A 114,279-nucleotide genomic window follows, 5' to 3' on the forward strand; every position below is an offset into this window, starting at 1 on the left:
GCCTTGCCGTGTCCCTCAAGAAGCTGCGTATTCTAGTGCGATCACTCATCGCGGTCAAGCTCTTTTTTGAAGTTTTTTTGATGTTTCTGTGTCAGCCTGATGTCTCTTTAAAACACTCAATCCAACTCAGATCATCGCTTCAATCAAAAAGCCGCTCCCCTTACGGAAACGCCGCATCAGCAACGCTGAACAGGGGGCGTATTCTAGCGACTCTCGTTTAAAACGCAAGGGGTTTTTGCAGAAATTGGAAGGATATTTCACTTTAAAGCCGAGAAACGCTTTATCACGCCTTAATTTCCAACTCAAAAAGCCCTGTTTTCACCAGGCCTGGTGAAAACAGGGTCTGAACCGATCAGGCCGTGATGGTGATTCGAGCAAATTTTCGCTTGCCGACCTGATACACGTCCCCGTCGGCCGTTTCGACCAGAGCACGGGAATCGGTTAACTTTTCACCATTGCACTTGACCGCGTTCTGTTTCACCATGCGATGCCCTTCGGACGTGGACGGCACCAAGCCGGCCTCTTTCAACAGATTGGCCAGAGGCAGAGGGGCCTCCAGGGTAATTTCAGGCATTTCATCCGGGATGGCGTTTTTGCTGAAGCGCGTTTCAAAATCTTTCAAGGCTTTTTGCGCAGCGTCATCCGAATGGAAACGACCGATCAGCTCCAATGCCAGCTTGATTTTAATGTTGCGCGGATTCTCTCCATCTTCCACAGCCTGCCTGTATCCGGCAATGGTTTCCAGCGACTCCAGTGACAGCAATTCAAAATAGCGCCACATCAGTTCATCCGACACCGACATAATTTTGCCAAACATTTCATTGGGCGGTTCCTGGATGCCGATGTAATTATTCAGTGACTTGGACATCTTCTGCACCCCGTCCAGGCCTTCCAGGATCGGCATGGTCAGCGTGCACTGGGTTTTCTTACCATAATGATGCTGCAGAGTGCGCCCCATCAACAGGTTGAACTTCTGATCCGTCCCGCCCAGTTCGATGTCGGATTCAAGTGCCACGGAATCATAGCCTTGCACCAAAGGGTAGAGAAATTCGTGAATGGCAATCGGCGTTTTGGCTTCATAGCGCTGTTCAAAGTCATTACGCTCCAGCATGCGGGCCACGGTCTGTGTGGACGCCAACTGAATCATATCGGCCGCCGATAACGCATTCATCCAGTCTGAGTTAAACACCACCCGAGTTTTCTCCGGGTCCAGAATTTTAAACACCTGTTCCTTGTAGGTTTCCGCATTGGCCACTACGTCTTCTCTCGACAAAGGCGGGCGCGTCGCGGTCTTGCCAGACGGGTCGCCGATCATGGCGGTAAAGTCTCCGATCAGGAACTGGATCTCATGCCCCAGATCCTGAAACTGGCGCAATTTGTTGATCAACACCGTGTGCCCGAGATGCAGATCCGGTGCCGTGGGATCGAACCCGGCCTTGACACGTAAGGGACGTCCGCTTTTGAGCTTTTCGATCAGCTCATCTTCGACAATAATTTCTTCGGCACCGCGCTTAATCACGGCCAGTTGTTCTTCAATACTTGGTTTCATAAGGTTTGTCTTTATGGTTTATGAATCTTTAGGTGTTGAGGGTCAGGCGTCCGGTTAACTCAGTGACGCGGGTGTAACCATAGCGCTTCATATACTGACGCAAACCACGATTGATTTTTTTGACCAAAAGCGGGTCCTTGGCCAGGGCCGTCCCCACAGCCACCATCGAGGCACCGGCCAACAGGAACTCAATCGCATCTTCGGCCGAGGCGATGCCACCCAGCCCAATGACCGGCACATCGTATTGTTTGGCCACCTGATAAACCTGATGCACTTTCAACAGTGCCACTGGTTTGATTGCCGGGCCGGACAGTCCACCCTGATTATTGCCCAGTGTCGGCGTCTGAGAATGAATGTCGATCTGCATCCCCATCAGCGTATTGATGGCCGAAAGCATGTCAGCGCCGGCATCAATCACCCGACGCGCCCCTTCGGCAATGTCCGTCTGATTGGGCGAGAGCTTCACAATCAGCGGCTTGCTCGTTTCCTGACGACAGGCCTCGACCACCTGAGCGGCCATGTCCGGATCATTGCCAAACGCCGCGCCCCCTTTTTTGACATTGGGACAGGAAATATTGATCTCAATGGCCGGCAATTCGGTCTGGTCAAACATCCGCACGACTTCGGCGTAATCTTCCACTGTGGAGCCGGACACATTGATAATAAAACGCGATTCAGAAAGATCCAGCTTGGGCAAATAATCTTCAATGACGGCTTTGGCCCCCGGGTTTTGCAACCCGATTGCATTCAACAACCCGCTCGGGGACTCCATCACCCGCTCAGCCCGATTCCCGGCTCTGGGTTCCAGCGTGGTGCCTTTCAGAAACACCGCACCGGCCTCCCGATTCGAAAAACCCGAGACAAACGGGTATTCTATGCCGTAACCGGCATTGCCCGAGGCCATGGCCACGGGACTGGCAAATGTCACGCCACACAATGTTGTCGATAAATCAATCAAAGGTTATCACCCGTTTAAAATGATCCACATTATTCTATACGAACCGGAAATCCCACAGAACACTGGTGCACTGATCCGACTCAGTGCCAACATGGGGGCCCAGCTGCACCTGATACAGCCTTACGCCTTCGACCTCAGCGAGAAAAAAGTGCGCCGAGCCGGGCTTGATTACGCGGAACTGGCCCAATTGCACGAACACGCTTCCCTTTCCGAGGCGATTGAGCGCATTCAACCCAATCGGGTCTTTGCCCTCACCACCAAGGCGCATCGACTCTATACTGACCCCACATTTGAGGCGGGCGATGCGTTTTTGTTCGGGCCGGAAACGCGCGGATTGCCGCAAAGCGTGCTTGACGAGCACACGCCCGAACATCGACTCACCATCCCCATGACGCCCGGCGGCCGAAGCTTAAACCTTGCGAATGCCGCCTCCATCGTGGCTTATGAGGCCTGGCGACAACTGGCATTTGAAGGTGCCAAACCGCTTCAAACCGACATTTGAGACGGGTTAGAAAAACTCCAGCTCTGACTTCCCGGAACGCGCCATCAATGCCTGCGCGGCCGCTTCAACGGATTTACGGTTGTGGATCACCGACCAGACTTCGGCCATAATCGGCAATTCCAACTGATGGCGCTGCGCAATGTGCTTGACCGCTTCCGCGGCCTTAATACCTTCAACCACCTGGCCGATGGATTGCAGAATCCGCTGTGACCGGGCCGCGGCGTCTTCACTCCCAGCCGCCTGTGATTGCGCCAACGCCATGCCATAACGGCGATTGCGTGACTGGTCATCGGTGCACGTCAATACCAGATCGCCCAAACCGGACAACCCCATCATGGTTTCCTGGTGCCCGCCCAGCGCATTGGCCAGACGCATCATTTCCACCATCCCGCGACTGATCAGGGCCGCTCGTGCATTGGCGCCGAGGCTCAAGCCATCGGACAAGCCAGTGGCGATGGCCATAATATTTTTGTAGGCGCCCCCGATTTCCACCCCGGCCATGTCCTGCTGGGTATACATGCGAAACTGTTCATTATGAAACGCATCGGCCCAGAACTTAGCCATCTCCAAGTCACTGGAAGCCGCCACCATCGCGGTTGGCAACCCTTTGGCCACTTCACTGGCAAACGTCGGCCCGGACACAACCGTCTGTGGCGTGGTGTCGCCCAGCTCATCGGCCGCCACCTGATGCAACAGCAAACAGGTCTCCGGCTCAAACCCTTTGGTCGCCCAGGCCACCGGAACGGACGGTGCAAGCTGCGTCGAAAGGGTTTTCAAGACAGCACGAAATGCATGACTTGGTACCACCACCAACACACCCTCGGCCTGAGGCAAAACCTCGGAAAGATCACCGTGTGCCGTCAAAGAATCCGGAAACATCACCCCGGGTAAATAACGCTGATTTTCCCGTGCCTGCGCCAGCCGCTCAGCGCGGGCAGCCTGATGGTCCCAGAGATGCACGCGATGCCCTTTTCGAGCCAGATGCACGGCCAAAGCGGTGCCCCAGGCACCGGCACCCAGCACGGCGAGTGTCTGCTGTTTCGCGTTTGAAGCCTGCATCGTTGACATGAAACTTACTGTGCGGTCTGCGCATCACCTTCTTGTTGCTGCATGTGATTGGCATACATGGCATCAAAGTTCACCGGCTCCAGCAACAATTGCGGGAAGCCGCCGCGAATCACCAGATCGGACACCGCTTCACGCGCATAAGGGAACAGGGTATTGGGGCACTGTGCGCCCAAGAGATAATTCAATTCACCTTCATCGAACCCACTGATGCCAAAAATGCCAGCCTGTTCGACCTCGCACAAAAAGGCCGTTCGCTCTTCCATTTTGGTGGTGGCAGTCACGCGCACGACCACATGAAAGATGCCGTCTTCGAGTTTTTTGGATTCCACATTCAAGTCCACATCCAACTGTGGCTGGAAATCACGGGTAAACATTTCCGGCGCATTGGGCGACTCAAACGAAATGTTACGCGTGTAGATTTTCTGAATGGAAAACTGCTTTTCTTGTTCTGACATCGTGTTCATCCTGATACATGAGACAGGCCCGCATCACGTTTTGACCAGGCCTGGTTAAAAATAGAGAAAAATTCTACGACAGCGATTCAAATCACTGCGCCAACAACCGGTCCAGTTCACCCGAGTCGTCTGCCGCCTGCAAATCATCAAACCCACCGACATGGTGCTCGCCAATAAACACCTGAGGCACGGTGTTGCGACCGCTTTTTTCCTGCAAGACTTTCCAAAGGCTGCGATCGGCGCCGACATCGATTTCATCGTAGCTCAAGCCGCGCCCATCCAAAAGGCGTTTGGCCATGGTGCAAAACGGACAGGTCTGGGTGAGATAGACCACAATTTCCGGTGTTGACTCGCTCATGCTCTCTGCCTTTTCTGTTTTTTTTTGGAAACGGGCTTATTAATCGGCAATCCCGCACTTTTCCAGGCGGCAATCCCACCTTTGAGGTTATACACCTGGGAAAAACCATTCTTGGACAGTTTTTTCGCCACCGCTGCAGACCGCATGCCACTCTGGCAATACACCAACACCGGCTGGTCTTTCTGATTGGCCATATTCTGCATGGTCTGCTCAATTTCCGACGGCGTCACCAGTTTGGCCTCGCCAATAAACCCGCTCTTGTACTCGCCTTCAGAGCGCACATCCAGCAGCTTGGCGCCCTGATTATAGAGTCGCACCGCGTCGTTGGCATCGACATTATTAATGCCGGAGACCTTGTCCCCCACATAACTCCAGATCAGCATCGCCACGATCACCGCCATGGCAACAAACAGCAAAATCTGCTCTTGCACAAATTCAATAAACATTCACAAATCCTCGTCACGACCGCCATTAGACTGATGTCATTAAGACACTGGGTACGCACTCAAACCCGGTGGCGGCTTTTCGGCGCGGATGATTTTAACAGCGAAAGCCGTTACAATAAATGACATTTTTCAAACGGTCGTTTTCTGCCACTCAGTCAAACTAGGTGATCGCGGCCGGTCAGCGACACCCGCTGAACGAAATTTCTCAAAAGGAAAAAACCGCAACTATGAGTCAGTCTAAATCTTTCCCCCGACCCACCGGCCTGATTATCCTTGACGGCTGGGGACACCGTGAAGAGACCGAACACAACGCCATTGCCCAGGCCAACACCCCGAACTGGGACAAGTTCTACCAGAACCACCCTCACACCCTGATCAACACTTCCGGTATGGACGTGGGGTTACCGGACGGCCAGATGGGCAACTCCGAAGTCGGCCACATGAACCTCGGTGCCGGTCGTGTGGTGTATCAGGAACTGACCCGCATCCAGAAAGACATTGACGATGGGCGCTTTTTCCAGAACAACGCGCTGCTCAAAGCCGTGGACGCCGCCATTGATCGCGGCAAGCGCGTTCACATCCTGGGACTGCTGTCTGATGGCGGCGTGCACTCCCACATCAACCACATCAAAGCCAGCATCAAACTGGCCCATGACCGCGGTGCCAAAGTTCTGGTGCATGCCTTTACCGATGGCCGTGACACCTCGCCTCACAGTGCCATTGGTTACATCGAGGAACTCGAAGCCTACATGAAAGAACTGGGCGGCGGGCGCATCGCGTCCGTCACCGGTCGTTATTATGCACTCGACCGCGACAACCGCTGGGATCGGGTCAAGCAAGCCTATGACGTGATCACCTGTGGTGAAGCCGAATTTCAGGCCAAAAATGCAGTGGACGCGGTCAAAGCAGCTTATGACCGCAATGAGACGGATGAGTTCATTCAGGCCACCGCCATCCAACGCAAAAACGGCAAGCCTTTCAAAGTCAAAGAAGGTGATTCGGTCATCTTCATGAACTTCCGATCCGACCGGGCCCGTCAACTGACCCGGGCGTTCATCGCTGATGACTTCGGTGATTTTCATCGCTGCAAAACACCAGTTCTGTCGGCGTTTGTCACCCTGACCGAATACAAAAAGAGCTTTGAAAAATTCGGTGCTTTGGTGGCCTACCGCCCCAACAAACTGCGCAACACCTTTGGGGAATTTGTTGCCAGCAAAAACCTGAAGCAGTTGCGCATTGCCGAAACCGAAAAATACGCCCACGTCACCTTTTTCTTTAATGGCGGTGTGGAAGCGCCCAACAAAAACGAAGACCGCATTCTGGTCAACTCGCCCAAAGTTGCGACCTACGACCTGCAGCCGGAAATGAGTCTGCCGGAACTGACGGAAAAACTGGTCGCGGCGATCGCTTCCGGGGAGTACGACACCTTTATCTGTAACATCGCCAACCCCGACATGGTGGGCCACAGCGGTGACTTCAACGCCTGTGTCAAAGCCGCCGAAGCGGTGGACGAGGCACTGGGCAAAATCCTGGACGCGCTTGACGCGGCAGGCGGCCAAGCCATCGTCACCGCCGACCATGGTAATATGGAAATGCTGTTTGATGAGTCAACCGGCAAAGCGCTGACCTCTCACACCACACTGCCCGTGCCGCTGGTGTATTACGGCAAAGAAAACCGTCAACTGCGCGAGGGCGGCGCCCTGTGCGATGTAATTCCAACGCTGCTGGACATGATGCATCTGCAACCACCGGAAGAAATGACCGGCAAAAGCCTGCTCAAAAAAGGCTAAACCGTGGGATACTTTTTCACCAGGCCTGGTAAAAAGGCGTCCCTGGCCATCACACCGCCTCGGACGCCCCCTAATAAAAAAAGCCCCATCTCATCAAATTGAGAATGGGGCTTTTTTGTGCCTTGCAATCAAGTAAGGGCTATCCCCAGACTTCGTCGGTGATGCTCCGATACCAGCCACGCGTATAGTTGGCCTCAAGTTCACGCTCGCGACGCGTGGCGTCCATTTTCGACACCCCGCCGGCCGCTTCCACTTCTTGAATATTGCCCTCAACCGTGTTGTACACAGCGGCCACGGAAATGCCGTAATCCGGTGCAATCAACGAGTAACAGGTATTGACGTTTTTGGCCGCGATGGCAGGCTCACCGGCCATTTCCAGGACAATGTTAGCGGCCACAATTTTACCGTGACTGGCGGCCGAGTGCCCGGACTTGGGCATTGGTGAGGCAATGGCCGCATCCCCAATCACGTAAACGTCTTCGATCTGCTTGGACGCAAACGTCTGCTGGTCGACCGGACAGAAACCACTTTCATCGGTCAACCCCATGTCTTGCGCCAATTGCCCGGCTTTCTGTGGCGGGATGTAATTGATCACATCGCCTTCAAAATTGCCGAAAGTGGTCTCGACGACCTTGCGGTCCGCATCGATGCCGACTGCTTCGCCGCCATCCATTTTGGCGATCCACTGGATCCGGGCACCATAATTCTCTTCCCAGCCCTTCATAAACAAGGCTTGCTTGGAGAATTTATTTTTCTGATCCAAAATCAGCAGTTCCGCTTTGGGCTTGTGCTGGCTCATGTAATGCGCCACCATCGAGGCGCGCTCATACGGACCGGGCGGGCAGCGAAACGGGTTGGGCGGCGCCACCATGATGAATGTACCGTCTTCCGGCATCGCCTGCAACTGGTCACGCAGCAGCAAGGTTTGCTCCCCCGCCTTCCAGGCGTGAGGGGTTTTGGCTTCGATGTCCGAACTGGCCCCTTCGATTTCATTCCACTTGAAATCGATGCCGGGCGAGACGATCAGTTTGTCATAAACAACGGACTCTCCGCCGGCCAGTTGAATGCTTTTGGCATCTGTGTTCACAGAAGCCACCCGATCGTGAATCACCTCGATGCCGCGTTGCTTTGCGGCGTCATAGGTATGGGTGATCGTGGTCATTTCCGCTTCACCACCAATGACCCAGTTGGAACCGGGACAGGTCACATATTCCTTTTTGGGTTCGATCAGCGTGACCGCCAGATCCGGGTTATAGCGTTTGAGGTACTTGGCGGCCGAACTGCCGCCAAATCCACCGCCAACCACCACAATGTGGCCGTTCTTTTTTGAACCGTCCCCGGCGCAACCGGCGGTCAAAAGCGATGATGGCACTGCCACCCCCGCCGCAATCAGCTTTAGCAGCGAGCGGCGTTGAAAATCCATCGTTCCTTGCATGCGTTGACTCCTTTACTGTCCCTGTTTGCCGATGTATTCGGCCATCCGCTCGATTTCGTCGTCAGTGTAACCACGCGCATGACGTGGCATCACTGTGCCGTCGCGCTCACCGTCGCGATACGCTTTCATCTGCGACACAATCAGGGAAGCGGGATAATCCGCCAAAGGCGGAATGGTCGCCCCTTCAACCGCCTTGCCCTCATAACCGTGGCACGAAAAGCAGCTGTTTGCCAAAAGCTCGCCCTGAGTTACCGGCGCTTCGGCCGATGCCAGACCGGGGCTGATCGCGCAGACGGTCGCCATCAGCAGATTTTTCTTCCAACCCATACGTTCTCCTTATGCTCTGCAGGCCTGTTTTCATCAGAATATTTTGTGAAACTATAAACAATGTGTATATCAAGCACCAATCAAAGCCTTTTTGCTACGATAAGTTAATTTTATACAGGCATAAAAAAGGAAAAATTGTGCAAAAAAATCCCGCCGGAGCGGGATTCAAGGAACGTCAGAAACAAACTAACGCAACACGTGCAAAAAGTGCATATGCTTGTGATAGTGGTCAATGATGTCATTGATCATGGCCAGTTTGGACCAGCCCATCACATCATAATCCTGGCCACCTTCGCGCAGGTGCACTTCGGCTCGATAATAATGAGCCTGTTCGGACATCTGGTCTTCCGGCACTTCTTCCTGACTGAACTCCGGTTTCAGATGCGAGCGGTTGCGCACTTCATACACAAAGTCGGTTTCCTCACCATGCTTGACCACCAAGCGAGCGCGATCACGCTCCGTGTCGTGCTCAACCTCGACTTCCAGATCTTCATGGCGCAGCTCTTCAGCCACTTCTTCACAGGCTGGGACGACAATGTTTTTCACGAAACTGCGCACTTTCTCTTCCGACGGGTAACCGACAATGTTGTGCAAACGGCTTTTCCAGTTCTGCCCACCGCCTGTGGCCACCGGGGCCAGATTGGTCTGCAGAGTCTCGCGCTTGGTGATGTCCACGCGTAACGCTTTGATCAGCCCGTAAGTGGCCACCAACAACACCACAGAAAACGGCAGCGCGCTGGCAATGGTCATGGTCTGCAAGGCGCCCAAGCCACCGGCCAACAACAAAATTATGGCAATCAGACCAATGCCGATGACCCAGTACATCCGCTGCCAAAGCGGGGTATCATCCCGACCGTTGGAGCACAGCATGTTGACCACCAGCGCACCGGAATCGGCCGAGGTCACAAAGAAAATCACTACCATGATGATGGCAATGAATGAGAGCACCGAACCGAATGGAAACTGATCCAGAAAGGCAAACAGGGCCACAGCCACATCATTGGAGACGGCATCGCCCAGAGATTGCAGCCCACCGTTGAGAATCATATCGATGGCTGAATTACCAAAAAAGGTAAACCACATCATGCTGAAGCCTACGGGGACGAACAAGACGCCCATGGCAAACTCGCGAATGCTGCGCCCACGGGACACCCGAGCGATAAACAGCCCCACAAACGGTGCCCAGGCCAGCCACCAGGCCCAGTAAAAGATGGTCCAGCCACCGATCCAGTCGGTTTTTTCATACGCAAACAAATTAAACGTGACTCGAATGATGTCCGACACATACGTGCCCGCATTCTGAATCAGAGCCTGCAACAAAAAGACAGTGGAACCCAGAAACAACACCAGGAACATCAGAATAATCGCCAGGCTCATATTGAGCTCGGACAGGCGACGGATGCCTTTATCCAGCCCTGTGGCCACGGAAATCGCCGCCAAACCGGTGACGGCCGCAATCAACACAATCTGCGTGACCACATCCACCGGAATATCGAACAACGTATTCAGACCGGAGTTCATCTGCAAGACGCCATAGCCTAATGAGGTCGCGATCCCGAAGATGGTGCCAATCACCGCAAAAATATCCACAGCATGACCAATGGGCCCGTAGACTTTTTCACCGATAAATGGATAAAGCGCCGACCGCAGCGTCAACGGCAGTCCATGACGATAACTGAAAAAGGCCAGAATCAATGCCACAATCGCATAAATGGCCCAGGCGTGCAGCCCCCAGTGGAAAAACGTGATTTTCATGGCTTCACGCGCCGCGTCCACCGTACCGGATTCTGCAATCGGCGGCGACATATAGTGCATCACCGGTTCCGCTACCCCGAAAAACATCAGGCCAATGCCCATCCCGGCCGAAAACAGCATCGAAAACCAGGTGATTTTGCTGTAATCAGGGGACGCATGGTCCGGCCCAAGCTTGATGTCGCCATAGCGTGACAACCCTAAAAACGTGACCGTAATCAGAATAATGGCGACGGTCAGAACATAGAACCAGCCGCCATTATCAATGATTACGCCCTGCATATTGCTGAAGGTGGCCTCGGCATGGGTCGGCATCAGTGCGGCGTAAAGCAGCAATAGCAAGACCAAACCGGAGGCGGTGTAGAACACCGGTGGGTTTAAGCGCGCCCGGGTCTCCGGCAGATTATCTGGCACATTCATATAAATCGCCCTCTCAGTTTTTTGAGCAAGTCATTCGACTCATCCTTAGAATACAAAAAAGCCAGACCTGAAAGTACCAGGCCTGGCTTTTTTTGTTATCAAACCTCTCTATTGCAGAAAGGGATCTATTTATCAGCGACGTTATTTGTACAGCGCATTGTACTCATGTCTGAGCCCTTTCCAGACGCTGTAACACATCACAATCAATACCAGCGTAAAGGGCAGCCCGGTACTGATCGCGCCCGCCTGCAAGGCATTGAGCGCTTCACTGCCCCCGATAAACAGCAGAACACCGGCAATCATGCCTTCCAGAACAGCCCAATAAACACGTTGAGTGGATGGCACTTCCGTCTTACCGCCTGCCGTGATGGCATCAATCACCAGCGACCCCGAATCGGACGAGGTCACGAAGAAGACCAATACCAGCAAAACAGCCAATAGAGAGGTGATTTCCGCCAGCGGCAGGTTTTCCAGCATCTGGAACATCGCCAGTTCGACTTTATCAATGCCACCGGCCAATACGCCCGTGCCATTTTGAACCTGATCCAAAACCGACCCGCCGAAGGTGGACATCCAAACCAGGGTCACCAGGGTTGGGACAATCAGCACTGCGGTCAAAAATTCACGCACAGTACGCCCTTTGGAAATACGGGCAATAAACATCCCCACAAACGGTGACCAGGAAATCCACCAGGCCCAATAGAACACCGTCCAACCACTGTAGAATTTTTCGTCTTCACGCCCGATCCAGTTACTCAAACTCCAGATCTCCGTGGCATAGGTGCCTGCCGTGGAAAACAAGGTACCGATAATGGCCAGCGTCGGGCCCGCAATCAGAACAAACAGCAGCAAGACCGTGGCGGCTGACATATTAAGGTTACTCAGAATCCGTACACCGCCATCAACCCCGCGCAAAACGGAGAAGATCGCTGCCAGGGTTACCCCGACGATGACGGCAATTTGCACATTGATACCGGCTTCAATGCCAAACAAATAACCCAGACCGGCAGCGGCTTGCTGCGCCCCCAAACCAAGGGAGGTTGCCAGACCAAAAATGGTCGCCAACACCGCAAGAATGTCAATCACGTCACCCACGCGACCCCATACCAGGTCGCCGAAAACCGGATAAAAGACGGAGCGGATGGTCAATGGCAGCTTCATGTTGTAATAGAAGAAGGCCAACGCCAACCCCACGACACCGTAGATGGCCCAAGGGTGAACGCCCCAGTGGAACATGGTCGCCCCCATGGCCATGGCGGCAGCTTCCTCGGTTCTGGCTTCCACACCGAGCGGCGTGCCCCACCAGTCAGTGAAGTAAGCCACCGGTTCGGCAACGGACCAAAACATCAGTCCAATCCCCATCCCGGCCGCAAACAGCATGGAAAACCAGGACAGCGTGGAAAACTCCGGGCTGGCTTCTTTTCCACCCAGACGAATTTTTCCCATCGGGGAGGCAATTAGGAACAACGTGAATAAGACAAAGAGGTTGCCCCCCACCATAAAGAGCCAATCAAAATGGTCGATGGCGCCTTGCTTGGCAGCCCCCAACACGGTATTGGCCTGCTCGGGAACAATCAGTGTCCACATCAAAAACAACAAAATGAATAAAGACGCGGTCGCAAAGACAGGGTTATGAATGTCCATGCCCAGGATTTTTACGTTGTCCTGACCAATCTCATAATCCGTGTCCACAAACTTTTCGGGTTTATTAGACATATAAAACCTTTGGTTTGATTAAAAAAGAATAGCGAAATAAAAAACCGGCCACGCAGGCCGGTTTGTTAGGGCTTAATCAGAAGTAGAAGTCAATGGTCAGATACAAGGCATTAAACGAATCATATTCGCCAACATTCCCGTCTCTGCCTACGTAGCCATCAGAGGTCAGATACTCGGCATAGATCCAGCCGGGACCATAATTGTATTTAACACCTGGCGCATAACCATAATAAGTCTTGGAGTCATCGCCTTTCGTATCAGACTGCGCCCAAGTTGCGTCCACGTAGTATGTCCAGTTGCCTGAACTGCGCCCCAAAGTCAAAGCATAACGCGTAGACTCTTGGTCTTGCTCCATATCGGTAACGGCAACATAATCATCTGGCAGCTCACGCTTGGTTTTGATGACCTGAGCGTTCACAAAATTTTGATCAAATTTACCTTTATAATAAATTACGCCAGCAGAGTGTGAACCATCCGTCTCACGATCACCATCAACCCCACTCCAAGTCGCATCGTACTCATTTGTAAGTTGATCACTCAAATCTTGCAATTTACCTGACTGAAGCGAAAGCCCGACTTTATGACCTTCAGCTACTTCAAAATTCAAGTCACCGACAATTGTTTGTACTTTTCTGTAAGCTGCCTTAGAGCCTGCTGATGCCCCCCAATGCTTGTTATCATCCATGGTATCGGCACTGGTATAGCTCCAATCATCCTGATGATAGTAAGCCGCACTGTAGCTCAATGCATCTTTTGAACCATCCAGCTTAATCCCAACATCCATCTGGTCGCCATAACCACCGATCAGCATATCGCCGGGCCAAAAATTGGTGGTTTTCCAACCAAAAGGTACTTGGCTTTTACCAACCGTAATTTTATGGTTGTCGGAAATATCAAACCCGACCCATGCTTTGTGGATGCCAAACTCATCGCCGGTTGAGTTAAACGCCGGTTCAGTAAAGCTGCCGGGACCAACTCGAAGCTCTGCCGAATAAGACCAGATACCCTCTTCGGCCTGACCATCGGCATAAAGAATGAAGGCTTCTTCGCCAAAATTACCATTGTTTTCAGATTCATCGCCGGAAGCGACTGTGTCATTCACATTTTCGTAGTTAAACCAGACGCCGCCAGCCAGATTATTACTGGCTTGCGCGGTGGCCGCGGCTGACGTCATCAGCGCCACGGCCATGGCTTTGGTTAATGGGTTCAATCTGTTTGAGTGCATACTTTGTTTCCCCTTTTCTTTCATACTTTCTCCATAATTGGACGAACTATTACATCCTAGCAACGATAAACCGTGTTTTTCAATGCATACTGATACTTAATTACTTGTCGATCGACAAGGTTTGTATAGCTTTTTGCAAGGCGTTTTTGAACCTGGCTTTGCCCCCTGCCTCACTGGTATTTGCGCAGAAACCTTGATAGAGTGTTGAGCAATTCCAAACCAAGAGGCCCTTTTGCATGGCTCAGACCAACCAGCCTGACGCATCACTCAAATCCGCCACCACCCTTCTTCTTCCCGTTTTTATTCCTGCCGTGGCCGTTTTGGCCCTGATGATCATCGGCACCTTGAGCAATCCAGGATTGGCTGGCAAAGTCTTTTCCAGCACCCTGGCCGCCATCACTGAAAATTTCGGCTGGTTTTACATGCTGGCGGTGGCGCTGTTTTTGATTTTTATTTTTTCCGTGGCCGTTTCGCCTTGGGGCAAAATCAAGTTAGGACCGGATCACACCGAGCCGGAATACAGCTTCGGTGCTTGGTTTGCCATGCTGTTTTCGGCCGGCTATGGCATCGCGCTGCTTTTCTTCGGCGTTGCCGAACCTGTCTTGCATTATGCATCGCCGCCGAATGGCGCCCCGGAAACCTTGGATGCGGCCAAACAGGCCATGCAAATCGCCTTTTTCCACTGGGGCTTTCACATCTGGGCGATCTATGGCTTGGTCGGGCTGGTCCTCGCCTATTTTGCGTTTCGACACGGCCTGCCACTGTCCATGCGCTCCACCCTTTACCCACTCATTGGTGAGCGCATTCACGGCCCCATCGGCCATACCGTCGACACCTTTGCCATCCTCGGCACCGTCTTTGGTCTGGCCACGACCCTTGGACTGTCCGTGGCGCAAATCAATGCCGGGTTGCACTACCTGATTCCGGCGATTCCGATTGACACCAGCGTACAGGTGATGGCACTTGGGATCATCACCCTGCTCGGGATCGCCTCGGTCGTGGCCGGTATGGACAAGGGGATCAAGCGGCTGTCGCTGATCAACATCGGCTTGGCCATTGCTCTGATGACGTTTGTGTTTTTGGTCGGGCCGACGATTTTCATCCTGGAAGTCTTTTTGCAGAACACCGGCAGTTACTTGAGCGGCATCGTTGAGCGCACTTTTAACCTGCAGGCCTATACGCGTGGTGACTGGATCGGCAACTGGACGCTGTTTATTTTCGGCTGGACCATTGCCTGGGCCCCCTTCGTGGGGCTGTTTATTGCCAAAATCAGCCGTGGTCGCACCATCCGACAGTTTGTGTTCGGGGTCATGCTGGTGCCCACCTCTTTTACCTTTTTATGGTTTTCCGTTTTTGGCGACACCGCGCTCAACATGATCATGAACGAAGGCTATACCGCGCTGGTCACTCAGGTCCAGAACGACCATGCGATTGCGCTGTTCAAACTGTTTGAGCGTCTGCCACTGACCGAGGTGATTTCCACCATCACGGTGATTCTGATCATCACGTTCTTTGTCACCTCATCCGATTCCGGCTCGCTGGTCGTGGACTCGCTTGCCTCCGGTGGCGCTTACTACACGCCGGTCTGGCAGCGGGTTTTCTGGGCCTCCATGCTGGGGGTCATCGCCTCGGTGCTTTTGATCGCCGGCGGACTCAGAGCGCTGCAAACCGCCTCGATCACCTTTGCCCTGCCGTTTGCCTTTATCATGCTGGTCGCGGCCGTGGGCATGTGGCGGGCGCTGGTGATTGAGACTCACCGTGAAGCCAGCCTGCAGAGCGCCATTGCCCACAGCACCAAAAACCAGAACGGACGCAACTGGAAAGACCGCCTTTCCCATCTGATGGATTACCCATCCGAAGCCGAGGTCGGTGGGTTCATCAACAAAGTGGCGTTTGACGCCATGCAAACCGTGCGCGAAGAACTGAACAAACGAGGCTGGGACGCCGAGGTTTATTACGACGAAGAGCCCTTGAGAGTCCGCATTGAAGTGCTCAAAGAAGCCGAAATGGACTTTATTTACGAGGTGCGTCGCTGCCAGTTCACCACCCCGACCTTTGCCTACCCCGAAATCGAGCGTCAGGTGCCTAACGAGGAGCATTATTATCGGGCGGAAGTATTCCTGCGCCGAGGCGGGCAGGCCTATGACGTTTACGGCTACAGCCGCGGTGACATGATCACCGATATTCTGGATCAGTTTGAACGCTACATTCATTTTCTGCATCACTCACCGGGCCTGTTGCCCTGGCAAATGGAAATGCACGATGAACAGTTGCAGCCCACCCAGCCCAAAACGCTGGAAGAGGATATCAGCAGCGAAGAACAGCACAGGCAAAACCAAAAAAGCTAATGGTTTGACCAGGCCTGGTGATTTCTTGGGATCGGCTAGGCACAGCAACCATGCAAAGACTGTGCAAGACTGGACTTGGTCGGCGTTTGCCGCTAATCTGAATTTGTCACGTCACCCCAAATAGGAGATTGCACCATGACTTTGATTCAACGCCTGATGCCCTGGATGCTTGCGATTGTGCTGCCTTTCACATCGCTCGCTCCGGCCAACGCCGCCGATGACGGCGCCAAAGTGGTTTATCACGTCGACTTTAAAGATCCGACCCGTTATTCCGCCACCCTGACGTCCATCAACAACATCATCAACTATTACGAGTCGGAACTGATGATGCCCGAGATTCACCTGGTGTTTGTGGGCTACGGCATCCGCTTCACCACCGACGACAACCTCAAAGGCACGCCCTATGTGGCCAAAAAACCTTTACTGGAGCGTCGTGCAGAACTCAAAGGCCGCTTGGATGCGCTGGCCAATGTGCGCGGGGTCAAAGTTCATTTGTGTGACAAAACCCGCAGTGAAATCAACTTAAGCAAAGATGCACTCTATGATTTCATTGACACCACGCCTTCCGGGGTCGCCAAAATTGCCATGCTGCAAAGCGAAGGCTTTGCTTACCTGAAAATTCAATAAGCTGTACGCTTTGATCCCTTCAAAACCAGGGCCAATCCGGTTGCCGACGCATCAGCGATTGCGCCCTGTGCCCTTCTGAATTAAAATGCTTGGCATTTCATTCAGATAATGCCGTATGCCATTTTCTCTCATACAACGTATCGGGCTTCGCGCGCTGATTGCTCAGAATCGCTTTCAGACGCACCTGGGACAATTCACCGCCTGGCTTTCCCTGTCACTGGTGCTCTTATCGGCGCTGGTGGTGGTGTTGCGCTACGGCTTTGACTTTGGCAATGTGGCTCTGCAGGAAACCCTACTCTACAACCATGCCATTTTCTTTATGCTGGGCATGGCTTACACCCTGCAACAAGACGCGCATGTGCGTGTCGATGTGTTTTACAGCCGGTTTTCGAGCCGAGGCAAGGCTCGCGTCAATCTGATCGGCGCACTGGCACTGGCATTGCCCGCCATGCTCTTTCTGTTTGTGGCCAGCTTTGACTATGTCACTGGCAGCTGGGCCATTCAGGAAGGCTCCAGCGAAGCCGGTGGACTGGCCTGGTTGTATCTGCTGAAAACCTTCATTCTGATTATGGCATTTCTGATGATCAGCCAGATTCTGGCGATGGCGCTTACCAGCTTTTACTTCCTGCGTTTTTCGCCCGAACAATGCCAGCACCCATTGGCGCAGGCCGCTCTGGGCGACAGCCTGAACAATCTCGACACCCAGCACAGCAAAGAGGTGGCCTGAGATGGAATGGCTCGCACTGCTCTTGTTTGTTCTGGTTTTTGCCGCTCTGCTTTTTGGATTTCCGGTCGCCCTCACCCTGGCAGGCGTCTCGCTGCTCTTTGCCTGGGGGGCCGAGGCCATCGGGGCGTTTGACAACGCCTTTTTGCAAAGCCTGCCCAATCGGGTGTTCACCATCATGCAAAACCCGACTTTGATGGCGGTACCGCTGTTTGTGTTCATGGGCATCATGCTGGAAAAGTCGCGCATCGCTGACGAACTGCTCACCGGTTTGGACCAACTGATGCGCCAGTTTCGCGGCGGCCTCGGCCTATCAGTAATTCTGGTCGGGACGTTGCTGGCCGCCAGCACCGGCATTGTTGGCGCCACCGTTGTGACCATGGGGCTTTTGGCCCTGCCGACCATGTTACGCCAGGGCTACTGCCCCCGTCTGGCCAGTGGCACCATTTGTGCCGCCGGCACCCTGGGCCAGATCATTCCGCCTTCCATCATTCTGATCTTGCTGGGCGATGTGCTTTCCTCGGCTTATCAGGAAGCGCAACTGGCGCAAGGCATTTTCTCCCCCGAACCGATTTCGGTGGGCGACCTGTTTGTGGGCGCGCTCTTACCGGGCATGCTGCTGGTGGTGCTTTATATGACTTATGTGTTTGCACGCAGCCTGCTCAACCCAGGCGTTGCACCCGGCATGAGTGCGGCACAATTGCAAAATTCACCAGGCCTGGTCAAAAACATCCTTGTCAGTCTGGTGCCGCCGCTGCTGCTGATCCTGCTGGTACTGGGGTCGATTCTGGCCGGTTTCGCCACGCCTTCCGAAGCGGCGTCACTCGGAGCCATCGGCGCATTGATTCTGGCCGGTCTCAAGCAGAAGCTATCTCTGGAAGTCATGCAATCTGTGATGCGCGGCACGCTCAAAATCACCAGTATGATTTTTCTGATCTTCATCGGCGCGGCTTTTTTCTCTCTGGTGTTTCGTGGTCTCGGTGGCGATGACCTGATTCATGAATTGCTTTCTGACCTGCCAGGCGGCACCTTTACCGCCGTCCTGATTGTGATGGCCTTTTTATTTGTGCTGGGCTTTTTCCTGGACTTTATCGAAATCACCTACATTATTGTTCCGGTGGTCGCGCCCGTTCTGTTTATGCTGGGCGTTGACCCGATCTGGCTGGGGATTATGATCGCCATCAATCTGCAGACCGCCTTTCTGACGCCGCCGTTTGGCTTTGCCCTGTTTTACCTCAAGGGCGTGGCCCCGCCGGAGCTAAAAACCGCTGACCTGTATCGCGGTGTCTGGCCCTATATTCTTCTCCAACTGAGTGTTCTGGTCATTCTTGCCATTTGGCCGGAACTGGTCACTTGGTTACCAAGCATTATTTATGGGTAAATAAAAAACCACATCACGCGCGCATTTCCAGTACAATGCGCGCTGACTTGCATGAAGACACGAACCGTCGTGACCTCATGCAGACACACATGCCTACCTGTTCGTTTGAGTACGTATTGCATTAGCGGTTTAACCGACCGTTTCAGGGGAAGCGCAGAATGAATGCGCGACAGGGAGGCATTTTCGGACGGACACGTCCAGCCACAACCTGTCACACACCCAACCAATGCGGTGACGTTACCTTATGCATGGCCCTTATTGGCCCACTCAAATCTACAGGAATCTTTCATGACGGATCAAACTCAATCCACCCCTTCTTTTGCTGACCTCGGACTACCTCAGAATATTTTGAGCACCCTGGATAACATCGGCTACGAAACCCCTTCCGCGATTCAGGCGCAGGCCATCCCCGTGCTGCTGGAAGGCGGCGACATTCTGGGCATGGCGCAAACCGGTACCGGCAAAACCGCCGCGTTCGCATTGCCCATCCTGGCGCGCGTTGACATCAGTAACGCCAGCCCGCAAGTGCTGGTATTAGCCCCCACACGCGAACTCGCCATTCAGGTGGCCGAAGCCTTTCAAACCTTTTCCCGAGGCCTCAAGGGGCTGCATGTCCTGCCGATCTATGGCGGCTCGGACTACGGCACTCAGATTCGCGCACTCAAACGCGGCGTGCAGGTCGTTGTCGGCACACCAGGCCGGGTCATGGACCACATTAAAAAAGGCACACTGAAACTCGACGGCCTGACCAGCATGGTGCTGGACGAAGCCGATGAAATGCTGCGCATGGGCTTCATCGACGACGTCGAGTGGATTTTGAAGCATACGCCCAAGACACGCCAGATCGCGCTGTTTTCCGCCACCATGCCCAAAGAAGTGCACCGCATTGCCAACACGCACTTGCAAGATCCGACCGAAGTCATCATTAAGCAGAAAACCGCCACCGCCTCAACCATCGAACAGAAATACTGGCTGGTCAGCGGCATGCACAAACTGGATGCGCTGACCCGCATGCTGGAAGCGGACCCATTTGACGGCATGATCATTTTTGTGCGCACCAAAAACGCGACCGTGGAACTGGCCGAAAAGCTCGAAGCTCGCGGTTATGCCGCCGTCGCCCTCAACGGCGATGTGGCCCAGAACCACCGCGAACGCATCGTCTCACAATTGAAATCTGGCAAAATCGACATTCTGGTCGCCACCGATGTGGTCGCCCGCGGCCTGGATGTGGAACGCATCAGTCACGTGATCAACTACGACATCCCGCAGGACAACGAATCCTACGTACACCGCATCGGCCGTACCGGCCGTGCCGGACGCAGCGGCAAGGCCATTTTGTTCGTGGCCCCGCGCGAACGTCGCCTGCTGCGTTCCATTGAAAAAACCACCAAACAACCCATCACTGAAATGCAGTTGCCGACCGCAGCCGAAATCAATGATTCACGCGTGGAACGGTTTAAAGACAAGATCATTAATGCCGCCCAGGACCAAGGCATTGAGTTTTATCAGGAAATGATCGAATCGATTGAAAACGAACACAACATTCCCGCCATCGAACTAGCCGCCGGGCTGGCCAAATTGCTGCAAGGTGACACGCCTTTCTTCCTCAGCGAAAAGCCGATCAAGCAGACACGCGCGCCCAAGGAAGATTTCGCGCATCGCCGCAAAAGCGACCGCCCGCGCAAACCACGTCGCAACACGCCACCCAATGCGGGCATGGCGCGCTTCCGTATTGAGGTCGGTAACCAGCACGGCGTGCGCCCTGGCAACATCATCGGTTGCATCGCCAATGAAGCCGGCATCGATGGTGAATTCATTCAGAAGCTGTCGATTCAGGACAGCTTCAGCACCGTGGACCTGCCCGAAGACATGCCCAAACCCGTGTTGAACGACCTGAAAAATGCCTGGGTGTGCGGACAGAAACTCAATATCCGCCCCGACACCGGCAAAGCCAACCTCAAAAAACGGCTGAAACCGCGTAAAAGCTAAAGCCATTGCCATTTTGACCAGGCCTGGTCAAAATGGCATTTTCTCAACCGCTCTTCGTCAGGATGCTTTCATCCGACTTTGGCCATGACCGCCCTCACGCAGGTGGGTCACCTCATCCAAATGCTCACCTTCGATCCGGTATGCCTGAGCAAACCCTCTGACGTAACCCGCCGACCGTGGGGTCAACTCAAACAGGTGAAAATCTTCGAGTTTGCGCAGCATGGTAATGATGTCACCAAATTTTGTTTCCATTCGATCCAAAATCTTTTCCCAATCATCATCCGTACGAGGGACATGACGGCTGGAAGCCTTTAACGTCGCACGTTTTCGGGCGAACAGATGATTGGCTTCACCTTCTGGTTCGATGAACAACATGCCCGCTGGCTCAGATTCCATCAAATTAAAAGTATGAGCCGACAGCTCAGACACAAACACATAAAAATGACGGCCTTGGCGTAAGACAGGGGCGTAACTGGGTTCGGGTTCCATTTTTTTGTTCTGGGTGGCCAGAATCACCGATTCAAACCCATCCATGAACGCATGAAACTCTTTTGCAATCGATTGCAATGGCTTTGACTGATTCATCCGATTTCTCCTAATAAAAGTAAACGCAAACAGAAATTATTCCTATTTGCTGTTGACAGCGAAAACAATATAACAATAATGATAACGGTTATCAATCGCTTTCGCCTTACTTTTATCAGGAGATTGTTTCATGACAACGACGATTCGAACACTCACACCCCCTTTTCAACTCAAACCAGCAATGCAGGCCATGCTGATTGCCGGTGCCATCACCCTTCCGATGAAAGGCCACGCCGAAGCCGACACAACGCAAATCAAACCGGTGACGGTCACATCGACCAAAACCGAACGCCAGCTCAAAGACGTTCCCGTCCGCACAGAGGTGATCACTCAGGAAGACATTGAAAAAATGCATGCCAACAACCTAGCCGAAGTGTTGCGCTACACGCCCGGCATCCAGTTAGAGCCTAACTTAAAAAACGGTGAAAACGTCTGGATGCAGGGCTTTGATTCAGACCGGGTGCTGATTCTGATTGACGGTAACCCCGTGGCACCGTCTCTGGGTGCCAGTGTGGACGTCACCCAAATTGCCGTCGGTGACATCGAACGGGTAGAAATCTTAAAGGGGTCCACCTCAGCGCTTTATGGTACGTCGGCCATGGGCGGCGTCATCAACGTCATCACCTCGAACCCGGCGCCGGGAAACCGGGCCTCAATCGAGGTTTCCGGCGGCTCCTGGGGAGAACAGAACCTGGATGATGGACCGCTGGGTAAAAGCTATGGCAAAGTTTTATTAAGCACTCAAAAAAAGCGTTGGGGAGCTCAAGTCATTGCCGAAATCACCGATTCAGGCGGTTACACCACCGACAAAGATTCCCGTCAGACCGAAGGCTGGGAAGGTCAGAAAAAGAACCTATCAACCAAATTCAATACCACCTTTGACAACGGCCTCACGCTGACCCTCATGCCACGCTTGTATCAGGAAGACGTGCACAACATCATCAACAACTACGGCAACCTGGCTCAGAAACGAGATCAAACCGATTTGAAACAGGTCTCCATGGTCCTGGAATCGCCTTTTTTCGGAGACCACGGCTGGAAAATCCGAGCCATGCTAGACGATTATCAAAACACCTCCTACTCCGACACACTCAACACCACGGTTTTGGAACGGGAGCGCCAAACCAACACCCAGCGTAAGGAAATCGGCCTGCAATACGACTGGCTGGCGCACGCAGATCACCTGATCACTGTCGGACTGGATTTGAAACAGGATTGGATGAATGTGGAAAACATCAGCGATGAAACCACCCGAACCACCGAAGTGGATGATGAAACCTACACTTCCAAAGAGGTCTTCATTCAGGACAGCTGGATGATCAACAACCACCTTGAACTACTGCCCGGCGTACGGGTCAACCACGACAGCGATTTTGGCAGCCATGTTTCCCCAATGATCAATGGCATTTATCAGATCAAGGATAAAGTGCCGGGCCAGATCAACATCCGAGCAGGATTCGGCAAAGGCTACCGTGCCCCCACTCTGAAAGAGCGGTTTTACGTATTTGACCAAACCTTCTACAAGGTTCTGGGCAACGAAGATCTTGACCCGGAAACGTCGACCAGTTATCAGCTGGGTGCCGAATGGTTACTGCCCGAAAATGGTCGTTTGGGTGCCAACCTGTTTTACACACGGGCTCAAGATTTCATCCAGTCTGAAGTGGATCCTTCCACCGTCAATATGCCTTTCTACATGGGGGACTATGTCTACAAGAACGTCTCTGAAGTCAGCACCAAAGGCCTTGAATTCAATTTTAACCGTGCCCTGACGCCGTCACTAAAAACCAATGCAGCCTACACTTATATGGAAGCCAAAGACGAAGACACAGACAAATACCTAACACTTCGACCCAAGCATCAGGCCAACCTCGGGGTTGACTGGTTCATGACCGCCGACACCAGTCTAGCGCTGAAAATGAACTTCGAATCAAAACAATACGCCGACGCGGCGAATGAACAGGAATCCCCAAGCTTTTTCTCATGGGATCTGGCCTTCAACCAGGACCTGACAGACGACTGGTCCTGGTACGCGGGCATCGACAACCTGTCAGACGAACAGAGAGACTTTGCCGACAGCACCGATCAACGTCCCCTGGAAGGCCGATATGTGTATGCCGGCATCAAATGGGACTGGAAGGAGTAATCATGCAAACCAGACAACACGAACTTCTGAACAAAAAACAGGACCTGCAAGCGCTCACGCATGCCCCTCGGGCTCGTGAAGCGGCACAAACCCTCGGCGTAACCGAAGCCGAGTATCTGGCACTGGAACTGGGACAATCCGTGACGGCTGTCAAGATGGATGCGCTGGTGTCACTGTTTCAAAGTCTGCATTCCCTGGGTGAAGTCATGGCACTCACCCGTAACCGGGCGGTGGTTTTCGAGCATCATGGGGTCTACCGATCGCCGTCAATCAAACACAACAATCTGATGTTTCTGCCGCCAGCGATTGATTTACGCCTCAAGGTCAGTCAATGGCGCTACGGCTTTTTTGTCAGCCAGGGAGAGCGTCATAGTTTGCAGTTTTTCGATGAACGAGGTGTGGCCAGCCACAAAACCCACTTAACCAAAGCCTCAAACACGACTGCATTTCAGGCACTGACCAAACAATACGGTGAGGAAACCAAATATAAAGCACTGACTTTCCCGGCACCTGACCCATCCCTTACGCCACCTTCCCCGCCTCAAAAACTGGATTTGGTCCGTTTACGTCAGGACTGGCGCGACCTGACCAATGCCCATCAGGTCAACCCACTTCTCAAGCGTTACGGACTCACGCGACCTCAAGCCTATCATTGCCTAGGGGAAGACAGTCGACAGGTAACACCCGTCGCCCTGAAACCTTTTCTGGAAGAAACCGTAGCACAAGCGCTGCCCCTGCTTTTATTTGCCCCGAATGGCACCGCCACCCAAATCCATCATGGCACGCTGTCACAGTTCAAACAAATTGAACAGTGGTTAAACATTCTGGACCAACGTTTCCACATGCATGTCAATTTAAATGAAATTGACCAGGCCTGGATCGTGCAAAAACAAACGGGCGCACACCAGTCACAATGGACACTTGAGTTATTTGATGAAGCCCAAAACCCGATCATGATGGCTTATTTGCATCCCGATGCCACCGCTCAAAACCGTTTGCAATGGGAAAAGCTGATCCACACGCTTAAGGAGGTTGATCATGCGTTTTAATCACTCAGTCAAACACGCCACCCTGCTGTGGTTCGTCGCTTTATTCTGCCTGATCGTGCTGCTCTTCGGTTTCAGCCATAAAGCCAATGCCACCGATCGAATCGTTGCCATTGATGGCGCTGTCACCGAGATTATTTACGCACTGGATGAGGCTGACCGCCTGGTAGGACGCGACACCACCAGCACCTACCCGCCGGAAGCAGAGTCTCTGCCTGATGTCGGCTACATGCGTCAGTTATCCGCCGAGGGCATTCTTTCACTCAAACCAAACCTGATCATTGCAACCGAAGACGCGCGTCCCATTCGTGTTCTGACTCAGCTCAAACAGGCGGGGATCACCGTGCATACCCTCAATAATGATTATTCGGCCAAAGGCACACGCCACAAAATCCAACAAGTGGCCGGGATACTCGGGGCAGAACAGGCCGGAGAACGCGTGATTCAGCAATTCGATCAACAGCTCAGCCAGGCACGCAACCAAGCACTGGCACAACGCCAGAAAGAGGGGCCTCAACAGGCCATATTCCTGCTCAACATTCGCGGGGGCAATATGATGGCAGCGGGGCGTGAAACCCGGGCCGATACTCTGATGAAACTGGCCGGACTGGAAAACCCGGCCCGTGACGCATTTAAAAGTTACAAACCTCTTAGCGCGGAAGCCGCCATTGATTTCAATCCCGACGTGATCATCACCTTTGCACACACGCTGGAAGCCATGGGGGGAAAACAAGCCCTGCTGAACCACCCAGCCATTCGATTGACTCAAGCGGGACGCCAACAGAACCTGGTCGTCATTGAGGGGGCCGATCTGAATTTCGGCCCACACCTGGGTCAGGCAGTCCAAACCCTTTCACAGAAAGTTCGTACCCGACAAGGTAATGAGGCATCATGAAGCCACTGCCACCCGTTGCCACACTGATTGTTCTGTTTTTCGGCCTGCTAGGGCTCAGTGCATTGTCACTTTCTGTCGGAGCCATGTCGGTCCCCACTCAGGACCTGCTCCAGGTTCTGATGGGCCAGGCATCGGACGCCCAGACTCAAATTCTGTTGTTTGAAATCCGTGTCCCTCGCTTGCTTCTGGGCCTTCTGGTCGGCGCGGCGCTTGCCATCTCCGGTGCGGCCATGCAGGGACTGTTCCGAAACCCTCTGGCCGACCCGGGGTTGGTGGGCGTTTCATCCGGCGCCGCTTTGGCGGCTGTGACCGTGATTGTACTGGGGCAAACGTTTCTGGCTCAGTGGACTCAGGCACTGGGCTATTTTGCTCTCCCATTGGCCGCCTTTCTCGGAGGCCTGGTCGTCACCTGGCTGATTTACCTCATTTCAACCCGAAACGGACGCACCGATGTAGCGCTGATGCTATTGAGCGGCATCGCCATCAATGCCATTGCTGGCGCCCTGACCGGCGTTCTGACCTATGTCGCCGACGATGCACAGCTGCGAACACTGACCTTCTGGACAATGGGATCCATTGCCAGTGCGTCCTGGACTGATCTGGCAATGGTCGCCCTGCCTATTGTGGTTACCCTCGGTTTGTTTCCACTGTATGCCCGAGGCCTCAATGCTTTTCTGATGGGAGAAAACGTCTCCGCTCACATCGGCATTGCGGTCAAACGGCTCAAATGGGTCACGATCACACTGACGGCGCTGGCCGTGGGAGCCGCCGTCTCAGTCAGCGGCGTCATCGGTTTTGTCGGCCTGGTCGCCCCACACATTGTCCGCCTGATTCTAGGGCCAGACCATCGGTGGGTGCTGCCCGGCAGTGCCTTGATGGGAGCCGCCCTCGTGGTGGCTTCCGACATGCTCGCACGCAGTCTCATCGCCCCGGCGGAACTGCCTATCGGCATCATCATGTCCGCTCTGGGTGGCCCTTTCTTTTTATGGTTATTGATTCAACGCCGTTCACGCGTTGGCTTATAGGAGAATTCAATGCTGGAGATTCAACAATTGAGCATTCACATCCAGGAACGCGCCCTGATACAAGACGTCTCACTCAGACTTCACCCTGGCGAAATCATTGCGCTGCTGGGTCCCAACGGCGCCGGTAAATCCACCTTGCTCAAAAGTGCCAGTGGTGATTACGAACAGGCAAGGAGCCATGTATGGTTCAACGGGATCAAGTTGTCTGAATTGAATCAGCGATCCCTGGCACAAGAGCGAGCCGTCATGCCTCAAAGTATCCACCTGGATTTTCCGTTCAAGGTGCGCGAAGTGGTGGAAATGGGATTATTGCAAACCCTTGACGCATCCAGTCGTCCGGACTGCATCCGACAAGCGTTGGACTGGTTTGATATGGCCGACCACGCCGAACGCAATTATCTGACCCTATCAGGCGGTGAACAACAACGGGTGCAGTTGGCTCGCGTTCTGGGACAGATCCTGTTTCAAACGCATGATCGCCCCCGATTCCTGCTTCTGGATGAGTGCACGGCCAGCCTGGACATCACTCACCAACACCAGGTCTTTCAGCAATTGACCCGTCTGGCACGACCGCACAATGTCGGCGTCCTAGCCGTCCTGCACGACATCAATCTCGCTGCTCAGTACGCCGACACCGGTGTCTTAATGCGAGAAGGACGCATTCGTCATCATGGACCCATCAATAAAATGATGACAGAACAGGCCATCGAAGAAACCTATGATTTCCCTGTCACTTGTTTACGCCACCCAAAGGGTTGGCCATTGATCATTCCTGCCTGATCATGCATTAAAACACCACAGATAGACAACATTCAAAAAACACTCAATCCAGCCCCCTTACGCCATGCATGGCTCAGTGCCATTCTTGGTCGTTTCTATCTCAATGCAAACAAAAAACCGGTGACAAGCATTCGCTTGCCACCGGTCAAAGGGTCTGCCGCATAAGCGGCAAACCGGAACGTCACATGAAAATTGCGTGATCAGAAATCCATTTTGTAACCCACGGTGATGGTACGGGGCATGCCACCGCGGACACCGGCTGGACGACGGGCGGTCATGTATTCCTCATCAAGCAGGTTATCCACTTTCAGATAGGCTGCACCATCTTTGGTCACATTGTATTGCCCGGTCAGGTCAAACACGGTATGGCTGTCGATCTTCTCATCGCTGGGAATCGATCCACTGCCCGCTTGCGTGCGCATCTCATCCAGATATTTCGCCGACAGAAATGCCTGCCAGTCTGTCTTCACAATCCCGGCACTCAGATACAACTGGTGCGGTGCCAGATAAGACATTTTGTCGCCTTTTTCCACCTCGCCCCAGAAACCATCACTGAACGATGATCCGAACTCGGCATCGGTATAGGTGTAGGTTGCCATCAACGGGTAACGGGTTCCGACCTGTTCCAATACATAATGAACGCTGGCTTCCAGCCCCTGAACGGTCACTTTACCGGCATTGTGCTGATCGCCAATGTCGCAGCCACTGCCTGTGGCGGCGGTGCACTCACCCAACAGGTTGTCGAAATCGTTATAGAAACCGATCACTTCGGCACCCAGATTGGCCGCCTGGTAACGCGCACCCAGTTCGTAATTGACACTGTCCTCTTTGTCCGCGTCATTGTCGCCCGGCCCGGCTGGCGCAAAGCCTTTGTGAATGCCTGCCAGCACTTGCCACTGGTCATTGATCTGGTAGGTCACGCCCGCGCCAGGCACCCAGGCGGTGATGCTGTTTTTCTTAACCGCGTCTTTGCTGTCTCGTCCGGTGCCAGCATATTCAACCCGCTCGGTATCAATGGTTTCAAAACGCAAACCGCCCTGAAAACCCCATTTGCCATAGGCGACCTGATCGTGGACAAACGCGGAGAAGGCTTTGGCACTCTCGATGCGATTGGAATCACTGCCCGGTTCACCACGGCTGTTCAACGTCATCTTGCCATCGGCGCTCATGCTGTATTCGTCCACCCACTGGAAGCGGTCCATTTCATCCTGGTGATAGCGCGCGCCCACAGTGAGTTTATGCTGCGCCTCACCGGTATTGAAACGTACACCCAAAGCGGACTGAACGCCTTCGGAGGTGTAATCACGATTATTGGCTTTCACATCCACCGTGCCTGCCTGCTCACCTTTGGTCACCGCCAATGCAGTGGCATTGCCGGACGGATCGGACAGAATATCGCTGATACTCGTCCCATCCACTTTGTCGGTCTTGTACCAGTTACGGTGAAACTGATGGTGATACACGGTGGTATCCAGCTCCAGCATCTCGCTCAACTCGATGTAATGATTCACACTGACCGATTTATGGTCATTATTCATCACATCTTCCTGCGCTGCGGCATAGCGACGGTATGGATCACGGTCAAAATCGGCTTCGGTCAGCCCAAGGTAAGACATGTGCGAGGTCTCATCGGCATAACCCAGCTTGATGTTCAATTCCTGATAACGCTCGGCATCCGGCCCCGAATTGATGCGAAATTTGGCCATAAAATCGTTTTTATCAAACCCGGTGTCACCGCCACCGTCCTGATCTTTGAACCCGTCGGAGCCGTAACGCAAACCTTCGATCAGGGCACCAAAGGTTTCGGTGGCCGCGCCATAGTGACCGTGCAATTTGTAATTACCAAACTGCCCGCCACTGACATCCATGCCACCCGCCTCTTTAAACGGAATCGGTCGCGTGATCATATTAACGGCCCCGGCCAGCGTGCGCGGTCCATATTGCACCATGCCCGGCCCTTTGGTCACTTCCACCGCATGAATGCGCGGTGCGGAAGGGAAGTAATACGCCGCCGGCGAAGCATAAGGCGCCGGTGCAATCAAAACCCCGTCTTCCATCAGCGTGATGTTGCTGCTTCGACTGACCCCACTGCCGCGAATCCCGATATTGGGGCGCAGACCAAAGCCTTCCTCTTCCTGCACATTGACGCCCGGCACTTCACGCAGAATGCGGTGGATATCGGTGTATTCATTCTGCTCCAGACGTTCGTTGTCCAGATACTGAACTGAACCGGCTTTGGCGGCCACATCAGCAGCCGAGCCGACGATCGAAATCTGGCTCAGGCGTTCGGTTTCAGCCTGAGTGGTTGCGGAGATGGCCATACCGATCAGTGCGGCCAGGGTTTTCTTACGAATATGACAAGGTTTTTGCATTTTTCTTCCTTTCATCACAAGGGTTGTCAGATTCGCAACGTGGCTGGCTTGGCAAAAACCTGGCTGGCTGAGTTGCTTGGTGGGTAGGTTATTTAGTCAGGATCAATTTATTTTCCTTGGTGCGGCGCAACCAATATCGCTGACCCGCATGTTCAATGGCGACCGTCTGTGCGTCACCCAACAGGGTTTTAGAACGCCAGACATCGGGAAGCGATAATGAGCCATTCCACGGCTGCGCTGCACCGTGAGCTGATCGCTCATCCGACAGCTGTTCGTTCTTATTCATCGTTTCACCCTCCGGCTAAAAATTAGCCGCTTACTTTAATAAACCGGACTACTTATGTCAACGATAATAAGACTGGTTATTATTTGTATATGCATTAGTGCATAAAAAAACCGGTGACAGAGCCTGCCTGCCACCGGTCAAGGTTTACTTAGGAGGATATGAGAACCGCAGTTCTCGAAGAAAACGACGGAGTGATCCGCTCCCTCATGGACAGACGCATCAGCGAGCGGAAATTAAACCGTTATCTTGAAGACCATTCTATTTTACGATAATAGAAATAGCAACCATTATTATTTACAAAATCAAATCTTTTTCAGAAAGCCTCTTCGGCCCAGTACAAATAATAATGACCGGGCTTCAACCACCGCTGCCCCAGCCTCAGATCCGGTAGGAGTGTCAACGACGGGGCATACGGCGTTGTCATCCCGGGGCTGTAACGATTGGCATTCGGATTGGTTTCAAACCGGTACGCCACTGTGTTACACCCAGAGGCGCCACCCAGTTTGCACGCTCGCGCCAAAGTTTCCGGTAAATAAGACACCGCATCCACCAACCCGATTGAAGCGGCCTCCTGCCCCAGATAGACGCGCGCTGTTTTGACAGCGTCAAGCGCTTCCGGTGACAGAGAGCGTCGAGCCTTCACCAGCCCATAAAAACGTGTGGCCATCTGATCGATCAGCGCCTGCCAATAGGCATCATCCTCGGGCTGATGAGCCCGAAAGGGCGAGCCCACATCTTTTTTCTCTCCACTCTTATGGGTGTGCACGGTGACGCCGAGTTTTTCCGTCAGTCCGGTCACGTCCGCAGTCAGACTGATCACCCCCACCGACCCGGTCAAGGTGGTGGGGTGCGCATAAATTTCATCCGCGGCCAGAGCAACGTAATACCCGCCGGAGGCAGCAACGTTCATCATCTGAACCACCAGTTTCTTGCCGGTCTTAATACGAAAACGCTGCAGTTCGCGATACAGCACATCACTGGCGGTCACGCCCCCGCCCGGTGAATTGATGCGCAGCACCACCGCCACCACGTCCGGGTCCTGCTCGGCTTTGCGAAGCTGCATCATCACCCGGTCGATCAGGCCTGGGCGCTGACGCAAAAGCCCGGAATCCGGCTCATTGGCAATCATGCCATCAATGGACACCAGCAACACCTTCTTGCTGGCGCCTTCACGCGTTTCCACGGTCTGTTCTTTAAGGGGTTCATCCGTGCCACCCCCCAACTGAATGCTGACGCAGCCGCTCAACACCAGAATCAATCCACTCAAAATCCCGGTTTTTACCAGGCCTGGTAAAAACGCTTGCCGCCATGAAACGCCTTGCGCACCCAGCATCCGCTTCTCCTTCATTGCCATTCATTGCTTTGCTCCGCCGCGCTGGCGCGGCACCTTGAACGGTCAGTTTACCACCGAGAAGACTCAGGCTTTTTAACTTTTGGCCGTTAACCCAGATAGCGCCCACATCAAAAAAGAATCCAAAAAAGGATCCCTGATCCTCGCTCTAATACAGATCGGAGCGGGCAAAAAAGAGGCGCACAACGTTGCACAGACCAGAAACGCAATGTGTTCTCCCGTTCGCTTTGTCGCAAAGCCGGACGATTAAACAAGGGAAGTTGTTTAATTCAATCGGAGACACCTATGATCATCCAATCCGCCGCGATTCAATTCGCACAAAAACACACCGCTCAACAGCTGCTTGAGCAACAGTCACAACAACGCACGCAAATTCGAAGCAACGACCCGGCACCGGAAGGCCCCAGACGTCTGGTGGTACAGACGCAGAATCAATTTGACTACCGGCAGGCGCATCACGAGCGCTTCCAGAGTGTTTCAGAGGTGCAGGGTTCGGATGGGCGCACTCAAGAGTTCCGCCACCATCAGGCGCTGGAGGCGATGACACAGTTGCATCTGTCCGGTCAACAGGCGCAGGTGGCCGCCCTCCGTGCCTTCCCCGTCAGCAATCCCGATGACACCAGAGGAGAAGGCATCACCCTGAGCGGTGACGTGCAATTTGAACTGACCCACCAGATGCGCCTGCAGCAGTCGGAAAGCAGCCAGATGGCAGCAAAAGGCCAAATCACGCTGGAAGACGGCCGGCAAATTCGCTTTGACCTTTTCATGCAACACCAGACCCGAACCGACCTACAGGCTACCAGCCACGCAGAGCTGTCACTGGCCACCTTTCAGGACCCGCTCGTGATCAATTTTGGCACCGAACGCACCCGCCTGACCGATCAGGTGTTTGAGTTCGATCTGAACGGGGACGGTGAAACCCAATCTCTGGCCGGACTCGGCCACGGCAGTGGCTATCTGGCATTGGACCTTAATGGCGATGGCACAATTAACGATGGTTCGGAACTGTTTGGCCCGCAAAGTGGCAATGGTTTTAACGACCTCGCCGTCCATGATGCTGACGGCAATGGCTGGATCGATGAAAACGATCCCATTTTTGACCAGCTCAAACTCTGGATGCCGCAACAGGGATCAAACGGCGGCGCCCTGACCAGCCTTTCCGAAAAAGGCGTCGGGGCCATTTATCTGGAACAGGCCGCCCAGACACGCACGCATTTCGGGCATGCCGGCGAAACCCTCGGGCGCACGCATGCCGGAAGCATCGTGGTCATGGAAAACGGCGATGTCCGCACAGCCGAGGCGATTGATCTGGCAGATCGACACACCGAAGCCGCAGGGCCGTTTGCTGGCGTGAGTCAGAAGCTGGAAGAGATGGCCGCCGCGTTCAATGAGCGCCAACGTCAATGGGAAGAACGCTTCGGCGCCTTATGGCAGACACCTCAGGGTCACCAGGCCGTGAATCAGGCTCAAGACAAGGCACAAGAGACCAAAGCGTTTTTCGACAAGCTGCAAGCGCAGATCGAAGAAATTGTGGCCCAACGCAAGGCGATGCTGGAGCGTGTACAACAACGTTATCAGCATTGACCTCAATCTGTTTCAGACACAAAAAAGCGCCAAAAGGCGCTTTGATTGAGGGCAAATCCTGAGAGAACGCCCGTGCATGAAACCGAATGGTTTAGAGGTTACGAGCACGCATGTAAGCATACTCGGATTCATTGGTCCAGTGCGTCACCTGCTCGGTGAAGGCCTTTTGCGAAGCCCAGACACGCCCGGCCAATTCATCGCTGGCCGCCAGCTCTTCCACCACGGTTTCGGAGACGGCTTTCAGTTCGCGCAGTACCGAATCCGGAAAGTGGCGCAACTCAACGCCGTGTTCGTCCACCAGTGTCTGCAACGCCCGCTGGTTCTGTGCGGTGTATTCACTCAACATTTCCAGCGTCACCACTTTCATGGCGTTGCGCACAATCGCCTGCAAGTCGGCTGGCAAGGCGTTAAACGCCTCGGCATTGATCATGCACTCCATAGACGTGCCCGGCTCATGCCAACCGGGGGTGTAATAGTATTTGGCCGCTTTGTAAATGCCAAAAGCCAAGTCATTGTACGGCCCCACCCATTCGGTCGCATCCAGCGCACCGGACTGCATCGATGGAAAAATTTCCCCGCCGGGCAGAGAAACCGGGATGCCGCCGACACGCTCAAACACCTCCCCACCCAAACCGGGAATGCGCATCTTCAGCCCTTTCATGTCTTCCAGCGTATTAATTTCTTTATTGAACCAGCCGCCCATTTGGGTGCCGGCATTGCCCGCCGGGTTTGGGATCAGGTTGAACGGCGCATACGCTTCCTCCCACAATTCCAACCCGCCGCCGTGATACAGCCAACTGTTCATTTCCGACGGGGTCAGGCCAAAGGGCACCGACGAGAAAAAGGGCGCAGCGGGAATTTTACCTTTCCAGTAATAGGCCCCGGCATGGCCGAGCTGCGCATTGCCGCGCGAGACCGCATCAAACACCTCAAACGCACTGACCATCTCGCCCGCCCCATACACTTTGACATGGATGCGCCCGCCGCTCATGGTATTGATCAGTTCGGCCACCCGATTGGCGCCGGTGCCCAGGCCCGGAAAATTCTTGGGCCAGGTGGTGACCATTTTCCACTCCACCGTCTTCATCGGCGTGACACTGGCCGGAGCCTCGGCCTGCTTGTCACCGCAAGCACTCAAAGAAGTGACCGCACCGGCTCCGGCCAGCGCACCAATAAAATCGCGTCGGTTTAAACTCATACATTGCCTCTTGGATTCAAAACTCGGCTCGCATCAAGCCTGAAATACGCTTATTTTGCCATGCGAACGGTCATTTGTCTGCCGGTTTTAGCGACGGGCTTCCACCTCATGTTCACGCATCAGGCCTGTGTACAACTGTTCGAGCTTTTTCGCTTCATGGGGCAGAATGCTCTCAACCCGCAAACAATACAGGAAGCCGTCGTTCACTATTTGGCGGCTATGAACCACCATTTTGGGGATGTAGACCGTCTGACCCTCGACCTGAAGGTAACAGTCTTTGATTTTCTGATTACGCTTAAAATCAAATTCGCCCGGCTGACCAGGCGCACAGAGCACTCCGGCGCCTTCGCGACAGAGCAACTTGCCTTTCCATACCCGCTCCTTGTGATGAAAACTGAACGGGTGCGGAATCGGCGGCGATTCAAACGGATTTTTGGAGGAAGAACCGTAAAACATTTCAGAGTGCCGTGCTGATTTATGTATAATTATTGCATATATATTGTCTAGCCAAGAAAACGGCGTTGTGCGCCCTTGATTGTAAACAACCGTTGGCATCAATCAAGTGAAATTTTGACGATCAGGCAAATCGGTTTTCCCTGACAAAATAAAGGGTTAATGCCGCCCAACAGCCCAAACTCCGTTGACCCGGAGGGTCGGCCAACTGACTTTTCTTGCTCTGCATAGGAGGATTCACATGACCCACACACCGCCAGCGGATCGCCCAAGCAAACGCTGCCCGGTCTGCGAACGTCCCTTTCAGTGGCGAAAAAAATGGGCCCGAGACTGGGATCAGGTGCGCTATTGCTCCAAACGCTGCCGCCGGCAGGCCAAGCGACTGCGTCGCCCCTGTCTGCAACACGTCGCCGCCATTTATGGCTAAGCGCGAACCCGTTCATGCGCCCCGTCAGTGGCCGCCATACCTTGACCCGGACGGCATCGCCGCGCTTCCGGATACGCCGGGGGTGTATTGCTTTTACAGCCCCAGCGGCCAACTGCTCTATGTGGGCAAATCCGTGCGCATCAAAACCCGCGTACTCAGTCATTTGAGTCCGAGCAGCGACCAGGCAGCCGACCGCAAATTACGTCAGACCTTGGCCCGGGTCGAATGCATCGAAACGCCAGGCGACTTCAGTGCCCAACTTCTGGAAAGCCGATTGATTAAAGAACGTTTTCCGCTCTATAACCGCCGTTTAAAAAAAGCACAGACCCTGTTTCAATGGCAACGGCATTTCGATCAACAAGGCTATGCCCGCCTGCGCATCCAGGCGGTCACGACCTCACAACCGGACTGGCAGGCATACGGGTTGTTTCGGAGCAAACATCAGGCCGCCAAACAATTGCAGTCGCTGGTTGAGTCCCATCAGCTCTGTCAGCGTTTGTGCGGTCTGGAAACCCTGCGCAAAGGAGCCTGTTTTGCCCACCAGTTAAAACAGTGTCGAGGCGCTTGTTGCGGCCGGGAAGGCCCGGATGCTTACAATGCGCGCCTGGATTCAGCGCTGTCGCACTATCGTCATCAGGTCTGGCCCTGGCAGGGACCGGTTCTAATCCACGAAGCCAATGATTCCGAGACGGTGCACTGGGTTGACCAGTGGGTTTATTATGGCCAGTATGGTCTGGAAGAGGCCAAAAACGGCGTTTCAAATGCCACCTTTGACCTGGACACCTACAAAATCCTTGTGCGGTTTTTGCTGACCCCGGAGCGCCGCGAGGCCGCCGGACTGACGCTTACCCCCCTGGCACCCGACACTGACCCGGGCAACCTTCGACCGTTAGGAGAAACGTATGCGACCCCATCTCACCGGTAATCACTGGCTAAAACCTCTGGGCTATGCTGGACTGCTTCCGTTTATCCTTCTCAGCCTGGCGCTGTGGTGGCCGGCCCCTTATCTGCCTGCGGACCTTCTCGCCCAGGCTCTGCTCACCTACAGCGCATTGATTTTCAGTTTTTTGAGTGGCCTGCTGTGGTTCGGCAGTTTTGTTCTGGGCCAGCACAGCCGCCAACAGGCGTCCCAGATGCTATGGCTCAGCATTGTGGCCATGCCCTGGAGTTGGAGCTGGTTTTTATGGAACCATTTTGCCCCCGGCCTGACGTTTCTGGCAGCGGGTTTGTCGTATGTCCTGCTTTGGGCTTATGAGCGCGAAACCCTGGCCCACATCTACCCGCAAGGCTTCTTTGTTTTGCGCACCCATCTCACATTCGCCGCAGCCCTCAGCCTCTGGCTGGCCGGCGTGGCGATGCTTTGGGGCGGCGTGTGATGGCGCAAGCAGCTCTAGCGGCACAAGGCACCACGCTGGGACTGATTTTCGGCGACCAGCTCGACCCGCGTAGCGCACTGTTTGAAGAACTCGACCCGAACAGGGATGTGCTGTGGATGGCCGAGGTACACTCAGAGCAGACCCACTCATCCAGAATGCGCAGTCTGGTGTGCCTGACGGCCATGCGTCATTTTCGTGACCGACTGACGCCGAACTGGTCGCTGGATTACACCGAGCTGAGTGAACAGGTCGACATCTTTGAAACCGCATTGCAGCAGGCCATCGACCGTCATCGTCCGCAAAGGCTTTGTGCCGTCCTGCCCGGCGATCAAGCCCTGCATCGTCGTCTTCAAAGGTTGGCGGCGTCACAAAACCTGCCCATACAATGGTTGCCCGACACCCACTTCATCAGCCGCCCAGGAGAATTCCGTCAGTGGTTACAGGGACGCAAGGTGCCGCGCATGGAGCACTGGTATCGCTATTTGCGTAAAGACCGCAACCTATTAATGCAGACCAACGGCCAGCCCCTCGGCGATCAGTGGAACTTTGACAAAGCCAACCGCAAAGCCTTTGGCAAAGATGGCCCCGATCCTCTGCCGTCGCCACAGTCCTTCCCCATGGATGCGATCAGCAAAAGCGTGATCGCCGACTTAAAACACGTCTGTCCGACACAGCCCGGGCACGAACCACAAGCCGAAGCCTTGCCCTGGCCCGTCACGCCGGAGCAGGCACAGGTGGCTCTGGACGACTTCATCCGCCACCGCCTGCCTTGGTTTGGTGACTATCAGGATGCCATCTGGCTGGGCGAACCCTGGCTGTATCACGCCCGTTTATCAAGCGCGCTCAACCTGAAACTGCTGTCCCCCCTGCAGGCGATCCAAGCCGCTGAAAACGCCTACCACTCGGGCAATGCGCCTTTGAATGCGGTCGAAGGGTTTATTCGTCAGATTCTGGGGTGGCGCGAATACATCCGCGGGCTTTACTGGTCACATCGTGCGCTCTGGCAATCGCTCACACACACCGATGATCCGGGAGCACTCAACGCCACCGCCGACCTGCCTGATCTTTACTGGCATGGTCGCACGCACATGGCGTGTCTCCAGGATGCCCTGCAGCCGGTCCTCACGCATGGCTATGGTCATCACATCCAACGACTGATGGTCACTGGCCTGTTTGCCCTGCTCTGGGGCGTCCAGCCGCGTCAGATTCATCAATGGTATGGCGCCATGTACGTGGACGCGGTGGACTGGGTGGAGGTGCCCAATACGCTGGGCATGAGCCAATACGCCGATGGCGGGCTGGTCGGCTCCAAGCCCTACATCGCCAGCGGCGCCTACATTGATCGCATGAGCAATGCGTGCCAACATTGTCGCTACCGCCCCAAACTCGCGGTCGACAATCCAGCCAAAAACCACCAGGCCTGCCCTTTCACCACGCTCTACTGGGACTTTGTTGCCCGTCACGAATCGCTTTTGGCACAAAATCCGCGTCTGGGCATGCAGGTCAAAAACTGGCAACGCAAAACCGCCACGGAACAAACCGCCATCCGAACGCAGGCACAGTCGCTGCGCCAACACCCAAATAACCTTTAAGCACAACCAGAAAGGAGAGGTAATGCCTTCACAACGACCCACCCACTTTTTACCAGGCCTGGTGATGTTGATCTCACTGCTGCTCAGCGGCTGTACGCAATTGCCCAAGGGCGTCACCCCGATCAAGGATTTTGAACTGACGCGCTATCTGGGCACCTGGCATGAGATTGCGCGCCTGGACCACAGTTTTGAAAACGACCTGATGCAGGTCACAGCCACTTATTCCCTGCGCGAGGACGGCGGCGTGCGGGTGCTCAACCGGGGCTGGAACACGGTGGAAAAACAATGGGAAGAGGCCGAAGGCAAAGCTTATTTTGTCGAAACACCGGATGTCGGGCGGTTGAAGGTCTCGTTTTTCGGTCCCTTTTATGGTGGTTACAACATTCACAAACTCAGTCCCGATTACGACATGGCCCTGGTCATCGGCCCATCCAAAGACTATGCCTGGCTGCTGGCGCGGTCGCAACAACCGCCCGCCGCTCAATGCGAACGGTTTTTGAAAGCTGCGGACCAGCTGGGCATCGCCCGCGACGACTGGATTGAAGTGAATGCGTGTGGCTGAAAACTGCAGCGCCGATGGTTGTCAGGGCGCCAGCCGTTGTTTTAACCAGGCCTGGTTATTTTTCGGGTCCCGGCGGTATTCAATCCGGTCATGCAGACGGTTGTCGCCGCCCTGCCAGAACTCCATCACTTCCGGCACCACGCGGTAGCCGCCCCAGAAATCCGGGAACGGGATCTTGCCGCGTTTGAACTTGTCTTTCAGACGGGCAAATTCGCTCAACAACACCTCTTTGGAAGAAATCACCTCGCTCTGCGCACTGACCCAGGCGCCCAACTGACTGCCTTCCGGGCGCGATGTAAAATACGACATGGATTCTTTGGCGGGAATTTTTTTCGCCCGGCCCTGAATCTTGACCTGACGTTCCAGCGGCAACCAGTTAAAGTGCAAGGCCACCTGATCATTTTCTGCCATGTCCTTCGCCTTCTGACTGCCGTAGTTGGTAAAAAAGACAAACCCGTGATCGAATTTTTTCAGCAGCACCGTGCGCGTTGACGGCTGACCCGACGCATCCACGGTCGCCAGAATCATCGCATTGGGTTCCAGCAATTGGGCTTCCTGCGCCTGCGCAAACCAAGTCTCAAACTGCTTCATCGGGTCGGCGTCGGTGTTGCTTTCATCCAACCCGCCTTTCAGATAGCGCCGACGCAAATGCCCCAGATCCAAGCCCGGTGCGTATTCGCTCTGGCCGCTTTGCTCACTCATTCATTCCTCCTCGTTGACCCTGACGTGCAGCGTGTCCTGTTCCGACACCAACTCAAATAAAATCGGATGACAACAAATAAAACAATCTTCCACAAACGAAACCGACGTTTCACCCTCGTCCAGCTGTTCGATCATGGCCGGGTCCAAAACCAGCTCAAACGATTCCCAGCAGTGCGGACACTGAACCATTTGGCTTTGCAAAGCCATCAACATGCTTACCTCCCCGCCAGAGCGTCAAGCAGGGCCGGATAAAACGCCGCCGCATTTTCCACCCAGGGAAAATGCGCGCATCCTTCCAGAACTGTCACCGAATCCAGCTGCATTTGATCGGTCATCCGTTGCAGATTGGTGGGCATAAAATAATCCTGCTTGCATTCAATGAAATCCACCCGCCTTGACTCAGCCGCTTGCCAGCGACGAATCCAGTCATAAGAAATGGGCTTGGCACTATACGCCTGCCAGGCGGCAATGTTCAAGGTAGGGCGAAAATCCCGGGCGCTGAATTGTGCGGCATAACGCCGCCCCTCTGCCACGTCTTCAAAATAGGTGGGCAGGGCCTGTTGCAATTGCCGCCGGGCCAGTGCTTCCTCGCTCAGGGTCTCTGTTGTCGTGTCTGCCCAGTCATCGGTGACGGTGTTCAGTCCGTGGGCACGCTGACGCTGATCAATTGCCTCGGCCAACCCCTGCATGGCTTTGCGCTCCGGGTCCACCGGATTAAGCAACACCCACTGGCGCACTGCCTCTGGGTACGCCCGCGTATACAGCATTGCCATCAGCGCCCCCCAGGAATGCCCCACCAGAACCAAGGGGCCACCGCCTTGCGCCTCATGCCAGGCACGGATCTGTGCCACCCATTTCTTTAGCGGTTTATCCGCCACCGATGGCAACAGCTGGACGTTTTCACCCACACCAGCCATGTCCATCACCGCCACGCGCCAACCGGCCTGTGCCAGCCGCTTTTGAATCGGCTGCAGATTCCAACTGGAAAACCCCGGACCGCCGCCCAGCAACAGCACCGTGACCGTCTCGTTCGACGGCGCGTTCGCCGTCGCGGGCAACAGATGATACGCCACCGATGTCGCCGTCCCCGGCCAATCGAAGGTCCGCGCAGGGGTTTCATACCCAGCGCGGCAAAGCGAGCTACCCAACAGCCAAATCAGCCCCACGGCCAATGCAAGCGGGGCAAAACCGGACGCGATTTTCATACCACTCCTCTCATTCAGTCTCGCCTTCGACACAACTGATATAAATATATTACATTTTATATACAAAAACAATTCAGGGCCTTTGCCAGCGCCAGCAACAAGGGAACAAAACGAAACCGTACAGAGAACACCGTCGGCGTGAAGGTCGCAGATGCGTGGCCGTTTCAACCAACCCAGAAGGTCAGCCGATCCAGCGCAAACGGAGACATCAGAAGCCAGGCCAATATCAGCACCAGTGCCATCATCGCGCCCATCAGCCAGGCCCATTCCGATTGGGCATTACGCCCAGCTTTCGCCGAGCGGGTGTGCCAGCGACTGAACCAGCAAGCGACTCGCCCATACCAGGTTTGCAGGCGACGAGGCCAGCTTTGCTGCCAGTGATGCCAGCGTAGATGACCTTGATGCAAAGGGCGCGCCAGTAAATGCCACAGCCATTCATACCACACCAACACATCGCCCGGGGCCACCGCCGGACCGCGCAGACGCAACCGATGCCAGACCCACAGCAATAAAACCGCCACGAACAAAGGGGTCAAACCACTCAACCAGGACGGGGCATAGCCGACGCCCCACGCCTGAATCTGCCAGACAAACCATCCCCAGGCCGTGGCGATGCCTAACCACCAGCTCAGCCAGACCCAAGGGTTCAGACCCGCTCGATCCGGCGCATCCTGCACCGGGCGCAGCGTGTCAAGCGTCCGCAGCACCATCAAAAAGCGTCCCATCAGCAAGGCCGTTGCCAAGGCCCCCAACCAGAGACCAACGCCGCTCACCTGATGCGCCACACCCGCCGCCTGCACTTTCAAAGCGGTTTTCACCCAGTCGCCGCTGCTCAAAGGCACCCCGGCCAGCGCCAGCGCCAGCAGTCCCACCCCCAGCCAGGTGGCAGTACGTTGCCAACCCGGCATTTGGGATTGGGCCTTGAGCCATCCCACGCTTAGAAACAACCCCGACTTCACCAGAGCGTGATGCAGCGCAAACGCACTCAACCAGAGCATGCCGACCTCAGGCGCCCCCATCTGCCAGACCCAGCCCAGCCCCCAGATCAACCATCCCATCTGACTGATACTGGAATAGGCCAGCAGGGTTTTGGGGTCAGTCTGCATCACCCCGAACACAGCGCCATAGAGCATGGTCAACAGACCTAGCCAGAGCATCGCTTGCGGCCAATGAGTTTCAACCAGAACCTGACCGGGCAACAGCAACCACCAACCGATCACCCCCGCCTTGATCATGACCCCGGACAGCACTGCGCTGGCCGGCACTGGGGCCGCCGGATGCGCCAAAGGCAACCAGACATGCAACAACGGCACCCCGGCCTTAATCGCCAGTCCCAGCCACAGACACAGCAACACCCAGTCCGTTCCGGGGAGGGCCTGCCAGTCGGCGAGGCGCAGCGTGCCGGTTTCCGCCGCTCGCGCCACCACGCCCACAAACAGCACCAATTCCCCTATCAGCGCCAGCACCAGATACCAGCGACCGGCACGAAGGGCTTTGGGCGTGCCCTCATGCATTACCAACCCCCAGGCACTGATGCTCATCAGACTGAACCCTAAATAAAAGCTCACCGCATCCCCCGCCAGCACCCAAAGCAGGCTGCCCGACAGACTCAGCAGGAAAAACACCGCGTAACGCGCCCGGTTGCACGCCACCATCACCTCAGAGTGCAGTGCCGCCAACGTCCAGACCGCGAGCGTCAATCCCAGCCAGGCATGCGACAGAGCATCCAACCGCCAATGCGCCCCGAGCAACCAAAATGACCAGGCCTGGTGCCAGTCCAGCGGTGTGGCCGTCCAGGCAAGCCCCCACAGCGACCATCCCGGCAGCAAGGCGATCACCAACAATGACCCCGACCCTTTGCGCACAGCGGGCAGCGCCAACAAAGCCGCCAGCAACAAAGGCCAGATCCAAAGCGTGCTGAAAAGATGCATGCCACTCACAACGCAAACTCCCGCTTGACCAACCACTGCACCCAGCCGAGACTGGTCACATTCAGCCCCGCCAATACGCCAAGCAACACCACCAGGGACGCCGTCACCAGTGGCGGAAACAGCAACAGAGCATGGGTTTCAAACACACGGCTCAACCTCTGCGCCTGCGGCCACTGAGCCGGCGGCGATTCAAACCAGGCGCGGTACAGCAATGGCAAAAAATAAGCCGCATTCAGCAAACCGGAAACCAACAGCACCGCCAACACCCAGTTGGCTTCGGCCTCCCAGGCTCCCAGCCCCAAGTACCATTTGCTCACAAACCCCGCCAGTGGCGGAAAACCAATCATGCCCAGCGCACCCAGAGTAAACGCCGCCGTAGTCCAGGGCATGCGCCGCCCCACACCGGAAAGTTCCGACACCTTGTGCACCCCGAGGGTTTCGGCATAATTGCCCGCTGCCAGAAAGAGTGTGATTTTCATCACCCCCTGATGCACGATGTGAATCAGGCCGCCAATCGCCCCCAACGGTCCGGCCAAGGCCACCCCAAGGGCCACATACGACACCTGGCTGACCGTGGAAAATGCCAGCCGTTTTTTGAGATCACTTTCAAACAATGCACGCCAGGACCCATACACAATGGTCAGTGCCGCCAAGCCCAACAGCAGATCCGCCATCCCGAGGTCAGCCGCAAACTCGATTCCGAACACCTCAAACATCACCCGAACAATGCCAAACGCCCCGGCCTTCACCACCGCCACCGCATGCAACAAGGCACTGACCGGTGCCGGGGCCACCATCGCCCGTGGCAGCCAACCGTGCAAGGGCACCAGCGCCGCCTTGACCCCAAGCCCGATCAGCAACAACACAAACACCGCCCACAACCAGACCTGGGCCACATCCGCGTCAGACACATAGCCGCCCGGCACAAATTCGGGCGTGCCCACCAGCGCATGCAACGTGACCGCCCCCAGCAACAGCACACTGCCGCTGACCAGGGTATAACGCAAATACACCCGTCCGGCAGCCAGCGCCTGCGGCGTGCCCCGATGCACCACCAGCGGCCAGGTGGCCAGGGTAAGCAGCTCATAAAACACCACAAAGGTAAACAAATTGGCCGACATCGCCACCCCGGCGGTGGCGCTGACACACAAGCTAAAAAAACCGAAAAAGCGAGAGCGATGCGGCGAATGCTCCAGATAGCCGATCGCATAGAGCGTGGTCAGCAGCCACAGCACCGCCGATAAGATCAAAAACAGTCCGGCAAGCGCATCCACCTTAAGCGACAGGGTCAGTCCCGGCAACAGCGGCAGTTGCCAGTGGTAACTTTCCCCGGCATAGAGCCCCAGCAACAAAAGCCCGACCAATTGCAACTTGACCAGCGCCGCGCCCACATTCAATAAGCTGCGCAGGGTCCGCCGGGTTTCGGGAATAAAGAAAATCACCAGGCCTGGTAACGCCGAAGTCATCAGTACCAGCCACGGCCAAATGCTCTGACTCATGCCCCCGCCTCCCAGTACCAGTAGCCACCCAGCGCACCCAACACACTCAAAGCGGACAAGATGAGCGCCACCGCATCCAGACGAGTCGGGACCGTCTGCAACGGCGCCTGTGGCGTCAGGGGTTCAGCTCCGTGTCCGGTCGAAAGCCCCAGATTCAATACCCGCCAGCCATACGCCAGCGTCAGCAAACTTCCCAGCAGCGACACCGCCAGCCAGAGCCAGGCCTGCAACTCCCACGCCAGCGAAAGCAGCCACCACTTGCCCAAAAAGCCCATGCTCAAGGGCAGCCCTGCCAGACTCACCACCGCCAGCGCCATGGCAAACACACTCAGGGGCGAACGTTGCAGCGCCACGCCCAAACCAGCCAACCGGGTCTCGCCAGCTCGCTTTTGCACCGTACCGGCCGCCAGAAACCATCCCGCCTTGGCCAGCGCATGCGCCGCCACCAACCAGACCCAGCCCCGCCAGAGTGTTTCGGTCAGCCCGTCAGAATCTCTGGTCGTCGCCTCAACCATCAAGGCCAACGCCAGCACCAACACGCCCACCTGGGCCACGGTGGACCAGGCCACCAAGGGTTTGAGCGCCGGGGTGCGAAACGCCTGATAGCCGCCCCAGAAAATCGCCACCGTGCCCAACAGCGCCAGGACCCATCCGGCCTGACTGTCTGGCTGAGAGGTGAGCGGCGCAAACAGGTCCAACCAGAGACGCAACAGACCATACAACCCCGCCTTGATCACCAGCGCCGACAAGACGGCGCTCACCACCGTTTGCGCCTTGGCATGGGCTTGCGGCAACCAACCGTGCAAAGGAAACACCGCGGCCTTGGCCATTAACCCCAGCGTCATCACCGCCAGCGCCAGAGCCGTGATGCCGTCCCCCTGCATGGCGTCACGCAGCAACAGCATATCCAGTACACCATAACGGCCATAAAGCAACGCCACCCCAAGCAGAAACAGCATGGAACCGGTCAGACTCACCAACAGATACCGAAACGCCGCCCGCGTCGCTGCCGGTCCCGGCGTCAATGCCACCAGCGCCACCGCCGCCACGCTCAAAAGCTCCAGAGTCACATAAAAATGAAACACATCCGCCGTCAGAAGCAGCGCATTCATGGCGGCCCAGACACCAAGCCACAGTCCCCAGAAAGCAGAAGGCAGAGAGCGATCCCACCAGGCATAAAGACTGCTCAAACCGCCGACCCAGGCCACCAGAGCGATCATAAACTGAGACACCCCGTCCAGACGCCAGCTCAAGCCCAAAGGCGGCAGCCAGCCTCCCAGTGCCACCGACTGCGGGGCCCAGGTCAGCACCCAGGTGCCGAAAAACACCCCGCCCAGCACCCCGGGCAGTGCGGCCCAGCGCACCGGCATCACCAGCGTCAGGGCGCCCCAAAGCAGCGGCCACACCACCAGCGCCGCCAATCCCCACTCAGTCATGCAGAGCCTCTTGGTCCGACCTCTTCTCTGCCTGACGCGCTTCAACCGCCAGACGCCGAATCAATGCCAGCCCCAACGCCAAGGTACTGATGGCCACCACAATCCCGGTCAATACCAGTGCCTGCGGCACGGCATCGGCCGGCGTATGTCTGGTCGCCAGTGCCAGCAACAGCATAAACACGCCGGCGCCCATCACATTCACCGCCAGCAACTGCTGCAGAACATGGCCGGCCCGGGCCAGTCCGTAAAAACCGATCAGCACCACGCCCAGCGCGCCATACAGATACACCACCTCGTTCATGCACGCCTCCCTTTGATGCCGGGCAAACTGGCCAGCACCATGGACGCCAGCAACAGACCGATGCTCAGCGCCGCAGCGCTTTCAATCAACAAAATCAACCCCGTAGCCTGATCGGGCCGGTAGCCCATGAAACCAATCCCCTGAACCAGGCCGAGCAACCCCACCAAAAAGAAAACCATCACGCCACCAAGCCACCCCAGCCGCACACTCCATCGGCGCGGGTCCAGCCCCGGCAAATCCGCCAACCACAACATCAGCCAGGCCGCCGCCAGCACCGCACCGCTCTGGAAGGCCCCACCCGGCGCCGAACTGCCCCGCCAGAGCACATACACCGCCACCAGCCCCATCAGGGGCAACAGCGCTTTGACCGCCGTGGCCAGCACACGCCCCTGAACGGGATGAAACGACGTGTCCGGGCTTTCGCCCAAAGCTCGCTGAGCCATCCAGGCCCAAAGCAACACCGCCAGTTCCAGGGCTGTGTCCAACGCGCGAAAATTGAGTAGCACCGCCGTGACCGGATGGCTGACCCCAGCCTCAGGCAAATGCGTGTTGACCCAGGGCATCAAACTGACCGGCGTGGACAAAATCGAGCCGATGGCCCAAAGCAGCGTCACGCCGAACAGTCCCCACAGCCCCCACCAAAGCCAATGCAAAGGCTGCGGGCGCACGGCCTGCGCCGGCAACTGGCGCAGGGTTGCCAACAGCAACGCGCCTGCCAGCCCCGCACCGATGGCCGCCTCGGCCAGCGCTGCATCCGGCGCCTGAAGTCTGGCCCACGCCAGCGCGACCAGCATGCCCAGCGCCACGAACACCACCACCGCTTCCATCAGCTCTATGGCGTGTACGCATCGCCACGCCAACCCCAGAATCAGCCCCACCAGCATCAGATCCAGCCAGATCATGGATCACGCCTCTGCGCACAAAGACTCTGTCCGATCAGGTGACTGACCAGCGCCGCACTCACCAGCGCCAGCGACCAGATCAACACAAGCTTCAAAGCCACCGCCACCGCCGGGGCCTGCAGAGCCAGCCCCATCACCACCAGCCCCAGTCCCAACGTATCGGCCTTGGTCAAGGCATGCAAACGGTTAATGCTGGGCGAAAAGCGCAACAACCCCACTGTGCCAGCCACAAAAAACATCAACCCCAGCGTGATCAATCCGGCCCCCAACCAAGCGATTAAAGCCGTCATTTTCCTGGCCCTCGCCAGTCCGGCCGCAGACGCACAAATGCCACCCCGGTCACCGCCGCCAACAGTGCCAGCACCAACCCCACATCACGCAATCCCGGCGCCTGATAGGCATGCGCCGCCACCAGCAGCAGCGCCACACCTGCCGTGCCCACCAACTGAGCCGCCATCAGACGGTCCGCCGCCTGAGAGGCCCAGAACAAACGCACCAACCCCAGTACCATGGTCAGCATCAACCCCGCCATCACGATCTGATAAAACATCATGCGTCACACTCCCCCGCCAAACGCTGCAAATACCACTCCAACCGTTGCAGCGCTGGCAACACCGTCATCGCCTGATCCAATACGTGCACGCGAACCCGGTCGGCCTCCACCCCCACAGCCAGTGTGCCCGGCATCAGCCCGATCAGCCCGATCCAGACACTGCGAGCCCAAGGGGTTGTCAGCGTCAACCGATAATCCAGAAAACACGCCTCAAGCGCCGGGCGCGGCCGCAGGGCCCTCATCGCCACATCCAAACCGCCCTGAAAGGCCTCAACCAGGTAAAAAAACACCAGGCCTGGTAAAAATTGCCAGTGCAACCGTCCGAGCCCCCCCTGTCTCAACACCCAGACCGTCAACGCCGCACTGGTGCCCGCGCCCCACAATCGGCCCGAAGACGCCCCTTCTGTCAGAGCCCACCAAGCCAGCATTAACAGCAACCAGATCCCAACGCTCTGGACCATCACACGCCAGGCCTGGGTCGCATAACGCCTTCGGTTGGATTGCGTTTTCATCCGATTCACTGCCCCCGCATTCGGTTTTCTCTGCTTGTTTTATACCAATTAAAACGCACCCTCACAAGGCTTAATCCACGGGTGCTCTCATTCTAAAAATGCCGATGAAATCAAACGTTTTTTTATATAGAATAAGAGACACACTAAGAGAAATAACGAAGCTTGCACTCATGTCAACATCCCCCATAAACCCATCCCGACGTCACTGGATCAAGCAGACCGTTTGCAAATCCGCCCTGGCTGCCTCGGCTCTTGCCGGCTTTGGCATGACCGGCGGCTGTGAAAAACGCGGCGACAGTCGGTTTGGCATCCATACCTGGATTGGCTATGAAAGTCTGTTATTGGCCAACCAGACTGGACGACTGCCCCCCAACATTACCTTGTCGGTGGGAAAAAACGCCAGCGACAGCATTCAGGGACTGCTTTCAGGCAAGTTGGACGGGGCGGCCCTGACACTGGACGAAGTCCTGCAAGTAAAAAATCAGGGCATCCCACTGAAAGTGGTCCTGGTGTTTGACATTTCCGCAGGCGCTGACAAAGTCATTGCCCGCCAGCCGGTCGAACGGTTAAGCGACATCGCCGGCCAACGCATTGCCTACGAACCGACAGCAGTGGGTGAACTGATGCTGTCCAAACTGTTACAAGCGGCCGACCTGAGCCGGGACCAGGTCACACTCGTGAACTCTTCGCCCGACCGCCAGCTGGAGCAATGGCAGGCCGATGCGGCCGACATTATGATCACTTACGAGCCCACAGCCTCTCGCTTACAGCGCAACGGGGGGCACGTTATTTTTGACAGCCGCCAACTCCCTGAAACCATCCTTGATGTACTGGCCGTGCGCGCCGACCGGGTGGATCAGTTTGCCGACAATTTGCGTGACTTGATTCGCGCTCATTTTCAAGTGCTTGACGCCTTGCAGACCAACCCAGGCGACACGCTCTATCAAATCGCCACGCGTCAGGATGTGGCGCTGGCCAGCGTCCGCGAAGCGTTACGCGGTGTGATTCTGCCCAGCGTGACCGCCAACATCCGGCTTCTGAAAGAAGGTGGAAAAGTCCAGACCATGGCTCAGGAACTGACAGACCTGATGCAACAGCAAAACCTGTTTCAGCAGGAAGCAGAGCCATCTCTGACCGATCAGCTGGCGACCGCTCAGTATTTGCCCAAGGTCATTCAATGAACCATCGCCCCCTGGCCAAATCGAGTCGATTACTGCAGACACTGTCGTTGGGATTGCTTGTTTGGTGTTGGGCCAGTTTTCCTCCAGTAAAAGCCGCCGACCGAACTTTGACACTCGGGGTCTACGCCGACCTGCCTGCAGACCAGGTGAAAACGCAGTGGCAGCCCCTAGCGGATTATTTAAGCCAGCAACTGCCCGCACAACAGGTACAGTTGCAGGTATTAAACGAATCCGGCCTGCACAACCACATCTATAACAACGAAGTGGACCTGCTGCTGGTCAACCCCGTGCTCTATGAGATCATTCGTGCAGAAAACACCTTGACCGGGGCGATTGCCACCGTAGAGCGCTACCGACATGACACCGCCACGTCTTATCTGGGCGGCGTGATTTTTTCACACGCCAGCACCGCCAGCCAACCGGGGCAGCTGACCAGCCTGACCGAATTGGCACAGGGTCGGATTGCGATTGCCGACCGTGAAAGTGCCGGAGGGTTCGTGATCCCTTTAAGCGAACTTCTGGACAAAACGGAACTCGCCCGAAAAAACCTGACGTTTGCCTCCGTTGCCGACCAAAACGCCGTCATTGATACCGTGATGAACGGCGAAGCCGATCTGGGCTTTGTGCGCACCGGAATCCTTGAGCAATGGCTGGATCAAGGGCGGCTTCAACGCAAAGACCTAAAAATCCACACCCCTCGACGTCTGAACAGTTACCCCTATCTACTGTCCACGACCCTCTATCCGGAATGGCCGTTTGTTGCGCTGTCTCACATCGGCGAGACCACCATCAAACAGATATCGGTGGCCCTGTTTCAATTGGACGCCAAACACCCTGCCAGTCAGGCGGCTCGCATCAATGGGTTTGTGCCCGCAAGCGATTATATGGCCACCGAAAATCTCTTACGCGAACTGCGTTTGCCACCCTACCAACAATTACCGCCCTTCAGCTGGCATGTTTTTTGGCAAACTTACCGCACAGAAGCGCTCATCGGTCTGGGCATCGCGGCACTCTTTGCCTTATTCTTTGCGTTGAACCTGGGCATCAGTCATCGCTTGCACCGCCTGGCCAAAGACCACCGTCTCCAGAAGGAACGACTGCACGACATTATTCAGGCCACCAACGCAGGGACTTGGGAATGGGATCTGTCCAGCAACGCCCTGACACTCAACCCTCAATGGGCAAACAAGATCGGTCTGGCTCAAAACCTGCCTGGCGATCACGACAGTTGGTTGGCGCAACTGCACCCGGACGACCGCGTCAATGTGGAAGCCCAGCAACGTTTGCACCTGCTTGGCAAAACCGATGAATACGAGTGTGAGGTTCGCCTGCGCAACGGCCAGGGGCAATGGCAATGGTTTCTGGATCGCGGCCGCGTCATTGAGCGCCAGAGCAACGGCGAACCTCTTCGCATGGCCGGCGCTCTGTCAGACATCACCCCGCTCAAGAAGCACGCCCAGTTACTGGAACGTCAGAGTCAACGCGACAAATTGTTGCTGAACCTGCCGGTGATGCAGGCACGTCTGGACGAAAACCGCTTTCTGCAGTATGTACTGGATCAACTGGAACATCTGACCGACAGCCAGATTGGTTTTCTGCACAAAGTCGATGCGGACCAGAACCAAATCGAAATGGTCGCCTGGTCTCGCCAGACTCAAAACCTTTGTCAGGCCACCTATCAAAACCATTATTCCGTGGACCAGGCAGGCATCTGGGCCGAGAGCATTCGCCAGAAAAAACCCTTCATCAATAACGCGCTACACCCCGATGAGTTGGCCGATCATCAGCCGGAAGGCCATGTAGCGATCCACAGAATGCTCACCGTGCCGGTCATGGACAACGGGGGGGCGGTACTGCTGATCGGCCTGGGCAACAAATCCGATGCCTATGGTGAAGAAGACAGCGATACCGTTGAACTGATCGGCAATCAGGTTTGGCGCCTGATCCTTCAGCAACGCAACCAACAAGCCCTGCAACAACAGCGGGCCCAGTTCGGACGACTGCTGAATGGCATCGGGCAGAGCTTCTGTGCCCTGAGTTTATCGCCCCAAACCCTGGCATTCTCTTACCTGAGCGATTCCGCGGCCGATATTTTCGGAATCAGCAAAGCGGATTTGCTGGAACGGCGCTGGGATCATGTCATCACTTGGAACAAGGACGACAAACGCCGGGCGGAACGCGCGTTCACTCGCTTGATTCAGGGCCATGACAACGAAAAAGCCCTGCAACTGAGTTTTACCACGCCCACGGGTGAAAGCCGAACCCTTCGCATGCTTTTGCACCGGGTTGAATCGGACGACCAGACCGTGTCGCTCGATGGTTTGATTGAAAACATTACGCGACGCCTGAAAGCGGAAAACGACCTGAAACAGGCGGCCAACGTCTTTCGCTATGCGCAAGAGGGCATCTTTATCACCGATACCGACGGCGTCATCCTGAACGTCAACCACGCGTTTGAAAAAGTCACAGGGTATCGCCGTGATGAAGCCATCGGCAAACGCCCCAACCTGCTCAAATCAGGGCGTCACGATGCGGCTTTTTACCAGTCGATGTGGCAGGATCTTTTGAGCAAAGGGTACTGGAGCGGTGAAGTCTGGAACCAGCGCAAAAACGGCGAAATTTACCCTGAAAAACTGACCCTCAGCGCCATCCATGATCATCAGGGCGAACCGATCGAATTCATTGCCCTCTTTTCTGACATCACTTTGCAAAAGAAACAACAACAGCAACTGGAGTACATCGCCCACTTTGACAGCCTGACCGGGCTACCCAACCGTTCTTTGCTCTCAGACCGTCTGAATCAGGCCATGGCCTTTGCTCGCCGTAACGATATGTCTTTGGCGGTGGCCTTTATTGACCTGGATGGGTTTAAATCCATCAATGACTTGTACGGACATCAGACCGGCGATCAGCTTCTGGTCTCCATTGCCAACCGTTTTAAGGAAACCTTGCGCGAAGAAGACACCATTGCCCGTCTGGGAGGCGATGAATTTGTGGCCGTCATGCTCGACATACGAGATAAGACCGAAATTTATCCGCTCATGGAGCGTCTGCTGGCGAATGCCAACGCGGCCGTCAGCCTTTCCGACATTGAAATCCGCGTTTCGGCCAGCATCGGCGTCAGCTTTTATGACCCGCACTCCGACCTGGATGCCGACCAACTGGTGCGTCAGGCCGACCAGGCCATGTATCAGGCCAAAACTCAGGGCAAAAACCAGGTGTTTGTCTTCGATCATGCCAGTTCAAAAACACTGGCGCGCGATTCGGAACTGCTTGCCCTGGAAGACGCTCTCAAAAACGGTGAGCTTTGCCTTCATTATCAACCCAAAGTCAATCTGCGCACCGGCGAAATTCTGGGGTATGAGGGACTGATTCGCTGGCAGCACCCACAAAAAGGCCTGCTCGGACCCGGCCAATTTCTGACCTTGCTGAAAGACTCCCCAGTCAGTTATCAGTTAGGGCTTTGGGTCATTGAAACCGCCTTGGCCCAATTGGCCGACTGGCAAGCAAATGACCTCCATACCTGCATCAGCGTCAACATAGAAGGCGATCAATTGCTGGAACCGGATTTTGCCGACCAACTGGATACACTGCTTGAGCGTTATCAACAGGTGGAGCCTGCAAAGCTGACACTGGAACTGCTGGAAACGTCGGCGCTGGAGGATCTGTACCGCGTCGCCCAGGCCATGAATGCCTGTCAGCGCCTGGGCGTTCGTTTTTCAATTGATGACTTTGGTACCGGCTACGCCTCCCTGACCTACCTGAAAGCCCTGCCAACCGATGAACTCAAGGTGGATAAGTCCTTTGTGCAGGATCTGCTCATCAACCCGCAGAGTCTGGCCATTTTGGAAAGTGTGGTGGGGATGGGACGTGCGTTTGATCTTGACATCATTGCCGAAGGCATGGAGCGCGACGAAGAAGCGATCGCCCTGCTCGGTTTGGGCTATGAGTACGCACAAGGCTTCCACATTGCCCGCCCCATGCCGGCCAGTGATGTCATTGAGTGGAAAAACCAGTGGCTGCCCTCCCCACACTGGTCCCAAATCGAACCCCTCGAAAAAAACCAGCTGGCCTTATTGACCGCGGCCACCGAACACCGGGGCTGGGTAAAACAACTGGAAGAATACCTGTTGGACATTCACCCCTCGCCGCCCCCAATGTCGCCGCATGACTGCCATTTTGGCCAATGGCTTAATCACCATGGCTTTGAACATTTTCATCGAACCGACATGTACGAGCAGCTAAAGCGCACCCACGATCAAGTCCATGCGCTGGGGCAATCACTTTTGGCGCAAAAAGAAAACAAAGCGCCCACGTCAGAAATTGAAGAAGGCTTAACCCAACTGCAATCACTCAAACAAACACTGCTCTCACAACTCCAGACATTGAGCAGCACCACGCCGTTGTATCTGGAGTAGCCCGTCCATTTTGGGCGCCTGCCCTTGAATTGCAAGCCAATGCCCCCACTAAACAGGCAGACATAACGCCCTTTTCATGAGGCAGAGAACGATATGGAATACAAGGATTACTACGACATTTTAGGCGTTGACCGGAATGCGTCCGAGGCCGAGATCAAAAAGGCCTACCGCAAACTGGCCGGTAAATACCATCCGGACAAACCCAGTGGGGACGAAACCAAATTCAAGGAAATCAGCGAAGCCTACGAAGTGCTGGGCGATGCGGAAAAACGGCGCATGTTTGACCAACTGGGCCCCAATTACCAAAATGGCCAAAACTTCACCCCGCCGCCCGGTTTTGAAGAAATGTTCGGCGGTGGCTTTGGGGGTCAAGGCGGATTCGGCGGCCAGGGCGGCGCTGATTTCAGTGACTTTTTCGAGTCGCTGTTCGGCGGGGGCTTTGGCGGCGGTCGTGGCCAACAGGGATTTTCCGGCGGTTTTCAGCAGAAAGGCGAAGACCAATCGGTTAAGGTCCTGATCTCGTTGGAAGAAGCGGCCCAAGGCGTGGAAAAATCGCTGACGCTACAGGTGCCGACCGCCGGATTGCAAGGCCAGGTCACGCAGGAACGCAAGCAACTCAAAGTCAAGATCCCGGCCGGAGTCAAACAGGGCTCACGCATTCGCCTCAAAGGCAAAGGCGCGCCCGGATTTGGCGGCGGCCCAAACGGTGACTTATATCTGGAAATCGACCTGCAAAGTCACCCTTTGTACAAGGTCGATGAAAAAGACGTGCATCTGAATCTGCCGCTGACCCCATGGGAGGCCGCGCTGGGCACCAAAGTATCGGTGCCGACCCTGCATGGCAGTGTGAACCTCAACATCCCGGCGGGTACTCAGTCCGGCGCTAAGCTGCGCCTGAAAGGCCGTGGACTGGGTCAGAGCAGTGCCGCTGGTCACCAATATGTGATCGTGCAGATTCACACCCCGCCGGCCGACAGTGACGACGCCAAAACTTTTTATGAAAACATGGCGGAGACACTGCCCTACAACCCTCGGGCGCACTTTTAAACCGTTTTTGACCAGGCCTGGTCAAAAACCGGTTTCAGTCGGCCAACACCAGGTTGTCGCAATGGATCAGAAATTCGCCTTCGCTGTAGCCCAAACGATTCAGGATCTGGCTGGAGGGATGGCCGATGATTTTGGCCACTTCATAATGCGAGTAATTAATCAGTCCACGCGCGATTTCACGGTTTTCCTGATCCACGCACACCACCAACTCACCGCGTTCGAACCGCCCCTCATACGCTGAGACCCCAACAGGCAATAAGCTGCGACCGGCCTGCTGCAAGGCCTTGACCGCCCCATCGTCCAAGACCAGTTGCCCTTTGGCCTGAAGGTGTCCGGCCAACCAGCGCTTGCGCGCCGTCATCGGTGCCAGATCGGGAATAAACAAGGTCCCCAATCGATCCTCCCCGCGCTGCAGGCGTGGCAGTACCTCGGGTTCGCGCCCGCTGGCAATGACGGTGGCCGTGCCGGAACGCGCCGCGCGTTTGGCGGCCATCACCTTGGTGTACATGCCGCCGCGTCCGAGTGCGCCCCCCTCGGGACTGGCCATCTCAGCCAGATCCGGCTGACTGACTGGGACGTCATACAGTTGTCGCGCTTTGGGATTGACCCGCGGATTGCTGTCATAAAGGCCGGTCTGGTCGGTCAGAATCACCAGCAGATCCGCCCCGATCAGGTTCGCGGTCAAGGCCGCCAGCGTATCATTATCCCCAAAGCGAATCTCATCGGTCACCACTGTGTCGTTTTCATTGATCACCGGGACCACGCCTTCCTGCAGGAGGGTCTGCAAGGTATCGGACGCATTCAAATAGCGCTGACGGTTGGAGAGATCATCATGCGTCATTAATATCTGCGCGGTGTGTATGCCGTGGCGGGCAAAGCCGGACTCATATGCCTGAATCAAGCCCATCTGTCCCACTGCAGCGGCGGCCTGCAGTTTATTGATTTCATGGGGACGTCGCTGCCAGCCCAGTCGCTGAACGCCTTCGGCCACGGAACCGGACGAGACAATCACCAGCTCCACACCGGCTGCTCGCAGGGCCGCCATCTGATCCACCCAGCCGCTCATGGCTTCGCGGTTCAGCCCTTTGCCATCGTCGGTCAGCAAGGCACTGCCGATTTTCACCACCCAGCGCCGGGTTTGACTTAATTCACTGCGCTGCATCGGTTTCTTCCTCAAACTCGCGTCGACGCTCGGCCAGTGTGCGGGCGATCGCTTCCATCAGCGTTTGCGTCCCGGCACGATTGGCCGCCGAAATGCAATACACCGGCCCTTGCCAGTCCAATGCCGCCACCCATTCGGCCACCTTCGCTTCGACCTCATCCTCGGGCACCAGGTCGGACTTGTTAAACACCAGCCAGCGCGGCTTACCGGCCAGGGCGTCGCTGTATTGCTGCAGTTCGTTTTCGATGGTGCGCACGGATTCCAGCGGATCGGAACCATCGATGGGCGCCATGTCCACCACCTGCAACAGCAATCCGGTGCGAGAAAGATGCTTCAAAAACTGCACCCCCAAACCGGCGCCCTCGGACGCGCCTTCAATCAGTCCGGGAATGTCGGCCATGACAAAACTGGTTTCAGCGGAGATTCGTACCACACCCAGATTGGGATAAAGCGTGGTAAAAGGGTAATCCGCTACTTTGGGACGGGCCGCCGACACGGCTGAGATCAGGCTGGATTTACCGGCATTGGGCATGCCCAGCAGCCCCACATCCGCAAGCACCGCCAGTTCCAGCTGCAATTGGCGCGCGTCACCGGCTTCGCCGAGCGTACACTGGCGCGGCGTGCGATTGGTACTGCTTTTAAAATGCACATTGCCCAGTCCGTGCTTGCCTCCGCGCGCGACCAGCATGGTCTGACCTTCGTCCACCAGGTCGCCGATCAGCTCCTGGGTATCCAGATCACGGACCATGGTGCCGACGGGCACCGGAATAATCAGATCTTCCCCTGCGCGTCCGGTTTTCTGCTGCCCCATCCCGGCCTGACCATTCTGCGCTTTGAAATCCTTGGTGTAGCGAAAATCCACCAGCGTATTCAGGTTGCGGTCGGCCTTGAGGTACACACTGCCGCCATCGCCGCCATCGCCGCCATTGGGACCGCCAAACGGAATGTATTTTTCCCGGCGGAAACTGGCCACGCCATTGCCCCCGCGACCGGCCTGTACCCGAATCTGAGCTTCGTCAACAAATTGCATTTTGGACCTCTGGCGCCTGTGCGCGCCGATGTTGCTGCCTTAAAACCAAAAAAGCCCCGATGAACGGGGCTTTCACGCGTTTCACACTGTGTTCAACGCATCCAATCAGGCTGATTTGATGCTCACATAGGTGCGAACGGGTTTGCCACGTGTGACAAATGCCACTTCGCCGTCGGCTTTGGCAAACAGTGTGTCGTCTTTACCGCGTCCAACGTTGTCACCGGCGTGGAATTTAGTGCCGCGCTGGCGCACCAGAATGCTGCCTGCGGAAACCTGTTGACCACCGAAGCGCTTCACGCCCAAGCGTTTGGCATTGGAATCGCGACCGTTTTTTGTACTACCTGCAGCTTTTTTATGAGCCATGGTGTTACTCTCCTGTTTATCCAGACTGCCCCCTTTTGAAGAAGCAGTGCAGATGTCTGTCTGTCAAACCAGCTCGAAGCTGGCGGTGTTTCAAATCAACCGAGTCGGTATCGACTCGATCACGACCGATGGATCAGGCCGTGATTTTGGAAATCTCAACTTCCGTGTAGTTCTGACGGTGGCCTTGCTTGAGGCGCGACTTGTTTTTACGACGACGGAATTTGATGATCGTCACTTTGTCGCCACGACCGTTGCTTTTTACTGTGGCAGCGACTTTGGCGCCTTCCACAACAGGGGTACCGACTTTCACGTCTTTCCCTTCACCGACCATCATCACCTGGTCAAATTCAACGGTTTCGCCTTCGTTTGCATTCAATGATTCAACACGTAAAACATCGCCTTCTTGCACACGATATTGCTTGCCACCGGTTTTGATAACTGCGTACATTTGGAAACTCCCGGTCTTTTCAGTTATATAATTTAAGTTTCTCTCTGCTAAGGGACTAGCAAAAGCGGGATTATAGCGCTGTGATTCTGACAGGTCAACCACATTGCTGGCTTTTTGTCAGGCAACCGCTTGAAAAAGCATCATTTTCCCAGCCAGAGCGTCAAAGAAGGGAGTGTGACAGGGTGTTTTTGACCAGGTCTGGTGAAAACAGCCAGTGGATGACGGCTTTTTTGCGCTTGCGTCTTTGTTTCTGGACCAAATCATACTAAACTTAACGCCATTTTACGGCATGAAGCGGATTGTATGACGCTGGACGACATTCGAACACTGATGCACGATGACCTCAAGGCGACCGATGCCTTGATTCTGGAACGACTGGCGTCAGACGTGGTCCTGATCAATCAGATCGGGCATTACATTATCCACAGCGGCGGCAAGCGCTTGCGCCCTCTGCTGTTGCTGCTGGCCGCCCGTGCCTGCGGCTATGAAGGTCGCCAGCATCACACCCTGGCGGCGGTGATCGAATTCATCCATACCTCCACTCTGCTGCACGACGACGTGGTGGACGAGTCCAGCGTGCGCCGCGGCCGCGACACCGCCAACGAAGTCTGGGGCAATGCCGCCAGCGTGCTGGTGGGCGACTTTCTCTACTCTCGCTCGTTTGAAATGATGGTTGAACCCGGTGACATGCGGGTCATGGAGATTTTATCCGAAGCCACCAACGTGATTGCCGAAGGCGAAGTGTTGCAGTTGCTTAACTGTCATAACCCCGATGTGTCCATCAACGCCTACATGGACGTCATTCATCGTAAAACCGCCAAGCTGTTTGAAGCCGCCACCCGCCTGGGCGCGGTTCTGGCCAAACAGCCGCAATGGGAAAATGCTTTGGCTGATTACGGTCGACACGTCGGCGCCGCTTTCCAACTGATCGACGATGCGCTGGACTACATGGCCGATGCCGACACGCTGGGCAAAAACCTGGGCGATGACCTGGCCGAAGGCAAGCCGACACTGCCTTTGATCTACCTGATGGAAAACGGCCAGCCGGACGAAGTGGCGATGGTGCGTCGGGCGATTGAGGAAGGCGGCCTGGACCAGCTGTCTGAAATCACGCGACTGATCCAGACCTCTGGCGCTTTGGACCATACGCGCCTGGAGGCGGAGAAACAGGCCGACCTGGCCCGCACAGCATTAAACGACCTGCCTGACTCTCCCATCAAACAGGCCCTGAACAGTCTGGCCGACCTGGCGGTGCAACGCAGCCACTGATTCGCTCAGCGCGTCAGGCGGCTGGCGGGAATTTTGTGCTTACTGCCTTTGAAATGCTTGTGCAGGGTCTGTTGCAACTCTTCTTCCTTGCGCTCTTCTTCGTCGCGCGCAATCGCCTCTTCCAACTCCTTGCGCTCCTGCTCGACAAACTTTTTATACAGCTCAAGATTGTGGATTTTGGTCTTGTCCCAATCTATGCGGCGCATCAGCCAATTCACAAAATAGCGAATCACATGGCATTCATCGTAGCTGGCATAAAGCACTTCCGGCTTGGGACGATAGCCGTGGAGACGTTCCACCAGAATCAACTGCAGACGGCTGTCGGGTCGAATTCGGATAAAACCCTGTCTGCGATCGTCCAGACTCACGCTGTAATAAAGCCGCACCACTTTGTTGATGCTGAACATCGCCTTGGTCAGAATGGTCGATTCCGGCTTGCCATTGAGCCCCACCGTATAGATAAAAATATTCTGGCTCATAATGGCACGCACAAACTGCTCCAGCCGATCAAACGGTACCGGCTGCCCCTGCTGGGCCTGAACCTCCACTTCCGTGCGCAAGGCTTCGGCGCGGGTTTCCATTTTTTTGAAAAAATAGCGCAGACTGGGCGTGATTTCGGTTTTATCCATAATGACAGCTCTCCTCTATACAACGTAACGGCCCTTTTGCGAAAACATTTAAGGTTTCCCACGGGTTTTTTGAGGCACAGCGTCCGACCCGCTGAGATAGAATCAACCCATTGAGCGCCAAGAATGTATACACCATGGAAAAACCAATGAACCACCATCTCGGGCACTCGGATCAGGCACCGGCCATCATCGATTTATTCAGACGAACCTTCACCCAATCAGAGGGCGCCGAAGAAGGTCATTTAATCGCCACGCTCGCACACCAGCTGATCGAGCAGACCGATGAAGCAGACCGGCTCGTTTGGGTCGCCGAGAACCGGGAAGGCATACAGGGCTGCGTGATCTTTTCCAGGTTGCACGGTACAGGGACGGATCAGGCGTTTCTCATGGCTCCGGTCGCGGTCTGCCCGACGCAGCAACGCAAGGGCATTGGCCAGGCGATGATTCAGGCCGGTTTATCGGCCCTGCTAGCCCGGAACACGGACTGGGTTCTCACCTATGGCGACCCCGCTTATTATGCCCGAACCGGGTTTCGACCGATCTTGGAGACCCAACTTCCACCACCGTATCCGCTCTCCTTCCCGCAAGGCTGGCTGGGGCAGTCGCTGACCCAAACGCCATTGCCCACATTGAACGAACCGCTTCGATGTGTGCCCGCCTTGCAGAACCCGGCTTACTGGTAATGTCACCAACAAAAAACCCCGCACGCTGGCGGGGTTTCAGTCATGACGATCATCATGTATGTTTTAAAACGGTACGTCATCGTCATCAAAGTCATTGGGGGTGTAGGCCGGTGCCTGCTGCGCAGGCGCGGGCTGCGCCGGTTGCTGATTGAAATCCGGTTGCGCAGGCCGTTGCGGGGCTGACTGGGCGGGGGCACCCTGCTGACCGGATTGAAACCCACCCTGTCCTTGACCACCCATCGCGGCGCCGCCTGCGGCCATGCCGGCATTCGGGGCACCGCCCCCTTGCCAGGACTGATCGAACGATGTGTCCTGTTGCCCCTGACGATTACCGCCGCCGAGCATTTGCATCACGCCATTAAACGGATCCAGGACAATCTCAGTGCTGTAACGGTCTTGACCGCTGTTCTGATCCTGCCATTTTCGAGTCTGAATCTTGCCTTCCAGATAGACCTGTGAGCCTTTGTTCAGATACTGACCGGCGATTTCGGCCAATTTGCCAAAGATCACCACCCGGTGCCATTCGGTTTTTTCCTGGCGCTCACCGGAATTGCGATCGTTCCACTGTTCACTGGTGGCCACGCTCAGATTGGCAATCGGGTTGCCATTGGCGCTGTAACGGACTTCGGGGTCGCGCCCCAGGGTTCCGACAATAATAGCTTTGTTGACACCACGCACGTTCTTTACTCCTTCGACTCCTGAATGGGTTGGATCGGATCAACCGGATTTACCGGTTTTTACCAGGCCTGGTTAAAAGCGGTTCAGGCTTTCAGCCCCCGCTCTACATAATCGATCAATCCGACTTCATCAATTTGTTTTCGGTCAATTTTAAAATACACCCGCTGATCGTCCTGGGACACCACCACTTCGTAGATGCCATCGTAACTGAGCAATGTCTGGGACAACTGCGCTCGCTCGGTTTCGGACAAAGACGTCTCAAACGGAATGGAGGCAATGCTCAACGGCTTGGGATCGGTCATGGTCAAGGCGACCAGCCCCCAAAGCGTCCCCACCACGGCGGTGAACACAAACACTCCATCGATGCCATAGACATCGTAACTCAAGCCGCCCAAGCCACCACCAAGCGCCGCGCCCAAAAACTGGCTGCTGGAGTATACCCCGCTGGCGGTGCCTTTTTTATCGGCCGGGGACAGCTTGACCACCAAGGAGGGCAGGGTCGCTTCCAGCAAATTAAAGGCGGTAAAAAACACCAACAATAACACAAACAGTGTCCAAAAACCGTCCGCCAGAAAAATAAACGCCGCCTGCATCAGCACCAATGTCCAGACGGCGCCAACAAACACGGGTTTCATGCGGCCTTTGGCTTCCGCCTGAATCACAAACGGCACCATCAGCACAAACGATAGCAACATCACCGGCAAATACAGTTCCCAATGATGCAAAGATCCCAGCCCCGCCTGATCCCGGATCAGAAGCGGCACCGCCACGAACATGGCGGTTAGGATCGCATGCAGGGTAAACACCCCCACGTCGAGACGCAACAGTTCCGGGTTTTTCAGCACGTCCTTGAACTGCGCCGGGTCGGCCTGGGTTTCACGTTGAAACGGCGATTGTTTGATCGGGGGCACGCTGTAAATCACCATGGCAATCGCCACCAGACCCAACAGTGCGGTAATCCAGAAAATCCCCCGCACACCAAACCACTCGCTCAACAAAGGCCCGGCCACCAGCGACAGCGTGAACGATAAGCCGATGGTGATGCCCACCACCGACATGGCACGCAAACGAAAACGCTCTGAGACCAGGTCCGCGACCGACGCCATCAGGACGGCCGCCACGGCACCCATGCCTTGCACCGCGCGCCCCACAATCATCCATTCGATGGTTTCCGCCATCGCACAAATGACCGAGCCCAGCATGAACACCAAGAGCCCGACAATGATCAGCGGTTTGCGGCCAAACCGATCCGACAGCATGCCATAAGGAATTTGCAGGGCCGCCTGTGTCAGGCCGTAAATGCCCATCGCAATCCCGGTCATCAAACCGGTAGCGTTGACAAAGGTTTCTTCGGCAAACAGCGCAAACACCGGAAAAATCATGAACAACCCGAGCATCCGGGTGGAAAAGATACCGGCGATGGACAAGGTGGCGCGTTTCTCCAGCGCCGACATTTGTCTTGGTGCGTCCGAGACGGGTTGACTCATACGAAATCCTGACGTTTCAGAAATTGGAAAATGCGTTATTATAGCATTGATTCCGATGCATCCCGAGCTTGCGTCGACCATCGTCTTGCGTCAAAGGCCTTCGCAGGTCCTTCACTCACAATGCACTGAGTTGGGGCCGCTTCCAGCGGGCTGACTTGAGCAAGCGTTTCAATCCAGGAGACGACCTGCATGTCAACCAAACTGCCATGGCCCCGCCCCTTCATTACCCTAAGCCTGATTTTGACCGGCCTGCTCATCGGGCCAACGGTCAACGCCGACCCGCACCGGGTGCACTTTGAATCCACCGTGACCGAGACAGTGATGCCCGACACCTTTGTGGTCACATTGCGTGCTTACGAAGAAGGCCCGGACGCGACCCAGGTCAGCCGAGCCATCAATCGGCGCATGCAACAGGCGCTCAACCGGGCCAAACGCTTTGCCGACATCACCATGCAAACCGAAGGCTACCGCGTGAGCCCGGTTTATGATCGCCAACACCAGCTGACACACTGGCGCGGCCAGCAACGCCTGCGCCTGACAACCCAGGCCCCTTCTCAATTAAGCCAATTGTTGCAACAACTGGAATCGAGCTTGCAGTACCAACACCAATCCTACCGGCTGTCAGACGCGCGGCTTGAGACGATGCGCGCTCAGTTGTTAACCCAAGCCACAAAGCACTACCGAGACAAAGCGCAATCGCTGGCGCGTTTGTTGGGCCATGACCGATTTAAGTTGGCCGAGACCCGGATCGACCCCATACAGGGGCTTAATGCCCCCCCTCGACCAATATTGGCTCGCAGCCTGTCTGAAACCTCGCGCAATGCAGAGCCAGCGATCGAAGCCGACGCCGTGACGCTGACCCAGACCATTCGCGGCGTCATGGTGTTGCCTGATTCGTGACCCCAGGATCGAAGCAGAGCTTGCTGCGTGAGTGGATTTGTTATAATCAATGATTTGATTTCATAACAGGTTTCCCATGCTCGAAAACATCGTTGTTCGCGGCGCACGCACGCACAATCTCAAAGACATTGACGTGACCCTGCCCCGTGACAAACTGATTGTCATGACCGGTCTGTCAGGCTCAGGCAAATCCTCTCTGGCCTTTGATACCATCTATGCCGAGGGCCAGCGCCGTTACGTTGAATCGTTGTCCGCCTATGCCCGTCAGTTTTTGTCGGTCATGGAAAAGCCCGACATCGATCACATTGAAGGGCTGTCACCGGCCATTTCGATCGAGCAGAAATCGACCTCTCACAACCCGCGCTCCACCGTGGGAACGGTCACGGAAATTTACGATTACCTGCGTCTGCTCTATGCCCGCGCCGGGACGCCACGCTGTCCGACGCATGGCTGTGATCTGGAAGCCCAGACCGTGAGCCAGATGGTTGACCATACCCTCACCCTGCCCGAAGGGACCAAATGCCTGTTGATCGCCCCGGTCATTCGAGGCAAAAAAGGCACGCATCAGAACCTGCTGGACGAGCTGCAGGCACAAGGCTTTATCCGCGCCCGCATCGACGGCAAACTGCAGGAACTGGGGGGCGGCATTGAGCTGGACAAAAATCAGGAACACGACATTGAAGTGGTCATCGATCGCTTTAAAATCCGGGCCGACCTGAAGCAGCGCCTGGCCGAATCGTTTGAAACCGCCCTGCATCTGGCAGACGGACTGGCGCAAGTGGTGCCCATGTCCGACGAAGACGACTTTGAGCTGCTGTTTTCGGATCGCTTCTCCTGCCCGCACTGTGGCTATGCCGTCACCGAGCTGGAACCTCGCATCTTTTCGTTCAACAACCCACGTGGCGCTTGCCCGACCTGTGATGGGCTGGGCATGAAACAGACCTTTGATCCGGACCGCGTGGTCATTCACCCGGAGTTGAGTCTGGCTGGAGGCGCCATACGCGGCTGGGATCGGCGACATAAGTACTATTACGATCTACTCAAAGCCGTCGCCGATTTCTATGAATTTGACATGGAAACGCCCTGGGAAGACTTGAGCAAAAAACAGCAGGACCTCATTCTATGGGGGTCTGGTCGCAAAAAACTGCCTTTGCCCCATGGGCGTTACAGTGCCACCCGTCGATTTGAAGGCGTGATCCCGAACATGGAACGCCGCTATCTGGAAACCGAGAGCAAAGCCGTGCGCGACGAGCTGGAACGTTATCGCGTGTCCCATGTTTGCCAGGCCTGCCATGGCACACGTCTTAACGAAGCGGCCCGCAATGTGTTTGTGGCTGAGCGAACCCTGCCGTCCTTGACCGAACTGCCGGTGGGCGAATTGCACGACTTTTTTGAAACGCTGGCGCTTGAAGGCAGCAAAGGCAAAATTGCCGAAAAAATTATCAAGGAAATCCACGAGCGCCTGTCGTTTCTGGTCAATGTCGGTCTCAACTACCTCAATCTCAACCGCAGTGCGGACACCCTGTCAGGTGGCGAAGCCCAGCGTATCCGCCTGGCCAGCCAGATCGGTGCCGGCCTGGTCGGCGTTATGTACGTGCTGGATGAGCCGTCCATCGGGCTGCATCAGCGCGACAACGATCGTTTGCTCAACACACTGACTCGTCTGCGCGATCTGGGCAACACGGTGATTGTGGTAGAACACGACGAAGACGCCATCCGGGCTGCGGATTATGTGCTCGACATCGGCCCCGGAGCGGGGCTGCACGGCGGCAAAATCATGGCCAGCGGCACGCCGGAAGAAATCATGGCCTCGCCCGCTTCGTTGACCGGCCAATACCTGAGCGGTCAACGTGCCATTGCCATTCCCGAAAAACGACTGACGCCTTCTGACAAGTTTCTGGTGATTGAAGGCGCGCACGGCAACAACCTCAAAGAGGTGACACTGGAACTGCCAGCCGGCCTTTTGACCTGCGTGACCGGAGTGTCCGGGTCCGGCAAATCCACTCTGATCAACGAGACCCTGTCCAAAATTTCGGCCAACGCCCTGAACAAGGCGCAGCTTCAGCCTGCGCCCTACCGCAAAGTGCACGGACTGGAACACTTTGACAAGGCGGTCAACATTGACCAAAGCCCCATTGGGCGCACGCCGCGTTCCAACCCGGCCACTTACACGGGCCTGTTTACCCCCATCCGGGAGTTGTTGGCGGCCACGCCCGAAGCACGCACCCGCGGCTATACCCCGGGACGGTTCAGCTTCAATGTCAAAGGCGGCCGCTGTGAAGCCTGTCAGGGGGATGGGGTAATCAAGGTGGAAATGCACTTTCTGCCCGATGTGTTTGTCACCTGTGATGTCTGTCAGGGCGCACGCTACAACCGTGAAACCCTTCAGGTTGAATACAAGGGCCACAACATTCACGACATTCTGGAAATGACGGTGGAAGATGCACGGGCTTTTTTCGACGCCATTCCCATGCTGGCACGCAAACTGCAAACGCTGATGGACGTAGGCCTGGGTTACATCAAACTCGGTCAAAGTGCCACTACCCTCTCCGGCGGCGAAGCACAACGTGTCAAACTCGCACGAGAGCTGTCCAAGCGCGATACGGGCAGCACCTTGTACATTCTGGATGAGCCGACCACCGGACTGCATTTTCACGACATTGACCTGCTGCTGAAAGTGATCCGTCACCTCCGGGATCAGGGCAACACCGTCGTGGTAATCGAACACAATCTGGATGTGATCAAAACGGCTGACTGGCTGATCGACCTGGGCCCGGAAGGTGGTTCCGGTGGGGGCCACATCATTGCCACCGGCACACCGGAGACCGTCGCAGACACCCCGGGGTCTCATACCGGTCATTATCTGAAACCATTGCTGGCCCCTTCAAAATGACCAGGCCTGGTCAAATTGCCAGCTTATCGGCGGCGGTGATGTTCGGGGTGATTGGACAGTGCTGGGCCCAGCCAACCAACAGCCATCTGTTGAACTGGCAGGACCCGGCCTACATTGAATCGTCATTTTATAAGATCGCATTGAACAATGAATACCAGAAAGGTGGACAGCCTTTACGCCGCTGGGAAAGCCCTATTCGCTATCACATACAGTATGATGACCTGCCCCCCAACGCAATGGTCAATGAGCTGGTTTCGACGCATTTTCAGCACTTAGCTGACATCACGGGCGTGAGCATTCGTCCGGCGAATGATGTCGCCCCCAATTTTCGGATCGTTCTAACCCGGGACGAAACCTACCAGCAAGCCATCCAACGTTATACACCTGCTAGCACGCCCAATCTACACCTGGACAGCAACTGCATGGCCAACATTCAGGTCAGCGCAACCGGTCAGATTACTCAGGCACAGGTTGTGATTCCACTGGATCATGCAATGAGCCGCGGGCTGCTCCCCGCTTGCGTGGTCGAAGAGCTTACCCAGTCGATGGGCCTGCCCAATGATGCCGATGATGTCACCCCCAGCATTGCCAATGATGCCAGTCGCCTGGATCTGCTGACCGGGCTCGACTATGTCTTTCTGAAGTTGCTCTATCACCCGCAATTGCATGCAGGCATGAAACGGGCCGACCTGCAACAAAAGATCCCGGGCATTCTGCACGAATTTGCTCAGACAAAACTGATTCAGCGCGCTGCCCACACCGTCAATCAATCAGGACTTTATCGCCTGCTTTATTGATCCTCTGCCAGCGTTTCAATCACAAACCCTGCCAGCATCAAACCAAAGATGCCCGGCATGTAACTGGCGGTCCCGTTGACCACACGACCTCTGGCCCCGTCAATGGTTTCCATCGGGCCTGGCGGACGCGGCGTTTCAGAGGAGAACACCACCGGTACCCCCTGACGAATCCCACGCTTTCGAAGTCGCTGGCGAATTTGTCTGGCCAGACCGCACGAATGGGTTTTAAATAAATCGGACAAGTGAATCGCGCCCGGATTGGTTCGTCTGCCCGCGCCCATGCTGGAAGCAATCGGCACCGACAAACGAATGGCTGACTCAATCAAAGCAACTTTGCAGTTCAAGCTGTCGATGGCATCAATGACAAAATCATACTTCTCATCCGTTAGAAACGCGTCCATTTGGTCCGCTTCCAAAAAGCGAGACTGGGTCATGACCTCACAGGCCGGGTTAATGAAACGAATACGTTCAGCCATCACCTCGGTTTTTTGCTGTCCCAACGTATTGCTTAATGCCACAATCTGTCGATTTAAATTTGACGGAGAAACACGGTCATGGTCGACCAGGGTGATCCGTCCGACACCTGCTCGCGCGATGGCCTCAGCCGCAAAGCCCCCAACGCCGCCCACCCCAGCGATTAAGACGTGGGCGCTACGAAGCCGTGCCAACGCCAACTCTGAAAACACCAAAGCGCTGCGCTCAAACAAACCGGAAACCAAACTATCCATCCTTAGACACCTTCATAAATAAACGACGGCTATTTTGCCATAAATGAGCTTTCAATCGGCTTACAGGCATCGACAAATGTTGTGCCATACAGTCGATCAATTGAGACACTTTACCCAACTGCTCACTGCATTTTGGATCATCCGAGTCAGGTTGCGCGTCCGATTCAATCACCAGGGAGTCCAGGCCAATGGCTTCGACAATTTGGTGATAACGTCGGGCATTGGGATTCAGATAGGTCGGCCCCACACCAATCAAGAACCCTTCATCCACAAATTGCTTTGCCATCTCAGCCCCACCGGAAAAGCCGTGCATGATGCCTCGCACCCCAGAAAACTCGGAGGATTTGAATAGACGAAGCATCTCATTCCATGCCTTAAAACAATGCAGGGAAACCGGACGATCGTAATGCACCGCTAGGGCCAGCTGCCGCTCAAACCAGTCCATCTGCATGGATAGAGGCTGGCGGTCAACGATGGATTTATCCAACCCGATTTCACCAATTGTGGCGTATGGATGGGTTTGCAGAAGGTTGGCAAGATAACTCATGACCACTTCGAGCGAGTCAGATTCGTGTTCGATGAACCAGGGATGCACGCCAATGGCAGGGACGATATTCTGGGTAAATTGTGCCAGATGGAGGGTTTCAAGACTGTCTTTGAGCGTGGTACTGACTGCTAGGTAGGCTTGCGCTGGTAGCGAAGGAGCAAACGTTTTGGTGTCAGTGGATTTCGGCACTACACACCAAGCTAAATGAGCGTGGGTATCAAATATCATGAATAAAAAAGCCAGCTGATGCTGGCTTTGATTTAGGCTTCTTCCTGAGCTTCGTCGTCTTGGATGGGTCGGTCCACCAATTCAACAAAGGCCATCGGTGCGTTGTCACCAGGGCGATAACCGCATTTTAGAATACGGATGTATCCGCCTGGACGGGATTCATAACGCGGTCCCAGTTCAGAAAAAAGTTTACCCACAGCGGCTTTGTCACGCAGTCGTGAAAAAGCGAGACGACGGTTATGAACCGAGTCTTCTTTCGCCAGAGTAATGAGAGGTTCGGCTACACCGCGCAGTTCCTTGGCCTTGGCGACCGTTGTCTTAATCATCTCATGTTCAAACAGAGACGCTGACATGTTACGGAACATCGCTTTACGATGTGAGCTGTTTCGATTTAATTTACGACCACTTTTACGATGACGCATGGTTTATCCTTTAAATTACGCTGTCTCTCTGCTCACCAGGCTGGAAGGCGGCCAGTTTTCAAGTTTGGTGCCCAAACCTAGCCCGCGTTGAGCCAATACATCTTTGATTTCCTGCAGAGATTTTTTACCCAGGTTCGGTGTTTTCAGCAAGCTGGACTCGGCACGTTGAACCAAGTCACCGATGTAGTAAATTTGCTCGGCTTTCAAGCAATTGGCAGAACGCACGGTCAATTCGAGATCATCAACAGGCTGAAGGAAGATCGGATCAAACTCACTTTCTTCCTCTTCCTGAACCACAATTTCTTTATGCTTCAAATCGACAAATGCGACCAGCTGATAGTGCAGAACCGTTGCAGCCTGTTTGATGGCTTCTTCCGGCCCTAAAGTGCCGTCGGTAACAACGTTCAAAATCAGTTTGTCCAGGTCTGTCCGTTGCTCAACCCGTGCACTCTGCACTTCGTAGCTCACGGTCTTGACAGGGCTGTAGCTGGCATCCAGTTTCAAAACACCAATGCTGGATGAATCATTATCTAAATCCTGCACAGCGGCCTGATAACCAATCCCTTTCTGCACTTTCAAGGTCATGTTCAATTCGGCATCATCGCTCAAGTGCGCGACCACCAAATCCGGGTTCATTACCTCGGTATCATGATTCAATTGAATATCACCCGCTGTCACGACTGCTGGCCCTTTTTTTGAAAGGGTCAGTTCAGCGGAATCAGATTCGTTCAATTTCACTGCGACCTCTTTCAGGTTAAGCAGTATTTCCATGACATCTTCACGAACCCCTTCAATGCTTGAGTACTCGTGCAAAACACCGTCAATCTGGGCTTCGACAATGGCCGCACCTGGCATGGAAGACAAAAGAATTCTTCTTAAAGCGTTCCCCAGAGTGTGACCAAACCCACGCTCCAATGGTTCAAGCGTTACACGGCTATGAAACTCACTGACTGTCTTAATGTCTACTAAACGTGGCGTTAGTAGCTGCTCTAACATCTCTTGCATTAGAAGTTCTCTCCGTGTCAAAGGGGGTTTACTTAGAGTAAAGCTCTACAATCAGGTGTTCAGCGATGTCTGCTGACAGATCGGAACGATCCGGTACTGATTTGAAAACACCTTCGAACTTGGAGGAATCCACTTCTACCCAGTTAACGTGTCCGGCCTGAGAAGCCAACTCCAATGCAGACGCGATACGACTCTGGTTGCGTGATTTTTCACGAATGCTGACCACATCGCCTGCATTGACTTCATACGAAGGAATGTTCACTGACTGTCCGTTAACCTGCACTGACTTGTGCGAAACCAACTGTCTTGCTTCGGCACGTGTTGACGCAAATCCCATACGATAAACAACATTATCGAGCCGGCTCTCCAACAACTGAAGCAGGATTACACCCGTCGAACCTTTTCGACGATCGGCTTCTTTGTAGTAGGAACGGAATTTCTTTTCCATCACGCCATACATACGGCGAACTTTCTGTTTTTCACGCAGCTGAAGGCCGTACTCGGTGACGCGCTTACGCCCAGCACCGTGCTGACCTGGCAACTGATCGATCTTACACTTTGATTCGATGCTGCGAACACCGCTCTTCAAGAAAAGATCAGTGCCTTCGCGACGTGACAGTTTACATTTTGGACCAATATATCTAGCCATCTTTTACCTCTGAATTTATACGCGACGTTTTTTCGGCGGACGGCAGCCGTTGTGAGGAATCGGCGTCACATCGGAAATGGATGTGATTTTGAAGCCGACACTGTTCAACCCTCGAACGGCTGAATCCCGACCTGGCCCTGGTCCTTTTACCATGACGTCCATATTTTTAACGCCATAATCGGTTGCCATTTGGCCGGCACGTTCCGCCGCTACCTGCGCCGCGAATGGCGTGCTTTTTCGCGACCCGCGAAAACCGCTACCACCTGAGGTAGCCCAGCACAACGCATTACCTTGACGATCGGTAATCGTAATAATGGTGTTGTTAAACGTTGCGTGAACATGGGCAACAGCGTCGGTTACGACCTGTTTCGTCTTCTTTTTAACTCGTGAATTTGCTTTTGCCATATTTCATCTCTAAATTTTGCTTAACGCTTGATAGGTTTTTTAGGACCCTTGCGAGTACGCGCGTTGTTTTTAGTACGCTGACCTCTCAAAGGCAAGCTGCGACGATGACGGATACCGCGATAGCAGCCCATATCCATCAGACGCTTAATGTTCATGGTCACTTCACGGCGCAAATCGCCTTCAATTCGATAATTTGTGACTTCTGAACGAATGGCTTCGAGTTGTTCTTCTGTTAGTTCTCGAACTTTGGTAGTGGGTGCAATTTTAACGGCCTCGCAGATTTTCTGCGAAGTTGTCTGCCCTACACCGTAGATCGATCTCAATCCAATAACGATGTGTTTATTTACTGGAATGTTTACGCCGGCAATACGTGCCATGTTGCGCTCCTTGACTATCCATCTACCGAAAAACGAGCGATTATACTCATTTCAGGAATTAATTACCAGTGGTAACTTAAATTTGGATCAAATTTATGTTACCGCCCTTTTAAGTTTGCCTTCTTCATCATGCTTTCGTACTGACCCGATTGCAGATGCGCTTGTATGTTGGTCATAAAATCCATCACCACAATCACAATGATCAGTAGCGAGGTTCCGCCAAAATAAAACGGAACATTCCAATACAGGATCAGAAATTCCGGCAGCAAACAGACAAGCGTAATGTAGATCGCACCAGCCAGAGTCAATCGGCTCATGATGGTGTCAATCTTACGAGCTGTTTGTGGACCAGGACGTACTCCCGGCATAAAGGCGCCAGATTTCCGCAAATTATCCGCTGTTTCATTTGGGTTAAATACAATCGCTGTATAAAAGAAACAGAAGAAAATGATGGCGGCTGCATAAAACACGATATACAAAGGTTGGCCAGGGGACATTGTGGTTGCAATGTCCTTCAACCATCCCAGATTTTCAGCACTGCCGAACCATCCACCCAAGGTTGCAGGGAACAAAATAATACTGGAAGCGAAGATGGGAGGAATCACCCCGGCCATGTTCAACTTCAGTGGCAAATGCCCTTCTTGTCCACCGTACATTTTTCGTCCACGCATGCGCTGTGCATAGTGAATGGGAATACGACGTTGTCCGCGCTCAACAAAGACCACGAAGGCAATGACCGCAAACACAAGTGCAAGCAGTACAAAAGCCGTGATGGCGTGCAGAGCACCCGTATTAACTTGTTCAAACGTCCCACCTAAAGCTGACGGCAATCCGGCAACAATACCAGCAAAGATGATCAGAGAGATCCCATTGCCAATGCCACGCTCAGTAATTTGCTCACCCAGCCACATTAGAAAAATGGTTCCGCTCACCAGTGTTGTCACGGCGATGACTTTGAACAAGAAGCCTGGCTCGACCACAACGGACATACCGTTAACATTTTGCGATTCCAGCGCGATTGACACACCTATCGCCTGGAAAGTCGCCAAAACGACGGTCCCATAACGTGTGTACTGAGTAATTTTGCGTCGCCCGGCTTCGCCATCTTTTTTAAGCTGTTCAAGCTTCGGCGAAACGACCGTTAGCAACTGCATGATAATCGCAGCCGAGATATAAGGCATGATCCCTAATGCCAAAATCGACAGTCGCTCCAAAGCACCACCTGAAAACATGTTAAACATGTCCAGGATCGTGCCTTGCTGCTGCTCAAACATCGCCGCCAGCGCGACCGGGTCAATCAATGGAACAGGGATATGAGTCCCTAATCGGTAAACGATCAACGCACCCAGAACGAAAAAGATCTTTTGGCTCAGGCCACTGCTAGCAGAGTTGTCTGGAGCTTGACTCATAATTATGCTTCTACCGATCCGCCAGCAGCTTCAATCGCAGCTTTTGCACCGGCTGTCGCTTTCAGACCCGACACTTTCACTGCTTTTGTCAATTCACCACTGTTAATGATTTTGACGGTTTTGATGTTTTTGTTAACAACATTCGCCGCCTTCAGAGCCGTCAAATCCACAACATCCGCATCGATCTTGGACAAAGTGTCCAATCGAATTTCGGTGGTCGTCATCGCCATTTTGGAAGTAAAACCAACTTTCGGCAAACGACGCTGCAAAGGCATTTGACCGCCTTCAAAACCAACTTGTGGCTTTCCACCTGAACGTGACTTTTGACCTTTGTGGCCACGGCCAGCCATTTTTCCGTTGCCGGAACCTGGACCTCGGCCTTTACGCTTTGCGTCTTTCTTTTCACCATCAGCCGGTGAGAGAGTGTTTAAAAACATGTTACGCTTCCTCGACTTTCAGCAAATAGGAAACTTTGTTGATCATGCCTCGATTTTCAGGCGTATCAACAACGGTGACCGAATGATTAATTTTTCGTAACCCCAAGCCTGAAACACAAGCCTTGTGTGAAGGAAGGCGTCCAATGATGCTTTTGACCAGAGTTACTTTCACTGATTTGTTTTTCGACATATCATTCACCTAAAATTTCTTCAACCGACTTGCCACGCTTGGCAGCAATCGACTCTGGGCTACGCATGCCAGTCAAAGCGTTGACCGTAGATCGAACAACGTTAACTGGACGAGTGGTGCCAACACATTTGGCAAGAACGTCCTTCACACCAGCTGCTTCGAGTACAGCACGCATCGCACCACCTGCGATGATCCCTGTCCCGTCGGAAGCTGGCAACAAGACGATATTGGCTGCGCCTTGTTTAAAGTTAATTGGGTACTGCAAAGTGCCATTGTTCAAATGCACGGGCTTCATGTTAATGCGAGCCTTTTCCATGGCTTTTTTGATCGCCACGGGTACTTCATTGGCTTTGCCACTGCCATAACCAACTTTGCCTTCGCCATCGCCAACGACTGTCAGTGCAGAGAAACCGAATACACGACCACCCTTAACGACCTTTGCGACACGACGAACAGAGACCAGCTTCTCAACCAGTCCTTCTTGACCATCCTGTAATTCTTTTGAAGACATTGTGATCCCTTCTCTTAAAACTTAAGACCGTTTTCCCGAGCGGCGTCTGCCAACTCAAGAACGCGACCGTGATATTTGAAGCCAGACCGGTCAAAGGCAACTTTCTCAATGCCTGCAGCTTTCGCTTTCTCGGCAATGGCTTTCCCTACGACTTTGGCAGCTTCCTTGTTACCAGTCGCGGACACCTGTTTTTTAATGTCGGCCTGAACGGTAGAGCTCGAAGCCAGAATGTTTGCACCACTCTGGTCAATCAACTGGGCATAGATATGCTTTGGCGTGCGATGCACGCTTAGACGCACTGCGCCTTGATTTGACAATTTTGCCCGAAGTTTTTTTGCTCTACGCAGTCGGGTTGTTTTCTTTTCCATCATCTGTCCCAACCTTTATTTCTTCTTAGCTTCTTTTCGCAGAATATACTCGTCCGCATACTTAATACCCTTGCCTTTGTATGGCTCAGGTGGACGATAACTTCGAATTTCTGAAGCGACCTGCCCAACGGCTTGCTTGTCTGCACCTTTGACAACAATTTCTGTGTTGCTAGGCGTTTCAACCGTAATGCCTTCAGGCAACTCGTGAGCAACGGGGTGAGAAAAACCGAGTGTAAGGTTCAAAACGCGTCCTTGAGCCTGGGCACGGTAACCAACACCGACCAGCTGCAATTTTTTTTCAAACCCTTCGGTTACACCTAGCACCATATTATTGATGTTAGAGCGAACCGTGCCGGCTTGAGCCCAGGCTTTTTTGCTATCATCATTCGGATAAACACTGATGACGCCAGACTCTTCCTTGACAGTAACCACCTGGTTAAATTGCCCGGTTAGATTGCCCTTGCTACCTTTCACGGAAACTGAATTTCCGTTAATCGATACGTCAACACCTGAAGGGATGGTGATAGGAGATTTTGCAATTCTAGACATACGATTCTCCTATGCTACGTAACACATGATTTCGCCACCAATACCAGCTTGGCGCGCTTCACGGTCAGACATAATTCCCTTGGATGTGGATACTACTGCCACACCAAGCCCACCAATCACTTTCGGCAATTCGTTTTTGTTTTTGTAAACACGCAAACCAGGACGACTAACACGCTTTAGCATCTCAATCACAGGTTTGCCTTCGAAATATTTCAAATCAACCGACAGCTGCGCAATGCCATTATCATCGCTGACGTGATAGGCATTCACGTAGCCTTCATTAGCCAATACTTGCGCCACCGCCTTTTTTACTTTGGAAGACGGCATCGTTACTTTCGCGTGCCCAGCAAGCTGGCCATTACGAATACGGGTTAGCATATCAGCTATTGGATCAGACATACTCATAAATATTTATCCTTACCAACTTGCTTTTCTTAATCCAGGAACATCACCTTGCATTGCGAGCTTGCGCAACATATTACGTGACAAACCAAATTTTCTATAAACGCCATGTGGGCGACCTGTCAAACGACAACGATTTTGTTGACGAACAGGGGATGCATTGCGAGGCAGCTTTGCCAGCTTATCCATCGCATCCATACGCTCCTCATAGCTCAAAGACATATCCACCGATGCCTTTTTTAACTCAGCTCGCTTGTTGGCGTATTTTTTCACCATCTTTGCGCGCTTCTTTTCTCTTTCGATCATGGATTGTTTCGCCATAAGAAACCCCTACTGTTTTTTGAATGGGAAGTTAAAGGCTTCCAGAAGCGCAAGGGCTTCATCGTTATTTTCCGCAGTCGTCGCAAAACTGATGTCCATGCCACGAATCTTATCGACTTGCTCGAATTCGATTTCCGGAAAAATAATTTGTTCTTTAACACCCAGATTGTAATTGCCGCGGCCGTCAAAGGCGGTACGCTTCACGCCCTGAAAATCTCGCACACGCGGCAACGCAATATTGATCAGACGATCCAAAAACTCATACATTTTTGCACCGCGCAATGTCACTTTACAGCCCAATGGATAACCATCTCGCACCTTGAAACTGGCGACGGATTTACGAGCTATCGTCTTCATTGGTTTCTGACCTGTGATTCGTTGCATGTCTGAAATCGCATTTTCCAGAACTTTTTTATCACCGATCGCTTCGCCCACACCCATGTTGACAGTAATTTTGGTCAACTTAGGAGCCTGCATTACTGACTTATAGCCAAACTTCTCAACCAGGCTGGGTACAATCTGCTCTTGATATAATTTTTGTAGTCGTGCCATATCTCAACCTGCTTATTGGTCTACCACGTTGCCATTGGACTTGAAGAAACGAACTTTCTTTTCGCCTTCAAATCGGAAGCCAACGCGATCCGCTTTTTTTGTTTCTGGATTGTACAAAGCGACATTTGAAACATGAATGGGCATTTCTTTAGAAACGATCCCGCCCTGTTCCCCTGTCATTGGGTTGGGCTTAACATGTTTTTTTGCCAGATTGATACCATCCACAAGTAACTTACCGTCTTGCATCACCTTGGAAACCGCTCCGCGCTTCCCCTTATCTTTGCCTGCAATAACGATAACCTCATCACCTTTTCTTAGACGATTCATTTTCGTTCCTTATATAACTTCTGGAGCCAGTGAGACAATTTTCATAAACTTGTCATTACGCAGTTCACGGGTTACCGGACCAAAGATACGAGTCCCGATCGGCTCTTCTTTATTGTTAAGAATCACTGCGGCATTACCGTCGAATTTGATTTTCGAACCATCCGGGCGCCGAACACCTTGGGCAGTGCGAACCACAACGGCATTGTAAACGTCACCTTTCTTAACTTTTCCTCGAGGTGCGGCCTCTTTAACTGCCACCTTAATGACATCACCCACACCAGCGTAGCGGCGCTTTGAGCCACCTAGCACTTTAATGCACTGGACTTTTCTTGCGCCGCTGTTATCAGCGACATCCAGAACGGTTTGCATTTGAATCATGATGGAACTCCATCCAAATTAAGTAACACGAAAACCGCCAAAACAGCCAGTTCCTTTTGGCTTAGCTGTTAAGGCGGTAAAAAATTGCGGCTATTATATCAGTAATTAAATGAGTTGCAAGTAATTACAACTTAGCCTTTTCATCAACAGAAACAAGCGTCCATGATTTGTTTTTAGAAATGGGCGCACATTCTGAGATGGTTACCTGGTCACCAACACCACAAGTATTGTCAGCGTCATGAGCCATAATTTTTGTTGATTTACGAACGAATTTTTTATACTTCGGGTGTTTGATAAATCGATCGGTTTTGACAACGATCGACTGCTGCATGCCATTACTGACAACGACACCTTGAAGTGTACGAGGTTTCTTTTCTGTACCAGCCATTCTATTTACTCACTTTCTCTCGAATGATGGTTTTAACACGTGCAACATTGCGACGCACTTTCTTCAACTCTGCTGTGTTTGAGAGTTGACCCGTTGCATGCTGCATTCTCAAGTTGAATTGCTCCTTGGCCAGCTCATCCAACTGACCCCGCAACTCATCAACCGTTTTTTCTCTTAACTCTGACGTCATTTACATCACCGTTCTAGTTACGAATTGTGTCTTAAAAGGTAATTTTGCAGCTGCCAGCTCAAATGCTTCTCTAGCAACTTTTTCATCGACGCCCTGCATTTCATACAGAACACGACCAGGCTGAACTTGAGCAACCCAGTACTCGACGCTACCTTTACCTTTACCCATCCGCACTTCTAGCGGCTTATTTGTAATCGGTTTGTCTGGAAAGACACGAATCCAAATCTTAGCACCACGCTTTACTTTTCGAGTCATAACTCGACGAGCTGCCTCGATCTGACGTGAGGTCATTCTTCCGCGCTCCATGGCTTTAAGGCCATATTCGCCAAAACTGATTTTATTCCCAACATTGGCTAGACCGCGGTTACGTCCTTTTTGCACCTTTCTGAATTTGGTTCTTTTAGGCATCAACATAACTAATATTCCTTTTATTTACGGCCTTTCTTGCCTTTGCCTTTGTTGTCGGAATCCACCATCGAGATCTTTTCCAGTTTTTCTCCGTTAAAGATCCAGACTTTGACACCAATGATGCCGTAAGTGGTGTTGGCCTCAAAGGCGGCATAATCGATATCAGCGCGCAGAGTATGCAACGGCACACGCCCTTCTCTGTACCATTCAGCACGTGCAATTTCGGCACCATTCAAACGCCCGGAAACATGAACTTTGATGCCTTGAGCACCCAGTCGCATCGCATTCCCTACCGCACGCTTCATAGCACGACGGAACTGAATGCGTTTTTCCAACTGCTGAGCAATGCTTTCAGCAACCAGTCGGGCATCCAGCTCTGGCTTCTTGATCTCTTCGATATTGATATTGACAGGCAAACCGGTTTTGGCAACAAGAAGCTGCTTCAATTTCTCAATATCTTCACCTTTTTTACCAATAACAACGCCTGGACGAGCCGTATGGATGCTGATACGAATGCCATTGGCAACTCGTTCGATATTAATTTTGGAAACGGACGCATGCTTGAGCTTTTCTCTCAACATGTCTCGGATTTCAACGTCACTGACGAGAAAATCAGAATAGGCTTTGCTGTCCGCGTACCAACGTGCATTCCAGTCTTTTGTAATACCCAGTCGAATACCAACGGGTTGAACTTTCTGTCCCATGCTTAAATCTCCTTACTTTTCGCCAACAGCGACGGTAATATGACTGATTCGCTTAAGAATACGATTTCCGCGCCCTTTAGCTCGCGCACGCATGCGCTTCATAATCGGTCCTTCGTTGACGTAAGCTTGGGTTACCTTCAACTCGTCAATATCCGCACCCTCATTATTCTCTGCATTCGCAATGGCTGAGTTGAGTACTTTTCCGATCAGACCAGCAGCTTTTTTATCACTGAAGGCCAGCATATTAACAGCTGTTTCAACGTCCTGACCACGAATCATGTCAGCCACCAATCTCGCTTTTTGAGGAGAAATACGGGCAAATCGATGTGTTGCACTTACTTGCATGTCCTTTCTCCTTATTTCGATTTCTTATCGGCTGCATGACCACGGTAGGTACGGGTCATTGAAAACTCACCCAGCTTATGTCCGACCATATTTTCGGAGATATAAACGGGAATGTGCTCTTTTCCATTATGAACCGCAATCGTCAAGCCAATCATGTCCGGCAGGATCATTGAACGGCGCGACCAGGTTTTAATGGGACGTTTGTTACCAGATTCTTGTGCCTCAATCACCTTCTTTGCAAGGTGATGATCTACAAAAGGTCCTTTTTTAACTGAACGTGGCATGGTGTCCTTCCTTATTTATTTCGACGGCGTACGATCATATTCTCAGTACGCTTATTACTACGGGTTTTCTTACCTTTGGTCGGAACACCCCAAGGCGTAACTGGGTTACGACCACCGGATGTACGCCCTTCACCACCACCATGAGGGTGATCAACCGGGTTCATGGCCACACCTCGGACGGTTGGTCGCACCCCTTTCCAGCGTTTGGCACCCGCTTTCCCCAATTTCTTAAGTGAGTGCTCGCTGTTGCCGACTTCACCAATCGTTGCACGACAATCAGCCAGAATCTTACGCATCTCACCTGAGCGCATTTTCAGCAAAACATAGGCTCCATCACGGCCAGCGATTTGTGCCGATGCACCAGCTGATCGTGCGATTTGCGCACCTTTTCCTGGTCGCATCTCAACCGCATGAATAATGGTACCGACCGGAATATTTCTCAGCGGCAACGCATTCCCCGCACGAATTGGAACGTGTACCCCGGATGATACTTCATCCCCGACTTTAACGTTGCGAGGAGCAAGAATGTAACGGCGCTCACCATCTGCATACTTCAACAATGCAATATGGGCTGTACGATTTGGGTCGTATTCCAGGCGCTCTACAACGGCAGAAACACTGTCCTTGTTACGCTTGAAATCAATTTTGCGGTAATGCTGCTTGTGACCACCACCTTTGTGGCGAACGGTAATGCGTCCACTTGAATTACGCCCGCCTTTTTTGGATTTCTTCTCCAAAAGTGCTGCGTGAGGCTTCCCTTTATGGAGGTCAGGCTCAACCACACTTACCACAAAACGACGTCCTGGTGAAGTTGGTTTGGATTTTTTAATAATCGCCATCGTTATCCCCTTTATTCTGCACCGGCGAAGTCAATTTCTTGACCCGGCGCCAGACGCACTACGGCTTTTCTGATGCCATTTCTTTTACCAGCCCGGCCTCGGAAAAACTTGGTTTTTCCTTTGATGTTAATCATATTAACCGACTGCACCTTCACCTCGAACAACTGTTCGACGGCCTTTTTTACTTCAGGTTTTGTGGCATCAGGCGTCACTTTAAAAATGTACTGGTCCGACGCATCCGCCAAATTGGCAGATTTCTCAGACACATGAGGAGCCAGCAAAACTTTCATCAATCGTTCGTTTGTCATCCCAATCTCTCCTCAAGCTGTTTCAGTGCACCTTGAGTCAGCACTACAGACTGATAACCGACCAGGCTTACTGGATCTATCGACGCAACGTCACTGACGGCTGCTTCATACAAATTGCGTGACGACAGGAACAAATACTCATCAAAATTCTCAGTCACGACCAGCGCATCTTTTACGTTTAACGTAGACAGCTTCTCTTTAAATTCTTTCGTTTTTGGCGCTGATACCGCAAAGTCATCAACAACAACCAAACGATCGGTTCTGGCCAATTCAGACAAGATCGAACGCATGGCACCGCGATACATTTTTTTATTCACTTTTTGTGAAAAGTCACGGTTATGACCTGGGAAGGCACGACCGCCACCGACCCACACTGGTCCACGTGTCGTACCCGCTCGCGCTCGGCCGGAACCTTTTTGCGCCCATGGCTTTGCGCCACCGCCGCTTACGGCTGAACGATTTTTTTGTGCTTTTGTGCCAGAGCGCGCGCCTGCCATATAAGCATTCACAACCTGATGAACCAGGGATTCATTAAAAGGAGTGCCAAACACTGACTCAGACACATCCAGTGAACCCGATGATTTACCAGTTTGAAGTTCAATTAGTTCTAAATTCATCATGCTCACCTTACTTAATTGCCTTACGAACAATAACAGTGCTGCCTTTCGCTCCTGGCAATGCACCTTTGATCAAAAGCAGTGATTTGTCAGCATCCACCTTGACCAGCTCAAGATTTTGAGTAGTCTGGCGAACATTACCCATCTGACCCGCCATCTTTTTACCTTTAAAGACACGCCCAGGGGTTTGGTTCTGACCGATCGAACCAGGAGCACGGTGAGCAAGCGAGTTACCGTGGGTAGCGTCTTGCATATTAAAATTATGACGCTTCACACCACCTGCAAATCCTTTACCTTTTGTGATACCGGTGACATCAACGATTTTGGCTTCTGCCAAACGCTCAACAGAAATCTCTGTACCGACTTCCAATCCTTCGAGCTCAGTTTCAGCCTCAACACGGAATTCCCACAAACCAGTGCCAGCTTCAACACCAGCCTTAGCAAAATGTCCTGCCATTGGCTTATTGACACGACCAGCGTGCTTTTGACCCATTGTGACCTGAACGGCATCATACCCATCTACATCAGCGGTTTTGAGCTGTGTAACACGGTTGCTATCAACTTTCACAACGGTAACAGGAATAGAAACCCCATTCTCATCAAAAACACGAGTCATGCCTTCTTTGGTTCCTACTAGACCAATACTCATTTTGTTACCTCATTATTATGTAACCATTAACTATTACGATTGATAGTTAACTAGAAACAGCCCAGTCTTTATCTGAGCTCTAACTGCACATCAACACCGGCTGCCAGATCAAGCTTCATCAACGCATCAACGGTCTTATCCGTCGGGTCAACAATGTCCAGCAGACGCTTATGAGTACGCAGCTCATACTGATCTCGTGCATCCTTGTTCACATGCGGTGAGATCAATACAGTAAAACGCTCTTTACGGGTCGGCATTGGAATCGGCCCTCTTACTTGAGCACCTGTTCGCTTTGCAGTTTCCGTAATTTCACGAGCAGACTGATCAATCAAACGATGATCAAATGCCTTCAAGCGAATACGTATATTTTGAGTCGCCATAATCTTTTTCTCATATTTCAAAAAAAGAAAAGCAGTGGCGTAGAACTACCACTGCTCATTGAGGTTGCGGATTCTAGCAATTTAGCTGCTAGAAATCAAGCATTTATCACCGAGGTTTTATCACTCGATAATTTTTGCGACCACACCCGCACCAACGGTACGACCACCTTCGCGAATCGCGAAGCGCAGACCTTCGTCCATGGCGATTGGCGCAATCAGCTCAACCGTCATTTGAACGTTGTCACCCGGCATAACCATTTCGGTACCAGATGGCAGCTCACAGGCACCGGTTACGTCAGTCGTACGGAAATAGAACTGTGGACGATAGCCCTGGAAGAATGGTGTGTGACGACCACCTTCGTCTTTGGACAGAACATAAACTTCCGCTTCAAACTTGGTGTGCGGGGTGATGGTACCTGGCTTGGCCAGTACCTGACCACGCTCGATGTCTTCACGCTTGGTACCACGCAACAGGATACCTACGTTGTCACCGGCTTCACCCTGGTCCAGCAGCTTACGGAACATTTCAACGCCCGTAACAGTGGTTTTCTGGGTGTCACGGATACCAACGATTTCGATCTCTTCACCAGTTTTGACTACACCAGACTCCACACGACCGGTGGCAACGGTACCACGACCCTGGATGGAGAAGATGTCTTCAATTGGCATCAGGAAGTCTTTGTCGGTGTCACGCTCTGGCGTTGGGATGTATTCATCCAGCGCATCAACCAGACGACCAATGGAAGGTTCACCAATTTCTGAGGTGTCGCCTTCGATGGCTTTCAGCGCTGAGCCCATGATCACTGGTGTGTCGTCACCTGGGAAGTCGTACTCGTCGAGCAGTTCACGCACTTCCATTTCGACCAGTTCCAACAACTCTTCGTCGTCAACCATGTCGGCTTTGTTCAGATACACAACGATGTAAGGGACACCTACCTGACGCGACAGCAGGATGTGCTCACGTGTTTGAGGCATTGGGCCATCCGCGGCAGAACAGACCAGGATCGCGCCGTCCATCTGGGCGGCACCGGTGATCATGTTCTTAACATAGTCAGCGTGTCCTGGGCAGTCAACGTGCGCATAGTGACGCGTCTCTGATTCATATTCAACGTGCGCTGTGGAGATGGTGATACCACGCTCACGCTCTTCCGGTGCGTTATCAATCCCGGCGTAGTCTTTGGCTTCACCGCCAAACTTTTTGCCCTGTACAATTGTCAGCGCCGCTGTAAGAGTTGTCTTACCATGGTCAACGTGACCAATCGTACCAACGTTTACGTGCGGCTTATTACGTTCAAACTTTTCCTTTGCCATAATAAGTTTCCTTCCTTAAGTGAATTACTCGCCTTTCTGAGATTTTGCAATAATCTCTTCCTGGACATTATTCGGTGCGTCTGCGTACTTGTCAAAGACCATGGTGTAGGCCGCTCGACCTTGCGTCAGAGAACGCAACTGAGTGGCATAGCCGAACATCTCTGCCAGAGGCACTTCCGCTTTCAGCTTTTTGCCGGTCGGAATATCGTCCATGCTCTGAACCAGACCACGGCGACGGTTCAAGTCACCCATGACATCACCCATGTAATCTTCCGGGGTGGTCACTTCAACAGCCATCATTGGCTCAAGAATGACTGGATTGGCTTCTTTTACACCGTTTTTGATCCCCATACTGGCAGCGACTTTAAACGCGGTTTCGTTCGAGTCAACATCATGGTAAGAACCATCAAACAACGTCACTTTGACATCCACCATTGGATAACCGGCGATCACACCGTTTTCAAGCTGTTCTTGACAACCTTTTTCAACCGATGCGATGTACTCTTTTGGCACCACACCACCGACAATCTGGTTGACAAACTCAAAGCCTTCGCCTGGCTCTTGCGGTTCGATCTTAAGCACGACGTGACCATATTGGCCTCGACCACCTGACTGACGAACAAATTTACCTTCCGCTTCAACGCCTTTTTTGATCGTTTCACGGTATGAAACCTGTGGCGCACCAACATTGGCTTCAACATTGAACTCACGCTTCATTCGATCGACCAAAACATCAAGGTGAAGTTCACCCATACCTGACATGATGGTCTGACCCGTTTCTTCATCCGTACGGACTTGGAATGAAGGATCTTCTTGCGCCAATTTCTGCAGCGCAATCCCCATCTTCTCCTGGTCGGATTTGGTTTTTGGCTCCACCGCGATCGAGATAACTGGATCCGGGAACTCCATACGCTCAAGAATGATTTTTTCTTTTGGATCACAGAGTGTGTCGCCTGTGGTCGTATCTTTCAGACCCACCGCACAAGCGATATCACCGGTCCGCACTTCTTTAATCTCTTCTCGTGAGTTGGAGTGCATCTGCAGAATACGCCCAACACGCTCACGCTTATCCTTAACGGTATTCTGAACCGGATTACCAGCTTCCAGCACACCTGAATAAACACGGAAGAACGTCAAGGTCCCCACGTAAGGGTCAGTCATAACCTTAAATGCCAACGCAGAGAAAGGCGACTTATCAGAAGGTTCACGCGTGCTCGGTGTTCCGTCTTCAAGCTCCCCTTCGATCGCAGGTACATCAACCGGAGAAGGCATGTAGTCGATCACGGCATCCAGCAAAGCTTGTACACCCTTGTTCTTAAAGGCGGAACCACAGAACATTGGGACAATTTCAACGTCAACACAACGCTTACGGATACCTGCTTTGATATCCTCTTCAGACAACTCACCTTCTTCCAGGTACTTGTCCATCATTTCTTCAGAAGACTCTGCAGCCGCTTCAATCATCGCTTCGCGATATTCTTCTGCCGTTTCTTTCAGATCATCAGGGATTTCTTCATAATCGAATTCAACCCCCATATTCTCTTCTTTCCAGTAGATGGCCTTCATTTTGACCAGATCCACCACGCCGCGGAATTCATCTTCCGCACCGATTGGCAGCTGCATCGGAACAGGGAATGCACCCAGACGCGTTTTTACTTGATCGACCACGTTGTAGAAGTTCGCACCGGCTCGGTCCATTTTGTTAACAAAGCCCATGCGCGGAACGCCATACTTATCAGCCTGGCGCCAAACAGTTTCGGACTGAGGTTCAACCCCACCCACCGAACAGAAACAAGTCACTGCACCATCCAGCACACGCAAGGAACGCTCGACTTCGATTGTGAAGTCAACGTGACCAGGGGTATCAATGATATTCACACGGTGCTCAGGGTACTGTTGCGCCATACCTTGCCAGAATGTTGTGGTCGCAGCAGAGGTGATGGTAATCCCACGCTCCTGCTCCTGCTCCATCCAATCCATCACAGCGCCACCATCATGCACTTCACCGATTTTGTGTGAAATGCCTGTGTAAAACAGAATTCGTTCTGTGGTTGTTGTTTTACCGGCGTCAATGTGAGCCATGATGCCGATATTGCGATATCTCTCTAAGGGAGTTCGACGTGCCACTTTAATAAACCTTTTAGTTGAATGAAAAAAACAAAGGCCCGATAAAGGGCCTTGATCGGATTACCAACGAAAATGTGAGAAAGCTTTGTTCGCTTCAGCCATTCTATGGGTATCTTCTTTTTTCTTAATCGCCGCGCCGCGATTTTCCAGCGCGTCTGACAGTTCGCCTGCCAGGCGAAGCATCATGCCTTTCTCGCTTCGTTTACGAGCAGCTTCCACCATCCAACGCATGGCCAAAGCCGTTTTACGTTCGGCGCGAACTTCAACAGGCACTTGATAGGTGGCCCCACCGACACGACGCGACTTTACCTCAACCATCGGACCAACATTTTCCAGCGCTTCTTCGAGAAGCTTGGCATGTTCGCCACCTTTTTTGCGGTCAACAACAACATCCAATGCACCGTAAACAATTTTCTCGGCCACGGATTTTTTGCCGCTGTACATGATCATATTGACAAATTTTGTCAGAGTGGTGCTTCCAAATTTTGGATCGGGCAACACTTGTCTTTTAGGTATTTCTCTTCTTCTCGCCATTCTTACTCTTCCGGTATAAATTTACACGATTGATTGCAAAACGTATGGGTCAGAGTTCCACTTGGGATTAACTCTTAGGACGCTTCGCACCGTACTTAGAACGACCTTGTTTACGCCCATCCACACCAGCACAGTCCAGCGAACCGCGCACTGTGTGATAACGCACACCAGGTAAGTCTTTCACACGACCCCCGCGAATTAGAATCACGGAGTGCTCTTGCAGATTGTGCCCTTCACCACCGATGTATGAAGAAACTTCATACCCGTTGGTCAAACGGACACGTGCAACTTTACGTAGGGCAGAGTTTGGCTTTTTAGGCGTTGTTGTATAAACGCGCGTACAAACACCACGTCGCTGAGGACAGGCTTCAAGCGCCGGTACATTGGACTTCTTTGGCTTGTCTTTACGCGGCTTACGCACCAACTGGTTAATAGTAGCCATTAATCTTTACTCCATCATAAACTGATTGTTTTACCATCATTTTTCGAGGCGAACTGCCCCTATTAAACAAGGTTGTGGGATTTTAGTGACCCCACGCCCTCATGTCAAGCATAAGTTTTTGAATTATCAATAACAATTCAACTACTCTGCAGCCCCACCTTCTGGCGAGTCTGTTTCGGTTGACGAAATATCAGCCTCAGCCATTTCGGTTTCAGAGGCTTCCAATTCGGCGTTTTCTTCCGCCGCAGCCATGAAGGCTGCCAATTCTTCCTGGGTTTTTTCCTGCGCGGTTTTTCTCGCTTGGTGATAAGCAAACCCTGTCCCCGCCGGAATCAATCGACCCACAATCACGTTTTCTTTCAGGCCGACCAGCTTGTCTTCCTTGCCACTGACAGCGGCTTCGGTCAAGACACGCGTTGTTTCCTGGAAGGACGCCGCGGAAATAAAGGATTCCGTTGCAAGCGATGCTTTCGTGATGCCCAGCAGAATACGATCATAAGTGGCTTCCACTTTGCCTTCTGCTTGCAGACGTTCGTTTTCTTCCAGAACCCGTGCGTATTCAGCTTGTTCGCCACGAATGAAACTGGAATCACCCGGTGATTTAATTTCCACCTTACGCAACATCTGGCGAACGACCGTCTCAATGTGCTTATCATTGATACGCACGCCCTGCAGACGGTAAACGTCCTGCACTTCGTCCACGATGTATTCGGTCAGCTTTTCAACGCCTAGCAAACGCAGAATGTCGTGTGGGTTCGCATTGCCATCCACCACAATGTCGCCTTTTTCAACGCGTTCCCCCTCGAACACATCGACCGAACGCCATTTTGGAATCAGAGTTTCATGTTGCTCACCACTGTCCTGAGTAATGACAAGACGCTGCTTCCCTTTGGTTTCTTTCCCGAATCCAACCACGCCACTGACTTCCGCCATGATGGCTGGCTCTTTTGGCATACGGGCTTCGAACAAATCGGCAACGCGAGGCAGACCACCGGTAATATCCTTGGTTTTTGACGATTCCTGTGGGATACGCGCCAAAATATCGCCTGCGCCGACGCGATCGTTTTCGTTGACCACAATCACTGAGTTTTCCGGCAGGTAATACATCGCAGGCGTCTGTGTTCCGGGGAAGCAAACGCCCTTACCGTCATCACTCACAAGCTGGATATACGGACGCAGGTCTTTTGAGGCGCTGGTACGCTCTTTGGCCCCTTTCACCACATAAGTAGTCAAACCTGTCAGCTCATCGGTATGCTCTTCAACGGTGCCTTCAAAATTACCGAACTGGATGACCCCTTCGGCTTCCGTGATCACGGGGTGGGTATGAGCATCCCACGTGGCCAGAACCGCACCCGATGTCAGCTCCACACCGTCGTCAACATTCAATGCCGCACCATACGGAATTTTGTAACGCTCTTTTTCACGCCCCATTTTATCCAGGATTGAAATCTCTCCGGAACGGGCGGTTACCAGAAGCTGACCTTCCGAGTTCTTAATGGTTTTCAGGTTGTCGAACTTCACCTTACCTTCGTGCTTCACTTCGACCTGACTCTGTGCGGTTGAAGCGGAAGCGGTCCCACCAATGTGGAAGGTACGCATGGTCAACTGAGTGCCTGGCTCACCAATGGATTGCGCAGCCATGACACCGACGGCTTCACCGATGTTCACTTCGTGACCACGTGCTAGGTCACGGCCGTAACACTGACGACACACACCAAAACGCGTTTCACACGTAATCGATGATCGAACGTGCACGACATCCACACCGGACGCGTCAATATCACTGACCAGGCGCTCATCCAACATGGTGCCTTTGCTGACGATCAGATTGCCTTCCTGGTCAATCACATCTTCTGCAACCACACGGCCGAGAATTCGCTCTTTGAGCTCTTCGACCACTTCACCACCTTCAACGTGTGCCGTCATGCGGATGCTGCGATCGGTCCCGCAATCGTCTTCAGTGACGACCACATCCTGTGCCACATCAACCAGGCGTCGCGTCAAATAACCGGAGTTGGCGGTTTTCAGAGCGGTATCGGCCAAACCTTTCCGCGCACCGTGCGTCGAAATAAAGTACTGCAGAACGTTCAACCCTTCACGGAAGTTCGCCGTGATCGGCGTTTCGATGATGGAACCATCCGGTTTGGCCATCAGGCCACGCATCCCGCCCAACTGACGCATCTGCGCCACCGAGCCACGGGCTCCGGAATCAGCCATCATGTAAACCGAGTTAAACGACGTCTGCTGGGCTTCATTCCCCTCAGCATCCTTAACGGTTTCATACTGCAGATCATCCATCATCGACTGGGTGACCAGTTCGTTGGTATGCGACCAGATGTCGACCACTTTGTTGTAACGTTCACCTTCCGTCACCAAGCCCTGAGCAAATTGCTTCTGAATCTCAGTCACCTGCTCATGAGCACGCTCGATGATTTCTTCCTTGTTGTCCGGTACCAGCATGTCGCCGGAACAGAAAGACAGACCCGCCAAGGTCGACCATTTAAAGCCGGCATACATCAGCTGGTCGGCAAAAATCACGGTTTCCTTCGGTCCCAGAATTCGGTAACACGCATTCAGCGCCTTGGAAATGTTCTTTTTGGTCAGATTGACGTTAATCAGATCAAAGCTCAAGCCCTCTGGCAGAATGCGCAACAACATCGCACGGCCTGCAGTGGTATCCACCATCTGATGCACCACTGATTCAACGCCCGAATCGTCTCTTACCGTCTGGTCAAGTTTCAGCTTGATACGGGTATGCGGGTGCACCACCTTCGCTTCCAGCGCACGCTCCACTTCCATCCAGTTAGCAAACGCTTTGCCTTCGCCCTGGGCGTTGATGGCTTCACGGGTGATGTAGTACAAGCCCAGTACCACGTCTTGAGACGGTACGATGATGGGATCACCATTGGCCGGCGACAAAAGGTTGTTGGTCGACATCATCAAAGTACGAGCTTCCAACTGAGCTTCCAGCGACAGCGGGACGTGAACCGCCATCTGATCCCCATCAAAGTCGGCGTTGAAGGCCGAACATACCAGTGGGTGCAGGTTGATTGCCTTGCCCTCGATCAGAACCGGCTCAAATGCCTGGATCCCCAGACGGTGAAGCGTCGGTGCCCGGTTCAGTAATACCGGATGTTCACGAATGACTTCGTCCAGCACATCCCAGACTTCCGGCAAGCTTTGCTCTACCATTTTCTTAGCGGCTTTAATCGTGGACGCCATGCCACGCTTTTGCAGTTTGCTGAAAATGAAAGGCTTAAACAGCTCCAGCGCCATTTTCTTTGGCAGGCCACACTGATGCAGACGCAGTGACGGGCCAACCACGATCACGGAACGGCCGGAATAATCGACACGCTTACCGAGCAGGTTCTGACGGAAACGTCCCTGCTTGCCTTTGATCATATCCGCCAGCGATTTCAACTGTCGTTTATTGGTGCCGGTGACGGCACGACCGCGACGGCCGTTATCCAACAGCGAATCCACAGATTCCTGCAACATGCGTTTTTCGTTGCGCACGATGATGTCGGGCGCCATCAGATCCAGCAATCGCTTAAGACGATTGTTTCGATTGATCACACGACGATACAGGTCGTTCAGGTCGGACGTTGCGAAACGGCCACCATCCAGCGGCACCAGTGGACGCAACTCTGGCGGCAGCACAGGCAGCACGTCCAGAATCATCCATTCAGGCTTGTTCCCGGACTGCAAAAAAGAATCGATCAGCTTTAGGCGCTTGGAAATTTTCTTCTGCTTGGTTTCAGAATTGGTCGCGTCCATCTGCTCGCGCAGCTCAGCCGCATCGGCTTCCAGATCAATCGACTGAAGCATTTTCTTGATCGCTTCCGCGCCCATTTGTGCTTCAAACTCGTCACCGTACTCATCCAGCGCATCGAGGTACTCTTCCTCGCTCAGCAACTGCCAAGGTTCAAGCGGCGTCAGGCCTGGGTCGACCACCATAAAAGCTTCAAAATACAGGACGGCTTCGATTTCTTTGAGCGTCATATCCAAAATCAGGCCAATGCGAGATGGCAATGATTTCAGAAACCAGATGTGCGCGACCGAGGTCGCCAGGTCGATGTGCCCCATGCGTTCACGACGCACTTTTGACTGAGTGACCTCAACCCCACATTTTTCACAGATGACACCACGGTGTTTCAAACGCTTGTATTTGCCACACAAACATTCAAAGTCACGAATGGGGCCAAAGATCTTGGCGCAGAACAAACCATCACGCTCCGGCTTGAAGGTACGGTAGTTGATGGTTTCCGGTTTTTTCACCTCGCCATACGACCAGGAACGAATCTTCTCAGGTGAAGCAAGCGTGACTTTGATCGTATCGAAATCGTTCGATACATTCTGTTTTTTCAAAAATCCCAATAAATCTTTCATTATTCTTGCTCCAACTCAATATCAATCCCCAAGGCACGAATTTCTTTGCGCAATACGCTGAAGGATTCAGGAATACCAGGTTCCATGTATTCGTTGCCATCGACAATATTTTTGTACATGCGTGTACGACCGGCGAGGTCATCGGATTTGACCGTCAGCATTTCCTGCAGAGTAAACGCCGCACCATAGGCTTCCAGAGCCCAGACTTCCATCTCACCGAAACGCTGACCGCCAAACTGAGCTTTACCGCCCAATGGCTGCTGTGTCACCAGACTGTAAGGTCCGGTCGAACGGGCGTGCATCTTGTCATCAACCAGGTGGTTCAGCTTGAGGTAATACATATAACCGACGGTCACAGGTCGATCAAACGCTTCACCACTGATGCCGTCGAACAAGGTCATCTGACCGGATTCAGGCAAGTCTGCCAAGCGCAGCAATGCTTTAATCTGATCTTCCGACGCACCATCGAAAACCGGTGATGCCATAGGCACACCTTTTCTCAAATTGCCCGCCAACTCCATGATTTCATCGTCGGTGAGCTGGGCAAAATCCACATTCTGCCCTTGCGTCTCGTTATAGATCTGATGCAGGAAGCCGCGCAATGTTTTGATGTCTTCCTGCTGCTTGAGCATGGCGTCAATTTTTTCGCCCAAACCGGCGGCGGCCAACCCAAGATGCGTCTCCAGAATCTGACCCACGTTCATCCGCGAAGGAACCCCCAGAGGGTTCAGACAGATGTCCACCGGGCGCCCGGTTTCATCAAACGGCATGTCCTCGATCGGACAGATACGCGAAATAACACCTTTGTTCCCGTGGCGGCCTGCCATTTTGTCACCCGGCTGGATGCGACGCTTCACGGCCACATACACCTTGACCATTTTGGACACACCGGGCTGCAGGTCATCGCCTTGAGTGAGTTTCTTTTTCTTCTCATCAAACGCGGCATTCAGTTCGGCTTTTTTATCCGTCAGTTGCTGCTCAAACGCTTCCAGCTGAGCCGCCAAGGCATCGTCTTTGACGTTGGCTTTGAGCCACTGATCCCGTTCGGTCTTTTTCAACCAGGCCTGGTTAATTTTGGTGCCATCCACCAGTGTCTGACCGTTCAACAACTCTTCCACACGCGCATGAATGTCTTCAAACAGAATGCGGTACTGTTCATCGATGTCCTTACGCACGGCCTGCAACTCATCTTCCTGAATCGACAGCGCGCGCGCATCTTTCTTCACACCTTCACGGGTAAAGACCTGAACGTCAATAACGGTCCCTTCCACGCCTTTACCAACGCGCAGAGACGTATCTTTCACGTCGGAGGCTTTTTCACCGAAAATGGCACGCAGAAGCTTTTCTTCCGGTGTCAGCTGGGTTTCGCCTTTTGGCGTCACTTTACCGACCAGAATGTCGCCTTGCTTGACCTCTGCGCCCACATAAACGATCCCGGACTCATCCAGACGTGATAAAGCGGCTTCGCCCACATTCGGGATATCGGACGTCACTTCCTCCGGCCCCAGTTTGGTGTCACGCGCCAGACAGGTCAGTTCTTCAATGTGAATACTGGTGTAGCGGTCATCGCGCACCACTTTTTCAGACACCAAAATGGAATCTTCGAAGTTGTAGCCGTTCCACGGCATAAAGGCGATGCGCATGTTCTGACCAATTGCCAGCTCACCCAGATCCGTTGAAGGCCCATCGGCCAAGACATCACCACGGGCAACCGCATCACCGGCTTTCACAATCGGCTTCTGGTTGATACAGGTATTCTGGTTGGAGCGCTGGTATTTCACCAGGTTATAAATATCCACCCCGGTTTCGCCTTCGGCGATTTCATCGTTATTGGCGCGCACCACAATCCGTGCAGCGTCGGATGAAATGATCTCACCGCCACGGCGCGCCACCACCGTGACCCCCGAGTCGATCGCAACGGTTTTTTCAATCCCGGTGCCGACCAATGGCTTGTCGGCACGCAATGTTGGTACCGCCTGACGCTGCATGTTCGAGCCCATCAAGGCACGGTTGGCATCATCGTGTTCCAGGAACGGAATCAGAGCCGCTGCCACCGAAACGATCTGCTTGGGCGAGACGTCCATGTAGTTGATTTCGTTGGACGGTGACAGAGTAAACTCGTTCTGGTGACGACATGAAATCATTTCGTCCACGAACTTCCCGTCTTTGTCCAACTGGGCACTGGCCTGAGCGATCACATACTGGGATTCGTCAATGGCCGACACGTATTCCACTTCTTCGGTGACCTGACCATTAACGACCTTGCGATAAGGGGTTTCCAGGAAGCCATATTCATTGGTTTTGGCATAAATCGCCAAGGTGTTGATCAGGCCGATGTTCGGCCCTTCCGGAGTTTCGATCGGGCAGACACGACCATAGTGAGTCGGGTGCACGTCACGCACCTCAAAACCGGCACGTTCACGCGTCAACCCGCCTGGCCCCAATGCCGAAACGCGACGTTTATGCGTCACTTCCGACAGAGGGTTGACCTGGTCCATAAATTGTGACAACTGGCTGGAACCAAAGAACTCTTTGATTGCCGCCGAGACCGGCTTGGCATTGATCAGATCCTGAGGCAACAGGTTGTCGGTTTCTGCCTGATTCAAGCGTTCCTTGACCGCACGTTCAACTCGGACCAACCCGACACGGAACGCATTTTCGGCCATTTCACCCACGGCACGGATACGACGGTTACCCAGTGTATCGATGTCATCCAGTGTGCTCAGACCATTACGGATATTGATCAATTCCTTGACCACATCAATCACATCATTGTTTTCCAGAACCAGCGCACCGTCATTTTTCTTGCGGCCCAAACGACGGTTCAGTTTCATCCGACCCACAGACGATAGGTCATAACGAGCTTCATCAAAGAACAAGCTCTGGAATAATGCCTCGGAGGACTCTTGTGTTGGTGGCTCACCCGGACGCATCATGCGGTAAATCTCAATCTGCGCATCCAGCGGTGAAGCCGTGGTGTCCAGATTCAGGGTATCGGAAATGTAAGAACCGTTTTCCAGATCATCCACAAATAGACAACGGAAAGAGAAATTCTTCATTCCTTTCAGAGTTGCCAGCAAATCGGGCTGGATCATTTCATTCGCACGTGCAACCAGCTCACCGGTTTCGTCGTTCATGATCCCGGAAGACAAAATGCGACCGATCATGAAATCATCAGGCACTTCAACCTGCTCCACACCGGCTTCCCGAATTTTCTTCACATCGCGTGCGGTGATTTTTTTGCCTTCTTTGACCACCACATCCCCATTGGACGCAGCCAGATCGAACGGCGCGTTCTGCCCTTTCAGCTTGCCTGCATCAATGTCATGCAAGACCTTACCGTCTTTGATATGGAAATTCAGGTGATCAAAGAAGGTGTCCAGGATTTCCTCGTTGGAATATCCCATTGCTCTGAGCAGGATAGAGACGGGGAGCTTACGACGACGGTCAATGCGGACATACAGACAGTCGTTATGATCGAACTCGAAATCCAACCAGGAACCGCGATAAGGAATGATCCGTGCATTAAACAATGTCTTACCGGATGAGTGAGATTTCCCTTTATCACTGTCGAAAATCACACCAGGAGAGCGGTGCAACTGAGTCACAATCACTCGCTCGGTCCCGTTGATCACAAAGGTACCGTTTTCGGTCATCAGCGGGACATCACCAAGATAGACCTCTTGCTCTTTCACGTCTTTTACCGGACGCTTACCCGCCGGGGCATCTTTGTCGAACAACACCAGGCGCATTTTCACACGCAGAGGTGACGAATAGGTGACCCCACGCTGTTTACACTCTTTGACATCAAATTCAGGCTGACCCATGGTATAACTAACATATTCCAGGTCAGCGGTGCCTGCCACACCATGAATCGGAAACACAGATGAAAAAGCGGCGTGCAAGCCCATCATCTGACGTTGAACGGGCTTTTTCTCCTGTTGCAGAAATTCGTTGAACGATTTTTTCTGCAGGGAAAGCAGGTAAGGCACATCCAGAATGGATGGCTGTGTGGCAAAATCCTTGCGGATGCGTTTCTTTTCAGTCAAAGAATAGGACATCGGTTACCCCAACATTCACATATAAGATACGAAACCGGATCTTGATCGGGTTTCAGCCAATGCATAAAAGAGTAATAACAGCAGATACCTCTGGCTGCGATTCATCACACTTTTACACACTTACAAACAAGAAAAGGCCGGCGTCGGAAACGCCAGCCAAATCGCTTAAAAACGGGCTTGAAGCTTACTTAACTTCGACTTCAATACCAGCTTCTTTCAGCTCTTCTGCCAATTTTTCAGCTTCTTCCTTGTCCACACCTTCTTTCAGTGTAAACGGTGCTGATTCAACCGCAGCTTTCGCTTCTTTCAGACCCAGGCCAGTCGCGCCACGAACGGCTTTGATCGCCGCAACTTTGTTGTCGCCTGCGCCTGTCAGGATCACATCAAACTCAGTCTGTTCTTCGGCTGCCGCACCCGCGTCACCACCAGGGCCTGCAACGGCGACTGCTGCCGCAGAAACACCAAATTTTTCTTCCATTGCTTCAACCAGTTCAACCACTTCCATGATTGACATGTTCGCAACGGCTTCCAGAATATCGTCTTTAGAAATTGCCATGTTATTACTTCCTTAAATTAATCACGTTTGAAGAGTCGAAGCCGATTTAGGCAGCTTCTTCTTTCTGCTCTTTGACTGCGTTGAGACCGCGTGTCAGTTTCGCCACTGGCTCTTTCATCACATACAACAACTTGCTCAAGGCTTCGTCGTATGTCGGCAACGCCGCGATGCTCGCCAAGTGAGATGCGTCCAGCACACCATCCCCAATTGACAAAGAACGAACCACCAGGGCTTCGTTATCTTTTGCAAAGTCTTTAAACACTCGTGCCGCTTTACCCAGTTCCTCGCCGGAAAAGGCAAAAACCAGTGGGCCACTGAATGTATCCGCCATGTCTTCAAATGGCGTGCCTTGCACGGCACGTTTGGCCAGGGTGTTTTTCACAACACGAACCGTAACCTTTTCTTCACGCGCCTTGATACGAAGGTTAGTCATCTGTTCAACAGTCAATCCGCGATATTCAGCCGCAACCATAGAGCCAGACTCTGCAATCACTGCAGACAGCTCTTCGACGACGGCTTTTTTACCCTCGATATTGAGTGCCATATAACCTCCAAAACAGCTTGAATCATCAAGCTCTTCCATCTACGCAGGCTTAAAACGATTAAGAGCCCCAACGGTGCTCACCTGCGGTCTGAGATGGGCGCTCACTCAATCAAGTCGTACTTAATCTAAGGAGACCCAACTCTTTTTTGCCGAAGCAAAATCTTTACAGACTGGACTGATCCACCTGGATACCAGGCCCCATCGTGCTGGAAATGGAAATCTTCTTCAGGTAAGTCCCTTTCGCAGCAGACGGCTTGGCTTTCACCAAATCATCAACCAGTGCATTCAAATTCTCTTTCAGTTTTTCCGGTTCAAAATCAACCTTGCCGATGGCCGCGTGAACGATCCCTGCCTTATCGGCACGGAAACGGACTTGGCCAGATTTGGCATTCTTGATGGCCGTCGCAACATCGGGTGTGACCGTGCCGGTTTTTGGGTTCGGCATCAGACCACGTGGCCCCAAAACCTGGCCCAGCATCCCGACGACGCGCATTGCGTCCGGTGAGGCAATCACCACATCAAAATCCATCATGCCACCTTTGACCTCGTCGGCCAGGTCTTCCATGCCTACGAAGTCCGCACCGGCGTCTTTGGCCGCCTGCGCATTGGCATCACCAGTAAAGACGGCAACACGCACTTCTTTACCAGTGCCGTTTGGCATGACCGTCGCACCACGTACAACCTGGTCCGATTTACGTGGATCAATGCCCAAGCGAACCGCGACTTCAACCGATTCGTTGAATTTTGTGTTGGACAGCTCTGAAATCAGAGAAAAACCTTCCAGAACGGGATAGGCTTTGGTTGTGTCCACTTTTTCTGCGAACAACTTTTGTCTTTTCGTCATCTTCGCCATGCCATTACCCCTCTACTACTAAGCCCATGCTGCGAGCAGAACCCGCAATGATTTTGACGGCTGCGTCCAAATCGTTGGCATTCAGATCCGCCATTTTGGTGTTGGCGATTTCTTCCAACTGCGCGCGTGTCACAGTGCCGACCTTGTCTAGGTTTGGCACACCGGAACCACTCTTGATCCCAGCTGCTTTTTTCAGCAGGATTGACGCTGGCGGGGTTTTGGTAATAAACGTAAAGCTACGGTCGTTGTAGACCGTGATGACCACTGGCACTGGCAGATTTTTTTCAATGGACTGCGTTTCTGCGTTAAACGCTTTACAGAACTCCATGATGTTCACGCCATGCTGACCCAGGGCCGGACCAACCGGCGGACTTGGGTTGGCATTCCCAGCAGGAACCTGCAACTTAATATAGGCTTCAATTTTCTTAGCCATAACATCTCCTTTCGGGTTCGAACGTCTTTCGACTCCCCAGTTACACTACACTCAGTCTTTTTCGACTTGAGTAAACTCCAACTCCACAGGGGTCGAGCGCCCAAAAATCAGCACCGACACCTGCAGCTTGTTCTTGTCGTAATCCACGCGATCCACCACCGCTTCAAACTCCTTGAAGGGGCCATCGATCACGCGCACCATTTCACCCGGCTCGTAGATCACCTTCGGCTTAGGCTTATCCACACCGTCTTCAACTTTCTGAAGAATCCGTTCCACTTCCTTCTTGGAAATGGGGGCTGGCCGATCCGACGTCCCGCCAATAAAACCCATGACCTGCGGAACGCTTTTCACCAAGTGCCAGGTCTCATCGTTCATTTCCATCTGCACCAGCACATAGCCGGGGAAAAACTTACGCTCGGAGGTGCGCTTCTTGCCGTCACGAATCTCAACGACCTCTTCCGAAGGAACCAGCACCTGGCCGAACATATCCTCCAGCCCGGCGCGCTCGACGTACTCCGCCAAACTCTTCTTCACTTTGTTCTCATAACCGGAATAGGCGTGGACCACATACCATCTCTGAGCCATATCAACCACCTTGACCTGTTAACAACTGCACTGCCCACAAAAAGAACATATCCACCAACCACAGGAAGATACCCATCAGAATCACCACCACAAAGACGATCAACGTCATTTGCACGGTTTCCTGACGTGTTGGCCATATAACCTGCTGAACTTCCTTTTTGGCCAGCGATACATAGCGAAACCAGGATTTACCCTTTTCAGACTGGTAAAACACCCAGCCCGAAATTGCCACACCGGCCAGCAACCCCAGCACACGCACCACAGCATGCTGCTCGGCGTAGTAGTAATAACCCACCACAGTCAGGGCAAGAATCGCCAATGCCAGCAGGATTTTCGGCTTATCCAGTGCAGACAGATCATTTTGATCGTTCGATTTTTGACTCATAAGACTCAATCTTGAAATAAAAACGACCTGTCAAAACAGGCCGCTTGAATAATGGCAGGGGCAGAGGGACTCGAACCCCCAACACTCGGATTTGGAATCCGATGCTCTACCAATTGGAGCTATACCCCTAGAATTCGGAACCGTCTTGCGAAAAAAAAGGGGATTATACATCCCCTTTTCTTAATTCGCAAGCGCGTTTATCACTCGATAATTTTTGCGACCACACCCGCACCAACGGTACGACCACCTTCGCGAATCGCGAAGCGCAGACCTTCGTCCATGGCGATTGGCGCAATCAGCTCAACCGTCATTTGAACGTTGTCACCCGGCATAACCATTTCGGTACCAGATGGCAGCTCACAGGCACCGGTTACGTCAGTCGTACGGAAATAGAACTGTGGACGATAGCCCTGGAAGAATGGTGTGTGACGACCACCTTCGTCTTTGGACAGAACATAAACTTCCGCTTCAAACTTGGTGTGCGGGGTGATGGTACCTGGCTTGGCCAGTACCTGACCACGCTCGATGTCTTCACGCTTGGTACCACGCAACAGGATACCTACGTTGTCACCGGCTTCACCCTGGTCCAGCAGCTTACGGAACATTTCAACGCCCGTAACAGTGGTTTTCTGGGTGTCACGGATACCAACGATTTCGATCTCTTCACCAGTTTTGACTACACCAGACTCCACACGACCGGTGGCAACGGTACCACGACCCTGGATGGAGAAGATGTCTTCAATTGGCATCAGGAAGTCTTTGTCGGTGTCACGCTCTGGCGTTGGGATGTATTCATCCAGCGCATCAACCAGACGACCAATGGAAGGTTCACCAATTTCTGAGGTGTCGCCTTCGATGGCTTTCAGCGCTGAGCCCATGATCACTGGTGTGTCGTCACCTGGGAAGTCGTACTCGTCGAGCAGTTCACGCACTTCCATTTCGACCAGTTCCAACAACTCTTCGTCGTCAACCATGTCGGCTTTGTTCAGATACACAACGATGTAAGGGACACCTACCTGACGCGACAGCAGGATGTGCTCACGTGTTTGAGGCATTGGGCCATCCGCGGCAGAACAGACCAGGATCGCGCCGTCCATCTGGGCGGCACCGGTGATCATGTTCTTAACATAGTCAGCGTGTCCTGGGCAGTCAACGTGCGCATAGTGACGCGTCTCTGATTCATATTCAACGTGCGCTGTGGAGATGGTGATACCACGCTCACGCTCTTCCGGTGCGTTATCAATCCCGGCGTAGTCTTTGGCTTCACCGCCAAACTTTTTGCCCTGTACAATTGTCAGCGCCGCTGTAAGAGTTGTCTTACCATGGTCAACGTGACCAATCGTACCAACGTTTACGTGCGGCTTATTACGTTCAAACTTTTCCTTTGCCATGATGCAAACTCCGTGTAAACAGCGACAGACTCGTTGACCAGGTCCGCCAGATTCTCATTTCGAAACTAAAATGGAGCTCTCAACCAGGATCGAACTGGTGACCTCATCCTTACCATGGATGCGCTCTACCAACTGAGCTATGAGAGCAAATATCAAAAGGTCCTCACGCCCGACCACATGGCAGCCGAGCCTGAGAACCCAGAATTTGGAGCGGGTAAGGGGAATCGAACCCCTATCATCGGCTTGGAAGGCCGAGGTAATAGCCTTTATACGATACCCGCAAATTAAATTGGTGGAGGGTAGAAGATTCGAACTTCTGAAGGCGAAGCCAGCAGATTTACAGTCTGCCCCCTTTGACCGCTCGGGAAACCCTCCAATCAAATTGTGTGGGTATTCTATCGATTCCTAAGTTCATGTCAACCATGCGAACAAACTTTTTGCGCGAGCGACTACAAAGCGAAGTCCAAGCGATCCTGGTAGGCATCCATCGCTTTTTGCGCACAACGCTCGTCTATATCGCCACCGGGTGCGCCGCTGACGCCAATCGCCCCGATGGTTGTCCCACCGGCCACGATGGGCAAGGCCCCCACCATCACAATCAGACCATCAATGTGATTAAGCTCTTGGCGGATGTCTTCCCGCATCGCGCGGAACTGTCCCGATTTCAAACCGGACATAATGGTCATGTTGGCCTTTTCCTGTGCAATCTGCAGGGTGTACTGAGCGGCCAGGTCATCCCGCATGGCACTGCGTAAAAGGCCGTGGCGGTCCACCACTACGGCACTCACCTGGTACCCTTCCTCCCGACAAGCCTCAACACTGGCCATCGCCAGATCATTGGCCAACCCCAACCCGATGCTTTTTGTGGTAACCACATCATTGGCCGACGCCGCTGACAACCACCCCATCATGAGCAACCAACCCAGCTTTTTCATCTGATTCTCCCTTTGCACAACGTTTGACGTTTTATAATACGGGCATGCACACCGTCTGTCAGCGCCAGAACTTGAAAATATTGCACAACGATGCCGCCTTGGTTGCCATTCACAAACCAGCGGGGTTGCTGGTGCACCGAACGCACTTGGATCGGGAAACCCGTGATTTCGCATTGCAAATGACCCGTGACGCCATTGGCGCGCCGGTCTGGCCGGTTCATCGCCTCGACAAGGCCACCTCCGGCTTACTGGTGTTCGCCAAATCGCCTGCCATCGCTCGCGCGCTGAACCAAGCTTTTACCAGCCGAGAGGTACACAAACACTATCTCGCCATCTGTCGTGGCTGGCTGGCCGAATCCGGTGAAATCGACCGACCGCTCAAAGCCGACAACGCGAGTCAACCCAAACCGGCACTGACCCACTACCAAACCCTGGCAACGGCACTGGTCGACCACCCAATGGGCCGGTTTGAACAACAACGCTACAGCCTAGTCTCCCTGACGCCTGTCACCGGGCGCAAACACCAGCTTCGCCGCCACCTGAACCACATCGGACACCCGATCATTGGGGATGTGGCGCATGGTGATCGTCACCACAATCATTTTTTCTACCAATGGCACGGGCATCATCGCTTGTATCTTGCCGCCACCAAGCTGAAGCTGTCACACCCAGAGACCGGTCAACCACTCTCTTTGCGATCCCCGCTTGAGCCCAGCTTTCAGTCAACGCTGACGACGCTCGACTGGCGGCCCCTGCAGCCCCTGCCCACCTCCTTTTTTGACCAGGCCTGGTGATTTTGGCTTGATGCCAGACGTATAATGCTAGCCATTGACCCATTATTCATCTAGAGAGGCGACATGACTGACTGGCAATCCTTACAAGCCTTCGACCGCGATCACATCTGGCACCCGTACGCCCCCATGCCCAACCCCCAATCACCGCTGGCCGTTCAATCGACCCAGGGCAGCCGGATCACGCTGGCCGACGGGCGCACGTTGATTGACGGCATGAGCTCCTGGTGGGCTGCCATACATGGTTATAACCACTCCGACATCGTCGCAGCCATGCACCACCAGATTGAGGTCATGCCTCACATTATGTTCGGCGGCCTGACCCATCAGCCCGCCATCGATCTGGCGCAGAAACTGGTATCGCTCACGCCTGAAGGCTTGGAAAAAGTCTTTTTTGTTGACTCCGGTTCGGTGGCGATGGAAGTCGCCATCAAAATGGCCCTGCAATACCAGATTAGCCGTGGCAAACCCTCAAAGAGCCGACTGCTCAGCATCAAAGGCGGCTATCATGGTGACACCATTGCCACCATGGCACTGTGTGACCCGGACAACGGCATGCACACCACCTTTGGCCCACTGCTGCCTCAGCACTTTTTTGCGCCCCGACCCAATCCCGGCATGATCAACACCGATGACAGCGACATCGAAGCACTGGAAGCCATATTGGCCACCCATCATGACGAAATTGCCGCGCTCACACTGGAACCCATCATTCAGGGCGCAGGCGGCATGCGCCCGTATCGACCGAGCTACCTGAAACAGGCGCGCGCCCTGTGTGATCACTATAACGTCCTATTGATTGCGGATGAAATCGCGACCGGCTTCGGACGCACCGGCGAGTTGTTTGGCTGCAACTGGGCCGGCATCACACCCGACATCATGGCGCTGGGCAAAACCCTGACCGGCGGACACATTACCCTTGCCGCGACGCTGGCAACCGAAACGGTGAGTCGCACCATCAGTCAGGGTGATCCCGGGTTGCTCATGCACGGCCCGACCTACATGGGCAATCCACTGGCCTGCGCCACCGCCAGCGCCAACATCGATGTGCTACTCAACAGTCCCTGGCAGGCCAACATCGCCCGCATCGAACACCATTTCCAATCCCAGCTGACCCCCCTCAAGTCGCATGAGGGCGTAAAAGATGTGCGCATCCTGGGCGCCATTGCTGCGGTGGAACTTGACGCGGGCCACCTCGGCCCGCGCATTCAGGACCTGGCCGTCGAGCAGGGTGTCTGGCTGCGCCCCTTCGGTGCCTTGATCTATACCATGCCCGCCTACAATATGCCTGACCCCAGCTTGAGCCAGCTGACCGACGGCATGGTCGCCGCCATCACTCAAGCATTAGACGAGGCCCAGTCATGACACAGCCCCTGCTTCCGGAAGACGCCAATGCGTTTGGCGATTTTTTGGATCTGCTCAAAGCCCTGATTCGCCAACCCAGTGTGGTCGGCGCCGAGCATGCGTTTTTTCGTGTCCTGCAACGAGAACTGGAAGAACGTGGCGCTCAGGTTACCTGGTATGAAGGCTTATTGGTTGCCCAAGGCAACCAGCCCGACCGCTGCCATTTTTCCGCGCACATTGATCGCCACGGCCTGGTCTGCACCGGACCCAATGAATTTCAGTTCGCCGCCTTCGTCGCGGGCAAACGCACCAACCTGCTGGGGACCGATGTGGCCAATGAGCTAAAAGAAACCCTGATGAACCGCTTCGACGCCACCCCCGTTCTGGCCTATGAACCCTGGTCCGGTGCCTATCGCGGCGCTGGGCTGATCGACAACGCCTACATCTGCGAATACCGTAACAACCTGATTTTTGAAGTGGAAGGACTGGAGCACCTGGTTGCGGGCACCCCCGTGGGCTTTTCCGATCGCCTGCGCGTGGATCAGGGCATGCTGTCCGGGCAGCTCGACAACGTGCTCACAGCCGCAATGCTGGTGCATCTTTTCAGCCTGGGGTATGAAGGCACGGCGTTCTTCACCGCCGAAGAGGAATCGGGCGGCAGTTGGCGTTATCTGTTGGAATGGTACCGCCGTTTCGGCAAGCCCACCAACCAACTTTATGTGGTCGACACCAGCCCTTACCGCAACCGCGAAGAAGCCGACAAGCAATGGATCACATTGCGCAATCGGGACGAGCACGCCGAATTCAACCCTCAAACCACCGGACAGGTGGCGCAACTGTGTCACCAGCATGCCATTTCATTTGGCTTCAAGGACCACTACATTGAACAGCTCAACCAGCAGCGCTTAGGGTCCAACCGCCAGGCCCAAAGTCTGGGGCGAACCGAACTGGGACGCATCCTGGCCAACGCCGACGGCCTGGTGGACGGCACCACCATTCAGATTCCCACCACTGGCTATCACACCATGAATGAAACGGCCTCCGTACAAGCCTGTCAGGCGTTCCTGACCCTGCTTCGAGCGATTGAGGCTGATCCAGCCGAACCGGCAACGCAGACCTAAAACTGACCAGGCCTGGTCAGTTTTAGGATTTTGGCGAGTAAATCCGATAATCGTGCGTCAACTCCACGCTGTTTTCCAGCATTTTGGAAACGGAGCAATATTTTTCCGCCGAGAGGTTCACGGCGCGGGCGACTTTTTTCTCGTTCAGGTCATCGCCATAGACGTGAAAACGCACATGAATTTTGGTAAAGACTTTGGGAATGCTCTCGGCGCGCTCGCTGATCAGTTCCACCTCACAGTCGGTCACGGCCTGTTTGCTTTTTTGCAGCATCATCATCACATCGATGCTGGTACAACCGCCCAGTCCCAGCAACACCATTTCCATCGGCCGGGGGCCCTGATTTTCGCCGCCGACTTCGGGCGCCGCGTCCATCACCACATCATGACCGCTGTCGGTGTGCCCACAAAACTGCATGTTTTTCTGCCAAGAGATTTTCATGATCTTCCCTTATCCATTTTTTGCATTTTCTCAGGCGCTACTGAAACATCGCCTGCAACGCCGCCCCCGGATCTTCGGCCCGCATAAAGGCTTCCCCGACCAGGAAGCTGTTGACCTGATGCGCGCGCATTCGAGCCACATCTTCGGGTCCCAAAATACCGCTTTCGGTGATCACAATACGATCCTCCGGAATCTTCGAGAGCAGGTTCAAGGTGGTCTCAAGCGATACCTCAAAGGTGTGCAGGTCGCGGTTGTTGATGCCGATCATCGGTAACGGCAAGCGCAAGGCCCGTTCCAGTTCTTCTTCATTGTGCACTTCCACCAGCACATCCAATCCTAACTGCATCGCAGTTTCGGTCAACTCATACATCTGAGCATCGCCAATGGCGGCCGCTATCAGAAGGATGCAATCCGCGCCCATCAACCGGGCTTCATATACCTGATAGTCGTCCACAATGAAATCCTTGCGGATGATGGGCAGATCAACGGCGGCGTGAACCTGCTGCAGGTACTCACTTGATCCCTGAAAAAAATCCCGATCGGTCAACACCGACAGACAGGCAGCGCCATGGCTGGCATAGCTTTCGGCAATCGCAACCGGGTCAAAAGGGTCTCGCAACACGCCTTTGCTGGGCGAGGCTTTTTTGATTTCGGCGATCACCGCCGATTCGCCGGCATCCAGCTTGGCTTGCATGGCATCGGCAAACCCCCTCGTGGGCGAAGTGGTCATCATCATCGCTTTCTGCTTGATTTCACGCAATGGCATTTGCTCACAGGCTGCCTGAATTTCTTCCAGCTTGCGGAAAATAATTTTTTTGAGAATATCAGGGGTATAGGTTGGCATAAATGGTTCCGTTCAAACTAATCGGTACAATCGGGCGGTGCGGTTCAATCCAGGGTCTGAGTCAGGGCAATAAACGCCTCAAAGCGTTGGCGAACTTCACCACTGGCCAGCAGCTCGCGTGCTTTTTCCACGCCATCTGCATAGGAGTCGGCCAGACCTGCGACATAAATCGAGGCCCCGGCATTCAGACAGACAATGTCAGCCGCCGCCGAGTGGTCGTTATTAAACACGGCTTTGATGATGTTGAGGCTGTCTTGGGCGGAATCGATGCTCAGCTCAGACAAGTCCGGATGATCCATGTCGTAATCGGACGGGTCGATCTGCCAGCGTTTGATTCGCCCGCCTTTGAGTTCTGCCACCTCGGTCACACTGGCAATACTGATTTCATCCAACCCGTCCTGGGCATGCACCACCATCACATGCTCGGACCCAAGTGAGCGCAACACCTCGGCGAAAGTATCCAGCAGATCGGGATCAAACACACCCAACACTTGGGACGGCGCATTGGCCGGATTCGCCAGAGGCCCGAGAATGTTAAACAGAGTGCGCACACCCAACGTTTTGCGAACGCCCATCACATGCTTCATGGCCGAATGATGAGCCGGGGCATACATAAAGCCCACACCTAATTGTTCCACGCACTGCGCCACCGATTTAGGTGACAGGTCCAGATTCACACCCGCTTTTTCCAGCACATCCGCGCTGCCCGACGAACTCGACACGGAACGGGCGCCGTGCTTGGCCACTTTCGCACCGGCGGCGGCGGCCACAAACGCACAGGCGGTGGAAATATTAAACGTATTGGCCCCATCGCCGCCGGTGCCACAGGTGTCGACCAGGTGTGCCTTGTCATGAATGGGCACATGGGTGGCCAGCATGCGCATCACTGAGGCCGCGGCGGTGATTTCTTCCGGGGTTTCGCCCTTGCTGCGCAGCGCCACCAGAATACCGGCCACCTGAATGGGGTCGGCTTCACCGGCCATGAGCGTATGCATGACCCATTCCATCTGCTCGCTGGTCAGATTTTTATGTTGAATCAGTTGATTGAGCGCGTCTTTCAATTGCATGCTTCACTCCTTCGGCCACAGGGCCATGGGTCTGGGAACAAACCGGGGCCAATCAGCCCGCGTGTTCCGTCAAAAAGTTGGACAGCATCCGGTGACCCTGATCCGTCAAGATCGATTCCGGGTGAAACTGCACCCCTTCAACGGGCAAATCGGTGTGGCGCACGCCCATGATCTCATCCAGCGTCCCGTCCTCGGATTGCGTCCAGGCGGTGACCTCCAGACAGGCCGGCAAACTGTCCTGTGCCAACACCAGCGAATGATAGCGCGTGGTTTCCACCGGATTGGGCAGCCCAGCAAAGACGCCCACATCATGATGATAAACCGGCGAGGTTTTGCCATGCATCACCTGCTTGGCACGCACCACCTCAGCGCCAAACGCTTGCCCAATGGCCTGATGCCCCAGGCACACGCCTAAAATCGGAATCTTACCGGCAAAATGCTTAATCGCGGCCACCGAAATTCCCGCTTCCGTCGGTGAGCAAGGGCCGGGCGAAATCACCAGATAGGTCGGCGCGAGCGCTTCGATCTGATCCAGCGTGATCTGGTCGTTGCGGTGGACCACCACCTCCTGCCCCAGTTCCCCAAAATACTGCACCAGGTTATAGGTAAACGAATCGTAATTGTCGATCATTAACAGCATGTCAAATCCTCAGCTCGGGCGCGATGACGAATCATGGGGATGACGGGTCTGCAAGCCCCGGTTGACGAAAGCGGCGGCTTTGAAAATCGCTCGCCCCTTGTTCAGGGTTTCATCCCATTCGGATTGCGGATCGGAATCGGCCACCACACCAGCACCTGCCTGTACAAACAGACGACCGTCTTTGATTACCGCGGTGCGGATGGCGATGGCGGTGTCCATGTTGCCGTGCCAGCCCAGGTAGCCAACCGCCCCCGCATAGACCCCGCGTTTGACCGGTTCCAGTTCATTGATGATTTCCATGGCACGGATCTTGGGCGCGCCGGACACGGTGCCCGCCGGGAAGGTGGCGCGCAGCACATCCATGGCCGACAAACCGTCTTTCACCCGACCATCGACATTGGACACAATGTGCATCACATGCGAATAACGCTCCACCACCATCTTTTCGGTCAGCTCAACACTGCCGGTTTGGGCAATGCGTCCGACGTCATTGCGACCCAGATCAATCAACATCAAGTGCTCGGCCCGCTCTTTGGGATCGGCCAGCAGATCCGCTTCCATCTCGCGATCCTGCTGCGGCGTCTGACCACGACGTCGGGTGCCGGCAATCGGCCGCACAGTGACCTTGCCCGCTTCCAGACGCACCAGAATCTCAGGCGAAGAACCCACGACATGAAAATCCCCCAAATCCAGAAAAAACATATAGGGCGACGGATTCAAATAACGCAATGCCCGATACAGAGCCAGAGGCGGATGATCAAACGAGGCTGACATCTGCTGGGAGATCACCACCTGCATGGCGTCGCCCGCCAGAATGTACTCCTTGATTTGGGCGGCGGCGTCTTTGAAGGCCGCTTCACCAAAACTGGAGACAAAATCCGACTCCTGCAATTCCGGGGCCGCCGCCATCGGCTCCGATGGCGGCAGAGGGGCATGAATCCGGGCGGCAATCTCATCCAGGCGTGTTTGTGCCTTTGACCAGGCCTGGTCGGTTTTGGCATCGGCATGCACTATCACATGCACCTGGCCGCTGAGGTTGTCAAACACCACCAATTCCGTGGAGACCATCATCACGATGTCCGGTGCCCCAATGTCATCCTGCCTCGGTGTGGTGCCCTGCAAACGCGGTTCGACGTATTCAATGCTGTCGTAACCGAAATACCCGACCAAACCACCGGTAAACACGGGCAAACCGGTTTGTTGAGGGACATTAAATCGTGCCTGAAACGCTTCCAGCCAGGCCAGCGGGTCCTGCGTGGCCTGCTGTTCGACCAGGGTTTCTTCGCCCTCGGCGGAGCGCTCGGTCACCGAGACCACTGAGCCCGTGACACTGACCCGCTGACGGCACGGCAAGCCGATGATGGAATAACGTCCCCACTGGTCTCCGCCCTGAACCGATTCCAGCAGGTAGGTATAAGGGGCGTTGGCCACTTTGTGGTACACGCTCAGCGGGGTGTCGTAATCCGACAGAATAGTGCGCATCACCGCGACCTTGTCATAGCCCTCGGCGGCCAGGCGTTCAAATTGGGTCTGATCCATAGTCATTTCCAGCGTTTAAAAGGCAACCGTCAAATTAAGACGCCGCCTCGATCCAGTTTGACAGTTCAGCAAACGAGTCCATCACCGCGTCCGGGTTATAATCACGAATGTCTTCCCCATGATTATAGCCGTAAGTCATGCAGAAGATATGAAACCCGGCGGCCCGGGCGGCTTTCACATCCGACTGCGAATCACCAATCATCAACGCATTTTCAGGGGAAACCCCCAGCTGTTGCGCAGCATGCAGCAGTGGCATCGGATCGGGCTTTTTCCTGGCACAGGTGTCCCCACTGACCACCACCTCAAAATAGTCACGCAGCCCCTTATCTTCGAGCAGCGGCAAGGTAAAGTCAGCGGCTTTGTTGGTGACACAAGCCAGACGGTAGCCCTGCGCCTTCATCCAGTCCAGCCCTTGGACAACGCCTTCGTAAACACAACTGCGCTGTGACGTGTTTTCTTTGTACAACGCCAGAAACAAAGGATAGGCTTTTTCCATGAGTGCGGGCTCGGGCGTGCCATCCAGATCATTGGTCAGAGCTCGCTCGACCAATCGCTGCACCCCATTGCCGACCCAGTTGCGCACGGCCGCTTCGCCCCGCTCGGGCAAGCCGAGTTGCTTCATCATTTCGTCGGTGCAATACGCCAGATCCGGCACACTGTCGATCAAGGTCCCGTCCAAGTCAATCAAGACAAAGCCGGGCGTAATTTTGGCTGTTAGCATTCGGTTTTTCCAAACTTAATCCGAGCCGAGGCCCGTTCTTACAAACACAAAGCGCCAGCATTGGCCGGCGCTTCAAAATTAAGATGCAGGGCATGCGGGTAGGGCCGCACGCCCGAGAGGATCGGCATTTACGCTTTCGCCAACTCGTCTCGCATCTGCTGAATCACCGTGTCATAACGATTGGCGTCGCTGCTCTGCGCTTTGCCGAAGATGCCTGACCCGGACACGAACGTATCGCAACCAGCGGCCGCCACTTCGGCGATGTTGTCCACTTTTACGCCGCCATCGATTTCAAGACGAATGTCACGCCCCGACGCATCAATCATTTCACGCGCGGCCTTGAGCTTGTCCAGCGCCTGCGGAATGAACGACTGGCCACCGAAACCGGGATTCACCGACATAATCAGAATCATGTCGATTTTATCCAGCACATGATCCAGATAGCTCAGGGGCGTGGCCGGGTTAAAGACCAGACCGGCCTTGCAGCCCTCGTTTTTGACCAATTGCAACGAGCGGTCAATGTGCTCGGAGGCTTCCGGGTGAAAGGTAATGTAGTCGGCGCCGGCGCTGGCAAAATCACCAATAATGCGATCCACTGGCTTGACCATCAGGTGCACGTCCATCGGCGCTTTCACACCTTCGCGATCCATGAAATTTTTCAGTGATTCCGCCACCAGCGGCCCAATGGTCAGATTGGGCACGTAGTGATTGTCCATCACGTCAAAATGCACCACATCGGCACCGGCCGCGATCACATCCTTCACGTCCTTGCCCAATTGCGCAAAATCCGCTGACAGAATCGACGGGGCAATCCAGTTTTCTTGTTTTGCCATGCTTGGCTCCTTATCCTTGATTCCAAAATATTAATTCCGCACATTTTAGCAGAAAGCGCCTTTTTTTGAATCAGTTCTTTGCACAAACCCGCCTCATCCCCTGCCTTTTTAACCAGGCCTGGTAAAAATCGGTTGCAATGGTTTTCAAAACACCACAATTCCGCTAATATCCAAGCCATTGATGACAGCGCAATTATTTTCTCAGCAGAGCCAAGGGGGCGCCCATGCAAGAAGACCATTTTCCGGGATTACGGTCGGTCAAGCGCGGCATTCGTATCATTGAGGTCATTGGCCTGATCGTGATTGCGATCGCCACCGTCATTGCCTCTCTCACGGAAATCTGGAGCATGATCGACCGATTGGATGTCACTCTCGGCGATCTGCTTTTGATGTTTCTTTATCTGGAAGTGCTGGCGATGGTTGCCATCTACCTGGATTCAGGCAAGCTCCCGATACGCTTTCCCATGTACATTGCCATCATCGCGTTGGCGCGTTACCTGATTCTTGAGATGAAAAACCTCAGCGAATGGGAAATGATTGTTGTGGCGCTGACCATGCTGACGGTGGCCGCCGCCGTGATCGTCCTGCGCTATGGTCACTTAAAACTGCCCTATGACGATCGTAAGCGCCTGGAAGAAAATTTACGCAAACTGCCCGAAAAAAATCCGGCCGGCCCTGATTCGCCTTAAACGGAGTAAGCCATGCACGCTTTATATAAATCTCAACTGACCAGTCTGCCCCTGCTCAATCAGGGCAAAGTGCGCGATCTTTATGACCTGGATGACGACCATATGCTGATCGTCACCACGGATCGGATCTCCGCTTTTGATGTAGTGCTGCCCACCCCAATCCCCGGCAAAGGGAAATTGCTCACCGAAATGGCCCGTTTCTGGATGCATCAGACCGAGAGCATTCTGCCCAACCAGTTGGCCGAAGACGTTATTCTGGCCGACCATCTGACGCATGACGAACTGGCGCAAATGGATGGACGCGCCATGGTGGTGCGCAAACTCAAGCCATTACCGGTGGAAGCGATTGTCCGCGGCTACCTGGTGGGGTCGGGCTGGCAGGAATACCAACAGACCGGTCAGGTCTGTGGTCACACTTTGGCGAAAGGCTTGAAGCTGGCCGAAAAGCTGCCTGAACCGCTCTTTACGCCCTCCACCAAGGCCGAGGTCGGTGAGCATGATGAAAACATTGATTTTCAGGCCGTGGTCGACCTGATCGGCCAGTCAAAGGCCGAAGCCATCCGCGACCTGAGTTTGAAGCTTTACCGCTTCGCAGCCGATTACGCCCAACAACGTGGCATCCTGATTGCCGACACCAAGTTCGAATTTGGTGAAGACGCCGAGGGACGTATCCACCTGATTGATGAAGCCCTCACACCTGACAGCTCCCGATTCTGGCCAGCATCGACCTACACAGTCGGGGAAAATCCACCCAGCTTTGATAAACAATACATTCGCGACTACCTGCTGAGTCTGGATTGGGACAAAACCGACCCGGGTCCGGAACTGCCACAAAAAGTCGTGGAAAAAACGCTGGAAAAATATCAGGAAGCTGAATCACGACTGATGGACAATGCGTGACTGTCTTCCCGCTTCGCTGACCGACTGGCTCGATCGTCTCAATCAGGGCGAACTACCCGGTGTGTTTGTCACCGGCACCGATACCGACGTCGGCAAGACCTATGTTTCCGCCCGTCTTTTGCGCGATTTATCCAGACGCGCCCAAAGCCGAACATTGGCCCCCAGAAAACCGGTGGCATCCGGCTGCCTGGTTGATGCCAAGGGTCATCTCTGGTCCGAGGACATCGAACACCTCTACCAGGCCTGCCAGGGCAATGTTCCCAGACACAGCATTGGCCAACATCTCTACCAGCCTGCCATTTCACCCGCGCGCGCAATCGAACAGGCAGGCGATGCATTGACCCTGTCTGACTTGCTCTCCGCCTGCGAAGCTTCCCCCACGTCTCTACGATGGGTCGAGGGGGCCGGAGGCTTTTACTCCCCTTTGACCCCGGATGCGCTCAATGCCGACCTGGCTTGCGCACTCGGCTTTCCGGTCCTGCTGGTCGTTGCCAATCGGCTCGGCTGCCTTAACCAGTGCCGACTGACACTGGAAGCCATCCAACACCACGGCTTGACCGTGGCCGGTGTGATTCTCAATGACGTACTGACGGAGGCTGACCCTGACAACGCCGAAGATGTGCAATCTATGCTGCCACCCTCAACTTTTTTTGCCCATTTGCCCCACCAACCGACTCGGTAACCCCCAGCGCTTCCATTCAGACAGGTCATGAATGCGATTGGTGAGTACCAATCTGTTGGTGCCAGACACAAAAAAACCGGGCAATGCCCGGTTTTGTCTTTCAGGCCGCTCAAAGCGGCCGCATCCAAACGTTGTTTGGATTATTTAACGCGCTGATCCAGCTCGCCCGCCGCATAGCGACGCTGCATTTCTTCCAGACCCAGTGATTTGATCTTGGAAGCGTGGCCAGCACAACCAAACGCTTCGAAACGCGCTTTACAGATTTCTGACATCGCGTCCTGAGCGGCTTTCAAGAACTTACGAGGATCGAAGTTGGCCTGATTTTCAGCCAGGTGCTTACGAACCGCACCCGTGGAAGCCATACGCAAATCCGTATCGATGTTCACTTTGCGCACACCATGCTTGATGCCTTCAACGATGGCATCAACCGGCACACCAAAGGTCTGACCCATGTCACCGCCGTAGTTGTTGATGATTTCCAACCATTCTTCCGGAACAGAGGAAGAACCGTGCATCACAATGTGTGTATCCGGAATACGCTCGTGAATCTCCTTGATGCGGTCGATACGCAGCACATCGTCAGACGGCTTGGAGGTAAACTTGTAAGCACCGTGAGAGGTACCCACGGCAACCGCCAGCGCATCCAGATTGGTTTTCTTAACGAAATCTGCCGCTTCTTCCGGATCGGTCAGCAACGCGTCCATGTCCATTTTCTCATCGGAACCATGACCATCTTCTTCGCCCATCATGCCGGTTTCCAGTGAACCAAGACAACCCAGTTCACCTTCCACAGAAACACCGGCAGAGTGTGCAATGTCAACCACGGTACGGGTCACATCAACGTTATACTCATAGCTGGCCGGGGTCTTCATGTCCGCTTCCAGAGAACCGTCCATCATAACCGAGGTAAAGCCGGACTGAATCGCACGCGTACAAACGCCTGGATCGGAACCGTGATCCTGGTGCATGACGATTGGAATTTCAGGATACATTTCAGTCGCTGCTTCAATCAGATGACGCAGGAAAGGTTCACCCGCATATTTACGCGCACCAGCAGAACCCTGCAGAATAACTGGCGAATCAACGGCTTTGGCCGCTTCCATAATCGCACGGACCTGTTCCATGTTGTTCACGTTGAATGCCGGCATACCGAAACCGTGTTCGGCGGCATAATCCATCAGTTCACGAAGTGTAATCATCGCCATATGCGTGACTCCTCTATTAGTTTAAAAAAACATTCCAGCCATTCTAGCAGTGTCCAGTGGCTTTACAACCCTGAACAATGCTGAAATTCTGTGCGTCTCATTCTTTAAAATCCCGCTTATGGGACTTTGACAATCTCCATCTGGTTGGTGCCACCCATTTTCCCTCGGGCCTGACCGCGCGTCACCAATACCTGATCGCCGGTGGACACAACACCTTTTGATTTAAGCTCATTCAGAATACCCGCCTGTACTTCGTCATCCGACAAACCACTGTAATCCACACTGGTCGGGTAAACCCCACGATACAGGGTCACTTTGCGGCGGGTGTCGATGTGCGGTGTCAGCGCAATGATCGGAATGCCCGAGCTGATCCGTGACATCAGCAATGGGGTGTTGCCGGATTCGGTGAGCGCGGCAATGCATTTCACATCAAAATGGTTGGCCGCGTACATCGCTGACATGGCGATGGTTTCATCAATGGCGGTAAACGACTCATCAATGCGGTGCGTGGATTCACGCGTGCTACGGGTCTGCTCCGCTTCGTGGGCAATGCCAGACATGGTCTCAATCACCAGACTCGGTGAATGACCGGTGGCGGTCTCACCAGAGAGCATCACCGCATCCGACCCATCCATAACGGCGTTGGCAACGTCAAAGACTTCCGCCCGAGTCGGAATCGCATTTTCGATCATGGTTTCCATCATTTGTGTGGCCGTGATGGTGATGCGATTTAACTGGCGCGCACGCTTGATCATTTTCTTCTGCAAGGCTGGCAATTGAGCATCGCCAACCTCAACGCCCAGGTCGCCGCGGGCGATCATAATCACATCAGAGGCCAGAATAATGCTGTCCAGGGTAAAGTCATCATTGACCGCCTCGGCGCGCTCGATTTTTGACACAATGCTACAGATCAGGCCGGCGTCTTCCGCCAGAGAGCGACATTCTTCCACATCCTCCGCACTGCGCGGGAACGACAGCGCCAAGTAATCACATTGAATTTTGGCCGCCGTCAGGATGTCTTCTTTGTCTTTTTCAGTCAGTGCCGCGGCGGACAAGCCGCCTCCCAGCAGATTGATGCCTTTGTTGTTGGACAGGTCACCGCCGACCACAACCGTGCAGTTGACACGCTCGCCTTCGACATTGTCCACATCCAGCACCACTCGGCCGTCATCCAGCAACAGACGATCGCCGGACTTGACGTCATGTGGCAGGCTGGGGTAGGTCAGCCCT

At 53.8% G+C, this 114,279-nt stretch carries 120 protein-coding genes and 4 tRNA genes (1 of these 124 only partly in view); 33 read left to right on the plus strand and 91 right to left on the minus strand.

Annotated features, from left to right (window positions below; all coding sequences use genetic code 11):
• Positions 1 to 221, plus strand: a 221-nt coding sequence (locus AVO41_RS10890) for a hypothetical protein (protein ID WP_235584726.1), incomplete at its 5' end; no start/stop codon positions are given.
• A 131-nt stretch (positions 222 to 352) separates the two neighbouring features.
• On the opposite strand, the gene tyrS is transcribed toward AVO41_RS10890, so the two are convergent.
• A complete protein-coding gene (gene tyrS / locus AVO41_RS09265) occupies positions 353 to 1,549 on the minus strand; it encodes a tyrosine--tRNA ligase (RefSeq protein ID WP_068586109.1) in 1,197 nt (398 codons plus the stop codon).
• Between the two features lie 28 nt (positions 1,550 to 1,577).
• The gene (locus tag AVO41_RS09270) at positions 1,578 to 2,507 is read right to left on the minus strand and encodes a dihydroorotate dehydrogenase (RefSeq protein WP_068586112.1); all 930 of its coding nucleotides are present in this window, start codon (positions 2,505 to 2,507) and stop codon (positions 1,578 to 1,580) included.
• Positions 2,508 to 2,526: 19 nt separating this feature from the next.
• Here AVO41_RS09270 and AVO41_RS09275 point away from each other — a divergent pair, with 19 nt between their 5' ends.
• Positions 2,527 to 3,009 carry a tRNA (cytidine(34)-2'-O)-methyltransferase gene (locus AVO41_RS09275; protein WP_068586115.1) on the plus strand — a complete coding sequence of 161 codons (483 nt, stop codon included), beginning with the start codon at positions 2,527 to 2,529 and terminating at the stop codon, positions 3,007 to 3,009.
• A 6-nt stretch (positions 3,010 to 3,015) separates the two neighbouring features.
• On the opposite strand, the gene AVO41_RS09280 is transcribed toward AVO41_RS09275, so the two are convergent.
• The 4 genes from AVO41_RS09280 to AVO41_RS09295 form a co-directional block, all read right to left on the minus strand.
• Entirely contained in the window at positions 3,016 to 4,077 is a 1,062-nt protein-coding gene (locus AVO41_RS09280; RefSeq protein ID WP_369793277.1) for an NAD(P)H-dependent glycerol-3-phosphate dehydrogenase, read from the minus strand.
• Positions 4,078 to 4,082: 5 nt separating this feature from the next.
• Entirely contained in the window at positions 4,083 to 4,532 is a 450-nt protein-coding gene (secB, locus tag AVO41_RS09285) for a protein-export chaperone SecB (protein WP_068586119.1), read from the minus strand.
• Positions 4,533 to 4,623: 91 nt separating this feature from the next.
• Positions 4,624 to 4,890 (minus strand): glutaredoxin 3, encoded by a 267-nt coding sequence (grxC, locus tag AVO41_RS09290; protein WP_068586122.1) that lies wholly within the window; start codon positions 4,888 to 4,890, stop codon positions 4,624 to 4,626.
• The gene (locus AVO41_RS09295) at positions 4,887 to 5,336 is read right to left on the minus strand and encodes a rhodanese-like domain-containing protein (RefSeq protein WP_068586125.1); all 450 of its coding nucleotides are present in this window, start codon (positions 5,334 to 5,336) and stop codon (positions 4,887 to 4,889) included. The genes grxC and AVO41_RS09295 overlap by 4 nt, the downstream gene beginning before the upstream one ends.
• 227 nt (positions 5,337 to 5,563) lie before the next feature.
• Here AVO41_RS09295 and gpmI point away from each other — a divergent pair, with 227 nt between their 5' ends.
• Complete coding sequence (gpmI, locus tag AVO41_RS09300; protein WP_068586128.1) at positions 5,564 to 7,126, plus strand: 2,3-bisphosphoglycerate-independent phosphoglycerate mutase; 1,563 nt, start codon at positions 5,564 to 5,566, stop codon at positions 7,124 to 7,126.
• 139 nt (positions 7,127 to 7,265) lie between these two features.
• On the opposite strand, the gene AVO41_RS09305 is transcribed toward gpmI, so the two are convergent.
• The 5 genes from AVO41_RS09305 to AVO41_RS09325 form a co-directional block, all read right to left on the minus strand.
• Positions 7,266 to 8,561: an NAD(P)/FAD-dependent oxidoreductase gene (locus AVO41_RS09305; RefSeq protein WP_201022876.1), complete on the minus strand. Its 1,296-nt coding sequence runs from the start codon at positions 8,559 to 8,561 to the stop codon at positions 7,266 to 7,268.
• 12 nt (positions 8,562 to 8,573) lie between these two features.
• Complete coding sequence (locus tag AVO41_RS09310; protein WP_235584728.1) at positions 8,574 to 8,888, minus strand: c-type cytochrome; 315 nt, start codon at positions 8,886 to 8,888, stop codon at positions 8,574 to 8,576.
• A 186-nt stretch (positions 8,889 to 9,074) separates the two neighbouring features.
• The gene (gene betT / locus AVO41_RS09315) at positions 9,075 to 11,060 is read right to left on the minus strand and encodes a choline BCCT transporter BetT (RefSeq protein WP_068586131.1); all 1,986 of its coding nucleotides are present in this window, start codon (positions 11,058 to 11,060) and stop codon (positions 9,075 to 9,077) included.
• Positions 11,061 to 11,201: 141 nt separating this feature from the next.
• Positions 11,202 to 12,776 (minus strand): BCCT family transporter, encoded by a 1,575-nt coding sequence (locus AVO41_RS09320; protein ID WP_068586134.1) that lies wholly within the window; start codon positions 12,774 to 12,776, stop codon positions 11,202 to 11,204.
• 76 nt (positions 12,777 to 12,852) lie between these two features.
• Positions 12,853 to 14,025 carry a hypothetical protein gene (locus AVO41_RS09325; protein WP_235584729.1) on the minus strand — a complete coding sequence of 391 codons (1,173 nt, stop codon included), beginning with the start codon at positions 14,023 to 14,025 and terminating at the stop codon, positions 12,853 to 12,855.
• Positions 14,026 to 14,237: 212 nt separating this feature from the next.
• Between AVO41_RS09325 and AVO41_RS09330 the strand changes: the two genes are divergently transcribed.
• From AVO41_RS09330 to AVO41_RS09350, 5 genes are all read left to right on the plus strand, one after another.
• Positions 14,238 to 16,349, plus strand: coding sequence for a BCCT family transporter (locus tag AVO41_RS09330; RefSeq protein WP_068586140.1), 2,112 nt, complete (start codon positions 14,238 to 14,240; stop codon positions 16,347 to 16,349).
• Between the two features lie 135 nt (positions 16,350 to 16,484).
• Positions 16,485 to 16,976, plus strand: coding sequence for a DsrE family protein (locus AVO41_RS09335; protein ID WP_082676716.1), 492 nt, complete (start codon positions 16,485 to 16,487; stop codon positions 16,974 to 16,976).
• 115 nt (positions 16,977 to 17,091) lie between these two features.
• On the plus strand, positions 17,092 to 17,703 hold the full coding sequence (locus AVO41_RS09340) for a TRAP transporter small permease subunit (RefSeq protein WP_068586144.1): 612 nt from the start codon (positions 17,092 to 17,094) through the stop codon (positions 17,701 to 17,703).
• Position 17,704: 1 nt separating this feature from the next.
• Complete coding sequence (locus tag AVO41_RS09345) at positions 17,705 to 19,081, plus strand: TRAP transporter large permease subunit (protein ID WP_068586147.1); 1,377 nt, start codon at positions 17,705 to 17,707, stop codon at positions 19,079 to 19,081.
• Positions 19,082 to 19,369: 288 nt separating this feature from the next.
• Complete coding sequence (locus AVO41_RS09350; RefSeq protein WP_068586150.1) at positions 19,370 to 21,070, plus strand: DEAD/DEAH box helicase; 1,701 nt, start codon at positions 19,370 to 19,372, stop codon at positions 21,068 to 21,070.
• Between the two features lie 57 nt (positions 21,071 to 21,127).
• Here the strand turns inward: AVO41_RS09350 and AVO41_RS09355 are convergent, their stop codons facing one another.
• The gene (locus AVO41_RS09355; protein ID WP_068586152.1) at positions 21,128 to 21,655 is read right to left on the minus strand and encodes a HugZ family protein; all 528 of its coding nucleotides are present in this window, start codon (positions 21,653 to 21,655) and stop codon (positions 21,128 to 21,130) included.
• Between the two features lie 130 nt (positions 21,656 to 21,785).
• On the opposite strand from AVO41_RS09355, the gene AVO41_RS09360 reads away from it, so the two are divergent.
• Genes AVO41_RS09360 through AVO41_RS09380 form a run of 5 tightly spaced genes read left to right on the plus strand, consistent with a single transcriptional unit; the run spans position 21,786 to position 27,544 of the window.
• Positions 21,786 to 23,798, plus strand: a complete 2,013-nt coding sequence (locus AVO41_RS09360; RefSeq protein WP_082676718.1) for a TonB-dependent siderophore receptor — start codon at positions 21,786 to 21,788, stop codon at positions 23,796 to 23,798.
• Between the two features lie 2 nt (positions 23,799 to 23,800).
• Positions 23,801 to 24,847: a ChuX/HutX family heme-like substrate-binding protein gene (locus tag AVO41_RS09365; protein WP_068586158.1), complete on the plus strand. Its 1,047-nt coding sequence runs from the start codon at positions 23,801 to 23,803 to the stop codon at positions 24,845 to 24,847.
• Positions 24,837 to 25,739 carry a hemin ABC transporter substrate-binding protein gene (locus AVO41_RS09370; protein WP_068586163.1) on the plus strand — a complete coding sequence of 301 codons (903 nt, stop codon included), beginning with the start codon at positions 24,837 to 24,839 and terminating at the stop codon, positions 25,737 to 25,739. The genes AVO41_RS09365 and AVO41_RS09370 overlap by 11 nt, the downstream gene beginning before the upstream one ends.
• The gene (locus AVO41_RS09375) at positions 25,736 to 26,764 is read left to right on the plus strand and encodes an iron ABC transporter permease (RefSeq protein ID WP_068586167.1); all 1,029 of its coding nucleotides are present in this window, start codon (positions 25,736 to 25,738) and stop codon (positions 26,762 to 26,764) included. The genes AVO41_RS09370 and AVO41_RS09375 overlap by 4 nt, the downstream gene beginning before the upstream one ends.
• Positions 26,765 to 26,773: 9 nt before the next feature.
• Positions 26,774 to 27,544, plus strand: a complete 771-nt coding sequence (locus tag AVO41_RS09380) for a heme ABC transporter ATP-binding protein (RefSeq protein WP_068586170.1) — start codon at positions 26,774 to 26,776, stop codon at positions 27,542 to 27,544.
• A 200-nt stretch (positions 27,545 to 27,744) separates the two neighbouring features.
• Here the strand turns inward: AVO41_RS09380 and AVO41_RS09385 are convergent, their stop codons facing one another.
• The 3 genes from AVO41_RS09385 to sppA all read right to left on the minus strand — a co-directional run bounded on the left by AVO41_RS09385 (position 27,745) and on the right by sppA (position 31,556).
• The gene (locus AVO41_RS09385) at positions 27,745 to 29,916 is read right to left on the minus strand and encodes a TonB-dependent receptor domain-containing protein (RefSeq protein ID WP_068586173.1); all 2,172 of its coding nucleotides are present in this window, start codon (positions 29,914 to 29,916) and stop codon (positions 27,745 to 27,747) included.
• An 88-nt stretch (positions 29,917 to 30,004) separates the two neighbouring features.
• Complete coding sequence (locus tag AVO41_RS09390) at positions 30,005 to 30,202, minus strand: hemin uptake protein HemP (protein ID WP_068586176.1); 198 nt, start codon at positions 30,200 to 30,202, stop codon at positions 30,005 to 30,007.
• Positions 30,203 to 30,515: 313 nt separating this feature from the next.
• Complete coding sequence (gene sppA / locus AVO41_RS09395; protein WP_082676724.1) at positions 30,516 to 31,556, minus strand: signal peptide peptidase SppA; 1,041 nt, start codon at positions 31,554 to 31,556, stop codon at positions 30,516 to 30,518.
• 282 nt (positions 31,557 to 31,838) lie between these two features.
• On the opposite strand from sppA, the gene AVO41_RS09400 reads away from it, so the two are divergent.
• Entirely contained in the window at positions 31,839 to 33,137 is a 1,299-nt protein-coding gene (locus AVO41_RS09400; RefSeq protein WP_068586182.1) for a VCBS repeat-containing protein, read from the plus strand.
• A 91-nt stretch (positions 33,138 to 33,228) separates the two neighbouring features.
• On the opposite strand, the gene AVO41_RS09405 is transcribed toward AVO41_RS09400, so the two are convergent.
• Positions 33,229 to 34,335, minus strand: a complete 1,107-nt coding sequence (locus AVO41_RS09405; RefSeq protein ID WP_068586185.1) for a TRAP transporter substrate-binding protein — start codon at positions 34,333 to 34,335, stop codon at positions 33,229 to 33,231.
• Between the two features lie 87 nt (positions 34,336 to 34,422).
• Positions 34,423 to 34,791, minus strand: coding sequence for a hypothetical protein (locus tag AVO41_RS09410; protein WP_068586188.1), 369 nt, complete (start codon positions 34,789 to 34,791; stop codon positions 34,423 to 34,425).
• 238 nt (positions 34,792 to 35,029) lie between these two features.
• Here AVO41_RS09410 and AVO41_RS09415 point away from each other — a divergent pair, with 238 nt between their 5' ends.
• From AVO41_RS09415 to AVO41_RS09435, 5 genes are read left to right on the plus strand one after another with little or no spacing between them, the layout of a single operon-like run.
• Positions 35,030 to 35,215, plus strand: a complete 186-nt coding sequence (locus tag AVO41_RS09415; RefSeq protein ID WP_068586191.1) for a DUF2256 domain-containing protein — start codon at positions 35,030 to 35,032, stop codon at positions 35,213 to 35,215.
• The gene (locus tag AVO41_RS09420; RefSeq protein ID WP_068586194.1) at positions 35,208 to 36,140 is read left to right on the plus strand and encodes a GIY-YIG nuclease family protein; all 933 of its coding nucleotides are present in this window, start codon (positions 35,208 to 35,210) and stop codon (positions 36,138 to 36,140) included. The genes AVO41_RS09415 and AVO41_RS09420 overlap by 8 nt, the downstream gene beginning before the upstream one ends.
• Entirely contained in the window at positions 36,118 to 36,591 is a 474-nt protein-coding gene (locus AVO41_RS09425; protein WP_068586197.1) for a DUF3429 domain-containing protein, read from the plus strand. The genes AVO41_RS09420 and AVO41_RS09425 overlap by 23 nt, the downstream gene beginning before the upstream one ends.
• Positions 36,591 to 38,183 carry a cryptochrome/photolyase family protein gene (locus AVO41_RS09430; RefSeq protein WP_068586199.1) on the plus strand — a complete coding sequence of 531 codons (1,593 nt, stop codon included), beginning with the start codon at positions 36,591 to 36,593 and terminating at the stop codon, positions 38,181 to 38,183. Before AVO41_RS09425 ends, AVO41_RS09430 begins: the two co-directional genes overlap by 1 nt.
• Before the next feature lie 22 nt (positions 38,184 to 38,205).
• Positions 38,206 to 38,745 (plus strand): lipocalin family protein, encoded by a 540-nt coding sequence (locus AVO41_RS09435; RefSeq protein ID WP_068586202.1) that lies wholly within the window; start codon positions 38,206 to 38,208, stop codon positions 38,743 to 38,745.
• A gap of 21 nt (positions 38,746 to 38,766) precedes the next feature.
• On the opposite strand, the gene pdxH is transcribed toward AVO41_RS09435, so the two are convergent.
• The 11 genes from pdxH to AVO41_RS09490 form a co-directional block, all read right to left on the minus strand.
• Positions 38,767 to 39,447 (minus strand): pyridoxamine 5'-phosphate oxidase, encoded by a 681-nt coding sequence (pdxH, locus tag AVO41_RS09440; RefSeq protein WP_235584730.1) that lies wholly within the window; start codon positions 39,445 to 39,447, stop codon positions 38,767 to 38,769.
• Positions 39,448 to 39,660 (minus strand): CPXCG motif-containing cysteine-rich protein, encoded by a 213-nt coding sequence (locus tag AVO41_RS09445; protein WP_068586204.1) that lies wholly within the window; start codon positions 39,658 to 39,660, stop codon positions 39,448 to 39,450.
• Positions 39,661 to 39,662: 2 nt separating this feature from the next.
• On the minus strand, positions 39,663 to 40,652 hold the full coding sequence (locus AVO41_RS09450; protein WP_068586207.1) for an alpha/beta fold hydrolase: 990 nt from the start codon (positions 40,650 to 40,652) through the stop codon (positions 39,663 to 39,665).
• Positions 40,653 to 40,816: 164 nt separating this feature from the next.
• On the minus strand, positions 40,817 to 42,583 hold the full coding sequence (locus tag AVO41_RS09455) for a complex I subunit 5 family protein (protein ID WP_068586209.1): 1,767 nt from the start codon (positions 42,581 to 42,583) through the stop codon (positions 40,817 to 40,819).
• A 5-nt stretch (positions 42,584 to 42,588) separates the two neighbouring features.
• A complete protein-coding gene (locus AVO41_RS09460) occupies positions 42,589 to 44,082 on the minus strand; it encodes a complex I subunit 5 family protein (RefSeq protein ID WP_068586213.1) in 1,494 nt (497 codons plus the stop codon).
• Complete coding sequence (locus tag AVO41_RS09465; protein ID WP_068586216.1) at positions 44,079 to 45,518, minus strand: complex I subunit 5 family protein; 1,440 nt, start codon at positions 45,516 to 45,518, stop codon at positions 44,079 to 44,081. The genes AVO41_RS09460 and AVO41_RS09465 overlap by 4 nt, the downstream gene beginning before the upstream one ends.
• Entirely contained in the window at positions 45,511 to 45,819 is a 309-nt protein-coding gene (locus AVO41_RS09470; protein ID WP_068586218.1) for an NADH-quinone oxidoreductase subunit K, read from the minus strand. Before AVO41_RS09470 ends, AVO41_RS09465 begins: the two co-directional genes overlap by 8 nt.
• Positions 45,816 to 46,721, minus strand: a complete 906-nt coding sequence (locus AVO41_RS09475; protein ID WP_068586220.1) for a hydrogenase subunit MbhD domain-containing protein — start codon at positions 46,719 to 46,721, stop codon at positions 45,816 to 45,818. The genes AVO41_RS09470 and AVO41_RS09475 overlap by 4 nt, the downstream gene beginning before the upstream one ends.
• Positions 46,718 to 47,011, minus strand: a complete 294-nt coding sequence (locus AVO41_RS09480; protein WP_068586222.1) for a monovalent cation/H(+) antiporter subunit G — start codon at positions 47,009 to 47,011, stop codon at positions 46,718 to 46,720. Before AVO41_RS09480 ends, AVO41_RS09475 begins: the two co-directional genes overlap by 4 nt.
• A complete protein-coding gene (locus AVO41_RS09485; protein ID WP_068586225.1) occupies positions 47,008 to 47,274 on the minus strand; it encodes a monovalent cation/H+ antiporter complex subunit F in 267 nt (88 codons plus the stop codon). The genes AVO41_RS09480 and AVO41_RS09485 overlap by 4 nt, the downstream gene beginning before the upstream one ends.
• Positions 47,271 to 47,786: a Na+/H+ antiporter subunit E gene (locus AVO41_RS09490; protein WP_068586228.1), complete on the minus strand. Its 516-nt coding sequence runs from the start codon at positions 47,784 to 47,786 to the stop codon at positions 47,271 to 47,273. The genes AVO41_RS09485 and AVO41_RS09490 overlap by 4 nt, the downstream gene beginning before the upstream one ends.
• Before the next feature lie 170 nt (positions 47,787 to 47,956).
• Between AVO41_RS09490 and AVO41_RS09495 the strand changes: the two genes are divergently transcribed.
• From AVO41_RS09495 to AVO41_RS09505, 3 genes are all read left to right on the plus strand, one after another.
• Complete coding sequence (locus AVO41_RS09495) at positions 47,957 to 48,967, plus strand: ABC transporter substrate-binding protein (protein ID WP_068586231.1); 1,011 nt, start codon at positions 47,957 to 47,959, stop codon at positions 48,965 to 48,967.
• On the plus strand, positions 48,964 to 53,385 hold the full coding sequence (locus AVO41_RS09500; RefSeq protein WP_068586234.1) for an EAL domain-containing protein: 4,422 nt from the start codon (positions 48,964 to 48,966) through the stop codon (positions 53,383 to 53,385). Before AVO41_RS09495 ends, AVO41_RS09500 begins: the two co-directional genes overlap by 4 nt.
• Positions 53,386 to 53,478: 93 nt before the next feature.
• Positions 53,479 to 54,432: a DnaJ C-terminal domain-containing protein gene (locus tag AVO41_RS09505; protein ID WP_068586237.1), complete on the plus strand. Its 954-nt coding sequence runs from the start codon at positions 53,479 to 53,481 to the stop codon at positions 54,430 to 54,432.
• Positions 54,433 to 54,466: 34 nt separating this feature from the next.
• On the opposite strand, the gene proB is transcribed toward AVO41_RS09505, so the two are convergent.
• The 4 genes from proB to rplU all read right to left on the minus strand — a co-directional run bounded on the left by proB (position 54,467) and on the right by rplU (position 57,435).
• Positions 54,467 to 55,594: a glutamate 5-kinase gene (proB, locus tag AVO41_RS09510; protein ID WP_068586240.1), complete on the minus strand. Its 1,128-nt coding sequence runs from the start codon at positions 55,592 to 55,594 to the stop codon at positions 54,467 to 54,469.
• Complete coding sequence (cgtA, locus tag AVO41_RS09515; protein ID WP_068586243.1) at positions 55,581 to 56,624, minus strand: Obg family GTPase CgtA; 1,044 nt, start codon at positions 56,622 to 56,624, stop codon at positions 55,581 to 55,583. Before cgtA ends, proB begins: the two co-directional genes overlap by 14 nt.
• 105 nt (positions 56,625 to 56,729) lie before the next feature.
• The gene (gene rpmA / locus AVO41_RS09520) at positions 56,730 to 56,987 is read right to left on the minus strand and encodes a 50S ribosomal protein L27 (protein WP_068586246.1); all 258 of its coding nucleotides are present in this window, start codon (positions 56,985 to 56,987) and stop codon (positions 56,730 to 56,732) included.
• 133 nt (positions 56,988 to 57,120) lie between these two features.
• Positions 57,121 to 57,435 (minus strand): 50S ribosomal protein L21, encoded by a 315-nt coding sequence (rplU, locus tag AVO41_RS09525; RefSeq protein WP_068586249.1) that lies wholly within the window; start codon positions 57,433 to 57,435, stop codon positions 57,121 to 57,123.
• A 303-nt stretch (positions 57,436 to 57,738) separates the two neighbouring features.
• On the opposite strand from rplU, the gene ispB reads away from it, so the two are divergent.
• Positions 57,739 to 58,704 carry an octaprenyl diphosphate synthase gene (gene ispB / locus AVO41_RS09530; RefSeq protein ID WP_068586253.1) on the plus strand — a complete coding sequence of 322 codons (966 nt, stop codon included), beginning with the start codon at positions 57,739 to 57,741 and terminating at the stop codon, positions 58,702 to 58,704.
• Positions 58,705 to 58,709: 5 nt separating this feature from the next.
• On the opposite strand, the gene AVO41_RS09535 is transcribed toward ispB, so the two are convergent.
• Entirely contained in the window at positions 58,710 to 59,333 is a 624-nt protein-coding gene (locus AVO41_RS09535; protein ID WP_068586257.1) for a hypothetical protein, read from the minus strand.
• Between the two features lie 146 nt (positions 59,334 to 59,479).
• On the opposite strand from AVO41_RS09535, the gene AVO41_RS09540 reads away from it, so the two are divergent.
• Complete coding sequence (locus AVO41_RS09540) at positions 59,480 to 60,016, plus strand: GNAT family N-acetyltransferase (RefSeq protein WP_160326796.1); 537 nt, start codon at positions 59,480 to 59,482, stop codon at positions 60,014 to 60,016.
• Between the two features lie 63 nt (positions 60,017 to 60,079).
• Here the strand turns inward: AVO41_RS09540 and ssb are convergent, their stop codons facing one another.
• Together ssb and AVO41_RS09550 are read right to left on the minus strand one after the other, a co-directional pair.
• Positions 60,080 to 60,694: a single-stranded DNA-binding protein gene (ssb, locus tag AVO41_RS09545; protein WP_068586261.1), complete on the minus strand. Its 615-nt coding sequence runs from the start codon at positions 60,692 to 60,694 to the stop codon at positions 60,080 to 60,082.
• Between the two features lie 83 nt (positions 60,695 to 60,777).
• Positions 60,778 to 62,181, minus strand: a complete 1,404-nt coding sequence (locus tag AVO41_RS09550) for an MFS transporter (protein ID WP_068586264.1) — start codon at positions 62,179 to 62,181, stop codon at positions 60,778 to 60,780.
• A gap of 189 nt (positions 62,182 to 62,370) precedes the next feature.
• On the opposite strand from AVO41_RS09550, the gene AVO41_RS09555 reads away from it, so the two are divergent.
• The 3 genes from AVO41_RS09555 (at position 62,371) to AVO41_RS09565 (ending at position 66,771) form a co-directional block, all read left to right on the plus strand.
• A complete protein-coding gene (locus AVO41_RS09555) occupies positions 62,371 to 63,081 on the plus strand; it encodes an SIMPL domain-containing protein (protein WP_068586267.1) in 711 nt (236 codons plus the stop codon).
• 76 nt (positions 63,082 to 63,157) lie between these two features.
• Complete coding sequence (gene uvrA, locus AVO41_RS09560) at positions 63,158 to 65,974, plus strand: excinuclease ABC subunit UvrA (RefSeq protein ID WP_068586270.1); 2,817 nt, start codon at positions 63,158 to 63,160, stop codon at positions 65,972 to 65,974.
• Positions 65,971 to 66,771: a DUF2927 domain-containing protein gene (locus AVO41_RS09565; protein ID WP_068586274.1), complete on the plus strand. Its 801-nt coding sequence runs from the start codon at positions 65,971 to 65,973 to the stop codon at positions 66,769 to 66,771. The genes uvrA and AVO41_RS09565 overlap by 4 nt, the downstream gene beginning before the upstream one ends.
• Here AVO41_RS09565 and AVO41_RS09570 read toward each other — a convergent pair.
• From AVO41_RS09570 to AVO41_RS09800, 47 genes are all read right to left on the minus strand, one after another.
• Complete coding sequence (locus AVO41_RS09570; RefSeq protein ID WP_068586277.1) at positions 66,765 to 67,499, minus strand: ThiF family adenylyltransferase; 735 nt, start codon at positions 67,497 to 67,499, stop codon at positions 66,765 to 66,767. The two genes, AVO41_RS09565 and AVO41_RS09570, sit on opposite strands and share 7 nt — an antisense overlap.
• Positions 67,492 to 68,274 carry a TatD family hydrolase gene (locus AVO41_RS09575; protein ID WP_082676730.1) on the minus strand — a complete coding sequence of 261 codons (783 nt, stop codon included), beginning with the start codon at positions 68,272 to 68,274 and terminating at the stop codon, positions 67,492 to 67,494. Before AVO41_RS09575 ends, AVO41_RS09570 begins: the two co-directional genes overlap by 8 nt.
• 32 nt (positions 68,275 to 68,306) lie before the next feature.
• Positions 68,307 to 68,696: a 50S ribosomal protein L17 gene (rplQ, locus tag AVO41_RS09580; RefSeq protein WP_068586284.1), complete on the minus strand. Its 390-nt coding sequence runs from the start codon at positions 68,694 to 68,696 to the stop codon at positions 68,307 to 68,309.
• Between the two features lie 15 nt (positions 68,697 to 68,711).
• A complete protein-coding gene (rpoA, locus tag AVO41_RS09585; RefSeq protein ID WP_068586286.1) occupies positions 68,712 to 69,701 on the minus strand; it encodes a DNA-directed RNA polymerase subunit alpha in 990 nt (329 codons plus the stop codon).
• Between the two features lie 28 nt (positions 69,702 to 69,729).
• Positions 69,730 to 70,350, minus strand: a complete 621-nt coding sequence (gene rpsD / locus AVO41_RS09590; protein ID WP_068586288.1) for a 30S ribosomal protein S4 — start codon at positions 70,348 to 70,350, stop codon at positions 69,730 to 69,732.
• Positions 70,351 to 70,365: 15 nt separating this feature from the next.
• A complete protein-coding gene (rpsK, locus tag AVO41_RS09595; protein ID WP_068586292.1) occupies positions 70,366 to 70,755 on the minus strand; it encodes a 30S ribosomal protein S11 in 390 nt (129 codons plus the stop codon).
• Positions 70,756 to 70,775: 20 nt separating this feature from the next.
• Positions 70,776 to 71,132, minus strand: coding sequence for a 30S ribosomal protein S13 (gene rpsM / locus AVO41_RS09600; protein ID WP_068586295.1), 357 nt, complete (start codon positions 71,130 to 71,132; stop codon positions 70,776 to 70,778).
• A gap of 98 nt (positions 71,133 to 71,230) precedes the next feature.
• Complete coding sequence (gene secY / locus AVO41_RS09605; protein WP_068586298.1) at positions 71,231 to 72,541, minus strand: preprotein translocase subunit SecY; 1,311 nt, start codon at positions 72,539 to 72,541, stop codon at positions 71,231 to 71,233.
• A 2-nt stretch (positions 72,542 to 72,543) separates the two neighbouring features.
• On the minus strand, positions 72,544 to 72,978 hold the full coding sequence (rplO, locus tag AVO41_RS09610; RefSeq protein WP_068586301.1) for a 50S ribosomal protein L15: 435 nt from the start codon (positions 72,976 to 72,978) through the stop codon (positions 72,544 to 72,546).
• A gap of 1 nt (position 72,979) precedes the next feature.
• Positions 72,980 to 73,168, minus strand: a complete 189-nt coding sequence (gene rpmD, locus AVO41_RS09615; protein WP_068586305.1) for a 50S ribosomal protein L30 — start codon at positions 73,166 to 73,168, stop codon at positions 72,980 to 72,982.
• A gap of 1 nt (position 73,169) precedes the next feature.
• On the minus strand, positions 73,170 to 73,679 hold the full coding sequence (rpsE, locus tag AVO41_RS09620) for a 30S ribosomal protein S5 (protein ID WP_068586307.1): 510 nt from the start codon (positions 73,677 to 73,679) through the stop codon (positions 73,170 to 73,172).
• Between the two features lie 14 nt (positions 73,680 to 73,693).
• Positions 73,694 to 74,047, minus strand: coding sequence for a 50S ribosomal protein L18 (rplR, locus tag AVO41_RS09625; RefSeq protein WP_082676749.1), 354 nt, complete (start codon positions 74,045 to 74,047; stop codon positions 73,694 to 73,696).
• A gap of 15 nt (positions 74,048 to 74,062) precedes the next feature.
• Positions 74,063 to 74,596, minus strand: a complete 534-nt coding sequence (gene rplF / locus AVO41_RS09630; RefSeq protein ID WP_068586313.1) for a 50S ribosomal protein L6 — start codon at positions 74,594 to 74,596, stop codon at positions 74,063 to 74,065.
• A gap of 9 nt (positions 74,597 to 74,605) precedes the next feature.
• A complete protein-coding gene (gene rpsH / locus AVO41_RS09635) occupies positions 74,606 to 75,001 on the minus strand; it encodes a 30S ribosomal protein S8 (RefSeq protein ID WP_068586315.1) in 396 nt (131 codons plus the stop codon).
• A 12-nt stretch (positions 75,002 to 75,013) separates the two neighbouring features.
• Positions 75,014 to 75,319, minus strand: a complete 306-nt coding sequence (rpsN, locus tag AVO41_RS09640) for a 30S ribosomal protein S14 (RefSeq protein ID WP_068586318.1) — start codon at positions 75,317 to 75,319, stop codon at positions 75,014 to 75,016.
• Between the two features lie 9 nt (positions 75,320 to 75,328).
• On the minus strand, positions 75,329 to 75,871 hold the full coding sequence (rplE, locus tag AVO41_RS09645) for a 50S ribosomal protein L5 (protein WP_068586321.1): 543 nt from the start codon (positions 75,869 to 75,871) through the stop codon (positions 75,329 to 75,331).
• A 12-nt stretch (positions 75,872 to 75,883) separates the two neighbouring features.
• Positions 75,884 to 76,198: a 50S ribosomal protein L24 gene (gene rplX / locus AVO41_RS09650; RefSeq protein ID WP_068586324.1), complete on the minus strand. Its 315-nt coding sequence runs from the start codon at positions 76,196 to 76,198 to the stop codon at positions 75,884 to 75,886.
• A gap of 9 nt (positions 76,199 to 76,207) precedes the next feature.
• The gene (rplN, locus tag AVO41_RS09655) at positions 76,208 to 76,576 is read right to left on the minus strand and encodes a 50S ribosomal protein L14 (protein ID WP_068586327.1); all 369 of its coding nucleotides are present in this window, start codon (positions 76,574 to 76,576) and stop codon (positions 76,208 to 76,210) included.
• Positions 76,577 to 76,700: 124 nt separating this feature from the next.
• Positions 76,701 to 76,964: a 30S ribosomal protein S17 gene (gene rpsQ, locus AVO41_RS09660; protein ID WP_068586330.1), complete on the minus strand. Its 264-nt coding sequence runs from the start codon at positions 76,962 to 76,964 to the stop codon at positions 76,701 to 76,703.
• A 1-nt stretch (position 76,965) separates the two neighbouring features.
• On the minus strand, positions 76,966 to 77,154 hold the full coding sequence (rpmC, locus tag AVO41_RS09665; protein WP_068586331.1) for a 50S ribosomal protein L29: 189 nt from the start codon (positions 77,152 to 77,154) through the stop codon (positions 76,966 to 76,968).
• On the minus strand, positions 77,155 to 77,568 hold the full coding sequence (gene rplP, locus AVO41_RS09670) for a 50S ribosomal protein L16 (RefSeq protein ID WP_068586334.1): 414 nt from the start codon (positions 77,566 to 77,568) through the stop codon (positions 77,155 to 77,157). It abuts the gene before it with no gap.
• 14 nt (positions 77,569 to 77,582) lie between these two features.
• Positions 77,583 to 78,266, minus strand: a complete 684-nt coding sequence (gene rpsC / locus AVO41_RS09675; RefSeq protein WP_068586337.1) for a 30S ribosomal protein S3 — start codon at positions 78,264 to 78,266, stop codon at positions 77,583 to 77,585.
• Between the two features lie 12 nt (positions 78,267 to 78,278).
• Positions 78,279 to 78,611 (minus strand): 50S ribosomal protein L22, encoded by a 333-nt coding sequence (gene rplV, locus AVO41_RS09680; protein ID WP_068586342.1) that lies wholly within the window; start codon positions 78,609 to 78,611, stop codon positions 78,279 to 78,281.
• 11 nt (positions 78,612 to 78,622) lie between these two features.
• Positions 78,623 to 78,895 carry a 30S ribosomal protein S19 gene (rpsS, locus tag AVO41_RS09685; protein WP_019894817.1) on the minus strand — a complete coding sequence of 91 codons (273 nt, stop codon included), beginning with the start codon at positions 78,893 to 78,895 and terminating at the stop codon, positions 78,623 to 78,625.
• Between the two features lie 11 nt (positions 78,896 to 78,906).
• A complete protein-coding gene (rplB, locus tag AVO41_RS09690) occupies positions 78,907 to 79,734 on the minus strand; it encodes a 50S ribosomal protein L2 (protein WP_068586345.1) in 828 nt (275 codons plus the stop codon).
• An 11-nt stretch (positions 79,735 to 79,745) separates the two neighbouring features.
• Positions 79,746 to 80,042: a 50S ribosomal protein L23 gene (rplW, locus tag AVO41_RS09695; protein ID WP_068586348.1), complete on the minus strand. Its 297-nt coding sequence runs from the start codon at positions 80,040 to 80,042 to the stop codon at positions 79,746 to 79,748.
• On the minus strand, positions 80,039 to 80,644 hold the full coding sequence (gene rplD / locus AVO41_RS09700; protein ID WP_068586776.1) for a 50S ribosomal protein L4: 606 nt from the start codon (positions 80,642 to 80,644) through the stop codon (positions 80,039 to 80,041). Before rplD ends, rplW begins: the two co-directional genes overlap by 4 nt.
• A gap of 25 nt (positions 80,645 to 80,669) precedes the next feature.
• Complete coding sequence (gene rplC, locus AVO41_RS09705) at positions 80,670 to 81,308, minus strand: 50S ribosomal protein L3 (protein WP_068586351.1); 639 nt, start codon at positions 81,306 to 81,308, stop codon at positions 80,670 to 80,672.
• A gap of 68 nt (positions 81,309 to 81,376) precedes the next feature.
• On the minus strand, positions 81,377 to 81,688 hold the full coding sequence (rpsJ, locus tag AVO41_RS09710) for a 30S ribosomal protein S10 (RefSeq protein ID WP_028485243.1): 312 nt from the start codon (positions 81,686 to 81,688) through the stop codon (positions 81,377 to 81,379).
• 120 nt (positions 81,689 to 81,808) lie between these two features.
• On the minus strand, positions 81,809 to 82,999 hold the full coding sequence (gene tuf / locus AVO41_RS09715) for an elongation factor Tu (RefSeq protein WP_068586354.1): 1,191 nt from the start codon (positions 82,997 to 82,999) through the stop codon (positions 81,809 to 81,811).
• A gap of 24 nt (positions 83,000 to 83,023) precedes the next feature.
• Complete coding sequence (gene fusA, locus AVO41_RS09720; RefSeq protein WP_068586357.1) at positions 83,024 to 85,126, minus strand: elongation factor G; 2,103 nt, start codon at positions 85,124 to 85,126, stop codon at positions 83,024 to 83,026.
• 60 nt (positions 85,127 to 85,186) lie between these two features.
• Complete coding sequence (rpsG, locus tag AVO41_RS09725; RefSeq protein WP_068586360.1) at positions 85,187 to 85,660, minus strand: 30S ribosomal protein S7; 474 nt, start codon at positions 85,658 to 85,660, stop codon at positions 85,187 to 85,189.
• 67 nt (positions 85,661 to 85,727) lie between these two features.
• Positions 85,728 to 86,102: a 30S ribosomal protein S12 gene (gene rpsL / locus AVO41_RS09730; RefSeq protein WP_068586365.1), complete on the minus strand. Its 375-nt coding sequence runs from the start codon at positions 86,100 to 86,102 to the stop codon at positions 85,728 to 85,730.
• Positions 86,103 to 86,243: 141 nt separating this feature from the next.
• Positions 86,244 to 90,491, minus strand: coding sequence for a DNA-directed RNA polymerase subunit beta' (gene rpoC, locus AVO41_RS09735; RefSeq protein ID WP_068586367.1), 4,248 nt, complete (start codon positions 90,489 to 90,491; stop codon positions 86,244 to 86,246).
• Positions 90,491 to 94,552, minus strand: a complete 4,062-nt coding sequence (gene rpoB / locus AVO41_RS09740) for a DNA-directed RNA polymerase subunit beta (RefSeq protein WP_068586370.1) — start codon at positions 94,550 to 94,552, stop codon at positions 90,491 to 90,493. The genes rpoC and rpoB overlap by 1 nt, the downstream gene beginning before the upstream one ends.
• A gap of 184 nt (positions 94,553 to 94,736) precedes the next feature.
• Positions 94,737 to 95,108: a 50S ribosomal protein L7/L12 gene (gene rplL, locus AVO41_RS09745; protein ID WP_068586373.1), complete on the minus strand. Its 372-nt coding sequence runs from the start codon at positions 95,106 to 95,108 to the stop codon at positions 94,737 to 94,739.
• 46 nt (positions 95,109 to 95,154) lie between these two features.
• Complete coding sequence (gene rplJ, locus AVO41_RS09750; RefSeq protein WP_068586779.1) at positions 95,155 to 95,652, minus strand: 50S ribosomal protein L10; 498 nt, start codon at positions 95,650 to 95,652, stop codon at positions 95,155 to 95,157.
• Between the two features lie 163 nt (positions 95,653 to 95,815).
• Positions 95,816 to 96,505: a 50S ribosomal protein L1 gene (rplA, locus tag AVO41_RS09755; protein WP_068586375.1), complete on the minus strand. Its 690-nt coding sequence runs from the start codon at positions 96,503 to 96,505 to the stop codon at positions 95,816 to 95,818.
• Positions 96,506 to 96,509: 4 nt separating this feature from the next.
• Positions 96,510 to 96,938 carry a 50S ribosomal protein L11 gene (rplK, locus tag AVO41_RS09760; RefSeq protein ID WP_068586376.1) on the minus strand — a complete coding sequence of 143 codons (429 nt, stop codon included), beginning with the start codon at positions 96,936 to 96,938 and terminating at the stop codon, positions 96,510 to 96,512.
• A gap of 51 nt (positions 96,939 to 96,989) precedes the next feature.
• Complete coding sequence (gene nusG, locus AVO41_RS09765; RefSeq protein WP_068586379.1) at positions 96,990 to 97,523, minus strand: transcription termination/antitermination protein NusG; 534 nt, start codon at positions 97,521 to 97,523, stop codon at positions 96,990 to 96,992.
• Position 97,524: 1 nt separating this feature from the next.
• Positions 97,525 to 97,908 (minus strand): preprotein translocase subunit SecE, encoded by a 384-nt coding sequence (gene secE, locus AVO41_RS09770; protein ID WP_068586382.1) that lies wholly within the window; start codon positions 97,906 to 97,908, stop codon positions 97,525 to 97,527.
• A gap of 52 nt (positions 97,909 to 97,960) precedes the next feature.
• Positions 97,961 to 98,037: transfer RNA gene (locus AVO41_RS09775), tRNA-Trp, on the minus strand.
• A 71-nt stretch (positions 98,038 to 98,108) separates the two neighbouring features.
• Positions 98,109 to 99,299: an elongation factor Tu gene (tuf, locus tag AVO41_RS09780; RefSeq protein ID WP_068586354.1), complete on the minus strand. Its 1,191-nt coding sequence runs from the start codon at positions 99,297 to 99,299 to the stop codon at positions 98,109 to 98,111.
• 71 nt (positions 99,300 to 99,370) lie between these two features.
• Positions 99,371 to 99,446, minus strand: a tRNA-Thr gene (locus tag AVO41_RS09785).
• A 59-nt stretch (positions 99,447 to 99,505) separates the two neighbouring features.
• Positions 99,506 to 99,580, minus strand: a tRNA-Gly gene (locus tag AVO41_RS09790).
• 9 nt (positions 99,581 to 99,589) lie between these two features.
• Positions 99,590 to 99,674, minus strand: a tRNA-Tyr gene (locus AVO41_RS09795).
• Between the two features lie 74 nt (positions 99,675 to 99,748).
• A complete protein-coding gene (locus tag AVO41_RS09800; protein WP_068586385.1) occupies positions 99,749 to 100,234 on the minus strand; it encodes a heme-binding protein in 486 nt (161 codons plus the stop codon).
• A gap of 44 nt (positions 100,235 to 100,278) precedes the next feature.
• Here AVO41_RS09800 and AVO41_RS09805 point away from each other — a divergent pair, with 44 nt between their 5' ends.
• From AVO41_RS09805 to AVO41_RS09815, 3 genes are all read left to right on the plus strand, one after another.
• The gene (locus AVO41_RS09805; RefSeq protein WP_068586387.1) at positions 100,279 to 101,028 is read left to right on the plus strand and encodes a pseudouridine synthase; all 750 of its coding nucleotides are present in this window, start codon (positions 100,279 to 100,281) and stop codon (positions 101,026 to 101,028) included.
• Positions 101,029 to 101,091: 63 nt separating this feature from the next.
• Entirely contained in the window at positions 101,092 to 102,390 is a 1,299-nt protein-coding gene (locus AVO41_RS09810) for an adenosylmethionine--8-amino-7-oxononanoate transaminase (protein ID WP_068586389.1), read from the plus strand.
• A complete protein-coding gene (locus AVO41_RS09815) occupies positions 102,387 to 103,490 on the plus strand; it encodes a peptidase M42 (protein ID WP_068586392.1) in 1,104 nt (367 codons plus the stop codon). Before AVO41_RS09810 ends, AVO41_RS09815 begins: the two co-directional genes overlap by 4 nt.
• A gap of 22 nt (positions 103,491 to 103,512) precedes the next feature.
• Here the strand turns inward: AVO41_RS09815 and AVO41_RS09820 are convergent, their stop codons facing one another.
• The 7 genes from AVO41_RS09820 to rpe form a co-directional block, all read right to left on the minus strand.
• The gene (locus AVO41_RS09820; protein ID WP_068586395.1) at positions 103,513 to 103,929 is read right to left on the minus strand and encodes an OsmC family protein; all 417 of its coding nucleotides are present in this window, start codon (positions 103,927 to 103,929) and stop codon (positions 103,513 to 103,515) included.
• A 37-nt stretch (positions 103,930 to 103,966) separates the two neighbouring features.
• A complete protein-coding gene (gene trpC / locus AVO41_RS09825) occupies positions 103,967 to 104,773 on the minus strand; it encodes an indole-3-glycerol phosphate synthase TrpC (RefSeq protein ID WP_068586398.1) in 807 nt (268 codons plus the stop codon).
• A gap of 44 nt (positions 104,774 to 104,817) precedes the next feature.
• The gene (gene trpD, locus AVO41_RS09830; RefSeq protein ID WP_068586401.1) at positions 104,818 to 105,840 is read right to left on the minus strand and encodes an anthranilate phosphoribosyltransferase; all 1,023 of its coding nucleotides are present in this window, start codon (positions 105,838 to 105,840) and stop codon (positions 104,818 to 104,820) included.
• Positions 105,841 to 105,892: 52 nt separating this feature from the next.
• Entirely contained in the window at positions 105,893 to 106,480 is a 588-nt protein-coding gene (locus AVO41_RS09835; protein ID WP_068586404.1) for an aminodeoxychorismate/anthranilate synthase component II, read from the minus strand.
• Positions 106,481 to 106,489: 9 nt separating this feature from the next.
• Complete coding sequence (gene trpE, locus AVO41_RS09840) at positions 106,490 to 108,019, minus strand: anthranilate synthase component I (protein ID WP_068586405.1); 1,530 nt, start codon at positions 108,017 to 108,019, stop codon at positions 106,490 to 106,492.
• Positions 108,020 to 108,053: 34 nt separating this feature from the next.
• Positions 108,054 to 108,740: a phosphoglycolate phosphatase gene (locus tag AVO41_RS09845; RefSeq protein ID WP_068586408.1), complete on the minus strand. Its 687-nt coding sequence runs from the start codon at positions 108,738 to 108,740 to the stop codon at positions 108,054 to 108,056.
• Positions 108,741 to 108,868: 128 nt separating this feature from the next.
• Positions 108,869 to 109,573 (minus strand): ribulose-phosphate 3-epimerase, encoded by a 705-nt coding sequence (gene rpe, locus AVO41_RS09850; protein ID WP_068586410.1) that lies wholly within the window; start codon positions 109,571 to 109,573, stop codon positions 108,869 to 108,871.
• Between the two features lie 224 nt (positions 109,574 to 109,797).
• Between rpe and AVO41_RS09855 the strand changes: the two genes are divergently transcribed.
• The 3 genes from AVO41_RS09855 to bioD are packed head-to-tail and all read left to right on the plus strand — an operon-like array spanning position 109,798 to position 111,844.
• Positions 109,798 to 110,262, plus strand: a complete 465-nt coding sequence (locus AVO41_RS09855) for a phosphate-starvation-inducible protein PsiE (RefSeq protein ID WP_068586413.1) — start codon at positions 109,798 to 109,800, stop codon at positions 110,260 to 110,262.
• Between the two features lie 12 nt (positions 110,263 to 110,274).
• The gene (locus tag AVO41_RS09860) at positions 110,275 to 111,162 is read left to right on the plus strand and encodes a phosphoribosylaminoimidazolesuccinocarboxamide synthase (RefSeq protein ID WP_068586415.1); all 888 of its coding nucleotides are present in this window, start codon (positions 110,275 to 110,277) and stop codon (positions 111,160 to 111,162) included.
• Entirely contained in the window at positions 111,155 to 111,844 is a 690-nt protein-coding gene (bioD, locus tag AVO41_RS09865; RefSeq protein WP_068586419.1) for a dethiobiotin synthase, read from the plus strand. Before AVO41_RS09860 ends, bioD begins: the two co-directional genes overlap by 8 nt.
• Positions 111,845 to 111,984: 140 nt before the next feature.
• Here bioD and fba read toward each other — a convergent pair whose 3' ends face one another.
• Both fba and pyk read right to left on the minus strand, forming a co-directional pair.
• Entirely contained in the window at positions 111,985 to 113,049 is a 1,065-nt protein-coding gene (fba, locus tag AVO41_RS09870; protein WP_068586422.1) for a class II fructose-bisphosphate aldolase, read from the minus strand.
• 116 nt (positions 113,050 to 113,165) lie between these two features.
• Positions 113,166 to 114,279: the 3' portion of a pyruvate kinase gene (gene pyk, locus AVO41_RS09875; protein WP_068586425.1), read on the minus strand. It continues 329 nt past the right edge of the window; only the last 1,114 of its 1,443 coding nucleotides appear in the window; the start codon falls outside the window, past its right edge; its stop codon occupies positions 113,166 to 113,168.

The sequence above is a fragment of the Thiomicrospira sp. WB1 genome, from assembly GCF_001507535.1.
Lineage (GTDB): Bacteria > Pseudomonadota > Gammaproteobacteria > Thiomicrospirales > Thiomicrospiraceae > Hydrogenovibrio.

Coding starts and splice junctions, on each gene's coding strand:
- AVO41_RS09415 (WP_068586191.1), top strand. CDS start 35,030: ATGACCCACACACCGCCAGCGGATCGCCCAAGCAAACGCTGCCCGGTC.
- tuf (WP_068586354.1), bottom strand. CDS start 82,999: ATGGCAAAGGAAAAGTTTGAACGTAATAAGCCGCACGTAAACGTTGGT.
- AVO41_RS09550 (WP_068586264.1), bottom strand. CDS start 62,181: ATGAGTCAACCCGTCTCGGACGCACCAAGACAAATGTCGGCGCTGGAG.
- rpsS (WP_019894817.1), bottom strand. CDS start 78,895: ATGCCACGTTCAGTTAAAAAAGGACCTTTTGTAGATCATCACCTTGCA.
- rplU (WP_068586249.1), bottom strand. CDS start 57,435: ATGTACGCAGTTATCAAAACCGGTGGCAAGCAATATCGTGTGCAAGAA.
- AVO41_RS09490 (WP_068586228.1), bottom strand. CDS start 47,786: ATGAAAACGCAATCCAACCGAAGGCGTTATGCGACCCAGGCCTGGCGT.
- rpsD (WP_068586288.1), bottom strand. CDS start 70,350: ATGGCTAGATATATTGGTCCAAAATGTAAACTGTCACGTCGCGAAGGC.
- rplE (WP_068586321.1), bottom strand. CDS start 75,871: ATGGCACGACTACAAAAATTATATCAAGAGCAGATTGTACCCAGCCTG.
- rpsL (WP_068586365.1), bottom strand. CDS start 86,102: ATGGCTACTATTAACCAGTTGGTGCGTAAGCCGCGTAAAGACAAGCCA.
- AVO41_RS09855 (WP_068586413.1), top strand. CDS start 109,798: ATGCAAGAAGACCATTTTCCGGGATTACGGTCGGTCAAGCGCGGCATT.
- rpsE (WP_068586307.1), bottom strand. CDS start 73,679: ATGTCTTCAAAAGAATTACAGGATGGTCAAGAAGGACTGGTTGAGAAG.
- AVO41_RS09445 (WP_068586204.1), bottom strand. CDS start 39,660: ATGTTGATGGCTTTGCAAAGCCAAATGGTTCAGTGTCCGCACTGCTGG.
- rplR (WP_082676749.1), bottom strand. CDS start 74,047: ATGGAAAAGAAAACAACCCGACTGCGTAGAGCAAAAAAACTTCGGGCA.
- secE (WP_068586382.1), bottom strand. CDS start 97,908: ATGAGTCAAAAATCGAACGATCAAAATGATCTGTCTGCACTGGATAAG.
- AVO41_RS09485 (WP_068586225.1), bottom strand. CDS start 47,274: ATGATGTTTTATCAGATCGTGATGGCGGGGTTGATGCTGACCATGGTA.
- rpsJ (WP_028485243.1), bottom strand. CDS start 81,688: ATGGCGACTCAAAATATACGTATTCGCTTGAAGGCATTTGATCATCGT.
- secB (WP_068586119.1), bottom strand. CDS start 4,532: ATGTCAGAACAAGAAAAGCAGTTTTCCATTCAGAAAATCTACACGCGT.
- AVO41_RS09420 (WP_068586194.1), top strand. CDS start 35,208: ATGGCTAAGCGCGAACCCGTTCATGCGCCCCGTCAGTGGCCGCCATAC.
- AVO41_RS09555 (WP_068586267.1), top strand. CDS start 62,371: ATGTCAACCAAACTGCCATGGCCCCGCCCCTTCATTACCCTAAGCCTG.
- rplB (WP_068586345.1), bottom strand. CDS start 79,734: ATGGCGATTATTAAAAAATCCAAACCAACTTCACCAGGACGTCGTTTT.
- AVO41_RS09410 (WP_068586188.1), bottom strand. CDS start 34,791: ATGTTTTACGGTTCTTCCTCCAAAAATCCGTTTGAATCGCCGCCGATT.
- rplN (WP_068586327.1), bottom strand. CDS start 76,576: ATGATTCAAATGCAAACCGTTCTGGATGTCGCTGATAACAGCGGCGCA.
- trpC (WP_068586398.1), bottom strand. CDS start 104,773: ATGCCAACCTATACCCCTGATATTCTCAAAAAAATTATTTTCCGCAAG.
- AVO41_RS09500 (WP_068586234.1), top strand. CDS start 48,964: ATGAACCATCGCCCCCTGGCCAAATCGAGTCGATTACTGCAGACACTG.
- AVO41_RS09535 (WP_068586257.1), bottom strand. CDS start 59,333: ATGGATAAAACCGAAATCACGCCCAGTCTGCGCTATTTTTTCAAAAAA.
- rpoA (WP_068586286.1), bottom strand. CDS start 69,701: ATGCAAGAGATGTTAGAGCAGCTACTAACGCCACGTTTAGTAGACATT.
- AVO41_RS09810 (WP_068586389.1), top strand. CDS start 101,092: ATGACTGACTGGCAATCCTTACAAGCCTTCGACCGCGATCACATCTGG.
- AVO41_RS09370 (WP_068586163.1), top strand. CDS start 24,837: ATGCGTTTTAATCACTCAGTCAAACACGCCACCCTGCTGTGGTTCGTC.
- rpsM (WP_068586295.1), bottom strand. CDS start 71,132: ATGGCACGTATTGCCGGCGTAAACATTCCAGTAAATAAACACATCGTT.
- AVO41_RS09280 (WP_369793277.1), bottom strand. CDS start 4,077: ATGTCAACGATGCAGGCTTCAAACGCGAAACAGCAGACACTCGCCGTG.
- rplW (WP_068586348.1), bottom strand. CDS start 80,042: ATGACAAACGAACGATTGATGAAAGTTTTGCTGGCTCCTCATGTGTCT.
- rplK (WP_068586376.1), bottom strand. CDS start 96,938: ATGGCTAAGAAAATTGAAGCCTATATTAAGTTGCAGGTTCCTGCTGGG.
- AVO41_RS09295 (WP_068586125.1), bottom strand. CDS start 5,336: ATGTTTATTGAATTTGTGCAAGAGCAGATTTTGCTGTTTGTTGCCATG.
- rpmD (WP_068586305.1), bottom strand. CDS start 73,168: ATGTCGAAAAACAAATCAGTGAAAGTAACTCTGGTCAAAAGCATCATT.
- rplO (WP_068586301.1), bottom strand. CDS start 72,978: ATGTTTTTAAACACTCTCTCACCGGCTGATGGTGAAAAGAAAGACGCA.
- AVO41_RS09465 (WP_068586216.1), bottom strand. CDS start 45,518: ATGACTGAGTGGGGATTGGCGGCGCTGGTGGTGTGGCCGCTGCTTTGG.
- rplV (WP_068586342.1), bottom strand. CDS start 78,611: ATGCAAGTAAGTGCAACACATCGATTTGCCCGTATTTCTCCTCAAAAA.
- tuf (WP_068586354.1), bottom strand. CDS start 99,299: ATGGCAAAGGAAAAGTTTGAACGTAATAAGCCGCACGTAAACGTTGGT.
- AVO41_RS09380 (WP_068586170.1), top strand. CDS start 26,774: ATGCTGGAGATTCAACAATTGAGCATTCACATCCAGGAACGCGCCCTG.
- rplF (WP_068586313.1), bottom strand. CDS start 74,596: ATGTCTAGAATTGCAAAATCTCCTATCACCATCCCTTCAGGTGTTGAC.
- uvrA (WP_068586270.1), top strand. CDS start 63,158: ATGCTCGAAAACATCGTTGTTCGCGGCGCACGCACGCACAATCTCAAA.
- AVO41_RS09425 (WP_068586197.1), top strand. CDS start 36,118: ATGCGACCCCATCTCACCGGTAATCACTGGCTAAAACCTCTGGGCTAT.
- AVO41_RS09450 (WP_068586207.1), bottom strand. CDS start 40,652: ATGAAAATCGCGTCCGGTTTTGCCCCGCTTGCATTGGCCGTGGGGCTG.
- trpE (WP_068586405.1), bottom strand. CDS start 108,019: ATGGATCAGACCCAATTTGAACGCCTGGCCGCCGAGGGCTATGACAAG.
- rpsQ (WP_068586330.1), bottom strand. CDS start 76,964: ATGGCTGGTACAGAAAAGAAACCTCGTACACTTCAAGGTGTCGTTGTC.
- AVO41_RS09390 (WP_068586176.1), bottom strand. CDS start 30,202: ATGAATAAGAACGAACAGCTGTCGGATGAGCGATCAGCTCACGGTGCA.
- AVO41_RS09375 (WP_068586167.1), top strand. CDS start 25,736: ATGAAGCCACTGCCACCCGTTGCCACACTGATTGTTCTGTTTTTCGGC.
- AVO41_RS09845 (WP_068586408.1), bottom strand. CDS start 108,740: ATGCTAACAGCCAAAATTACGCCCGGCTTTGTCTTGATTGACTTGGAC.
- AVO41_RS09320 (WP_068586134.1), bottom strand. CDS start 12,776: ATGTCTAATAAACCCGAAAAGTTTGTGGACACGGATTATGAGATTGGT.
- rpoB (WP_068586370.1), bottom strand. CDS start 94,552: ATGTCCTATTCTTTGACTGAAAAGAAACGCATCCGCAAGGATTTTGCC.
- AVO41_RS09565 (WP_068586274.1), top strand. CDS start 65,971: ATGACCAGGCCTGGTCAAATTGCCAGCTTATCGGCGGCGGTGATGTTC.
- grxC (WP_068586122.1), bottom strand. CDS start 4,890: ATGAGCGAGTCAACACCGGAAATTGTGGTCTATCTCACCCAGACCTGT.
- rplL (WP_068586373.1), bottom strand. CDS start 95,108: ATGGCAATTTCTAAAGACGATATTCTGGAAGCCGTTGCGAACATGTCA.
- AVO41_RS09460 (WP_068586213.1), bottom strand. CDS start 44,082: ATGAGTCAGAGCATTTGGCCGTGGCTGGTACTGATGACTTCGGCGTTA.
- AVO41_RS09335 (WP_082676716.1), top strand. CDS start 16,485: ATGACTTTGATTCAACGCCTGATGCCCTGGATGCTTGCGATTGTGCTG.
- AVO41_RS09330 (WP_068586140.1), top strand. CDS start 14,238: ATGGCTCAGACCAACCAGCCTGACGCATCACTCAAATCCGCCACCACC.
- AVO41_RS09475 (WP_068586220.1), bottom strand. CDS start 46,721: ATGATCTGGCTGGATCTGATGCTGGTGGGGCTGATTCTGGGGTTGGCG.
- AVO41_RS09835 (WP_068586404.1), bottom strand. CDS start 106,480: ATGCTGTTAATGATCGACAATTACGATTCGTTTACCTATAACCTGGTG.
- AVO41_RS09470 (WP_068586218.1), bottom strand. CDS start 45,819: ATGAACGAGGTGGTGTATCTGTATGGCGCGCTGGGCGTGGTGCTGATC.
- AVO41_RS09820 (WP_068586395.1), bottom strand. CDS start 103,929: ATGAAAATCTCTTGGCAGAAAAACATGCAGTTTTGTGGGCACACCGAC.
- AVO41_RS09350 (WP_068586150.1), top strand. CDS start 19,370: ATGACGGATCAAACTCAATCCACCCCTTCTTTTGCTGACCTCGGACTA.
- AVO41_RS09360 (WP_082676718.1), top strand. CDS start 21,786: ATGACAACGACGATTCGAACACTCACACCCCCTTTTCAACTCAAACCA.
- AVO41_RS09400 (WP_068586182.1), top strand. CDS start 31,839: ATGATCATCCAATCCGCCGCGATTCAATTCGCACAAAAACACACCGCT.
- AVO41_RS09575 (WP_082676730.1), bottom strand. CDS start 68,274: ATGATATTTGATACCCACGCTCATTTAGCTTGGTGTGTAGTGCCGAAA.
- trpD (WP_068586401.1), bottom strand. CDS start 105,840: ATGCAATTGAAAGACGCGCTCAATCAACTGATTCAACATAAAAATCTG.
- rplC (WP_068586351.1), bottom strand. CDS start 81,308: ATGAGTATTGGTCTAGTAGGAACCAAAGAAGGCATGACTCGTGTTTTT.
- ispB (WP_068586253.1), top strand. CDS start 57,739: ATGACGCTGGACGACATTCGAACACTGATGCACGATGACCTCAAGGCG.
- AVO41_RS09570 (WP_068586277.1), bottom strand. CDS start 67,499: ATGGATAGTTTGGTTTCCGGTTTGTTTGAGCGCAGCGCTTTGGTGTTT.
- sppA (WP_082676724.1), bottom strand. CDS start 31,556: ATGGCAATGAAGGAGAAGCGGATGCTGGGTGCGCAAGGCGTTTCATGG.
- rpe (WP_068586410.1), bottom strand. CDS start 109,573: ATGGCAAAACAAGAAAACTGGATTGCCCCGTCGATTCTGTCAGCGGAT.
- AVO41_RS09800 (WP_068586385.1), bottom strand. CDS start 100,234: ATGAAAAAGCTGGGTTGGTTGCTCATGATGGGGTGGTTGTCAGCGGCG.
- rpsK (WP_068586292.1), bottom strand. CDS start 70,755: ATGGCAAAAGCAAATTCACGAGTTAAAAAGAAGACGAAACAGGTCGTA.
- rpsG (WP_068586360.1), bottom strand. CDS start 85,660: ATGGCGAGAAGAAGAGAAATACCTAAAAGACAAGTGTTGCCCGATCCA.
- rplJ (WP_068586779.1), bottom strand. CDS start 95,652: ATGGCACTCAATATCGAGGGTAAAAAAGCCGTCGTCGAAGAGCTGTCT.
- AVO41_RS09345 (WP_068586147.1), top strand. CDS start 17,705: ATGGAATGGCTCGCACTGCTCTTGTTTGTTCTGGTTTTTGCCGCTCTG.
- AVO41_RS09540 (WP_160326796.1), top strand. CDS start 59,480: ATGAACCACCATCTCGGGCACTCGGATCAGGCACCGGCCATCATCGAT.
- pdxH (WP_235584730.1), bottom strand. CDS start 39,447: ATGAGTGAGCAAAGCGGCCAGAGCGAATACGCACCGGGCTTGGATCTG.
- secY (WP_068586298.1), bottom strand. CDS start 72,541: ATGAGTCAAGCTCCAGACAACTCTGCTAGCAGTGGCCTGAGCCAAAAG.
- gpmI (WP_068586128.1), top strand. CDS start 5,564: ATGAGTCAGTCTAAATCTTTCCCCCGACCCACCGGCCTGATTATCCTT.
- AVO41_RS09455 (WP_068586209.1), bottom strand. CDS start 42,583: ATGCATCTTTTCAGCACGCTTTGGATCTGGCCTTTGTTGCTGGCGGCT.
- AVO41_RS09310 (WP_235584728.1), bottom strand. CDS start 8,888: ATGGGTTGGAAGAAAAATCTGCTGATGGCGACCGTCTGCGCGATCAGC.
- AVO41_RS09385 (WP_068586173.1), bottom strand. CDS start 29,916: ATGCAAAAACCTTGTCATATTCGTAAGAAAACCCTGGCCGCACTGATC.
- AVO41_RS09495 (WP_068586231.1), top strand. CDS start 47,957: ATGTCAACATCCCCCATAAACCCATCCCGACGTCACTGGATCAAGCAG.
- AVO41_RS09480 (WP_068586222.1), bottom strand. CDS start 47,011: ATGACGGCTTTAATCGCTTGGTTGGGGGCCGGATTGATCACGCTGGGG.
- fba (WP_068586422.1), bottom strand. CDS start 113,049: ATGGCGATGATTACACTTCGTGAACTGATGGATTATGCCGCCGAACAC.
- rpsC (WP_068586337.1), bottom strand. CDS start 78,266: ATGGGACAGAAAGTTCAACCCGTTGGTATTCGACTGGGTATTACAAAA.
- AVO41_RS09355 (WP_068586152.1), bottom strand. CDS start 21,655: ATGAATCAGTCAAAGCCATTGCAATCGATTGCAAAAGAGTTTCATGCG.
- AVO41_RS09365 (WP_068586158.1), top strand. CDS start 23,801: ATGCAAACCAGACAACACGAACTTCTGAACAAAAAACAGGACCTGCAA.
- nusG (WP_068586379.1), bottom strand. CDS start 97,523: ATGGCTCAGAGATGGTATGTGGTCCACGCCTATTCCGGTTATGAGAAC.
- AVO41_RS09340 (WP_068586144.1), top strand. CDS start 17,092: ATGCCATTTTCTCTCATACAACGTATCGGGCTTCGCGCGCTGATTGCT.
- cgtA (WP_068586243.1), bottom strand. CDS start 56,624: ATGCAATTTGTTGACGAAGCTCAGATTCGGGTACAGGCCGGTCGCGGG.
- AVO41_RS09505 (WP_068586237.1), top strand. CDS start 53,479: ATGGAATACAAGGATTACTACGACATTTTAGGCGTTGACCGGAATGCG.
- rplQ (WP_068586284.1), bottom strand. CDS start 68,696: ATGCGTCATCGTAAAAGTGGTCGTAAATTAAATCGAAACAGCTCACAT.
- rpmC (WP_068586331.1), bottom strand. CDS start 77,154: ATGACGTCAGAGTTAAGAGAAAAAACGGTTGATGAGTTGCGGGGTCAG.
- rpmA (WP_068586246.1), bottom strand. CDS start 56,987: ATGGCTCATAAAAAAGCTGCAGGTAGTACAAAAAACGGTCGCGATTCC.
- rpsH (WP_068586315.1), bottom strand. CDS start 75,001: ATGAGTATGTCTGATCCAATAGCTGATATGCTAACCCGTATTCGTAAT.
- proB (WP_068586240.1), bottom strand. CDS start 55,594: ATGCAGCGCAGTGAATTAAGTCAAACCCGGCGCTGGGTGGTGAAAATC.
- AVO41_RS09860 (WP_068586415.1), top strand. CDS start 110,275: ATGCACGCTTTATATAAATCTCAACTGACCAGTCTGCCCCTGCTCAAT.
- betT (WP_068586131.1), bottom strand. CDS start 11,060: ATGAATGTGCCAGATAATCTGCCGGAGACCCGGGCGCGCTTAAACCCA.
- rplA (WP_068586375.1), bottom strand. CDS start 96,505: ATGGCGAAGATGACGAAAAGACAAAAGTTGTTCGCAGAAAAAGTGGAC.
- AVO41_RS09275 (WP_068586115.1), top strand. CDS start 2,527: ATGATCCACATTATTCTATACGAACCGGAAATCCCACAGAACACTGGT.
- rpoC (WP_068586367.1), bottom strand. CDS start 90,491: ATGAAAGATTTATTGGGATTTTTGAAAAAACAGAATGTATCGAACGAT.
- AVO41_RS09805 (WP_068586387.1), top strand. CDS start 100,279: ATGCACACCGTCTGTCAGCGCCAGAACTTGAAAATATTGCACAACGAT.
- rpsN (WP_068586318.1), bottom strand. CDS start 75,319: ATGGCGAAACAATCCATGATCGAAAGAGAAAAGAAGCGCGCAAAGATG.
- bioD (WP_068586419.1), top strand. CDS start 111,155: ATGCGTGACTGTCTTCCCGCTTCGCTGACCGACTGGCTCGATCGTCTC.
- AVO41_RS09305 (WP_201022876.1), bottom strand. CDS start 8,561: ATGCAAGGAACGATGGATTTTCAACGCCGCTCGCTGCTAAAGCTGATT.
- AVO41_RS09405 (WP_068586185.1), bottom strand. CDS start 34,335: ATGAGTTTAAACCGACGCGATTTTATTGGTGCGCTGGCCGGAGCCGGT.
- AVO41_RS09430 (WP_068586199.1), top strand. CDS start 36,591: ATGGCGCAAGCAGCTCTAGCGGCACAAGGCACCACGCTGGGACTGATT.
- rplP (WP_068586334.1), bottom strand. CDS start 77,568: ATGTTGATGCCTAAAAGAACCAAATTCAGAAAGGTGCAAAAAGGACGT.
- AVO41_RS09815 (WP_068586392.1), top strand. CDS start 102,387: ATGACACAGCCCCTGCTTCCGGAAGACGCCAATGCGTTTGGCGATTTT.
- AVO41_RS09325 (WP_235584729.1), bottom strand. CDS start 14,025: ATGAAAGAAAAGGGGAAACAAAGTATGCACTCAAACAGATTGAACCCA.
- tyrS (WP_068586109.1), bottom strand. CDS start 1,549: ATGAAACCAAGTATTGAAGAACAACTGGCCGTGATTAAGCGCGGTGCC.
- AVO41_RS09435 (WP_068586202.1), top strand. CDS start 38,206: ATGCCTTCACAACGACCCACCCACTTTTTACCAGGCCTGGTGATGTTG.
- rplX (WP_068586324.1), bottom strand. CDS start 76,198: ATGAATCGTCTAAGAAAAGGTGATGAGGTTATCGTTATTGCAGGCAAA.